At 74.7% G+C, this 111792-nt stretch carries 104 protein-coding genes, 1 tRNA gene and 1 other RNA gene (2 of these 106 only partly in view); 49 read left to right on the top strand and 57 right to left on the bottom strand.

From position 1 onward, the window contains the following. The 3 genes in view from HWY08_RS01755 to smc are tightly spaced (at most 1 nt apart) and all read right to left on the bottom strand, a layout consistent with a single transcriptional unit that may run on beyond the window. A protein-coding gene (locus HWY08_RS01755; RefSeq protein ID WP_176062396.1) for a Na/Pi cotransporter family protein crosses the window boundary here: on the bottom strand, positions 1 to 925 show its 5' portion. It extends 710 nt beyond the left edge of the window; the window shows 925 of its 1635 coding nt (coding positions 1-925); its start codon is at positions 923 to 925; its stop codon lies off the left edge, out of view. Between the two features lies 1 nt (position 926). Continuing rightward, positions 927 to 2273 (bottom strand): signal recognition particle-docking protein FtsY, encoded by a 1347-nt coding sequence (ftsY, locus tag HWY08_RS01750; protein WP_176062395.1) that lies wholly within the window; start codon positions 2271 to 2273, stop codon positions 927 to 929. A 1-nt stretch (position 2274) separates the two neighbouring features. Beyond that, positions 2275 to 5877: a chromosome segregation protein SMC gene (gene smc / locus HWY08_RS01745; RefSeq protein ID WP_176062394.1), complete on the bottom strand. Its 3603-nt coding sequence runs from the start codon at positions 5875 to 5877 to the stop codon at positions 2275 to 2277. A gap of 221 nt (positions 5878 to 6098) precedes the next feature. On the opposite strand from smc, the gene HWY08_RS01740 reads away from it, so the two are divergent. Both HWY08_RS01740 and HWY08_RS01735 read left to right on the top strand, forming a co-directional pair. Continuing rightward, positions 6099 to 8570: a methyl-accepting chemotaxis protein gene (locus HWY08_RS01740; protein WP_176062393.1), complete on the top strand. Its 2472-nt coding sequence runs from the start codon at positions 6099 to 6101 to the stop codon at positions 8568 to 8570. A 46-nt stretch (positions 8571 to 8616) separates the two neighbouring features. Continuing rightward, positions 8617 to 9633 (top strand): alpha/beta fold hydrolase, encoded by a 1017-nt coding sequence (locus HWY08_RS01735; RefSeq protein ID WP_176062392.1) that lies wholly within the window; start codon positions 8617 to 8619, stop codon positions 9631 to 9633. On the opposite strand, the gene gspN is transcribed toward HWY08_RS01735, so the two are convergent. From gspN to rho, 16 genes are all read right to left on the bottom strand, one after another. Further along, the gene (gspN, locus tag HWY08_RS01730) at positions 9524 to 10438 is read right to left on the bottom strand and encodes a type II secretion system protein GspN (protein ID WP_176062391.1); all 915 of its coding nucleotides are present in this window, start codon (positions 10436 to 10438) and stop codon (positions 9524 to 9526) included. The two genes, HWY08_RS01735 and gspN, sit on opposite strands and share 110 nt — an antisense overlap. Before the next feature lie 5 nt (positions 10439 to 10443). Further along, on the bottom strand, positions 10444 to 11013 hold the full coding sequence (locus HWY08_RS01725) for a type II secretion system protein M (protein ID WP_176062390.1): 570 nt from the start codon (positions 11011 to 11013) through the stop codon (positions 10444 to 10446). Positions 11014 to 11015: 2 nt separating this feature from the next. Further along, entirely contained in the window at positions 11016 to 12500 is a 1485-nt protein-coding gene (locus HWY08_RS01720) for a PilN domain-containing protein (RefSeq protein ID WP_176062389.1), read from the bottom strand. 2 nt (positions 12501 to 12502) lie between these two features. Beyond that, complete coding sequence (locus HWY08_RS01715; protein ID WP_176062388.1) at positions 12503 to 13882, bottom strand: type II secretion system protein GspK; 1380 nt, start codon at positions 13880 to 13882, stop codon at positions 12503 to 12505. Positions 13883 to 13884: 2 nt separating this feature from the next. Further along, positions 13885 to 14547: a type II secretion system protein GspJ gene (locus HWY08_RS01710; protein WP_235969399.1), complete on the bottom strand. Its 663-nt coding sequence runs from the start codon at positions 14545 to 14547 to the stop codon at positions 13885 to 13887. Beyond that, positions 14544 to 15287, bottom strand: coding sequence for a prepilin-type N-terminal cleavage/methylation domain-containing protein (locus HWY08_RS01705; protein WP_235969398.1), 744 nt, complete (start codon positions 15285 to 15287; stop codon positions 14544 to 14546). The genes HWY08_RS01710 and HWY08_RS01705 overlap by 4 nt, the downstream gene beginning before the upstream one ends. Continuing rightward, positions 15284 to 15913 carry a type II secretion system protein gene (locus HWY08_RS01700; RefSeq protein WP_176062387.1) on the bottom strand — a complete coding sequence of 210 codons (630 nt, stop codon included), beginning with the start codon at positions 15911 to 15913 and terminating at the stop codon, positions 15284 to 15286. The genes HWY08_RS01705 and HWY08_RS01700 overlap by 4 nt, the downstream gene beginning before the upstream one ends. A gap of 6 nt (positions 15914 to 15919) precedes the next feature. After that, positions 15920 to 16327, bottom strand: coding sequence for a type II secretion system major pseudopilin GspG (gene gspG, locus HWY08_RS01695; RefSeq protein ID WP_176062386.1), 408 nt, complete (start codon positions 16325 to 16327; stop codon positions 15920 to 15922). Beyond that, positions 16328 to 17560 (bottom strand): type II secretion system inner membrane protein GspF, encoded by a 1233-nt coding sequence (gene gspF, locus HWY08_RS01690; protein WP_176062385.1) that lies wholly within the window; start codon positions 17558 to 17560, stop codon positions 16328 to 16330. It abuts the gene before it with no gap. Beyond that, entirely contained in the window at positions 17560 to 19350 is a 1791-nt protein-coding gene (gene gspE, locus HWY08_RS01685) for a type II secretion system ATPase GspE (RefSeq protein ID WP_176062384.1), read from the bottom strand. The genes gspF and gspE overlap by 1 nt, the downstream gene beginning before the upstream one ends. 37 nt (positions 19351 to 19387) lie before the next feature. Beyond that, a complete protein-coding gene (gene gspD, locus HWY08_RS01680; RefSeq protein WP_176062383.1) occupies positions 19388 to 22111 on the bottom strand; it encodes a type II secretion system secretin GspD in 2724 nt (907 codons plus the stop codon). Positions 22112 to 22139: 28 nt separating this feature from the next. Next, complete coding sequence (gspC, locus tag HWY08_RS01675; protein WP_176062382.1) at positions 22140 to 23132, bottom strand: type II secretion system protein GspC; 993 nt, start codon at positions 23130 to 23132, stop codon at positions 22140 to 22142. 190 nt (positions 23133 to 23322) lie between these two features. Next, on the bottom strand, positions 23323 to 24741 hold the full coding sequence (locus tag HWY08_RS01670) for a sigma-54-dependent transcriptional regulator (RefSeq protein WP_176062381.1): 1419 nt from the start codon (positions 24739 to 24741) through the stop codon (positions 23323 to 23325). 22 nt (positions 24742 to 24763) lie between these two features. Further along, entirely contained in the window at positions 24764 to 24973 is a 210-nt protein-coding gene (locus HWY08_RS01665; RefSeq protein ID WP_176062380.1) for a hypothetical protein, read from the bottom strand. A gap of 119 nt (positions 24974 to 25092) precedes the next feature. Then, on the bottom strand, positions 25093 to 25494 hold the full coding sequence (gene rpmE / locus HWY08_RS01660) for a 50S ribosomal protein L31 (RefSeq protein ID WP_176062379.1): 402 nt from the start codon (positions 25492 to 25494) through the stop codon (positions 25093 to 25095). Positions 25495 to 25653: 159 nt separating this feature from the next. Beyond that, positions 25654 to 26967 carry a transcription termination factor Rho gene (gene rho, locus HWY08_RS01655; RefSeq protein WP_176062378.1) on the bottom strand — a complete coding sequence of 438 codons (1314 nt, stop codon included), beginning with the start codon at positions 26965 to 26967 and terminating at the stop codon, positions 25654 to 25656. 318 nt (positions 26968 to 27285) lie between these two features. Between rho and HWY08_RS01650 the strand changes: the two genes are divergently transcribed. From HWY08_RS01650 to HWY08_RS01615, 8 genes are all read left to right on the top strand, one after another. Continuing rightward, positions 27286 to 28350 (top strand): hypothetical protein, encoded by a 1065-nt coding sequence (locus tag HWY08_RS01650; RefSeq protein WP_176062377.1) that lies wholly within the window; start codon positions 27286 to 27288, stop codon positions 28348 to 28350. Beyond that, positions 28347 to 28859, top strand: coding sequence for a pilin (locus HWY08_RS22140; protein WP_176062376.1), 513 nt, complete (start codon positions 28347 to 28349; stop codon positions 28857 to 28859). The genes HWY08_RS01650 and HWY08_RS22140 overlap by 4 nt, the downstream gene beginning before the upstream one ends. A 59-nt stretch (positions 28860 to 28918) precedes the next feature. Further along, entirely contained in the window at positions 28919 to 30997 is a 2079-nt protein-coding gene (gene ligA / locus HWY08_RS01640; protein ID WP_176062375.1) for an NAD-dependent DNA ligase LigA, read from the top strand. Next, positions 30994 to 31284, top strand: coding sequence for an acylphosphatase (locus HWY08_RS01635; protein WP_176062374.1), 291 nt, complete (start codon positions 30994 to 30996; stop codon positions 31282 to 31284). Before ligA ends, HWY08_RS01635 begins: the two co-directional genes overlap by 4 nt. A gap of 98 nt (positions 31285 to 31382) precedes the next feature. Continuing rightward, positions 31383 to 34055: a TIGR03960 family B12-binding radical SAM protein gene (locus HWY08_RS01630; RefSeq protein WP_176062373.1), complete on the top strand. Its 2673-nt coding sequence runs from the start codon at positions 31383 to 31385 to the stop codon at positions 34053 to 34055. Positions 34056 to 34250: 195 nt separating this feature from the next. Continuing rightward, positions 34251 to 36551, top strand: a complete 2301-nt coding sequence (locus HWY08_RS01625) for an Rne/Rng family ribonuclease (protein ID WP_176062372.1) — start codon at positions 34251 to 34253, stop codon at positions 36549 to 36551. Further along, the gene (locus HWY08_RS01620; protein ID WP_176062371.1) at positions 36548 to 37807 is read left to right on the top strand and encodes a YhjD/YihY/BrkB family envelope integrity protein; all 1260 of its coding nucleotides are present in this window, start codon (positions 36548 to 36550) and stop codon (positions 37805 to 37807) included. Before HWY08_RS01625 ends, HWY08_RS01620 begins: the two co-directional genes overlap by 4 nt. A gap of 127 nt (positions 37808 to 37934) precedes the next feature. Next, a complete protein-coding gene (locus HWY08_RS01615; RefSeq protein WP_176062370.1) occupies positions 37935 to 38297 on the top strand; it encodes an HU family DNA-binding protein in 363 nt (120 codons plus the stop codon). Here the strand turns inward: HWY08_RS01615 and HWY08_RS01610 are convergent. The 13 genes from HWY08_RS01610 to HWY08_RS01550 all read right to left on the bottom strand — a co-directional run bounded on the left by HWY08_RS01610 (position 38294) and on the right by HWY08_RS01550 (position 48391). Next, entirely contained in the window at positions 38294 to 40339 is a 2046-nt protein-coding gene (locus tag HWY08_RS01610) for a flagellar biosynthesis protein FlhA (protein WP_176062369.1), read from the bottom strand. The genes HWY08_RS01615 and HWY08_RS01610 overlap by 4 nt on opposite strands. Continuing rightward, positions 40336 to 41373, bottom strand: coding sequence for an EscU/YscU/HrcU family type III secretion system export apparatus switch protein (locus HWY08_RS01605; RefSeq protein WP_176062368.1), 1038 nt, complete (start codon positions 41371 to 41373; stop codon positions 40336 to 40338). The genes HWY08_RS01610 and HWY08_RS01605 overlap by 4 nt, the downstream gene beginning before the upstream one ends. Next, complete coding sequence (locus tag HWY08_RS01600) at positions 41370 to 42161, bottom strand: flagellar biosynthetic protein FliR (RefSeq protein ID WP_235969397.1); 792 nt, start codon at positions 42159 to 42161, stop codon at positions 41370 to 41372. Before HWY08_RS01600 ends, HWY08_RS01605 begins: the two co-directional genes overlap by 4 nt. Continuing rightward, positions 42158 to 42424, bottom strand: a complete 267-nt coding sequence (locus HWY08_RS01595) for a flagellar biosynthetic protein FliQ (RefSeq protein WP_176062367.1) — start codon at positions 42422 to 42424, stop codon at positions 42158 to 42160. Before HWY08_RS01595 ends, HWY08_RS01600 begins: the two co-directional genes overlap by 4 nt. Positions 42425 to 42430: 6 nt before the next feature. After that, a complete protein-coding gene (locus HWY08_RS01590; RefSeq protein ID WP_176062366.1) occupies positions 42431 to 43108 on the bottom strand; it encodes an EscR/YscR/HrcR family type III secretion system export apparatus protein in 678 nt (225 codons plus the stop codon). Next, positions 43105 to 43461 (bottom strand): flagellar biosynthetic protein FliO, encoded by a 357-nt coding sequence (locus HWY08_RS01585; protein ID WP_176062365.1) that lies wholly within the window; start codon positions 43459 to 43461, stop codon positions 43105 to 43107. Before HWY08_RS01585 ends, HWY08_RS01590 begins: the two co-directional genes overlap by 4 nt. After that, positions 43458 to 44432 carry a FliM/FliN family flagellar motor switch protein gene (locus tag HWY08_RS01580; RefSeq protein WP_176062364.1) on the bottom strand — a complete coding sequence of 325 codons (975 nt, stop codon included), beginning with the start codon at positions 44430 to 44432 and terminating at the stop codon, positions 43458 to 43460. Before HWY08_RS01580 ends, HWY08_RS01585 begins: the two co-directional genes overlap by 4 nt. Positions 44433 to 44750: 318 nt before the next feature. After that, positions 44751 to 45152 (bottom strand): HNH endonuclease, encoded by a 402-nt coding sequence (locus tag HWY08_RS01575; protein ID WP_176062363.1) that lies wholly within the window; start codon positions 45150 to 45152, stop codon positions 44751 to 44753. Next, complete coding sequence (locus HWY08_RS01570) at positions 45149 to 45883, bottom strand: DUF222 domain-containing protein (protein ID WP_176062362.1); 735 nt, start codon at positions 45881 to 45883, stop codon at positions 45149 to 45151. Before HWY08_RS01570 ends, HWY08_RS01575 begins: the two co-directional genes overlap by 4 nt. A gap of 690 nt (positions 45884 to 46573) precedes the next feature. Further along, complete coding sequence (locus HWY08_RS01565) at positions 46574 to 46840, bottom strand: hypothetical protein (RefSeq protein ID WP_176062361.1); 267 nt, start codon at positions 46838 to 46840, stop codon at positions 46574 to 46576. Then, positions 46837 to 47565, bottom strand: coding sequence for a secretion protein (locus HWY08_RS01560; RefSeq protein ID WP_176062360.1), 729 nt, complete (start codon positions 47563 to 47565; stop codon positions 46837 to 46839). The genes HWY08_RS01565 and HWY08_RS01560 overlap by 4 nt, the downstream gene beginning before the upstream one ends. Before the next feature lie 11 nt (positions 47566 to 47576). Continuing rightward, positions 47577 to 47921 (bottom strand): hypothetical protein, encoded by a 345-nt coding sequence (locus tag HWY08_RS01555; protein ID WP_176062359.1) that lies wholly within the window; start codon positions 47919 to 47921, stop codon positions 47577 to 47579. A 14-nt stretch (positions 47922 to 47935) separates the two neighbouring features. Further along, positions 47936 to 48391 carry a hypothetical protein gene (locus tag HWY08_RS01550; protein ID WP_176062358.1) on the bottom strand — a complete coding sequence of 152 codons (456 nt, stop codon included), beginning with the start codon at positions 48389 to 48391 and terminating at the stop codon, positions 47936 to 47938. Between the two features lie 154 nt (positions 48392 to 48545). Between HWY08_RS01550 and HWY08_RS01545 the strand changes: the two genes are divergently transcribed. Beyond that, a complete protein-coding gene (locus HWY08_RS01545; RefSeq protein WP_176062357.1) occupies positions 48546 to 49847 on the top strand; it encodes a peptidase MATCAP family protein in 1302 nt (433 codons plus the stop codon). Here the strand turns inward: HWY08_RS01545 and HWY08_RS01540 are convergent. After that, positions 49808 to 50926, bottom strand: coding sequence for a VIT1/CCC1 transporter family protein (locus HWY08_RS01540; protein ID WP_176062356.1), 1119 nt, complete (start codon positions 50924 to 50926; stop codon positions 49808 to 49810). The two genes, HWY08_RS01545 and HWY08_RS01540, sit on opposite strands and share 40 nt — an antisense overlap. A 96-nt stretch (positions 50927 to 51022) precedes the next feature. On the opposite strand from HWY08_RS01540, the gene hisD reads away from it, so the two are divergent. The 17 genes from hisD to rnpB all read left to right on the top strand — a co-directional run bounded on the left by hisD (position 51023) and on the right by rnpB (position 65790). After that, positions 51023 to 52411, top strand: a complete 1389-nt coding sequence (gene hisD / locus HWY08_RS01535; protein ID WP_176062355.1) for a histidinol dehydrogenase — start codon at positions 51023 to 51025, stop codon at positions 52409 to 52411. Next, on the top strand, positions 52408 to 53490 hold the full coding sequence (gene hisC, locus HWY08_RS01530; RefSeq protein ID WP_176062354.1) for a histidinol-phosphate transaminase: 1083 nt from the start codon (positions 52408 to 52410) through the stop codon (positions 53488 to 53490). Before hisD ends, hisC begins: the two co-directional genes overlap by 4 nt. Then, a complete protein-coding gene (hisB, locus tag HWY08_RS01525; protein WP_176062353.1) occupies positions 53457 to 54080 on the top strand; it encodes an imidazoleglycerol-phosphate dehydratase HisB in 624 nt (207 codons plus the stop codon). Before hisC ends, hisB begins: the two co-directional genes overlap by 34 nt. Before the next feature lie 97 nt (positions 54081 to 54177). Further along, on the top strand, positions 54178 to 54783 hold the full coding sequence (hisH, locus tag HWY08_RS01520; RefSeq protein ID WP_176062352.1) for an imidazole glycerol phosphate synthase subunit HisH: 606 nt from the start codon (positions 54178 to 54180) through the stop codon (positions 54781 to 54783). Then, positions 54780 to 55505, top strand: a complete 726-nt coding sequence (gene hisA, locus HWY08_RS01515; protein ID WP_176062351.1) for a 1-(5-phosphoribosyl)-5-[(5-phosphoribosylamino)methylideneamino]imidazole-4-carboxamide isomerase — start codon at positions 54780 to 54782, stop codon at positions 55503 to 55505. Before hisH ends, hisA begins: the two co-directional genes overlap by 4 nt. After that, positions 55505 to 56257 carry an imidazole glycerol phosphate synthase subunit HisF gene (gene hisF, locus HWY08_RS01510; protein WP_176062350.1) on the top strand — a complete coding sequence of 251 codons (753 nt, stop codon included), beginning with the start codon at positions 55505 to 55507 and terminating at the stop codon, positions 56255 to 56257. The genes hisA and hisF overlap by 1 nt, the downstream gene beginning before the upstream one ends. After that, complete coding sequence (gene hisI / locus HWY08_RS01505) at positions 56254 to 56625, top strand: phosphoribosyl-AMP cyclohydrolase (protein WP_235969395.1); 372 nt, start codon at positions 56254 to 56256, stop codon at positions 56623 to 56625. The genes hisF and hisI overlap by 4 nt, the downstream gene beginning before the upstream one ends. Before the next feature lie 4 nt (positions 56626 to 56629). Then, complete coding sequence (hisE, locus tag HWY08_RS01500) at positions 56630 to 56971, top strand: phosphoribosyl-ATP diphosphatase (protein ID WP_176062349.1); 342 nt, start codon at positions 56630 to 56632, stop codon at positions 56969 to 56971. 110 nt (positions 56972 to 57081) lie between these two features. Continuing rightward, positions 57082 to 57276 (top strand): 30S ribosomal protein S21, encoded by a 195-nt coding sequence (gene rpsU / locus HWY08_RS01495; protein ID WP_176062348.1) that lies wholly within the window; start codon positions 57082 to 57084, stop codon positions 57274 to 57276. Positions 57277 to 57284: 8 nt separating this feature from the next. After that, positions 57285 to 57734: a GatB/YqeY domain-containing protein gene (locus HWY08_RS01490; protein WP_176062347.1), complete on the top strand. Its 450-nt coding sequence runs from the start codon at positions 57285 to 57287 to the stop codon at positions 57732 to 57734. A gap of 37 nt (positions 57735 to 57771) precedes the next feature. Further along, positions 57772 to 59631, top strand: coding sequence for a DNA primase (dnaG, locus tag HWY08_RS01485; RefSeq protein WP_176062346.1), 1860 nt, complete (start codon positions 57772 to 57774; stop codon positions 59629 to 59631). Continuing rightward, on the top strand, positions 59628 to 62024 hold the full coding sequence (rpoD, locus tag HWY08_RS01480; protein ID WP_176062345.1) for an RNA polymerase sigma factor RpoD: 2397 nt from the start codon (positions 59628 to 59630) through the stop codon (positions 62022 to 62024). Before dnaG ends, rpoD begins: the two co-directional genes overlap by 4 nt. After that, positions 62024 to 62095, top strand: a tRNA-Ile gene (locus HWY08_RS01475). Before rpoD ends, HWY08_RS01475 begins: the two co-directional genes overlap by 1 nt. A gap of 61 nt (positions 62096 to 62156) precedes the next feature. Beyond that, positions 62157 to 62894 carry a zinc ribbon domain-containing protein gene (locus HWY08_RS01470; RefSeq protein ID WP_235969394.1) on the top strand — a complete coding sequence of 246 codons (738 nt, stop codon included), beginning with the start codon at positions 62157 to 62159 and terminating at the stop codon, positions 62892 to 62894. 2 nt (positions 62895 to 62896) lie between these two features. Further along, positions 62897 to 63652 carry a ribonuclease HI family protein gene (locus HWY08_RS01465; protein WP_308469058.1) on the top strand — a complete coding sequence of 252 codons (756 nt, stop codon included), beginning with the start codon at positions 62897 to 62899 and terminating at the stop codon, positions 63650 to 63652. A gap of 4 nt (positions 63653 to 63656) precedes the next feature. Further along, on the top strand, positions 63657 to 65318 hold the full coding sequence (locus HWY08_RS01460; protein WP_176062343.1) for a putative glycosyltransferase family protein: 1662 nt from the start codon (positions 63657 to 63659) through the stop codon (positions 65316 to 65318). A gap of 48 nt (positions 65319 to 65366) precedes the next feature. After that, an RNA gene (gene rnpB, locus HWY08_RS01455) (RNase P RNA component class A) lies at positions 65367 to 65790 on the top strand. Positions 65791 to 65847: 57 nt separating this feature from the next. Here the strand turns inward: rnpB and HWY08_RS01450 are convergent. The 8 genes from HWY08_RS01450 to HWY08_RS01415 all read right to left on the bottom strand — a co-directional run bounded on the left by HWY08_RS01450 (position 65848) and on the right by HWY08_RS01415 (position 76848). Next, positions 65848 to 66384, bottom strand: coding sequence for a hypothetical protein (locus tag HWY08_RS01450; RefSeq protein WP_176062342.1), 537 nt, complete (start codon positions 66382 to 66384; stop codon positions 65848 to 65850). 88 nt (positions 66385 to 66472) lie between these two features. Next, positions 66473 to 67150 (bottom strand): VOC family protein, encoded by a 678-nt coding sequence (locus tag HWY08_RS01445; RefSeq protein WP_176062341.1) that lies wholly within the window; start codon positions 67148 to 67150, stop codon positions 66473 to 66475. Between the two features lie 135 nt (positions 67151 to 67285). Then, positions 67286 to 67765: an ester cyclase gene (locus HWY08_RS01440; protein ID WP_176062340.1), complete on the bottom strand. Its 480-nt coding sequence runs from the start codon at positions 67763 to 67765 to the stop codon at positions 67286 to 67288. A gap of 476 nt (positions 67766 to 68241) precedes the next feature. After that, the gene (locus HWY08_RS01435; RefSeq protein WP_176062339.1) at positions 68242 to 71394 is read right to left on the bottom strand and encodes an efflux RND transporter permease subunit; all 3153 of its coding nucleotides are present in this window, start codon (positions 71392 to 71394) and stop codon (positions 68242 to 68244) included. Positions 71395 to 71411: 17 nt separating this feature from the next. Continuing rightward, a complete protein-coding gene (locus HWY08_RS01430) occupies positions 71412 to 72548 on the bottom strand; it encodes an efflux RND transporter periplasmic adaptor subunit (protein ID WP_176062338.1) in 1137 nt (378 codons plus the stop codon). Between the two features lie 163 nt (positions 72549 to 72711). Beyond that, entirely contained in the window at positions 72712 to 74013 is a 1302-nt protein-coding gene (locus HWY08_RS01425) for a TolC family protein (protein ID WP_235969393.1), read from the bottom strand. Between the two features lie 143 nt (positions 74014 to 74156). Continuing rightward, on the bottom strand, positions 74157 to 75536 hold the full coding sequence (locus HWY08_RS01420) for a sigma-54-dependent transcriptional regulator (protein ID WP_176062336.1): 1380 nt from the start codon (positions 75534 to 75536) through the stop codon (positions 74157 to 74159). Next, the gene (locus HWY08_RS01415; RefSeq protein ID WP_176062335.1) at positions 75511 to 76848 is read right to left on the bottom strand and encodes a sensor histidine kinase; all 1338 of its coding nucleotides are present in this window, start codon (positions 76846 to 76848) and stop codon (positions 75511 to 75513) included. The genes HWY08_RS01420 and HWY08_RS01415 overlap by 26 nt, the downstream gene beginning before the upstream one ends. A 281-nt stretch (positions 76849 to 77129) precedes the next feature. Between HWY08_RS01415 and HWY08_RS01410 the strand changes: the two genes are divergently transcribed. Beyond that, positions 77130 to 78800 (top strand): sensor histidine kinase, encoded by a 1671-nt coding sequence (locus HWY08_RS01410; protein ID WP_176062334.1) that lies wholly within the window; start codon positions 77130 to 77132, stop codon positions 78798 to 78800. A 58-nt stretch (positions 78801 to 78858) separates the two neighbouring features. Here HWY08_RS01410 and HWY08_RS01405 read toward each other — a convergent pair whose 3' ends face one another. Continuing rightward, a complete protein-coding gene (locus HWY08_RS01405; protein ID WP_176062333.1) occupies positions 78859 to 79428 on the bottom strand; it encodes a hypothetical protein in 570 nt (189 codons plus the stop codon). 216 nt (positions 79429 to 79644) lie between these two features. Between HWY08_RS01405 and HWY08_RS01400 the strand changes: the two genes are divergently transcribed. Continuing rightward, a complete protein-coding gene (locus tag HWY08_RS01400) occupies positions 79645 to 80463 on the top strand; it encodes an aldo/keto reductase (protein WP_176062332.1) in 819 nt (272 codons plus the stop codon). A gap of 27 nt (positions 80464 to 80490) precedes the next feature. Here HWY08_RS01400 and HWY08_RS01395 read toward each other — a convergent pair whose 3' ends face one another. The 3 genes from HWY08_RS01395 to HWY08_RS01385 are packed head-to-tail and all read right to left on the bottom strand — an operon-like array spanning position 80491 to position 81505. Beyond that, the gene (locus HWY08_RS01395) at positions 80491 to 81090 is read right to left on the bottom strand and encodes a short chain dehydrogenase (RefSeq protein WP_176062331.1); all 600 of its coding nucleotides are present in this window, start codon (positions 81088 to 81090) and stop codon (positions 80491 to 80493) included. Positions 81091 to 81117: 27 nt separating this feature from the next. Beyond that, positions 81118 to 81315, bottom strand: a complete 198-nt coding sequence (locus HWY08_RS01390; protein ID WP_176062330.1) for a hypothetical protein — start codon at positions 81313 to 81315, stop codon at positions 81118 to 81120. Between the two features lie 25 nt (positions 81316 to 81340). Then, complete coding sequence (locus HWY08_RS01385) at positions 81341 to 81505, bottom strand: hypothetical protein (protein ID WP_176062075.1); 165 nt, start codon at positions 81503 to 81505, stop codon at positions 81341 to 81343. 163 nt (positions 81506 to 81668) lie between these two features. On the opposite strand from HWY08_RS01385, the gene HWY08_RS01380 reads away from it, so the two are divergent. After that, on the top strand, positions 81669 to 82106 hold the full coding sequence (locus tag HWY08_RS01380; RefSeq protein ID WP_176062329.1) for a hypothetical protein: 438 nt from the start codon (positions 81669 to 81671) through the stop codon (positions 82104 to 82106). A 75-nt stretch (positions 82107 to 82181) separates the two neighbouring features. On the opposite strand, the gene groL is transcribed toward HWY08_RS01380, so the two are convergent. Beyond that, a complete protein-coding gene (gene groL / locus HWY08_RS01375; protein ID WP_176062328.1) occupies positions 82182 to 83828 on the bottom strand; it encodes a chaperonin GroEL in 1647 nt (548 codons plus the stop codon). An 88-nt stretch (positions 83829 to 83916) separates the two neighbouring features. Next, positions 83917 to 84207: a co-chaperone GroES gene (gene groES, locus HWY08_RS01370; RefSeq protein ID WP_176062327.1), complete on the bottom strand. Its 291-nt coding sequence runs from the start codon at positions 84205 to 84207 to the stop codon at positions 83917 to 83919. 348 nt (positions 84208 to 84555) lie between these two features. On the opposite strand from groES, the gene HWY08_RS01365 reads away from it, so the two are divergent. Together HWY08_RS01365 and HWY08_RS01360 are read left to right on the top strand one after the other, a co-directional pair. Further along, a complete protein-coding gene (locus HWY08_RS01365; protein WP_176062326.1) occupies positions 84556 to 85155 on the top strand; it encodes a hypothetical protein in 600 nt (199 codons plus the stop codon). A gap of 1 nt (position 85156) precedes the next feature. Beyond that, positions 85157 to 85813 (top strand): hypothetical protein, encoded by a 657-nt coding sequence (locus tag HWY08_RS01360; RefSeq protein ID WP_176062325.1) that lies wholly within the window; start codon positions 85157 to 85159, stop codon positions 85811 to 85813. A gap of 33 nt (positions 85814 to 85846) precedes the next feature. Here the strand turns inward: HWY08_RS01360 and rpoZ are convergent, their stop codons facing one another. The 8 genes from rpoZ to HWY08_RS01320 are packed head-to-tail and all read right to left on the bottom strand — an operon-like array spanning position 85847 to position 92630. Beyond that, positions 85847 to 86113 (bottom strand): DNA-directed RNA polymerase subunit omega, encoded by a 267-nt coding sequence (gene rpoZ / locus HWY08_RS01355; RefSeq protein ID WP_176062324.1) that lies wholly within the window; start codon positions 86111 to 86113, stop codon positions 85847 to 85849. Positions 86114 to 86149: 36 nt separating this feature from the next. Beyond that, positions 86150 to 86746, bottom strand: a complete 597-nt coding sequence (locus tag HWY08_RS01350) for a DUF4340 domain-containing protein (RefSeq protein ID WP_176062323.1) — start codon at positions 86744 to 86746, stop codon at positions 86150 to 86152. Between the two features lie 17 nt (positions 86747 to 86763). Next, positions 86764 to 88299: a GldG family protein gene (locus tag HWY08_RS01345; protein WP_176062322.1), complete on the bottom strand. Its 1536-nt coding sequence runs from the start codon at positions 88297 to 88299 to the stop codon at positions 86764 to 86766. Between the two features lie 4 nt (positions 88300 to 88303). After that, positions 88304 to 89098, bottom strand: a complete 795-nt coding sequence (locus tag HWY08_RS01340) for an ABC transporter permease (RefSeq protein WP_176062321.1) — start codon at positions 89096 to 89098, stop codon at positions 88304 to 88306. A gap of 11 nt (positions 89099 to 89109) precedes the next feature. Continuing rightward, the gene (locus HWY08_RS01335; RefSeq protein WP_176062320.1) at positions 89110 to 89883 is read right to left on the bottom strand and encodes an ABC transporter ATP-binding protein; all 774 of its coding nucleotides are present in this window, start codon (positions 89881 to 89883) and stop codon (positions 89110 to 89112) included. A gap of 45 nt (positions 89884 to 89928) precedes the next feature. Next, positions 89929 to 90816: an ATP-binding protein gene (locus HWY08_RS01330; RefSeq protein WP_176062319.1), complete on the bottom strand. Its 888-nt coding sequence runs from the start codon at positions 90814 to 90816 to the stop codon at positions 89929 to 89931. Positions 90817 to 90829: 13 nt separating this feature from the next. After that, positions 90830 to 91492 (bottom strand): hypothetical protein, encoded by a 663-nt coding sequence (locus HWY08_RS01325; protein WP_176062318.1) that lies wholly within the window; start codon positions 91490 to 91492, stop codon positions 90830 to 90832. A gap of 34 nt (positions 91493 to 91526) precedes the next feature. After that, complete coding sequence (locus HWY08_RS01320) at positions 91527 to 92630, bottom strand: serine/threonine-protein kinase (protein WP_176062317.1); 1104 nt, start codon at positions 92628 to 92630, stop codon at positions 91527 to 91529. 111 nt (positions 92631 to 92741) lie between these two features. Between HWY08_RS01320 and uppS the strand changes: the two genes are divergently transcribed. The 7 genes from uppS to HWY08_RS01285 all read left to right on the top strand — a co-directional run bounded on the left by uppS (position 92742) and on the right by HWY08_RS01285 (position 100084). Beyond that, positions 92742 to 93497, top strand: a complete 756-nt coding sequence (uppS, locus tag HWY08_RS01315; RefSeq protein ID WP_176062316.1) for a polyprenyl diphosphate synthase — start codon at positions 92742 to 92744, stop codon at positions 93495 to 93497. Continuing rightward, positions 93494 to 94351 carry a phosphatidate cytidylyltransferase gene (locus HWY08_RS01310; protein WP_176062315.1) on the top strand — a complete coding sequence of 286 codons (858 nt, stop codon included), beginning with the start codon at positions 93494 to 93496 and terminating at the stop codon, positions 94349 to 94351. The genes uppS and HWY08_RS01310 overlap by 4 nt, the downstream gene beginning before the upstream one ends. A gap of 19 nt (positions 94352 to 94370) precedes the next feature. Then, positions 94371 to 95522 (top strand): 1-deoxy-D-xylulose-5-phosphate reductoisomerase, encoded by a 1152-nt coding sequence (dxr, locus tag HWY08_RS01305; protein WP_176062314.1) that lies wholly within the window; start codon positions 94371 to 94373, stop codon positions 95520 to 95522. 110 nt (positions 95523 to 95632) lie between these two features. Continuing rightward, positions 95633 to 97309 (top strand): site-2 protease family protein, encoded by a 1677-nt coding sequence (locus HWY08_RS01300; protein ID WP_176062313.1) that lies wholly within the window; start codon positions 95633 to 95635, stop codon positions 97307 to 97309. Positions 97310 to 97319: 10 nt separating this feature from the next. Beyond that, positions 97320 to 98084, top strand: a complete 765-nt coding sequence (gene tsaB, locus HWY08_RS01295; protein WP_176062312.1) for a tRNA (adenosine(37)-N6)-threonylcarbamoyltransferase complex dimerization subunit type 1 TsaB — start codon at positions 97320 to 97322, stop codon at positions 98082 to 98084. A gap of 17 nt (positions 98085 to 98101) precedes the next feature. Beyond that, a complete protein-coding gene (locus HWY08_RS01290) occupies positions 98102 to 99652 on the top strand; it encodes a site-2 protease family protein (RefSeq protein ID WP_176062311.1) in 1551 nt (516 codons plus the stop codon). Positions 99653 to 99721: 69 nt separating this feature from the next. Further along, on the top strand, positions 99722 to 100084 hold the full coding sequence (locus HWY08_RS01285) for a hypothetical protein (protein ID WP_176062310.1): 363 nt from the start codon (positions 99722 to 99724) through the stop codon (positions 100082 to 100084). 526 nt (positions 100085 to 100610) lie between these two features. On the opposite strand, the gene HWY08_RS01280 is transcribed toward HWY08_RS01285, so the two are convergent. Beyond that, positions 100611 to 102296, bottom strand: a complete 1686-nt coding sequence (locus tag HWY08_RS01280) for an HNH endonuclease (RefSeq protein ID WP_235969392.1) — start codon at positions 102294 to 102296, stop codon at positions 100611 to 100613. Positions 102297 to 102944: 648 nt separating this feature from the next. Between HWY08_RS01280 and HWY08_RS01275 the strand changes: the two genes are divergently transcribed. From HWY08_RS01275 to HWY08_RS01250, 6 genes are all read left to right on the top strand, one after another. Further along, a complete protein-coding gene (locus HWY08_RS01275; RefSeq protein WP_235969391.1) occupies positions 102945 to 103589 on the top strand; it encodes a glutathione S-transferase family protein in 645 nt (214 codons plus the stop codon). Between the two features lie 74 nt (positions 103590 to 103663). Continuing rightward, on the top strand, positions 103664 to 104563 hold the full coding sequence (locus tag HWY08_RS01270; protein ID WP_176062308.1) for a TIGR01777 family oxidoreductase: 900 nt from the start codon (positions 103664 to 103666) through the stop codon (positions 104561 to 104563). Between the two features lie 68 nt (positions 104564 to 104631). Then, entirely contained in the window at positions 104632 to 105717 is a 1086-nt protein-coding gene (gene asd / locus HWY08_RS01265) for an aspartate-semialdehyde dehydrogenase (RefSeq protein ID WP_176062307.1), read from the top strand. Further along, positions 105717 to 106748, top strand: a complete 1032-nt coding sequence (locus HWY08_RS01260; RefSeq protein ID WP_176062306.1) for an aspartate-semialdehyde dehydrogenase — start codon at positions 105717 to 105719, stop codon at positions 106746 to 106748. The genes asd and HWY08_RS01260 overlap by 1 nt, the downstream gene beginning before the upstream one ends. A 151-nt stretch (positions 106749 to 106899) precedes the next feature. Further along, the gene (locus HWY08_RS01255; RefSeq protein ID WP_176062305.1) at positions 106900 to 107781 is read left to right on the top strand and encodes a fibronectin type III domain-containing protein; all 882 of its coding nucleotides are present in this window, start codon (positions 106900 to 106902) and stop codon (positions 107779 to 107781) included. Beyond that, entirely contained in the window at positions 107778 to 108506 is a 729-nt protein-coding gene (locus HWY08_RS01250; protein WP_176062304.1) for an MXAN_2562 family outer membrane beta-barrel protein, read from the top strand. The genes HWY08_RS01255 and HWY08_RS01250 overlap by 4 nt, the downstream gene beginning before the upstream one ends. Before the next feature lie 7 nt (positions 108507 to 108513). Here the strand turns inward: HWY08_RS01250 and HWY08_RS01245 are convergent, their stop codons facing one another. After that, entirely contained in the window at positions 108514 to 109329 is an 816-nt protein-coding gene (locus HWY08_RS01245) for a carbon-nitrogen hydrolase family protein (RefSeq protein ID WP_176062303.1), read from the bottom strand. Positions 109330 to 109400: 71 nt separating this feature from the next. Here HWY08_RS01245 and HWY08_RS01240 point away from each other — a divergent pair, with 71 nt between their 5' ends. The 3 genes from HWY08_RS01240 to HWY08_RS01230 all read left to right on the top strand — a co-directional run. Then, positions 109401 to 109997, top strand: coding sequence for an excisionase family DNA-binding protein (locus tag HWY08_RS01240; protein ID WP_176062302.1), 597 nt, complete (start codon positions 109401 to 109403; stop codon positions 109995 to 109997). A gap of 78 nt (positions 109998 to 110075) precedes the next feature. Continuing rightward, positions 110076 to 111737: a tetratricopeptide repeat protein gene (locus HWY08_RS01235; protein WP_176062301.1), complete on the top strand. Its 1662-nt coding sequence runs from the start codon at positions 110076 to 110078 to the stop codon at positions 111735 to 111737. Between the two features lie 5 nt (positions 111738 to 111742). After that, positions 111743 to 111792, top strand: partial view of an alpha/beta hydrolase gene (locus HWY08_RS01230; RefSeq protein ID WP_176062300.1) — the start only. The gene runs 817 nt beyond the window's last position; 50 of the gene's 867 nt are visible here — the first part of the coding sequence; its start codon is at positions 111743 to 111745; its stop codon lies off the right edge, out of view.

Here is a 111792-nt window from a genome sequence, read left to right as displayed (position 1 = left end):
CGGGGTAGAGCCGCGAGACGAGCCGCGCCCCGACGCCGACGAAGGGCAGGAAGACGAGCGCGGTGCACAGGTTGAAGATGGAGTGCGCGTTCGCGATCTGGCGGGGCACGTCCGGCGCGGTCCGCTCGGCGAGCCGGGTGAAGGCGCCGATGAAGGGGAGGAACCCGGCCACCCCGAGCAGCTTGAAGAGCGCGTGGGCGAAGGCCACGCGCTTCCCGGCCGGCGCCTGGCCGGCGGCGGCCACGATGGGCGTGAGGGTGGTGCCGATGTTGGCGCCGAGGACGAGCGGCGCCGCCGCCGCCATCGACATGCTGCCCGAGGTCGCGAGCGCGATGAGGAGCCCGATGGTCGGCGCCGAGCCCTGCATGAGCAGGGTGGCGGCGGCGCCGGCCGCCAGCCCGGCGAAGGGCGTGGTCGCGAGGTGCGCGAGCACGGTGGCGAAGAGCGGCGATCCCCGCAGCGGCAGCGTGGCGTCGCTCATGAGCTTCAGGCCGAAGAAGAGCAGCCCGATCCCCATCACCGCTTCGCCCGCGTACCGGACGCGCCGCTTGCGGGTGAAGAAGCGCAGCGCGAAGCCGAGCGCGACCAGCAGGAGCGCGTAGGGGGTGAGCCGGAAGGCGATGAGCTGGACCGTGACGGTGGTGCCGATGTCCGCGCCCAGCACCACCGCCATGGCCTGCGGCAGGGTCATGAGGCTCGAGGCGGCGAACCCGACCAGCATCACCGTCACCGCCGTCGAGGACTGGACGATGGTGGTGACGACCGCGCCCGAGACGAGCCCGACCACCCGGTTGCGGGTCAGCGCGAACAGGAGCGTGCGCAGCCGCTCGCCCGCCACGACCTGCAGCCCCTCGCGGGCGAGGCCCAGGCCGTGGAGGAAGATGGCCAGCCCGCCCAGGAGGACCGTCAGGTCCAGGAAGCTCATCTCACCCCTCGAACAGCGCCTCGACGAACTCGTGGGGCGAGAACGGCCGCAGGTCGGCCACCTGCTCGCCCACGCCGACGTACCGCACGGGGAGCTTCAGCTCGTCGCAGATGCCGATCACGACGCCGCCCTTGGCGGTGCCGTCGAGCTTGGTGAGGACGAGCCCGGTGACGCCGAGCGCGTCGTGGAACTGCCGCGCCTGCGCGATGGCGTTCTGGCCGTTGGTGGAGTCGAGGACGAGCAGCACCTCGTGCGGCGCGCCCGGGGAGGCCTTGGCCATGACGCGCTTCACCTTCTTGAGCTCCTCCATGAGGGGCGCCTTGGTGTGGAGGCGCCCGGCCGTGTCGCACAGCACCACGTCCACGCCCCGCTCGACGCCCTGCTTCACCGCCTCGAAGCAGACGCTGGCCGGGTCGGCGCCCTCGGGCGCGCGCACCACCGGCGCGCCCACGCGCTCGGCCCAGATCTCGAGCTGCTCGCCGGCCGCGGCCCGGAAGGTGTCCCCCGCCCCGAGCAGCACGCTGTGGCCGCCCTGCTGGAGCTTCGCGGCCAGCTTCCCGACGGTGGTGGTCTTCCCGCTGCCGTTCACGCCCACCACCATGACCACGTACGGCCGCGCCGGCCCGATCGCGAGCCCCTCGCTCGCGCCCCCGCGCCCGTCGAGGGTGAGGATGCGCTCGATGTCCTCGCGCAGCACCGCGCGGAGCCGGGAGGGATCGGCGAGCTCCTTGCGCTTCACGCGCTCGCGGGCGGACTCGAGGAGCCGGGTGGCCGTCTGCACCCCGATGTCGGCGGTGAACAGCACCTCCTCCAGGTCGGCCAGCACCGCCTCGTCCACCGGCTTGCCGCCGGTGAAGAGCGCCTCGAGGCGGGCCATGAAGCCGCCCCGCGTCTTCGCGAGGCCCGCGGCGAGCGTGCGGCCCGCCTCGGCCTCGGCGCGGCGCCGCCGCTCCTCCTCCTCGCGCTGGCGCGCCTCCTCGGCCTCGCGCGCGGCCCGCTCCGCCTCCTCCCGCGCGCGGCGCGCCTCCTCCTCCTGGGCCGCCCGCCGGCGCTCCCGCTCGAGCCGCTCCTCCTCCTTCTTGCGCCGGTACTCCTCCTTGCGGCGCGCCTCGCGCTCCTCGCGCCCGAGCGCGGGCTCCGCCTCCCGCGCCGGGGGCGGCGGGGCGGCGGGGGGCGGCGCGCGCCGCTGGGCGGGCGGCAGCTCGGGCGCGGCCGGCGGCGGGGCGAGCGGCGGCCGGCGGCGGCGCCGCAGCACCAGCACCGCCGCCGCGAGCACCAGGAGCAGCGCCACCGCCAGCGCGGCGACGACGGCCTGGTCGGTCGCGGTCAGGGCGAGCGGGATGCGCATGTCAGGCGGCCGCCGACTGCTCGCGCTGCGAGAGCTTCACCGAGACGAGCTTCGAGACGCCCGGCTCCTCCATGGTGACGCCGTAGATGGTGTCGACCATCTCCATCGTGCGCTTGTTGTGCGTGATGAGGATGAACTGGCTCGCCTTGCTCATCTCCTTCACCAGCTCGTTGTAGCGGCCGACGTTCGCCTCGTCGAGCGGCGCGTCGACCTCGTCGAGGAGGCAGAAGGGGGTGGGCTTGATGAGGAAGATGGCGAAGATGAGCGAGACGGCGGTGAGCGCCTTCTCGCCGCCGGAGAGCAGGTTCACGCTCTGCAGCTTCTTGCCGGGCGGCTGCGCGAAGATCTCGACGCCGCCCTCCACCCCGCCGCCGTCCGGGTCCTGGGTGAGCGCCAGGCCGGCGCGCCCGCCGTTGAAGAGCCGCGGGAAGACCTGCTGGAACTTCTCGTTCACGAGGTCGAAGGTCTCGCGGAACCGCTCGCGCGAGGCGCGGTTGATCTTGACGATGGCCGCCTTGAGGTCGGCCATCGAGGCCTCCAGGTCGCCCTTCTGCGCGCTCAGGAAGGCGTGGCGCTTCGACAGCTCGTCGTACTCCTCGATGGCGGTCAGGTTGATGGCGCCCATGCGCTCGGCCTGGGCCTTGAGCTCCTCCAGCCGCTCGCGCTCGGCGTCGGAGGGGGGCCGCTGCATGTGGAAGCGCTGCACCTCCCACTTGAGCTCGACCTGGCAGCGCTCGTGGATCTGCTCCTCGAGGTGGGTGAGCGCCAGCGCCTGCTCGCGCGCGGTGAGCGCCGCCTCGCCGGCGGCCTGGCCCACCGCCTCCGCCCGCTGCCGCACCGCCCGCACCTCGGCGTCGCGGGCGCGCAGCCCGGCCGCGGCCGCCTCCAGCGCGGCGCGCTCCGCCGCCAGCGCCTCCTTGACCTGCCCGTGCTCGGCGGAGAGCCGATCCATGTCGACGTGCGTCCCCTCGATCCGGCCGCGCAGCTCGGCGGCGCGGGCGTTCGCCTCCGACAGCGCGGCGAACAGCCGGGCGCGGCGATCCTCGACCTCGCGGCGGGCGTCCTCGAGCCGCTTGAGCGCGGTCGCCAGCGACTCCTTGCGCTCGGCGTCGGCGGCCACCTTCACCTTGAGGTTCATGAGCTGCGCGGTGAGGACGTCGCCGGCCTGCTTCATCCGCTCGGCGCCCTGCGCCGCCTCGCGGGCGCGCTCCTCGGCCCGCGACTGCTCGGCCTCGGCGGTGGCGGCCTGGACCCGGTGCTCCTCCTCCTCCAGCCCGAGCGCCGCCACCCCCTCGTCGAGCGCGGCGCGCTCCACCTCGAGCTGCCCCACCCGCTGGGCGTTGCGCTCCAGCTCCTCGCCGATGCGGGCCAGGTCCTTCTCCTGCTCCAGCACCGCCAGGTCCTTCTCGCGGCCGTCCTTGTCGAGGGACTTGAGCGCCGCCTCGAGCTGCAGCACCCGCGCCTGCAGGGTGCGGTGGCGCTCCTGCGCCAGCGCGAAGTCGGCCTCGAAGTGGCGGACCGTCTCCTCCAGCTCCTGCACCTCGCGCCGCCGCTGCAGCGCGCCGTGCCCCTCGCCCTCCAGCGGGCCGCCGGTGACGACGCCGTACGGGTCGAGCACCTCGCCGTCGAGGGTGACGAGCGTGCGTTTCTGGGCGGCCGACTGCCAGGCGGCGAGCGCGCTCGGCAGGTCGCGCACGATGACCGCGTCGCCGAGGAGGAAGCGCGCCACCTTCTCGTAGGCCGGGTCGAACCGCACCACGTCGAGGCAGGCGGCGACGAAGCCGTCCTGGTCGCGCAGCCCCTCGGCGGGCGAGGCGTCGGCCTCGCGCAGGCGCGCCAGCGGGATGAGCGAGGCGCGCCCCTCGGCGGCGCTCTTCAGGAAGTCGATGGCCTCGACGCCCTGGGAGTGGCTCTCCACGATGACGTACTGGAGGCGCTCGCCCAGCACCGCCTCGACCGCGGTCTCGTACTCGGGCGGCGCCGAGACCACGTCCGCCACCAGCCCGAAGATGCCGTGGTCCTTCGGCGCCTCGCCCTGGCCGGCGCGGGTCATGAGGCTGCGCACGCCGCGGCCGTACCCCTCGTAGTTGCGCATCACCTCGGTGAGCGAGGTGAGCCGGGCGCGCTTGTCGCCCAGCTCCTCGCGCAGGGTGATGAGCTTGGCCTCGTTCTGGATGAACTCGGAGCGGGTGCGCTCGAGCGTCTCCTCCTGCGCGCCGCGCTCCGCCTCCAGGCGGAGCTTGAGCTGCCGGGTCTTGCCCAGCTTGTCGACGTACTGGGTGCGGGCGCCGTCGAGCTGGCCCGACCGGCGCGCGATGTCGTCCGCCTCGCCGCGGTTCTTGGCCAGCCGGGCGGCCAGATCCGCGCGCTGCCGCTCGAGCTGCTGCAGCTGGCTGCGGTGGCCGGCGGCCCGGCCCAGCGCCGCGCTCGCCTCGGCGCGGGCGGCCTCGGCCTGCTCCTGCAGCGCCGCCGCCTCGCGGGCGAGGTCGCGCAGCTTCGCCTCCGACTCGGAGAGCCGCGCCTCGTCGGCGCCGCCCAGCGCGCCGAGCTCGTCGCGCTGCTGCTCGAGCCCGGTCCGCTCCGCCGCCAGCGCCTCGGCCTGCGCCTTCAGGGACTCCACCTCGGCCGCCTGCGCCCGCGTGCGCTCGCCGACGCCCTCCAGCTCGCGCGCCGCCGCCTCCACCGAGACCTGCGAGACGCGCGCCTGGCTCGCCAGCTCGTGCTCGCGCTGCCCGAGCTCCTGCGCCCGCGCCTCCAGGCCGCCCAGCGCGGTCCGCTCCGCGTCGATGGCCGCCTCGACCTCGGCGAGCCGCGCCGAGAGCTCGCGCGCCTCCGCCTCGGCCACCGCCTTCTGCTCCTCGGCCGCGCGCCGCAGGGCGGTGATCTCGAGGAAGCGGCTCGCCGCCTGCGCCAGCTCCAGCTCGCGGATCTGCGCCTTGAGGGTCTTGTACTTCTCGGCCTTGCGCGCCTGCCGGTTGAGGCTCTCGAGCTGCTTGCCGAGCTCCTGCACCAGGTCGGCGACGCGCATGAGGTTCTGCTGCGTCGCCTCCATCTTCCGCTCGGCGGCCTCGCGGCGCTTCTTGTACTTCGTGATGCCGGCCGCCTCCTCGATGATGGAGCGGCGGTCCTCGGGGCGCGCCGAGACGATCTGGCCGATGCGGCCCTGCTCGATGATGGAGTAGGCGGTCCGGCCGACGCCCGAGCCCATGAACAGGTCGTTCACGTCGAGCAGGCGCGCCGGCACCTTGTTGATGAGGTACTCGGACTCGCCGGTGCGGAACAGGCGGCGGCCGACGGTGATCTCGCCGAACCCCTGGTACTGCGCCGGCAGCTCGCTCGGGCGGTCGTTCTCGAAGGTGATGAGCACCTCGGCCATCGACAGCGGCGGCTTCGACTCCGAGCCGTTGAAGATGACGTCCTCCATGGACCGGCCGCGGAGCTGGCGGGCCGACTGCTCTCCGAGCACCCAGCGGATCGAGTCGGCGACGTTCGACTTGCCGCAGCCGTTCGGTCCGACGACGCCGGTCACGCCGTCCGCGAACGCGACGACGGTGCGGTCCATGAACGACTTGAAGCCCACGATATCGAGGCGCTTGATGCGCATGGATCGCTCGTAGCACACCCCATGGGTCGGTTCAACCAAGCCCCGGAATGATCGGGGCTTTTTCGGATCGAACGGGTCGGCAAACGGAGGGGGTGGGTCCCGGCTGTCCCGCGGTTTTCCCCATGAATCCGGGCCGTTGCCTGACAAGCCATGTAGGGTCACGCGTCCCACGGCCGCTGCCTGCCTGAACGGGGCTCCCCGACGGTACACTCGCGGGCGGCATGCCCTTCCTCCGCCCGCTCCTCCTCCGCGTCGTCGGTGTCCTGCTCTTGCCGGTCGCGCTCGAGCTGTACTGCTTCGAGGTGTTCGCCCCGGTCGCGGGCGTGCACCGCGCCACGGCGGACCTCGGGCTCCTCGTCGCGGCGGTCGTCTACTTCACCGTCGCCGTGGCCACCACCGCGCTGCTGGCCCGGCCGATCTCGGCCGGGCTCGGCGAGGCCGCGACCGACGCCGCCCGGGAGCAGGCCGCCGCGGCCGCGCTGCGCCTGCCCACGGCGCTGACGGCGACGCTGTTCGCGACGAGCGCCGTGCTCACGGCCGGGATCGAGCTGGCGGAGCTGCGGCAGGATCTCGGGCGGGACGTGGCCGCGGCGGGCGCCGCGATCGCCGTCGCGTTCGCCCTCCTGCAGGCCGGGCTGGCGTACTCGGTGGCGGCGAACGCGGTGGCGCCCGCCCTGGTCGCGCTGCGCGCCTCCGGGCAGTGGGGCGGCAGCAGCGTGCGGCGCAAGGTGGCCCTGCTCTGCTGCAGCCTGGTGGGGATGACGGCGCTCATGCTGGGCGGGGTCGCGTACGAGCGGTACCGGGCGGACACCGACCGCCAGCACGTCGACGCCACCGCGGCCGTGCAGGAGCACGCCGCCCGCTGGCTGGCGGTCGAGCGGCGGGAGCCCGCCGCCGCGGCCGAGCTGGTCTTCGTCGCGACCGGCGCGCCGACCGCCGTGCTGGGGGCCGAGGGGCAGGTGCTGGCGCGCGCCGGCGGGGACGTGCCCGAGCTCGCCGAGGCGCGCGGCCCTGGCGCCGGGGTCGAGGAGGTGCCGGGGGGCTGGCGCCTGCGGCGCGCCGCCGGGGCGCGCACGCTGGTGAGCTTCCTGTCCGAGGCGCCGCTGGAGGCGCGGCGGTCCGCCTTCTTCGGCGACGCCACGCTGCTCGGGGCGCTGCTGCTGGCGGCGACGGCGCTCCTCGTGTGGCTCGCCGCGCAGAGCCTCACCGCGCCGCTGCGCCTGCTCGGGGAGGCGGCCGACGGGATCGCCGCCGGCGACCTCACCGTGCGCCCGCCGACGGTGTCGCGCGACGAGGTCGGCCAGCTCGCGGCGGACTTCCGACGCATGACCCAGGGCCTCTCGGCGCTGGTGGGCGACGTCCAGACCGCGAGCGCGGGGGTGGAGCAGGGCACGCGCGAGGTGGGGCGCATCCGGGAGCGCGTCCAGGGCGGCGCCCGCGAGGAGCACGAGCGCGTCCGGGCGGTGCAGGCCGCGGTCGAGGCGATGCAGGGTTCGGTGGCGCTCGTCTCGACCGGCGTGGACGGGCTCTCGGACTACGTGCACTCCACCACCGCGGCGGTGGGCGAGATGTCGGCGGCGCTGGAGGAGGTGCGCCGTCACGCCGCCGAGCTGGAGCGGCGCGTGGACGGGGCTGGGGCGGACGCCGAGGCGCTGGCCACCGCCGGCCGGCGCGCGCAGGCGCAGGTCGGCGCGCTGGACGGGCTGGCCGGGCAGGCGCAGGGGACCATCGCCGGGGTCTCGGGCTCCCTCAGCGGGCTCGAGACGTCCGCGGTGGGCAGCCAGCTCGCGGCGGCCCAGGCGGCGGAGATCGCCGAGCGCGCCGGCGAGGTGGTGGGCGAGGCGGTCGCGGGGATGGAGGCGCTGCGCAGCGCGGTGGGTGATGCGAAGCAGCGCGTCACCGCGCTCGGCCGCCGGTCGGACGACATCGACCAGATCCTCGACTTCATCGGCGAGGTGGCCGGCCGCACCAACCTGCTCTCCCTGAACGCCTCCATCATCGCCACGCAGGCGGGCGAGCACGGCAAGGCCTTCGCCGTGGTGGCGGAGCAGATCCGCGAGCTGGCCGCCCAGATCTCCTCCTCGACCAAGTCCATCGCGCGCATCATCGGCGCGGTGCGCGACGACGTGGACGGGACGGCCCGGCTCATCGACCGCGGCGACGAGCTGGCCTCGCGGGGGGTAGCGCAGGCCCAGCGCTCGCTCGGCGCGCTGCAGGAGATCCGCACCGCCACCGCGCGGGGCCACGAGACCGCGGCCGCCATCCTGCAGGCGGTGCAGGCGCACGCCGAGTCCACGCGCGCCGTCTCGAACCTGGTCTCGCAGGCGGCCGACAGCACGCGCGTCCTCTCGGACGCCCTCCAGATGGTCGGCCGCAGCGTCGCGGCCATGGAGGGGGTCTCGAAGGGCGTGAAGGCGGTCGCCGAGAAGGTCGCCCGCGCCCTCGACGAGCAGACGGGGCTGGGCCGGCGCCAGCTCGAGAGCCTGGAGCAGATCGACGGGATGCTGGCGGACATCCGGCGCGCCGCCGCGGCCCACCAGGGCGCGACCCGGCGCGTGCGGGACCTGCTCTCGCAGCTCACGCGCACCGCGCAGGAGCAGGAGGGCGTGGTGGTGGAGCTGGCCTCGGTGGCGGAGCGGATGGGGGACCGTTCGCAGGCCCTGGCGCAGAGCGTCGGGAGGTTCAAAATTTGATCGCGCGGGTAGGGGGCCTGGCCGCCGCCGCCCTGCCAGGTGCGACATGCTCGAGCTGGTACGACGCCTCGTGGCGCTGGAGTGGCGGGCGCGCGGCGCGCGGCTGCGGCGGGTGCCCCTCGGGGGCTCGAGCGTCTGGTACGCGGAGCTCCACCCGGGCCGGCGCGACCTCGCCGCGCTGCGGGCGGCCGGGGGCGGCGCCGCGCCTCACCCGCCCACGCTGGTCCTCCTCCACGGCCTCGGCGCCTCCGGCCTGAGCTTCTACCCGGTCGTGCCCCTCCTGCGGCGCGGGTACCGCCTCGTCGTCCCGGACCTGCCCGGCTACGGCGGCTCGCGGCCGCCCGCCGGCCGCGAGTTCCTCTCCTTCCCGGAGCTGGTGGACGTGGCCGAGCGCCTGGTCGAGCGCGTGGCTCCGGACGGCGCGTACGTCGCGGGCAACTCCATGGGCGGCTGGATCGCGGCCAAGCTGGCGTCCCGCCGCCCGGACCTCGTCCACGCGCTCGCCCTCATCAACCCCGGAGGCCCGGCGCTCCGCGCCGAGGACTGGGCCGACTTCGTCCGGCTGGTGATGGCCGAGGAGCGCGGGACGATGGACGAGTGGCTGCGCCGGATGTTCCACCGGCCGCCGCTCGCGCTGCGGCTGCTCCTGTGGGACTTCCGCCGGATCATGCGCCGGCCGTCGGTCGCCCAGCTCATGGCGAGCCTCACCGCCGAGGACTTCCTCTCGGAGGAGGAGCTGGCGCGGGTGAGGAGCCCGGCGGTGCTGGTCTGGGGCGAGCGGGATCGCCTCATCCCGGACGGCTGCCGCGCCTTCTACCTGAAGCGGCTCCGGGGCGTGCGCTACGAGCCGGTGCCGGACTGCGGCCACTGCCCGCAGCTCGAGTGCCCCCACCGCACCGCCGAGATCCTGCTGTCGCTCCCGGGGCTGCCCGGGGCGCGGGGGCGCGGGCCGCTCAAGGCGCCAGGCGCGCCTGCGGCTGGGACAGCGTCCCGAAGATCTGGAAGCCGTAGGCGCCGTCCCGCCCGCGCGCGGGCGCGAGCGCCATCTCCGCCAGGCTCTTGAACCCGGCGGTGCCGCTCTTCTGCCAGAACGCGTCGCGGAAGCGGACGGAGAGCTTGCCGAAGATGGGCGAGAAGGCGAGGCGCGGCTGCAGCACGCAGTAGAGCCCGCCGCCGTTCAGCTCCAGGTCGTCCCCCTTGGTCTCCAGCTGCTCGAAGGTGAGCTTCCCGTCCTTCACCGTGGCGTGCGCCGAGAGCTGGCCGAGCGCGACGCGGGGCAGGGTCAGCGCGCCGCCCATGCCGGGGATGGGCAGCGCGCCGCCGTTCACGGCCGCCCGCTGCACCGCCAGGTCGACGTGCCCGGAGCTCTTCGCCGGCTCGGCGTCGTCCAGGGTGAGGTCGACGTCGCCGCTCACCAGGCCGGCCAGATCGACCCCGGTCGCCGTCCGCAGCGGCACCGCGCGCGAGAGATCGAGGCCGGCCAGCGCCGCCTTCACCCGGCGCGTGGCGCCGCCCTCCTCCGCGTACCCCTTCACGCGCCCCTCGAAGAGCGCGGCGTCGAAGGAGAAGCCGCGGCGGCCGCGCAGGAGCGACCAGGGGCGCACCGTCGCCTCGAGCCGCTCGACCGGGATGCGCACCCCCTCGCGCGACTCGAGGGACAGGCTCGTCATCGCCACGCCGAGCAAGCCGGCCGGGCCGACGTCGGCCACGCGGATCTGCCACCCCTGGGCGGCCGCCTCCATGACGAGCCGCTCCTTGACCGCCTCGGTGGGGAACGTCTGGCGCAGGGCGACGAGGAAGGCCACCGCCGCGAAGAGGCCGTACGCCGCCCAGCGCTGCCACGGCTTGAGCTTGAGATCGAGGTCCACGGCGATCACCCCTTGAGCTGGTAGGTGGCGACGACGATGGTGGCGTCCACGGCGTTCGGGTCGTCGGTGCGCGTGCGCAGCGCCAGCCGCCGCACCTTGACCACTCCCGGCCCGCGCTCCAGCTCCTGGAGGAGGGCCGCCAGCTTCGGCAGCTCGAGCTTGGCGAGGTTCACCTCGACCGTTTCCTCCGCCACCGGGTTGGCCGCCCCCGTGCCCGCGGCCCCGGGCGTGCCGGGGCGGAGGTCGGTCACCTCGATCCCGAGCCGCTGGCCGGTCTGGGCCACGAAGCTCATGAGCTGCAGCGGCGGCCCCCGGAGCTTCGCCTCCAGCTGGGCGCGCTCCGCCTGCGCCTGCCGGAACCCCTCGGCCAGCTTCCCGACCTGCGCGATGACCTCCGTCTTGCGGTCGACGGACGCCTCGCGGGCGGCGATGCCGCGCTGCACCTTGGTGAAGGTGAGGAACAGGATGAAGCAGCCCACCGCGATGGCCCCCGCGGTCACCATCACCCGCTCGCGCGGGGCGAGCCGCGAGAACCACGCCTCGAGGTCGGCCTTCCACTTCCGGATCGTCTCCACGGTCACGTCCTCGGGGCCGGCTTCTCGCCGGTGTCGCAGGTGAGGTCGGAGTCGATGGTGAACTCGAACTTGCCGTCGCCGGAGCGCTTGCGCGCGCCGCCGGAGCGGGCGTCGCCGAAGCAGCGCGAGCCGCGCAGCGCGGTCACCACGCGGTCCACGTTCTCGGCGGCGTCGGTGACGCCCTGCAGGTGCAGCTTGTCGCGCGTGATCTCGATGCGGTCGAGCTTGAGCCAGAAGTCCTGCGGCGTGCGCACCGAGAGCTCGGTGAAGATGTCCAGCGCCGAGTTCTTCGGGATGGAGGCGGCCAGCGTGCCCTTGCCGCGCAGCGCCGCCACCGCCAGCTCGTCGTTCTCGTAGCACTTGCCCACGAGCTTCTGGGTGGCGTCGCAGAGCGCGCGGTCGAGGAGCTGCTCCTGCCGCGAGAGCGCGAACACCTTCACCCCCGACGAGACCATGGCGAGCAGGAGCACCAGCGCCGCCCAGCTGGCGAGCCGCACCACCTTCCCGCGCACGTGCTGGAAGTCGCGGGTGTAGGCGAGCTCGCCGCGGCGCAGGTTGAGCCGCGGGGCGCGCGCGCCCTGGTGGCCCCGCAGCGCCAGGGCGAGCGCCAGCGCCAGCTCGGGCGCCTGCTCGGGCGGGACGCGCTCGGCCGCCGGGCCCGTGAGCGCGAGCGGCTCGACGGGTCCCTGCACCTCGCCCTGCAACGCCTCGGGGAGGCCGGGGAGCCGCGCCGCCTCGCCGGCGAGGAGCAGCCGGCCGACCGGGCGCGCCGCGGCGCCGCCCCGCGGCCGCCAGGCGCGCAAGGTGGAGCGCACCTCGCGCGCCAGCGCCGCGACCGGCATCGCCGCCCCGAGCGGGAAGGTGCGGGCGCCCTCGAGGGCGCCGCCCGCCACCAGCGCCAGCGTGGCCCGGCCCGGCTCGACCTCCAGCACCGCCTCCGCCGGCGGGGCCTCGCCCGGCGCGGCGGCCAGCTCGCCGGCGAGCACGCCCGCGCCGAAGAGCGCCGCCAGCGCGGGGCCCGGCGGCAGCACGGCGCGCGGATCGACGCCGAGCGGGGCGAGCCCGGCCAGCAGCGCCGCCAGCTCCTCCTTGCGCACAACCGCCACCAGCAGGTCCGCCCGGCCCTCGGCCAGCTGCAGCGCCTGCCAGTCCCAGGCGACCTCGGTCAGATCGAACGGGATCTGCCCCTCGACCTCGAAGCCGACCGTCTGCTCGATGCGGCGGGGGTCGGTGAACGGCAGCGAGACGACGTGGGAGGCGGAGGGGCCGGGCAGCGCCACCAGCGCCGTGTCGAAGGCGAGCCCGTCCTCGAGGAGCGCCCCCGCCGCGGCCAGCTGCCGCTCGCGGAGGGGCGGCCCGCCCTCCGCCTCCGGCGCGACGGGCGCGGCGCGGACGTCCGCGATGGTGAACCCGCGGTAGCTGCTCTCGAGGAGCACCGCCCGCGCGGCGGTGGCCCCCAGGTCGAGTCCGAGGATGCGCTGCGGCATGGCTACTCCTCGCGCCAGTGGAGGAGGCGGCCCTGGTCCTGGGCCAGCCCCTCGGCGCGGCGATCGAAGGTGACGACCGCGTCGATGGTCTTCTTCACGTCCCCCGCCACGCCGACGGCGCGGACGTGGAAGGTGGACGAGCGGTCGCTGAAGAGGTTCTGCGGGCTGTTGGCCTGCGTGTAGGTGGCCCCGACCTTCACCCCCAGGGAGGTCAGGGCCCCCGCGAACTGCTGCGGCGTGAGCGAGAGGAACGGCAGCGGGCGCAGGAGCAGCAGCGTCGCCTGCAGCTTCCCCAGGAAGGCGGGGTCGAGCACCACCGTCTGCGGCACGCCCGGCGGTTCCGACATGAGCAGCGCGTTCACGAGCAGCTGCTGGGGGTCGTCGGTGTTCACGTTGATCGTGGCGCTCAGGTCCGGGTAGACGGTGAGCTTGTCGCCGAAGGCGGCCATGAAGGCGTCGGTGATCCCGGCCACCATGTACACCTCGTCGAGCGAGTCGAAGGGCGCGTTCTTCGCCTTGTAGCGGTCGGGGAGCCGGTCGTAGAGCGCGTTCTCGTCGCCGTACCCGTTCTCGAACGGCTTCGTCGGGTCGCCCGTGAAGACGTCGCCGGTCTCGTCGGGATCCACCCAGTCCTTGAGGGCGCCGAACGTCTCCTTGCGGCCGACGCGCAAGCCGTTCGCGTCGTCCTCGTCGAAGAGGAAGTCCCAGCGCGGGTCCTTCACGAGCTGCGCCAGGCGCAGGGCCTGCCCGAACTGCTGGTAGGCCAGGCCGTTGAGCTGGCGCAGGTTGATCTTGCGGTCCTCGTCCTCGATCGTGGCGTGAAACGAGCCCTGCACGTCGCCGAAGGCGCGGCGTGCGCCCTCCGGTTCCCCCGCCGCCGGAGGAGCGCCCGCGCCGGCGGGGCCCCCGCCGCCCGCCGCCGGCGCGAAGGCGCCCACCAGCGGCGGCCGCGCCGCGCCCGCCCCGGCCCCGCCCAGGAAGAGCGCGGCCATGGTCGAGTCGACGGGCACGAGCTCCCACAGGCGCAGCGAGATGTGCAGGCCGCCGAGCGCGCTGGTCAGCCCCGCGAGCGGACCGCCCTGCTGCGCGGTGCCGGAGGTGGTCTTGGCGGTCGCGGCGCCGGTCTGGCCGGGCGGGGCCTGGCTCGCAGTGGTACCGCCGGTGGCGGCGTCGAGCCGCTGCTGGAAGTTCAGCACCAGCCGCGAGAGCGCCAGGCTGCTCTTCGCGAGGTAGGTGGCGCGCAGCTCGTCGCGCGCGTTGGCGGCGGTCTGGAGCGAGACGCGCGTGTTGTAGGCGAGGTCCACCGACACCGCCGTGAGGATGGCGATGGCGGAGATGGCGACCAGCAGGGCGGCCCCGCGCTCGTGTCGGTGTGCGCGCATGGTCAGAAGCCCAAGGGGCGGATCATGGCGATCCGCGCCTGCGTCTCGAAGAGCTGCTCCTTGCCGTCGGTGCCCTTCACGCCCAGGCGGATCTTCACCCGGGTGGGGAGGATGTTCGTGTGCTCGAGCCCGTTCGAGAGCCACTCGCGGGCCCACTCCTGCTTCTTCCAGTCCCAGTACTGCACGTCGAAGGTCGAGACGTGCTCGCAGACCACGGCCTTCTCGCCGCCGCGGTCGGGCTCCTCGTCCAGCCGCGCCTTCTCGCGCCGGAAGAGCGCGCTCTCGCCCTGGCGATCGGGGTCGGGCTCGACCGTGTACTCGACCACCGCCTGGTCCGACTCCTTCACGTCGCGCGAGAGGCGCTCGTGGCTCATGGTCGCGAAGAGCAGGTCGTCCTGCGCCCCGCCGTCCTTGCCGCGGAAGAGCGTGGGCCGCTCGCGCGGGAAGCGCGTGAGGTCGTAGTGGTCGGAGAGGAAGGCCTCGGAGAGCTCGCGCGCGAGCCGGGTCAGGGTCACCCGCGCCGACCCGAAGCGCTCCTCCTGCGCCTCGGTCAGCTCCTTCGTGGCGTAGGTGCGCTGGAAGGCGCCCATGATCATCACGCCGATGACGGCGGTGATGGCCACCGCGATCATGACCTCGATGAGCGTGAAGCCGCGGCGGCTCACCGCGTCACCCCCGTCGTGGCTCCGGTGGTGGCCCCGGCGCCGGTCCGGGGGGGGATGGCGCCCGGCGTCGCCGCGGCGGCGCTGCCCAGGTTGGGCGGCACCTCGGGGTTGTCGCCGCGGGCGTTGTTGGGCGCGCGCGGGTTGAGGACGAGCAGGTGGGTCGTGACGGTGAAGCCGCGCGGCACCGCCCCGTCCCGCCAGGAGATGGTGAAGCGCATCTCGCGCAGGGACTTCTTCACGATCTCGCCGAAGGCGGTGAGCTGCGTCTTGAGGAGGTTCGTCACCACGCCCGCGAGCGGGGTCGCCGACGTCGCGCCGGTCGGGCCGCTCGCGCCGCTGGAGCCGCTGGAACCGGCCCCGGCCGCGCCGCCGAGCCCGCCCATGACCCGCGCCATGAGCTGGTCGACGTCGGAGGTCCCGGCCAGCATCGCCATGAGCTGCTCGGCGGAGAGGTCGGAGGCGGGCTTCACGAGCTCGAGCTTCCAGCGCATGTCGGGCCGGCCGGCGTCGGAGAAGTCGCCCTCCTCGTCCTCGTTGAAGTCCTTGAAGCCCTGGTCCTCGTACTTCTGCTCGAGCTCCGCCAGCTTGCCGCGGGCGAGCAGCGTGGCCGCGCTGAGGTCGCGGGCGTAGGCGTGGTTGCGGAGCGCGTTGCCACACAGGTCGGCCACCGCCACCAGCGCCGCCGCGAGCAGCGCCAGGGCCACCATGACCTCGAGCAGCGTGAAGCCGCGGCGCCTCACGACCGCGGCAGCTCCGGCTTGCCCGTCACGACGCGGGCGCGCCCGGTGAACGCCTCGGTCACCACCGAGTAGACGTTGTCCCCGTCGGCGATGGCGATGCGCGAGGGCTCGGCGCGGCCGCTCGGGTAGAAGTAGACGTAGGCCATGCCCTTCGAGACGGGGTCGCGCTGGTGCGCCGACCACACCTCGGCGAAGCCGGCGCTGCCCGGCAGGGAGCGCTTCTTCGAGAGCCGGTCCTTGAACTCGCCGAACCTGGAGCGGGCGAGCAGCTTGCGCTTCTCCGCGTCGCGCTCGTCCGGGAAGCGGTCGTCGAGCGCCGCCGTGTCCTCGGGCGGCGGCGCGCGATCGCCCGCCCTGGGGACGGCGGCGCGGCCGGGGGCGCACTCCGGCCACCAGCTCGCGTGGTCGAGGTCGAGCGCGAGCCGGCAGGTCTGGTGCCTGAGGGCGGCCGTGTCGAAGAGGTAGCGCGCCGCGCCGGCGAGCTCACCCGCCGCGCCGCGGGCGCTCGCGCCCGTCACGGCGCGGATGGACGGCACCGCCGCCGCGGAGAGCACGCCCACCACGGCGATCACGATCATCAATTCGATGAGGGTGAACCCCTCCTGCTGGCGGCGGCGCGTCCTCATCCCACCTCACGGATTGACGATGTCGGCGTTCTCGCCCTCGCCGCCGGGCTGGCCGTCCGCCCCGTAGCTCTTGATGTCGAAGCCGTCGGCGTGGACCTGGCCCGGGTAGAAGTAGACGTAGTCGTGCTGCCAGGGGTCCTTGAGCCCGGCCTTGCACTTGCCGGCGGCGACCACGGCCTGGAGACCCTCCTCGCTCGTGGGGTAGCGGCCCTTGTCCACCTTGTAGAGGTCGAGGCAATTCTCGAGCGTGTGGAGGTCGGTCTTGGCCTGCTTGATCTTCGCGTCGGAGAGCTGGCCGACCACGTTCACCGCCACCGCGGCCGCGATGAGGCCGAGGATGGTGATGACCACCATGATTTCGATGAGCGTCATGCCGCGCTGCGCGGCCTTGGACGCGAGCTTCCGAGAGCGCATCTAGCTTCCTCCGGCGAGGGTGTTGATCTGCAGGATGGGCATCAGGATCGAGAAGACGATGAACGCGACCGCCACGCCCATCCCGACGATCATGAACGGCTCGAGCAGCGCGGTCAGGGCGCCGACCTTGGTCTCCACCTGCGCGTCGTAGGCGTTCGCCACGTTGGTGAGCATCTCCTCGAGCTGACCGGAGCGCTCCCCGATGGCGACCATGTGGTAGACGAGCGGCGGGAACTCGCCGGAGCGCTTGAGCGGCGCGGCGATGCTCTCGCCCTCCTTGATGGCCTCGCGCGACTCGTCGATGACCTGCGCCAGGCGCACGTTGCCGACGATGTTCCGCACGATGTCGAGCGAGGTGAGGAGCGGGACGCCGCTCTTGAGCAGCGTGGCGAGCGTGCGGCTGAAGCGGGCGATGGCGATCTGGCGGATGAGGCTGCCGAAGATGGGGAAGGTGAGCACCCTCCGATCCCAGACGGCGCGGCCCGCCGGCGTCTCGCGCCAGCGCAGGAAGAGCGCCACCGCGCCGGCGGCGAGCAGGAAGAAGAGCCACCAGTAGTCGTGGACGGTGGTCGAGAAGCCGATGAGCGCCTTGGTGGTCCAGGGCAGGGTCACCTTGCTGTCGTCGAAGATCTTGGTGATCTTCGGGATCACCACCGTGAACAGGATGCCCATGATCACGGTGGCGATGCCGAGCATCGCGGCCGGGTAGGTGAGCGTGCCGACGATCTTCGAGCGGAGCCGCGCCTGCGACTCGGTGAAGTCGGCCAGCCGGACCAGCACCAGCTCCAGCGCGCCCGAGGACTCGCCGGCCCGGATCATGTTCACGTAGAGGTTCGAGAACACCTTGCCCTGCGCCGCCATGGCGTCGGCGAGCGGGCTGCCCTCGTTGACCCGCTGGCGGACGTCGGAGACGACGCGCTTCATCCGCTCGTGATCCACCTGGTCGACGAGCGCCCCGAGCGCCTCGACCAGCGGCACGCCCGCCCCGACCAGCACCGCCAGCTGGCGGGTGGTGATGGCGACGTCGCCGGCGTTGATGCGCCCGCCGACCCAGCGCCGCATCGAGACGTCGCGCTTGGCGGCCGCCGCCGCCTCCTTCTGGCCGAGCACCTCGGTGAGGAAGACGTTCTCGCGCCGGAGCACCTGGCGCAGGGTCTTCGGCGAGTCGGCCTCCTTGAGCCCCTCGATGCTCTTCCCGCGCGCGTCGAGCGCCTTGTACTCGAAGACGGGCACTAGTGGATGTCCTCGGCCGTCACCGACAGCACCTCGGCCGCGGTGGTGATCCCGCGCGCCACCTTGTAGGCGCCGTGCTCGAGCAGGGTCATCATGCCGCGCTCGACCGCCGCCTTCTTGATGGTGCCGGAGTCCACGTTCTTGAGGATGAGCTGCCGGACGTCGTCGTCGACGAGCATGAGCTCGTAGATGCCGGTGCGGCCCTGGTACCCGGTGTGCTGGCAGGCCGGGCAGCCCTGCGCCTTGTAGAGCACCTCGGGGCTGCCGGCCTTGGCGAGGATGGCGGGCGTGATGCTGGCCTGGTCCAGCTCCTCCTGCGTCGGCGCGTAGGCCTTCTTGCAGTCGGGGCAGAGGACGCGCACGAGCCGCTGCGCCAGCACCCCCACCAGCGACGAGGCGACCAGGAACGGCTGCACGCCCATGTCGGCGAGCCGGGTCATGGCGCCGGCGGCGTCGTTGGTGTGGAGCGTGGAGAACACGAGGTGGCCGGTGAGCGAGGCCTGGATCGCGATCTCGGCCGTCTCCAGGTCGCGGATCTCGCCCACCAGGATGACGTCCGGGTCCTGGCGCAGGAACGAGCGCAGCCCGGAGGCGAAGGTGAGGTCGATCTTGGGGTTCACCTGCACCTGCCCCACGCCCTGGAGCTGGATCTCGACCGGGTCCTCGATGGTGAGGATGTTGAGGTTGGGCGAGTTGATCTTGGAGAGGCCGGCGTAGAGCGTGGTGGTCTTGCCGGAGCCGGTCGGCCCGGTGACGAGCACGATCCCGTGCGAGCGGGTGATGAGCGTGTCCATGATCTCGAGCTGCCACGGCTCGAAGCCGATCTGCTCGAGGTCGAGGAGGACGTTCGACTTGTCGAGGAGCCGCATCACGATCCGCTCCCCGTGCGCGGTGGGCACGGTGGAGAGGCGGATGTCGACGTCCTTGCCCGCGATCTTGATGCGGATGCGGCCGTCCTGCGGGAGCCGCTTCTCGGCGATGTTGAGCCCGCCCATGATCTTGATGCGGGAGCCGAGCGCCGCCTGGATGCGCTTCGGCGGCCGGATCACCTCGCGCAGCTCGCCGTCGATGCGGTAGCGGACCGAGAGGTCGCGCTCCTCGGGGTTGATGTGGATGTCGCTCGCGCGCTCCTTCACCGCCCGGAAGAGGAGCGAGTTCACGAGCCGGATGATGGGCGCCTCGTCGTCCGCCTCGAGGAGGTCGGTCGGCTCCTCCAGCTCGTGGGCGACCGACTCCAGGTCCTCGGTCTCGAGGCCCTCCATGATCTTGTCGTGCTCGTCCGCGGCGCGGTCGTACACGGAGTTGATGGCGTCGAGCACCGCCTGCGAGGTGGCCAGCTCGGGCTCGAGCGCGGTGCCGAGCAGGATCGAGAGCTGGTCGAGCGCGGCGGTGTCGAGCGGATCGGCCACCGCCACCCGCGTCGCGCCGCCGGCTGCCGGCCCGAGCGGCAGCACCCGCGCCGTCTTGGCGAAGTTGATGGGGATCTTCTTGGCCAGCTCCGCCGCCGGTGCCTCGGCGTCGACGCGCTCCAGGAACGGGAGCTCGAGCTGCGCGGCCAGCGCCCGCAGCACGTCCTCCTCGGAGACCGCCCGCATGCGCACCAGGATCTCCCCCAGGCGCTGGCCCGCGTGCTCCCCGCGCTGGGCGGCGAGCGCCTCCTCGAGCCGCTCCGGCGCGAGGCGCGCCTGCTGGACGAGGATCTCGCCCAGGGGGCGGCCCTCGAGGCCCGGCGCGGCCGCGGGCGCGAGCGGCGTCGAGAAGGTGAAGGGATCGGCGGTGAGGTCGGTCATGGTGAACCCGAGAGAACACGCGGCGGCCGCGCCGCATTCACGGCGAGGGCGCCTGCGGCGCCGGCTCGGACGGGCTCGCCTCGGGCGCGGGAGCGGGCGCCGGAGCCGCCCCCGGACCCTCGGCGGGCGGCGCGGCCCCCGGCGCCGGCGCGGGAGGCGCGGCGGGCGGGGGCGGCGTGGCGCCGGGCGCAGGCGACGCTGGCGCGGGCGACGCCGGCGCGAGGGGTCCCCCCCGCCCGCCGGGCGTGATGGCGCTCTCGCCCGGCGCGCCGGGGCCGCCGTTCTCGAGCCGCAGGCCCTCCAGCTCCACGTCCTTGCGGAGCTTCGTGTAGGGGCCCGTCTTGCGGTCGTACTCGACCGTGGGCTCGTACTTCGACGGCTCGCCGTAGAACGCCTGCAGGAACTCCTGCTGCTCGCGGCGCTTGCGCTCGTAGATGCGCCGGTAGTCCGACTGGTCGCGGATGATGTACGGGGTGAGGAAGAGCAGCAGGTTCGTCTTCGTCTTGGTGGTGACGTTGTCGCGGAAGAGCCAGCCGAGCACCGGGATGTCGCCCAGGAGCGGCGTCTTGTGCACCGACTGGATGGTGCGGTCCTGGATCAGGCCGCCGATGACGATGGTGCTCTGATCCTTCACCGAGATGTTCGTCTTCACGGTGCGCTTGGCGGTGGTCGGCCCGAGCTGCGGATCCTTGCTCGCGATCTCCTCCGTCTGCTCGTCGATCTGGAGCCGGACGTTGTCGCCCTCGGTGATCTGCGGCTTGATGCGCAGCCGGAGCTCCACGTTCTGGCGCTGGATGGGCGCGACGAGCGAGCTGATGCCGCCGAGCCCGAGGAGCCCGCTCACGTTGCTGGTGTTGGTGCCGCTGCTGGTGGCGGCGCTGCCGAGGCTGCTCAGCGCCGAGTACCCGGCCTGGAACGGGACGTTCTGGCCGACCGTGATCTCGGCGTCCTCGTTGTCGGAGGCGAGGATGTGCGGCGTCGAGATGACGTTCACGTCCGAGTTGGTCTGGAGCGCCTGCACCAGCACCGACAGGCTGGGGACGCCCGGCAGCACCGAGGAGAGCTCGGCCGAGGTCGGGCCGACCAGGCCGGTGAGGAAGCCGCCCAGCTGCACGATGCTGGTGGGGCTGAAGGAGTTGATGCGGCCCGTCTCCGAGCCGAGCGGGATGTAGCCGGTGCCGTCGGAGGTCTTGTAGGGGATGGCGGTGTGGGCGGAGACGCCGAACTGCTTCTCGTCCTGCAGGTTCACCTCGAGGATGACCGCCTCCACGAAGACCTGCCGGCGCGGCCGGTCGAGCTTGTCCACCAGCCGCTGGATGGTGGCGAAGTCGGAGCCGCTGGCGAGCACGATGAGCGCGTTCGCCACCTTGTCGGCGGTGACCTTCACCTCGCCGGAGAAGAGCGCCGCGGTGGTGACGCCGGGCGTGCCGCCGGCGCCGGCGGCGGCCTGCACCGGCTGGAACGGCTGCGGCGCGATCCCGGCCGGCGCGCCGGGGGTGCCGCTCTTGCGCGCCGAGGCCTGCCCCTGCGCCAGGGCCGAGAGCGTCTGCGCCAGGTCCTCGGCGGTGGCGTTCCGCATGAAGATGACGTGGATCTGCCCCTCGCCGGAGGTCGGCACGTCGAGCTGGTCGACGAGGTCCTTGACGCGCTGGAAGCTCTTGTCGTCCGCGATGACCACGAGCTTGTTGGTGCGCTCGTCGGCCATGACCTTCGAGATGGAGAGCGCGCCGTCCTCCGCGCCCCCCGGGGCCGGGGCCGGGGCGGGGGCGCCGGGCGTGCCGGTGGCGACGCCGCCGATGACCGGCCGCCGCCCGGGCTTGCCGGCCTGGCCCGGCGTGGCCTGGAACACCTGGTTCACCTTGTCGGCGAGGTCGCGCGCCGCGGCGTAGCGCACCTGGATGAAGCGGATGAGCTCCCCGGAGCCGGGGCGGTCCAGCGCCTCGAGCATGCGCTCGATGCGGCGGATGTTGAGGCCGAGGTCGGTGATGATGAGGACGTCGGGCGGGATGGACTGGATGTCGGCGCCCTGGGGCGAGGTGAAGTTCCCCATGATGCCGCGCAGCTGATCCGGGTCGGCGAACCGCAGCCGGAAGAGCTTCGTGATGGGCTGCTCGGTGGCGGGCGCCACCGACCCGTCGTCGAGGTAGGTGGGGATGGCCGTCTTCTTCGCGTCCGCGATGCGGACGAGCTTGTGGTACCGGCCCGACGGGTAGACGGCGATGTTGTTGGCGGTGAGCGCCGCCAGGAAGGCGGCGTACGCCTCGTCGGCGGTGACGGGGGTCTTGGAGAGCAGCGAGATCTTCCCGCGCGCCACGTCGTCCGTGTACGCGAAGTTGCGGCACGTCCAGCGGCTCGCCTGCTCCAGCACGTCGACGATGTCGGCCTTGTTGAAGGCGAGGAGGAACTTGCCCTCCATCGGCTTGCAGACGCCGTCGGCGTGGGCCGTGCCGCCGGCGGCGCCGGGCGGCGCCACCGCGCCCGCGCCGGCGGCCGTGCCGGCGGGCGCGCCCGGGGTGCTCTGGACGCGCGGGCCGGGGCGGACGCCGCGCGGGGCGGGGGCGGGCGCGGGCAGCTGCGGCTGGGCCTGCTGCGCCTGCTGCTGCGCCTGCAGCGCCGCGCGCGCGGCCGAGGACTGGGCGCCGGGCGACTGCGCCGCGCCGGGCGGCGGCGGGGGAGGAGCGCCGGGGTAGGGCGGGGCGGCGGCGCTCTGCGGACGCGCCAGCGCCGGCACGGCGGCGAGGAGGAGGAGGAGCTTGCGCATGGCGTCTCGGGTCGCGGGCCGCGGTGCTTCACGGACCGGTGACGTTGTACTCCTTGCGGATGACCTGCCCGTTGCGCTCGATCTCGATCGAGATGTGCGGGGTCTCGCGGAGCTTCTGGTAGACCTCCAGCGCCTTGTCGGGCGAGTTCATCTCGTACCCGTTGATGCGCTGGATGACGTCGCCGTTCTCCACGCCGATGGCGGAGTAGAGCGAGCCCGGCTGGATGGAGAAGAGCTTGAAGCCGTTCGCGACGCCGTTCTTGAACGAGGGGACGATGCGCGCCTGGGTGGCGACGTTGTTCAGGTTCGAGAGCGTCTCGTCGATGAACTTCTTCTTCACCTCGTACCGGTTGTCGGCGAGCTTCTTCACGCCCTCGGCGGCGCTGGGGCCGGCGGGCTCCGCCTCCTCCGGGACGCCCGGGCGCGCCAGCGGGCGCGGCGGCGGGGCGCCGGAGCCGTCGCCCGGCTCGAAGTCCACGTACTGCTTCTGCCCGCCGTCGCAGACGATGGCGACCACCTTGACCCCGCTGCCGGTGGCGTCGCGGTCGTCGCGCAGCCGCTCGATGGAGAGGACGGTCGCGCCGAGGAGCTGATCCCCGATGCCGTAGACGCGCGTCTCGCGGGTGTTGAGGTCGGTGATGGAGGCGATGGAGGAGCGCGGGTGGTCGGAGATCACCGCGGCCACGAGCTGGGCGCGCAGGCCGCTCTTCACCGGCGCCGCGTTGCGATCGGCGCAGTTCTGCGGCCCCTGCGGCTGCGCCCCCGCGCCCGCCTCCTGCCCGGCGGCGGGCGCCGCCGGCGGCTTCTGGCCGACCAGCGCGTACAGCCGCTCGGAGTCGAGCCGCGGCGGCGCGACGGGGCGGGCCGCCGCGGAGGGGAGCGCGCTGAGGTCGACCGCCGGGCGCGGGCGGATGACGGCCGCCACCACCGTGTTCACGGTGCGTGCGCAGAGCCACGCCGCCGCGAAGAGCAGCAGCAGGGTGGCCGTCCAGGCGTATTTTCTGAAGAAGAGGTCGAGCATGCGGGGAGCGCCCCGGAGGTGGTGAGCAACGCGCGTGCCAGCGACGGCGGCCGGGGACATCATGCAACGGCCCGCGACGGCTTGCGATTTCTCGTACGCTCGCCCGCGCGGTCCCGACCGCCGCCCGCGGCCTTGTCATTTTGGCAAGGCCGCGCCCGGCGCGCCCCGGGCGCGGCCAAATTGGCAGCGCCTAGGGGACGTCCTGCCCCTGCCCCCCGCCGGGCTCGACGAGCCGCCCGCTCTCGTCGCGATCGAGCTTCCGGTAGATCGTGCGGGCGGCGATGCCCAGGATCTGCGCGGCGAGCGTCTTGTCGCCGTGGGTCTGCCGGAGCGTCTCGCGGATCACGATCTTCTCGACCTCCTCCATCGGCGTGCCGAGGGGGATGGCCAGGGAGCCGGCCGGGGCCGGGGCGGGGGTGCCCGAGCGCGGCCGCCGCACCGCCTCCGGGAGGTCCGTCTCGTCGACCAGCCCACCGCGCGACAGCACCACCGCGCGCTCGACGGCGTGCTCGAGCTCGCGCACGTTGCCGGGCCAGGGCGACGCCTCGAGCGCCGCCAGCGCGGCCGGCGTGAACCCCTCGAGGCTCTTCCCGTGCTTGAGCGAGAGGCGGCGGAGGAAGGTGCTGGCGAGGAGCGGCACGTCCTCGCGCCGCTCCCGGAGCGGCGGCAGCCGGACGGCGATGACGTTGAGCCGGTAGAAGAGGTCCTCGCGGAAGCGGCCCGCGCGCACCTCGGCGGCGAGCTCCTTGTTGGTGGCCGCCACGATCCGCACGTCGACCTGGACCGGCTGCGTGCCGCCGAGCCGCTCCACCACGCCGTCCTGCAGCACGCGCAGGAGCTTGACCTGAAGTCCGGGCGACATCTCGCCCACCTCGTCGAGGAAGAGCGTGCCGCCGTGCGCGCGCTCGAAGCGGCCCTCCTTGCGCGCGGCGGCGCCGGTGAACGCGCCCCGCTCGTAGCCGAAGAGCTCCGACTCGAGGATGGTCTCGGGGATGGCGGCGCAGTTGATGGGCACGAACGGCCCGGCCGCCCGCGGCGACCGGTCGTGGACGAGCCGCGCCGCCAGCTCCTTGCCGGTGCCGCTCTCGCCGCCGAGCAGGACCGTGGCCGCGGTGGGCGCGGCCTGCTCGAGCGCGTTCACGGCGGCGCGGAAGGCGGGGGCGTTGCCGACGAGCGCGCCCGGCGCGGCGGCCGCGCCGAGCCCCGCCAGCTGCGCCTTGAGCGCGCGGTTCTCCGCGACGAGCGACGCCTTCTCGAGCGCCTGCCGCACCGACTTGACGATGGCGTGGCGCTTCACGGGCTTGGTGATGAAGTCGTAGGCGCCGAGCTTCATGGCGGAGACCGCCGCCTCGACGGTGCCGTAGGCGGTCACCAGCACCACCTCGGTCTCGGGCGAGACGGCGCGGGCGGCGCGCAGGAGGGCCTCCCCGCTCATCCCCGGCATCATGAGGTCGGTGACGAGCACCGCCACCTGCTCGCGCCGGAGGACGTCGAGCGCCTCCGCCCCGGAGCCGGCGGTCGCGACCTTCCAGCCCTCGCGCGCGAAGATGCGCGCCAGCGACTCGAGGTTCGAGGGCTCGTCGTCGGCGATGAGGATGAGGGGCTCCACCGGAGCCCTTTATACCGCGCCGCTACGGGCGCCGCGCCGCGCCCGCGTCGGGGGCGGCGGTCCCGGCGTCGCCGGGGGCCGCGCCGGCGGGGGCGGGCTCGACCGACATGGCGGGCGGGACGCGCTGGGTGGGGATCTGCTTCTCGGCGCCCGGGCGCTCCTCCGGGCACCCGGCGAGGAGCGCCAGGGCGGCGAGGCCGGCGAGGCGCGCGGCGAGGGGGGCACGGGGCATGCGCGCTGAGTACAGCGCGGGCGGCGGCGACGCAAGCGCCGGGCGCGCGCCCCGCGAAGACGAAGGCGGCGGCGCCCGCGAGGGCACCGCCGCCTGGGACGACGCGCAGCGGGGTGGCGCTACGCGGTCGGCGTCTCGCCGCCCTCGGCGGCCGGGGCCGCCTCGGGAGCCGCCTCGGCGGGCTTCGCCTCGGCCTTGGGCTTCGGCTTGCCGGCGTTCGCCTTGGCGCGCTTGGCGGCGCGGTTCTCGGAGGCCTCGGCCTTCTTCGGCTCCGCCTTCTTGGCGGGGGCGGCCTTCGCCTCGGCCTTGGCGGGCGCGGCCGGGGTCGCGGCGTAGCGCGTCTTGAAGCGCTCGATGCGGCCGGCGGTGTCCATGATCTTCTGCTTGCCCGTGAAGAACGGGTGGCAGTTGGCGCAGATCTCGATGTGGAAGTCGCCGCGGGTCGAGCGGGTCTCGATGACGTTCCCGCAGGCGCAGGTGACCTTGGCCGGCTTGTAGTCGGGGTGGATGCCTTCGCGCATGGTTCCTTCTCGGAGCGGCCGCTTGCACGGCGAGAGCGCCGTGGTCCGGGCCGCGAGGGGGCGGGATCTAGTCGGTTCGGGCGGTTACGTCAAGGGCGGCGGGGCGCGCCGGGCGGTCCTCGCGGTGCGGGCGGCCGCGGCGGAGGACGAGCGCCCGCCCTACTTGCCGCCGCCGACCATCATCTTGAAGAACTCGTCGTGGTTCTTCACCTGGCGGAACTTGTCGAGCGTGAACTTCATCGCCTCGACGTTGTCGAGCCCGTTCAGGATGGTCTGGCGCAGGATGTAGATCTTGGAGAGCCACGCCGGGGGGAGGAGCAGCTCCTCCTTGCGCGTGCCGCTCTTCGCGATGTCCATGCACGGGAAGATGCGCTTCTCCATCAGCTTGCGGTCGAGCACGATCTCCGAGTTGCCGGTGCCCTTGAACTCCTCGAAGATCACCTCGTCCATGCGGCTGCCGGTGTCGACGAGCGCGGTGCCGATGATGGTGAGCGAGCCGCCCTCCTCGATGTTGCGCGCCGCGCCGAAGAAGCGCTTCGGCTTGTGGAGCGCGTTCGAGTCGACGCCGCCGGAGAGGATCTTGCCCGAGGGCGGGACGACCGAGTTGTAGGCGCGCGCCAGGCGGGTGATCGAGTCGAGCAGGATGACGACGTCCTTCTTGTGCTCGGCCAGCCGCCGCGCCTTCTCGATGACCATCTCCGCCACCTGGACGTGGCGCGTGGCGGGCTCGTCGAAGGTCGAGGAGACGACCTCGCCCTTCACCGTCCGCTCCATGTCGGTCACCTCCTCCGGCCGCTCGTCGATGAGCAGGACGATGAGGGTGACCTCGGGGTGGTTGGTCGTGATGGCGTGCGCGATGTTCTGCAGGAGCACCGTCTTGCCGGCGCGGGGCGGGGAGACGATGAGGCAGCGCTGGCCCTTGCCGATGGGCGCGAAGAGATCGACCACCCGCGTGGTCATCTCGTTCGGATCGTGCTCGAGCCGGAGCCGCTCGGTCGGGTAGAGCGGCGTCAGGTTGTCGAAGAGCACCTTCGACTGGCTCTCCTCCGGCGGCTGCCCGTTGATCGAGTCGACCTTGAGCAGCGCGAAGTAGCGCTCGCCCTCCTTGGGCTGGCGCACCGTGCCGCGCACCGTGTCGCCGGTGCGCAGGTTGAAGCGCCGGATCTGCGAGGGCGAGACGTAGATGTCGTCGGGGCCGGGCAGGTAGCTGAAGTCCGGGCTGCGGAGGAAGCCGAAGCCGTCCGGGAGCACCTCGAGCGTGCCCTCGCCGCCGACCTCCATCTCCTCCTTCTTCTCCTCGGCCACCTTCGACTGCGCCTGGAGGATGGCGAAGATGAGGTCCTGCTTCTTGAGGGCCCCGGCCGCCTCGATGTGGAGCGAGGTCGCGAGCTCGGTGAGCTGCGCCACCTTCATGTGCTTGAGGTCGGTGTGGCTGGGAGAGGCGGCGGGGGCGGCGGGAGCGGCAGCGGGCATGGGACTCGTCCTGAGGGGTGGCGCGCGGGGGACGCGCGGCGCGGATCCGGCTCGGTTCGGTGCGTGCGTGTGCGAGGGAGCTCGCAGCGGGAGAGGCTGAGATTCCTAAGCTTCTGCTCCTGCGCTGTCAACCGGGCGCCCCGCCGCGCGCCGCCGCCATGAGGCCCGGCGGCGGCGGGGGCGAAGGGGGGCGCATGGAGGCGGAGGTCGGTGCCGCTCTCAGACCATGAACTCGGGGCAGGTCCGTGGCTCGGTGGGGCCTGGTGCGCGCGGTACACTCGCGGGCACGGGCCTCCTCCGGGCTCGCGAGGAGCACGGATGCCCGAACAGCGAAGCGCCACCCCTGCCGTGCCGCCGCCCCTCCCCGGGCGGGCGCGGACGCCGGTCCCGACGCTCGTGCCGGCCGTGGCGCTCGCGCCGGCCGCCGCCCCCCCCGCGCCGGCGCCGGCCGCGGCCCCGGCGGTCCGGCCGGCCCCGGCCCCGCTCGCCGCGCCGGCCCCCGTCCCGCCGGCGAGCGCGCCCGCGCTCACCGCGGTGCAGGCGCCCGTCCCCGGGGCGCTGCCCTCCGCCGAGGAGGCGGAGGCGGTGCTGGCGGCGGCGCTCCGCGGCGAGGCCCACCCTGACCCCGACTGGCGCGCCGCGGCCGAGCGCGTCGCGGCCGCGCTCTCGGAGGGGGAGCGCACCGCGCTCACCTCTGGCCCGCTCTCCTTCGACCCCGGCCTCCTGCGCGGCGCGGCGGGGCTGCGCCTCCGGCTCGACCTCGCGGTGGCGCTGGTGCCCACGCGCCCGGACCTCCACGGCGCCGCGCTGCCGGCGCTGCTGGGCGAGGTGGACGCGCTCCTGCTGAAGGTGAAGGTCGCCGGGGCCGACGCGCCGCCCGGTGCCGCCGAGGCGCTCGACCCGGTGCGGCTCGCCCTCGTCGACGGCGGGGTGGCCCTGGCGGGCGCCCTGGCGCGGGTCGGGCCCGCCGCGCCCGCGCCGCTGCCGGCCGCGCCCTTCGTCTCGCCCTCGCGCCCGGCCCCGCGGGTCCTCTCCAACCTGACCGCGGCCGAGGCGGCCCGGACCGAGCGCAGCGGCAAGGGGCTGTGGGTGGCGTTCGCGATCGCGCTGGCGGCGGTCGGGGGCTACCACGGCTGGCAGTTCGCCACGCGCAAGCCGCCGGAGCCCACGCCCACGTTGGCCGGCGCGCCGGCCCACACCTTCGTCGTCCCGGACGGCGCCGGCGGACAGCTGCTGCTCGTCGAGCCGGGCGCGAAGGTGAGCCCCGCCGAGCTGGAGGCGTTCACGGAGCAGGAGCGCGCCAAGGGGAACGTCCTGCGCGCGCTGCCGAGCGGGGGCTGGGTGGTGGAGCCCGCCTCGCAAGTCAAGGAAGGAAAGCCATGAGGTCACCTCGCGCCGCCGCTCATGCCCGCGGCTTCACGCTCATCGAGCTCATGATCGTGGTCGGGATCATCGGGCTCCTGTCCTCGGTCGCGCTCCCGGGCTACCAGAAGTTCCAGCTGCGCTCGCGCGCGGCGGAGCGCAGCATCGTGATGGTGGGCCTCGGCCGCGCCGTGAACGACATCGTCCAGAACCAGCAGCGCGTGCCGCCCGGCCTCGCGGGGGCCTGGAACCCCGCCGCGGTCCCCGGCGTCGGCAAGGGGCGCATCGACTGGAGCATGGCGGGCTGGAACCAGCTCCCGATGCTCATCCAGGGCGACACGTATTACAGCTACTCCTTCGCCATCAACGACCTGACCGCCACCGGCGGGCCGCTCACCATGACCGTGACCGGCGTCGGCGACCTCGACGGGGACGGCGCGACCAGCACGCGCACCATGTCGTATCTGGCGAAGGGCTACAGCTTCCTGCCGGTCTCGGACCTGATCATCGGCTCCGCCGACACCTTCTAGCGCTGGACCTCGCCGGATCCCGTTGCCCGCGCGGCCGCGCCGGGCCATGCTCCACGCGCATGACCGAGCCGAGCGCGGCGGAGCGCGCCGAGGCCCTCCGGGGGCAGCTCCGCGCCGCCGATCACGCCTACTACGTCCTCGACCAGCCGATCCTCTCCGACCCGGAGTACGACCGGCTCATGCGCGAGCTGGCCGCGCTGGAGGCGGAGCACCCCGAGCTCGCCCGCCCCGACTCGCCCACCCAGCGCGTGGGCGGCGCGCCCTCGGAGCGGTTCGGCCGGGTGGTGCACCGCGAGCCGATGCTCTCGCTCGGCAACGTCCAGACCGACGAGGAGCTGGACGAGCTCGACGCGCGCGTCCACCGCCTGCTCGGGCTGCCCGCCGAGGAGCCGGTCCGGTACGTGCTGGAGCCGAAGCTCGATGGGCTGGCGGTGGAGCTCGTCTACGAGGACGGCGCCTTCCTCCAGGGCTCCACCCGCGGCGACGGCGTGAACGGCGAGGACGTCACCCAGAACCTGCGGACGGTGGGGCGGCTGGGCGCGAACCGCGGCATCCCCGCGCGCCTCGCCGGCGCTCCGCGCCGCCTGGAGGTCCGGGGCGAGGTGCTGCTGCAGAAGGAGCACTTCGCCGCCATGAACCAGCTCCTCCTGCGGCAGGGCGAGGAGCCGTTCGCGAACCCGCGCAACGCCGCCGCCGGCTCGCTCCGGCAGCTCGACTGGCGCGTCACCGCCACCCGCCCGCTCTCCTTCATCGCCTACGAGGCGCTGGTGCCGGGCGGCGACGGCGGCGCCCCCTGGCGGCACCACTGGGAGAAGCTCCAGGCGCTGGCGGCCTACGGCTTCGAGACCAACCCCGAGAACCGGCTCTGCCTCGGCATGGGCGAGGTGAAGGCCTACCGCGACCGGATGGCGGACCGCCGCTTCGAGCTGCCCTACGACACCGACGGGGTGGTGGTGAAGGTGGACGACCTCGACTGGCAGCGCCGGCTGGGCGCGGCCTCGAAGTTCCCGCGCTGGGCGGCCGCCTTCAAGTACCCGCCGCAGGAGGAGACCACGCGCGTCCGGCAGATCTGGGCCTCGGTCGGCCGCACCGGGGTCCTCACGCCGGTGGTGGAGGTGGAGCCGGTGCGCCTGTCGGGCGCCACCATCTCGCGCGCGACCCTCCACAACGAGGACGAGATGCGGCGCAAGGACATCCGCGTCGGCGACCTCGTGCTCATCCGGCGCGCCGGCGAGGTGATCCCCGAGGTGGTGAAGTCGATCCCGGAGCGGCGCACCGGCGAGGAGCGGGAGTTCGTCTTTCCCGAGCACTGCCCGGTGTGCGGCGCGCGGGTGGTGCGCGAGGAGGGCGAGAAGGTCTACCGCTGCACCGGCTCGGCCTGCCCGGCGCAGCTCGTCGGGCGGCTCACGCACTTCGCCGGGCGCCGCGCCATGGACGTGGACGGGCTCGGCGAGAAGCTCGCCGCCCACCTCGTCTCGACCGGGCTGGTGAAGGACTTCGCCGACCTGTACGCGGTGCGCTTCGAGGACTGGCAGAAGGCGTTCGGCCGGAACCGGAAGCCGGCCGAGGGCGCGAAGCCGCAGGAGCTCCCCGAGAAGAGCGCCCAGAACATCGTGGCGCAGCTCGAGCGCTCCAAGCAGACCACGCTGCGCCGCTTCCTCAACGCGCTCGGCATCCCGCAGGTGGGCGAGGCGACGGCGGCGACGCTGGCCCGCCACTTCGGCGCCGTCGAGCCGTTCCTCGCCGCGGGCGAGGAGGAGCTCACCGCGGTGCGCGACGTCGGCGAGGAGACCGCGCGCGAGATCCGCGCCTGGACCGGCGAGCCGCAGAACCAGGAGGTGGTGCGCCGGCTGCTCGCGGCGGGCGTCGTCGCCGCGCCCGAGCCGGCCGCGGTGGGCGGCTTCTTCGCGGGCAAGACGGTGGTGCTCACGGGCGCGCTGGCCCGCCGCTCCCGGGACGAGGCCAAGGCGGAGATCGAGCGGCGCGGCGGCAAGGTGGCGGGCTCGGTCTCCAGGAAGACGCACCTGGTGGTGGCGGGCGAGGAGTCCGGGTCGAAGCTCAAGAAGGCGCAGGAGCTGGGCGTGCGGGTGGTCGGCGAGGAGGAGTTCGAGCGGCTGCTCGCCGGGGGGGAGCCATGAGCGGGGCGGCGAAGGAGCGGGTGCGGGTGGTCGTGACGGGCCGGGTGCAGGGCGTCGCCTTCCGCCAGTCGACCGCAGACGAGGCGCTCCGGATCGGCGGGCTCACGGGCTGGGTCCGCAACCGGTCCGACGGCTCCGTGGAGGTGCTGGCGGAGGGGGAGCGCCCGGCGCTGGAGGCGCTCGTGCGCTACTGCCGGCGGGGCCCTCGGCTCGCCCGGGTGGAGGACGTGCAGGCGAGCTGGGAGGCGGCCCAGGGCGGGCTCGCCGCGTTCGACATCGCGTTCTGAAACCTGCTAAAAGCTCGGCCCCCTTTCCCGCGCCCCCTGGCGCCGGGAGCAACCATGGAGCGGGCCACCGGCGGTTCCAACCCGCCGCCCGAGACGACATGGACCGCGACCCCTCCGCCCTCGACGAGCTGATCCTCGCCGCCCAGAAGCCCTCGCGGTACGTGGGGTGCGAGCTCGGCGCCGTGGTGAAGGACCTCGGCGCCGCCGACCTCAAGTTCGCGCTCGCCTTCCCCGACACCTACGAGGTCGGGATGTCGAACCTGGGCTTCCGCCTCCTCTACCACGCGCTCAACGACCGGCCGAACGTCGCCTGCGAGCGCGTCTTCCTGCCCTGGCCGGACATGGAGGCGCTGCTGCGGGAGCGCCGCCAGCCGCTCTTCACGCTCGAGTCGCGGGCGCGCGTGGCCGACTTCGACGTGCTCGGCATCACGCTCCAGTTCGAGCTCTGCTACACGAGCGCGCTGGCGCTGCTCGACCTCGCGGGCATCCCGCTCCTCGCGCGCGAGCGGACCGAGCGGCACCCGCTGGTCCTGGGCGGCGGCCCGTGCGCCATGAACCCCGAGCCGGCGGCGGACTTCTTCGACGCCTTCGCGGTGGGTGAAGGCGAGGCGGTGGTCCACGAGATCGCGGACGCGGTGCTGGCGTGGAAGCGCTCCGGCGCGCCGCGGGCCGAGCTCCTGCGCGCGCTGGCGCGCGTCCCGGGGGTCTACGTCCCCTCGCTCTTCGCGCCCCGCTTCGACCCGGCCACCCGCGCGCTGGCCGCCCTGGAGCCGCTCCTCCCCGGCTACGAGCGGGTGGAGCGCCGCGTGATGCCCGACCTGGACGCGCTCTCCACCACCGCCTACGAGCGGCCCCTGGTGCCGTTCATGGCGACGGTGCACGACCGGCTCCCCATCGAGCTGCAGCGCGGCTGCACCCGGGGCTGCCGCTTCTGCCAGGTGGGGATGATCACGCGCCCGACGCGCCAGCGCAGCCCGAAGCAGGTGCTGCGCCTCGCCGAGACCGGCCTCGCCGCCTCCGGCTACGAGGAGGTCGGGCTGCTCTCGCTCAGCTCGGGCGACTACGGCTGCCTGAACCCGCTCCTCGACGACTTCCTGGAGCGGTGGGAGGGCGAGCGCATCGCCATGTCGCTGCCGTCGCTCCGCACCGAGACGATGAGCGACGAGCTGGCGAAGAAGATCGGGCGCATCCGGAAGACCGGGTTCACGCTCGCGCCGGAGGCGGCCACCGAGCGGATGCGGGCCGTCATCAACAAGGGGAACCGCGAGGAGGACCTGCTCCGGGCGGTCGAGTCGATCTTCCAGAACGGCTGGTCGCTCCTCAAGCTCTACTTCATGATCGGCCTCCCCGAGGAGACCGACGAGGACGTCGCCGCCATCGCCGGGCTCGCCCGGCGCTGCCTGCAGGTGGCGCGGCGGACGCTGCCGAAGGGGCAGGGCTCGGCCACCATCCACCTCGGGGCCAGCACCTTCGTCCCGAAGCCGTTCACGCCCTTCCAGTGGGAGCCGATGATCGCGGAGGCCGAGACGCGGCGGCGGCAGCAGCTCATCACCGCCGAGCTGGGCGGCCGCAACGGCGCCATCCAGTTCAAGCCCCACGACGCGCGCCAGGCGGCCATCGAGGGGGCGCTGGCGCTCGGCGACCGCCGGGTGGGGACCGCCATCCTGGCCGCCTACCGCGCCGGGCAGCGGCTCGACGGCTGGTCCGAGTGGTTCGACGAGGGGCGCTGGCTCGAGGCCTTCCGCGAGCTGGAGCGGGTCCACGGCGTCGGGCTCGCCTTCTTCGCGCACCGCCGGCGTCCGCTCGACGAGGTGCTGCCGTGGGACCGCATCGACTGCGGCGTCTCGAAGCCCTACCTCCAGAAGCAGCTCGCCGCGGCGCGCAACCAGGCCGAGGTGGTGGACTGCGTCCTCGCCCCCTGCACCGTCTGCGGCGCGTGCGACTACGAGGTGGTGAAGAACCGGGTCCACGAGGCGAAGGACTACGTCCCGGAGCCGCCGCGGCCGCCGCGCCCGCCCGAGTCGCCGGTCCGCACTCACCTGCGCGTCCGGTACTCCAAGACCGGCCGGCTGGTGGCGCTCTCCCACCTCGAGACGATGCACGCCATCCTGCGCGCGCTCCGGCGCGCCGGGCTGCCCATGGCCTACTCCCAGGGCTTCCACCCGAAGCCCAAGGTGTCCTTCGGGCCGGCCCTGCCGGTGGGCGTCGAGAGCCGCTGCGAGTACCTCGACCTCGAGCTGGTCGGCGCCGCGGACGCGGACGCCATCGCGGCGCGGCTCGCCCCGGCGCTGCCGCCCGGCCTGACCGTCGAGGAGGCGCGCCCGCTCGATCCCCGCGCCACCTCCATCAGCGCCTCGCTCCGGGCAGTGCACTTCATCGCCGATTTTCCTGCGGATTGGACCGAGGAGCGGCTCGGCGCCGCCATCGCCCGGTTCGAGGAGTCGGCCCAGGCGACCGTCCGCCGCACCTCCCCCGGGAAGGGGAAGGACCGAAAGCGCGGCGAGAAGATTGCGCAGGGCAAGGCAAGGGAGATAGACCTGAAGGACATCGTGACCCACCTCGCCCTCGAGGGTGAACGGCGGGTCGCATTCAGCTTGAAGGCGGACCCGTCGGGGAGCGCCAAGCCAGCCGAGGTGCTGGCGGCGGTGTTCGGCGACGGAGCCCCGCCCAGGGGAGTCAAGGTCTTGAAGGAAGGCGTCAGCTTCGAGAGGACGACCAGCGCGCGACCGCAGGCCGGTATCCCCCGCGCGCCCCGTTACCTCGACGCCTGAACACATTGAACGCCCGCCGGGCCGCCGCGGGGCGGCCAGAGCAGCAGCCGGCGCGGAAGGATGCGGACGTGAGCGCGAGCTCGACGATCGGTTGGACGACCCGGAGCCCTCGAGGCCCCGGCTCGCCGCGGCCAGGGCCATGCGTGGCCTCGCATCCCGCACGCGCGCGGCGCGGCAGGGCCAGCGAGGTCCCACATGGCCGGTTCGAGCATCCTCGTCATCAACGCCGCAGGCGCTGAGACGCGCGTCGCCCTCGTCGAGAGCGGCACCATCCACGAGTTCTACCTCGAGCGTAAGCGCGAGAAGGGCATCGTCGGCAACATCTACAAGGGCCGCGTGGTCCGGGTGCTCCCGGGCATGCAGGCGGCCTTCGTGGACATCGGCCTCGAGAAGGCCGCCTTCCTGTACGTCGGCGACGTCTACGGCGACCCCGACTTCTCGGAGGAGTTCGAGCTCACCGAGGGTGAGCACGCGAACGCGCTGCACGAGGTCCCGAGCGAGCAGGAGGCCGAGGAGCAGGAGGCGCGCGCCCGCGCGGCCCTGCCCGCGCCGGCCGCCGCCGGCGAGGGCCAGCCCGCGGAGGCGCCGCCTCCCGCGGCGGAGCCGGCCGCCGCCGCCGAGGCGGGCGCCGCCCAGCCCGCGGAGGGCGAGCCCGCGGCCGCCCCGCTCGCGCCCATCGCGCTCACGAACGCGGTCGGCATGGAGCCCGTCCCGGCCCCGCCGCCGCTGCTCGTCCCGGAGCTGCCGCCCGCGCCCGAGGCCGCCGCGGCGCCGGAGGCGCCGGCGCAGGCCGAGCTGGAGCTCGCCGCGACGCCCGCGACGCCCGCCGAGGCGGGGTCGCCCATCGCCGAGGCTCCGGCGGCGGCCGGTGAGGTGACCGCGCCGGCGGCGGCGCCCGCGAGCGGCCAGCGCGAGGCGCGCCCGGCCGAGGCGGCGCGCGAGGCGCGCGACGGGCGCGACGGGCGCGACGGCCGGGACGGCCGCGAGCGCGGCCGTCGCGACGGGCGCGGCCGCGGGGACCGCGGCGAGCGGGGGGATCGCGGGGAGCGCGACCGCGGCAACGCCCGCCACAACGGGCACGGGCGCGAGGAGCGCCGCGAGAAGGGGACGAAGAACATCCAGGACCTCCTCAAGGAGGGCCAGGAGGTCATCGTCCAGGTCGCGAAGGATCCGATCGGGACGAAGGGCGCCCGCATCACCAGCCACATCTCGCTGCCGGGGCGGCACCTCGTCTTCATGCCGACCGTCGATCACATCGGCATCAGCCGCCGCATCGAGAAGGAGGGCGAGCGCCGCCGGCTGCGCGAGATCGTCGACCGCATGCGCCCGGAGGGCACCGGCTTCATCGTCCGCACCGTGGCGGAGAACGTCGAGGCGCCGAAGCTGGAGGCGGACATCCGCTTCCTCATCCAGGTGTGGAACGAGATCATCCGCACCAAGGACAAGGTGGGCGCGCCGGCGCTGCTCCACCCCGACCTCGACCTCATCCTGCGCGCCACCCGCGACCTCTTCACCGCCGACGTCCACAAGCTCGTCATCGACGACCGGGACGAGTACGACCGCATCCTCCGCTTCGTGAAGGAGCAGGCGCCCCACCTCGAGTCGCAGATCGAGCTCTACCAGGGCGAGGAGCCGATCTTCGACGCGTACGGGATCGAGCAGGAGCTCAAGCGCGCCAGCCAGCGCAAGGTGTGGCTGAAGAGCGGCGGCTACCTCATCATCGACCAGGCCGAGGCGCTCACCGCCGTCGACGTCAACTCGGGCCGCTACGTCGGCAAGAAGAACCTCGAGGAGACGATCACCAAGATCAACTCCGAGGCGGCCAAGGAGATCGTCTACCAGCTCCGGCTGCGCAACATCGGCGGCATCATCATCATCGACTTCATCGACATGGACAAACCCCAGAACCGCGACAAGGTCTTCAAGGCCTTGCAGGACGCGCTGGGGCGGGACAAGGCGAAGACGAACGTCCTCAAGATCAGCGAGCTGGGGCTCGTCGAGATGACGCGCAAGCGCGTGCGCGAGTCGGTCACGCGCATGATGAACGAGCCCTGCAGCTACTGCGACGGGAAGGGGCACCTCCGCTCCAAGATGACGGTCGCCTACGAGATCTTCCGCGAGATCCGCCGCGACGCGCCCAGCTTCCCGGAGCCGGTGCTGGTCGTGAACTGCCACCCCGAGGTCGCCCGCATCCTGCAGGGCGAGGACCGCGACGAGCTGCGGTACCTCATGGACCGGTACAACAAGACCATCCAGGTGAAGCCGCAGTCCGGCTACCACCAGGAGCAGTTCGACATCTACGGCCGGCAGGACCGGGGCGAGAAGGAGCGCGAGCGCGAGGACCGCGGTCGCCGCGGCGGACGCGGTCAGGGCCGGGGTGCGGCCCAGGCGCAGGCCCAGCCCCAGGCCGAGGCGAGCGAGGCGGCAGCGGGCGGTGCCGGCGCGGCCGGTGACCCGGCGCCGGCCGAGGCGCCCGGGGGCGGCAAGGGCCGGTGACGCGCGCGGCACGCGGCCTCGCCGCCGCCAGGCCGCTCCTGCACGCCATGCGGGGCGAGAGCGTCCGCCTGCGGGCGATGGCGCTCACCTACCTGTCGCTCTTCGCGCTGGTGCCGGCGCTGGTGGTGGCGTTCACGGTGGTGCGCGCCTTCGCCGGCACCGACGCGATGTGGCGCGGCATCCACGGCTACCTGCTCGACAACCTGGCGGTCGGGGCGCGCGCCTCGATCGAGCCCTACCTCGACCGCTTCGTCCGGAACGCCCACGCCACCAGCGCCGGGCTCGTGGGCGGCGCGCTGCTCGTCTTCTCGGCGGTGAGCCTCTTCGGTCAGGTCGAGCGGGCCGTGAACGACATCTGGTGGGTGCGGCGGTCGCGTCCGCTGCCGCAGCGCGCGCTGCTCTACTGGGCCGGGCTCACGCTCGGGCCGCTGCTCCTCGCCGGGTCGCTCACCCTCGGGCACGCGGTCAGCGCTTTCTTGGAGGGCGCGCCGGTGGGCCAGGTGCTCGTCCGCGTCGCGGCCGTGCTCGTCTCGTGCCTGCTCTTCGCGGCCGCCTACCTGTTCCTCCCTGCCACCCGGGTGCGCCCGTGGGCGGCGGCGGTGGGGGGGCTCGTGGCGGGCCTCGCCTGGGAGCTCGCCAAGGCGCTCTACACCCTCGCGGTGGCGCGCTTCTTCCGCTACCACGCCATCTACGGCTCGGTGGCCTCCGTCCCCATCTTCCTCCTCTGGCTGTACGTGTCCTGGACCGTGGTGCTGTTCGGCGCGCGCGTCGCGTTCGTGGCGCAGCACGCCCGCGTCATCCTGGCCGGGCACGCGCCGGCCGGACAGGGCACCGTCCTCGGCCGCGAGCTCCTCGCCTCGCGGGTGATGCTGGAGGTGGCGCTCGCGTTCCGGGCGGGCGCCCTCCCCCCGGACTCGGCCGAGATCGCCTTGCGCATCGGCACCTTCGCCGAGCCGGTGCGCGAGATGGTCGCCACGCTGCGGGGGCGGCGGCTCGTGCTGGAGGTGGCCAGCGGCGGGCTCGTACCTGCTCGGCCGCTGGAGCACATCTCGCTCGCGGATGTGCGCTCCGCGGTGGCGGGCGAGCCCCCGGCGGCGAGCGGCAACCCTGCGGAAACTTTGCTGTCCTTGGTGCTCGCGGGCGCCGAGGGGGCGGCCGCCGAGGCGCTCGGCACGAAGAGCTTCGCGGAGCTCTGCCAGGCGCTCGAGTCCCGCGGGAGCCCCGCCGGGAGCGGGGGAGCCGCGCAGCGCACCTGAGCGCCTGCGGCGCCATCCTGGCCATGCCAGCGGAACCCTTGCTGATTTCGGAGGGTTCCGCTAGGCTTCCTCCCAACCTGGACGGGACTCGGTTTGGAGGCAGTCCCGATCGCGCCGGAGCGCCTCGATGCTCAAGTCGGATCTCATCAACATCCTCGTCGTGAAGCGCGGCGTCACGCAGAAGCAGGCCGAGTCGACCATCGAGACCATCTTCGAGTCGATGAAGACGGCCCTGTGCAAGGGAGAAAACATCGAGATCCGCGGGCTTGGCGCGTTCCACGTCAAGCACTACGAGGGCTACCAGGGCCGGAACCCGAAGACGGGCGAGGTGATCCCGGTGAAGCCGAAGCGGGGCATCCTCTTCCGGACCGGCAAGGAGCTCCGCGACCGCGTGAACCGCATCGAGGGCGCGCTCCCGGTCGACGACGACGACAAGGACGACGACTCCGGCGCGAGCACCCCGCCGGTCGCCGCCGGCGGCGCGGTCTAGCCCTCGGCCGCGGGCAGCGCCAGCTTCCCGACCGGCCTCACCGGGCAGGTCGCCGGAAGCTCCTCGTAGGACAGCACCGCCAGCCTCGGGAAGCGGGCCGCCACGAGCTGGCGGAGCGGCCGCCGCACGTCCGAGGCCGCGAGCAGCACGGGGTTCCGCGCGTCGGGCGCCGCGAGCGCCCGCGCGAGCTCGTCCAGGAGCCCGTCGGCGGCGCGCGGATCGAGCGCGGCCACGCTCCCGGCCAGCGCCTCGCGCAGCGCCGCCTCGGCGGCTGGGTCGAGGAGCACCGCCTCGAGCGACCCAGCCCCGGCGTAGCGGTGAGCGAGGTGCCGGCGCAGCGCCCGGCGGCAGCCGTCCACCAGGGCGGCCGCGCCGCGGGGCGCGCCGCCCGCTTCGAGGAGCGCCTCCAGGATGCGCGGCAGGGGGCGCAGGGGAACGCCCTCCTCCAGGAGGGCCCGCAGCACCTCGGCCAGGAGCGGCGCCGGGACCTGGCGCGCGACCTCGCGCACGAGCGCCGGCTGCGTGGCCTCGAGCTCGTCGAGCAGCGCCTGCACCTCCTGCACGCCGACGAGGTCGTGGGCGTGCCGGCGCAGGCCCGCCGCCACGCCGGCCGCGACCCGCTCCGCCGGCCCCCGCAGCGGCGCGAGCGCGCTCGCGCGCGCCACCTCGGCCTCGCCCACGAGCGCGGCCGCGCTCCCGGTGAGCGGCTCCACCTCGGGCGCGGCGCCGATGCCGACCGCGTGCAGCTCCGCGGGGTCGATGAGCGCGAGCCACTCGCCCGCCGGCGCGCGGCCCGCCGCGGCGGGGACCTCGTCGACGAGCAGCCGCCAGCCGCCGGGTGGCAGCGGGGCGGCGCGGAGCGCGAGCGGAGGGAGCGGCAGCCCCAGGTCGGCGGAGGCCTCCCGCCGCACCGCCGGGAGGAGCTCGCGCCCGAGCGCGCTCGCCGCCAGCGGCAGGAGGTCCTCCGCCAGCTCGAGCGCGAGCGGCGACGGGGCCTGCGCGGGGGCGGCGGCGAGCGGGAGCGAGCCCGCCCCCCTCGGCGCACCCGCGCGGCCCGCCCGCGCGGCGCCGCGCTCGCCCCGGCCGGCGAGGAAGGCCGCCAGCGCGGCCGCGGCCGCGAGCGCCGCGAACGGCCCCGCGGGGAGGCCCGGCACGATCGCGAGCCCCAGGCAGAGCGCCGCCACCGCGCCGAGCGCTCGCGGATCGGAGAAGAGCTGGCGGCCGAGGTCCTGGGCCAGGCTGCCGCCCTCCTCCTCCGCGGCCACCCGCGTCACCACCACCCCGGCCGCGATGGAGACGAGCAGGGCCGGGACCTGCGCCGCGAGCCCGTCGCCGATGGCGAGCAGCGCGTACCGCTGCGCCGCCGCCCGGAGCGGCAGGCCTCGGACGAGCCCCGCGACGAGGCCGCCGCAGACGTTGACGAGGACGACGGCGATCCCTGCCAGCGCGTCCCCCTTCACGAACTTGAGCGCGCCGTCCATCGCGCCGTAGAGCTGCCCCTCGCGCTCCAGCGCCCGCCGGCGCCGGCGCGCCTCCGCCGGATCGATGGCCCCCGCCCGCAGGTCCGCGTCGATCGCCAGCTGCTTGCCGGGCATGGCGTCGAGCGTGAAGCGCGCCGCCACCTCGGCCACCCGCTCGCCGCCCTTCGTCACCACGAGGAGCTGCACCAGCGTCAGGATCGCGAAGATGACCGCCCCCACCACGTAGTCGCCCGCCACCGCGATGCGCCCGAACGCCTGCACCACCCGGCCCGCCTCGCCGCGCGCCAGCACGAGCCGCGTCGAGCTCACCTCGAGGGCCAGCCGGAGCAGGGTCGTGAAGAGGAGCAGGGTGGGGAAGCTCGCGAAGCCGAGCGCGTCGCGCGCGGAGAGCGCCACCACCAGCACGGTCGCGGAGAGGGCCAGGTTCGCCGCCAGGGCGAGGTCGAGCAGCCACGCCGGGAGCGGCGCCACCAGCAGGCTCACCGTGGCGAGCGCGAGGAGCGCCAGGGCCACGTCCGCGCCGCCCCGGAGCCGGCCGGCCAGGCGGTGGAGCGGGTTCACCCGCCCTCCTGGGCGCCGGCGCGGACGTGGACGAGGACCGCGGCGGCGGCGTCGTACAGCTCCTCCGGGATCGCGTCGCCGACCTCGGCCAGGCGGAAGAGCGCGCGCGCCAGCGCGGGGTCGCGTACCACCGGGACCCCCGCCCGCCGCGCCTCGGTGCGCAGCCGCGCCGCGGCCGCGCCGATCCCCTTCGCCAGCACCCACGGCGGGTCGTCGCGGTGCGGCTCGTGCCGCAGCGCCACCGCCACGTGGGTGGGGTTCACCACCAGGCAGGTCGCCAGGCGCAGCGGCCCGGCGCCGCCCGCCCGCGCCAGCCGCCGCCGCTCCGCGACGAGGCGCGGGTCGCCCTCGTCCTCGCGCCGCTCGCGCTGCACCTCGGCGCGGGTCATGCGCAGGCTGCGGTGGAGCCGCCAGCGCGCCAGGGCGAGGTCGAGGAGGCCGAGCGCGACCAGCAGCCCGAGGACGGGGAGCGCCACCCGCAGCGCGAGGGCCGGGAGGAGGCGCAGGAGCTGCGCGGGCGCGAGGCGCGCGGCGGCGAGCGCCTGCGGCAGCGCGGCCCGCACCAGGCCGGCCGCCAGCGCCAGCGCGGCGGCGGCCTTGGCGGCGGCGAGGCCGAGCGCGGCGAGCCGGCCGCCGGACGCGAGCCGGGCGAGCCCGCGCGCCACGTCGAGGCGCTCCGGCCGGAAGCGGAGCGCCTCCGGCGCGAAGAGCCCCCGCGTCTGGACGAGGCCGGCGAGGAGCGCGCCCGCCCCCGCGGCGGCGCACGGCGGGAGCGCCGCGGCGGCGAGCGCGGCGGTGGCGCGGAGCAGGGCGGCGGCCGGCGCCGGTGACGGGGCGGGGCCGATGGCCTCCAGGAGCGCGCGCCGGAGGAGGGCCGCCAGCGCGCGCGCCGCGCCGGGGCCCGTCACCGCGAGCGCCGCCAGCCCGGCGGCGAGGGCCGCGGCGCCGGTGAGCTCGCGGGAGCTCGCCACCTCGCCGCGGCGGCGCGCCTCGCGCAGGCGCCGCGGCGTCGGCTGCTCGGTGCGCTCGCTCACGGGGCCCCCGCCGCGGCGCCGCGCAGGAGCCCGGCGGCGAGCGCCACCGCGGCGGTGAGCCGGCCCGCCAGCGCGGCCGCCCCGAGCGCGAGCGGCAGGAGGCCCAGCGCGGCGCGGGCGGGCTGGGCCGCGGGCGAGAGCGCCAGCTGGGGCGCGGCGCGGAGCGCCAGGGCCACGGCGAGGTCGGCGGCCAGCACCCCGGCCGCGGCGGGGGCGCCGAGCGCGACCGCGCACGCCAGGAGCTCGCCCGCCCCGCGCAGCCCCGCCTCGAGCAGCCCCGGCGGCAGCGCGCCCGCGCCCACCGGAGCGGCGCGGAAGCTGTCGAGGAGCGCCGCCACTACCAGGCGGTCGCCGCCGGCGGCCGCGGCCAGGACCACCATCCACTGGGTGAGCAGGTCGCCGGCGGCGGACTCGCGCTGGCGCAGCGGCGCGACGTGCAGCTCGGCGAGGGTGGCGCCGCGCAGCGTGTCGACGAGCCGCCCACCCGCGCGCGCCGCCTCGAAGGGGAGGCCCGCCAGGAATCCGAGGCCGGCGCCCAGCGCGAGCTCGCGGGCGGCGGCGGCGAGGAGCTCGCGGGCGCCGCCCGCGAAGGCGCCGCCGCCGGCGGCGGACCAGGCGCTCGCGCCCAGGCCGAACGCGAGCGCGCCGCGCACGGCGGGCGGCACGAGCGGGCCGCCCAGGAACGGGCAGAGGAGCGCGGCCGGCAGCAGGCGGACCCCGTGCAGCGCCGCAGCGGCGGCCCCCGGCACGAGCGGCGCCACCGCGTCGAGGAGCGGGGTCGCGGTCACGGCGCCACCCGGGGCACGAGCTCGAGGCACGCCGCCGCGAAGCGCGACAGGCGCGCGCCGATCCACGGCCCGGCCACCCCCAGCGCCACGAGCACCGCGGCGAGCCGGGGGACGACGCCGAGCGCCGGGTCCTGCACCTGCGTGGCGGCCTGCAGGACGCCGGTGGCGAGCCCCACCAGCAGCGCGGCCAGCAGCGGCGGCGCCGAGACGAGGAGCGCCAGCAGCACGGCTTCGCGGCCCAGGGCGAGGAGCGTCGATTCCACGGCCCCTCAGGCGAGGTATCCGAGGACGAGGCCGCGGGCGACGAGCTTCCAGCCGTCCACCGCCACGAAGAGGAGGAGCTTGAACGGGAGCGCGACGGTCGTGGGCGAGAGCTGCGTCAGCCCCAGCGCGAGGAGGACGTTGGCGGCGAGCAGGTCGACCACCAGGAAGGGGAGGAACACCAGGAAGCCGATGGTGAAGGCGCGCCGCAGCTCGGAGACGACGAACGCCGGCGCGAGCACGGCGAAGTCGGTGCCGCCCACGGCGGCGCGGCCGCCCGGCGGGCGCGCGCGCCGCGCCAGCTCGAGGAAGGTCTCGCGGTCGTCGGGCCGCGCGAACCGCCCGAGGAACCCGCGCAGCGGCTCGGCCGCGGCGGCCGCGGCCTCGAGCGTGCGGTCGATCCCGCCCGCCGGCACCGCCCGGGCGAGGCGCCACGACTCCTCGGCCACCGGCGCCATCACCACCAGCGTGAGCAGCAGCGCGAGGCCGGTGACCGCCGAGGAGGGCGGGATCTGCGGAGCGCCGAGCGCCGACCGGGTCAGCGAGAGGACCACGGCCATCTTGAGGAACGAGGTGAGGACGACGAGCCCCGCCGGGACGAGCGCCGCCGCGCCGAGCAGCACGAGCAGGTCGGCCGGGCGCTCGGCCAGGCCCGCGGGCGGAGCCGCCAGCGCGAGCGGGGTCACGTCCGGTCTCCCGGCCCCGCGGGCCTGGCGGGGGGCAGCTCCGCGACGAGCGTCACCCCGGCGGCGCCGTAGCCGACCACCAGCCGGCGCTCGCCCGTGGCGAGCAGCGCCACCCCGGCGTCGCGGCCGAGCGCGTGGCGCTCGGCGACGCGGAGCTCCGGCGCCGCGCCCGCGGGCTGGCCGGCGCCGCGCCAGGCGAGGAGGGCGATCGCGAGGCCGCAGAGCCCGGTGGCGAGGGCCGCCCCGCGGCCGAGCTCCCCGGCCGCGGCCGCGGCCAGCAGGGCGAGCGCGCCGCCCCCCGCGACGGCGAGGGCGCGCGGCCCCGCGGCCGCCGGCAGGCTCCACGGCCTCACCGCCCCTCCAGCTCGACGACGCGCACCCCGAGCGCCCCGTCCACGTCGACCAGCTCGCCGCGCGCCAGCGCCCGCTCGCCGGCGCGCAGGACCACCGCGCCGCCACGCCGGACGTCGAGCGCCAGCACCGCGCCCGGCTCGAGCCGCGCCAGCTCGCCGAAGGTGACGGTCACCCGCGCCACCTCGACGGAGAGCGTGAGCGGGTAGGAGGCCTGGGTCTCGGTCATCGCGATCTCCTGGACGTGGAAGAGGGAGCCTTCGAGCCGGCCGTGGAGCGCGAGCCCGCCCGGCAGGACCAGCGCCTCGTCCGGCTCCCCTGGATCGAGGAGGAGCACGTCGCCGGGCCCGAGCAGGTCGAGGTCGGCCCGCGCGAGCGACATCGCCCCGCGCCGGAGCGCGAGCTCGAGCGGGAGCTCGGCGGCGGCGGCGGTCGGCGCGCCTGGCCGCGAGAGCGCCCGCAGCGCGGCGGCCGGGACGAGCAGGCGACCCCGCGCGCGCTCCTCGCCGAGCCCCAGCTCGAGCGCGACCACCAGCGCGCCGGGCTCGGGCGCGGCGCCGCCGCCCAGCGCCAGCCGGGGGACGAGCGCCTCGACGGGCCCGCCGCGCACGGCGTCGAGCGCCGCCAGGGTGCAGAGGTCGAGGAGCGCCAGCTCCCGACCGGTCGGCCGCCGCGCGGCGGGCGTGCGGACCGGTTCGCCGCCGAGCCTCTCCAGCGCGCGCGCCAGGAGCAGGGCGTCGACCTCCAGGACGGCGCAGCCGCCGGCGCCCTCGAGCGCGACTTCCACCGCCGCCATCCCCGTCAGCGCCGCGCCCGGGCCGGAGAGCGGGGTGCCGGCGATCTCGACCGCCGCCCCCAGGAGCGCGGTGAGCGCCGCCGCCGCGGCCCGGCTCGCCTCCGCGCCGGCGGCGCGCGCCCCGGGGGAGAGCAGGGCGGCGCCGCGCGTCGCGAGGGGGAGAGCGGAGAGCGGCATCGGGGAGGCGCTGCTTCACGGAACGTGCCAGGCTTCGGGCGTGGAAAACGTGCGTCTACTCGAGGAGCGATGGGACGGGCGGGTCCGGCGACCGAACGCGTGGTCCGAGGGGCGTCCGCGGAGGCGAGCGCCGCCGAGAGGCCCCTCTCCCCGCTGCGCCTCATGATTCGCCACAAGTCGGCCTAGGCACGTCACAGCCGGCCGAGAGGTGCGTGGCCGTCCAGCGGTCGCCGCCTCGTCGAGCCAGGCGGCACCGTCCGGCGAGCGCCGCCGGCGAGGCGCCGCCCCCACGTCCGCGGCGCCGTCCGCGAGATCGGCTCACGATCCGGTACCGCGCCGTCGCGGCGTGAGCGTCGAGCCAGCGGCTTCCGCCTCCTCGCCGCGCGCCCCTGAAGTGCTTCCGCCAGCGAGAGCTGGAGCGCTCCGGCCCGCGTCCTTCCGGAACTGTTCCATGTGCTCCCTGCCGAAGACGTGCTCCGCGTGCAGGGAGTTGTGATCCCAGCAAGCCACTCTCAGGTTGTCGGCGGTGCTGCGCCCGCCGAGCGCGACCGGCTGGATGTGGTCGAGCTCGAGCCGCCTGGTCGAGCCGCAGACGCTCCCGTCCGGCAGGCGGAAGCTGCAGCGGCCGCCGTCCCGCTTCCACACCTCCCGCGCGACCGCCGCCGGGACGTGGCGCGGGTCAGCGGAGGGCGTGGAAGGCGCTGCCCGCGGCTTCTTCACGAGGCCGCGTCGGCGGCCTTCTCGAGGAGGAGGTCGAGCGCGGCGGTGAGCACCGCCTCGGTGTCGCCGTCGGGGATGGCGTGGGAGAGCGCGTCCTTGGCCGCGTCGAGCTTGGCGAGGAACGCCTTCGAGACGGCGAGGTGGTAGCGGCGGAGGTCAGCGTCGAGGGGCACCACCTCATCGCGCGGGCGAGCCGGCGCGGAGAAGAGGTCTGCGTCTCGCTGTACCCCCGGCGAAGTCCGTTCGGGTACAGGCGAGGCGGCCTGCGACTCCGCGGGCGCGCTGACACGCGCCGGCGGCGCGGTGCGCGCGAGCCCCGAGACCACCTCGCGGCGCGGCGGATTCGCGACCGGCCTGAGCTCGGCGACGAGCGCCTCCGCCTCGCGCTTCGAGAGCCCGTAGAAGCGCGGCAGCACCTCGCTCGCGTTCTCCGGGGTGAGCGCCTTCGAGAGCTCGTACACCACCGACATGCAGACGCGGCCGTCGCGGAGCGGCTCCACGACCGCCGGGAAGCGCTGGACGAGCGCGGCCGCGGTCATCCGCCGGGCGGCGGCGCTGCTCGTGAGCCGGAGCTCGCGCTCGAGGTACTGGAAGAGCGAGGCGTAGCCGAGCGTGCCCCACCCGCGCTGACGGTCGAAGTCCGCCAGGGCGACGAGAAACTCGGCGAGTCGGTTCCGCTCCTCGGCGAGGAGCGAGGCGATGCGGCGGGAGAGCGCGCGGGCGTCGGTCATACCGAGAGTGTCTCATGCGTCTTCGCGGCCTCCCCGGACGCACGAGGTTCGCGCCGGGGCCGTTCGGAGGGCGGACGCGGCGAGAACGGGTTCGGCCGGCCGCCGCGCCTCGGAGCGGCTCGGTGCGGTTGCGGGAGAGGCTTCCTCGCGCCTTCGCGTCCGCCGAAGCGCGATCCGCGCGGAAACGCGTCAAGCTCCCATGTGGCACGACCCAGACGATGATTACGATAGGTGAATGTCGGTGCCCGGCCCGCATCCGCCGCAGCCCCGCGTATTCACCCTGGGGACACGTCGTGAGCCGGGCCACGCACCGCCGCGTCGGACGCGCGGCCCCGCCTCGCGTGCGACGTCCGCCCAACGGCCGCGCCCGCCAGCGCGGCGCCGCCCGCCCACCTGCCGCGCCCCTCCCTGCCGAACCCCGCCAGCTCGCGCGAAACCGCTCCGAGCTGCGGGCGGGGTTGCGACGCCCCTCTCCCCGGCCCTCTCCCCGCTGCGCGGGGCGATGGAGAAGAGGGACCCGCGGGATCCCGCCGCCTCGAGGCTTCCGCGAGGATGTGATGAAATCATGAGCCGCTCCGCGGGGCGAGGGGAGCACCGCGGGGCGAGGGGAGCAGGACTCGCGCGCACTCACCTCCTACTCCCCCGCCGGGGAGAGGGCAGGGAGAGGGGGCCGCACCTCGAGAGGCGGCGTCACCGAGAGTGCAGGCGGCCCTCGCGCTCCTCGCGCTCGAGCCGCTGGAGGAGAGCGTGCACCGGCACGGTCCGCGGGGGCGGCTCGTCGCCGGCGAACGCGGCCGCCACCGCGGCCACGCGCGCCTCGCGCCCGCCCCGCGCCAGCTCGGCGGCCAGGGAGGCGGCGGCGGGCCCGTCGCGCGAGACGAGCAGCAGCCAGCGCTCCGCGGCCTCCGGCGCGAGCGCGGCCGACAGGGCGGCGAGGCGCCGGAGGGCCGGGGTCAATCGGCCTTCCGCGGCCAGCGCAGCGACCGCCAGGGGCGGCCGAGGTACGGCGCCGCCGCGAGCCCCGCGCCGAGGAGGGCGGTGGCGCCGGCGAGCGCCAGCAGGAGCGCGCGGCCGCGGCCGGACGGGCGCGGCGGCGGGAGGCCGGGGGCCGCCTCCGCGACGACCACCGATACCGCGGCCGGCTCGAGCCCCGCCACCGCCCCCGCCACCAGGGCCTGGAGGCCCGGCGCGAGCGCCTCGAGCCGCCCGCGCGCCCCCGGCCGCGCCTTCACCAGCACGGCCGCGCGCGGCGGCGGGGCCGGCTCCGCGCGCAGCAGGTCCTGCGGCGGCAAGGCCAGGTGCACCCGCGCCTCGATCACCCCGTCGATCGCCTCGACGCTGCGCGCCAGCTCCCCCGAGAGCGCGTGCAGGTAGAGGGCCCGCTCCTCGGAGGGGGTCGGCACGACGCTGCCCTTCCCGAACACCTCCCCGAAGCCCGGCGGCCGTGGCCGCGGCAGCTCCCGCTCCGCCAGCAGCCGCTGCGCGCGCGGCGCCTCGGCCCGCTCCACCTCGACGCGCCAGGCGCCCTCGCTCCCCTCGTCGCGCCGCTTCTCCGCCCGCACCCCGTCCTCGTCCAGCGCGACCAGGATCTGGTTCGCCTGCCCTTCCTCCAGGCCGTGCAGGATCTCCTCCCCGCCGCAGCCGGCGGCGAGGAGGAGCAGGAGCGCGGGGGACCAGCGCATCGGGGCCTCCCTCACACCTGCGTGTTGACGGCCTGCTTCACCGACTGGGCGCCCTGCTCCACCACTCGGGACGCCACCTCCACCGTCTGCGAGTAGCGGTAGGCGTCGGCCTGGAGCGCGAGGAGCTCGTGGGCGCTGAAGGTGCGGCCCCGCCGCGCCGCCGCCAGCACCGCGTCGAGCCGCTGGCGCGCCTGCTCGACCGCGGCGAGCGCCGCGCGCGCCGGGTGGGGCGCCGGCGCGGCGCAGGGGAGGGCGGAGACCTGGGCGCGCAGCGCCGCGCCGAAGCTGGCGCGCGGGGCGGCGACCGCGCCCGAGGTGGCGGCGGCCGCGGCGGGCGAGATGGGGAGGGCGGCCATGGTCGGGGAGACGCTCAGTGGATGTTGTTGATGGCGGCCTTCGCGCTGTCGTGCTTCACCTTCATGACGTTGGTGACCGAGGTGAACTCCCGGCTCTCGCGCTGCATCGCCTCCTGGAGCTGCAGGTACTGGAGGTTGAAGGTCTGGGCCTGCTGCTGCAGCACGCGCGTCGCCTCGAGGACGTCGCCGCCCGCGTCGGCGGCCGCCCCCGCGCCGGCCGCACCCGCCGCCGCCCCGGCGGCCGGGCCGGTGGAGGCGCGCGCGGCGGAGGCGAGCGCCGGCGCGGCGGCAGCGCGCACCGCCCCCGCCAGCACCGGCCCCCCCGGCACGAAGGGCGCGGCGAGCGCGACCGACGAGGCCACCCCGCTCGCCGCCGCGCCGGCGGCGCCGCGCAGCGCCTCCCGGAAGCGGTCCGGCTCGGCCTTGCGCTCGGTGGTGGGGGCGACGACGAGGGTTCCGATGCGTTCCATGGCGTGAGGCTCCTTTCGGGCGCGGGCAGAGCAACCGCCGTGCCGCGCTGGAACGCCCGCCGCCGCGGGCGCCCTGCGCCTCGGGGGGTCCGGCCCGCGGCCGCCGCGTGCGCGAGCCGGCCGCGGGCCGCCCGGCGTGCTAGCGTTCCTCGGGGTGACCGCGACCGATCAGCTCCGGCAGCTCTCCGACGCCATCGTCGCGGCGCAGCGGCCCATCCGCATCCTCAAGGCGGTCAACTGGGACGCCTCGGTCCACGAGCGCTTCTTCCGCCAGGGCGCGAAGGAGCTGCCGCGCCCCGAGCTCTCGCCGCTGGGCTTCGACCCCGGCGCCAAGCTGAAGGAGCTGCGGGCGCTGAAGCGGCAGATCCGCGGCCGCAACCCGGTCGAGGCGCTCCTGCGCGAGAAGTGCGACGAGTACGCGCTCACGGTGCAGATGCTGGCTGCCCGCGGGACGCGCCGCTTCTACGAGGCCTCGCGCCGCATCTACGGCGACCCGCGCGACCGCTTCCCCGACAGCGCCGTGGACAACCTCGCCATCGCCCGGCTGTGGGCGGCCCGGCCGCGCGCCCGCAACGAGGAGGCGACGCTCACCGCCGAGGAGGCGGCGAAGCAGGTCGAGGCGCTCTGCGCGCCCTACCTCGGCGGCCAGGTGAAGGTGGTGGTCCGCGCCCGCCTCACCGCCAACGCCGCCGCCGGCGCCACCCGCGTCACCTTGAAGAAGGGCGCGCTCTTCACCCCGCGCCAGGTGCACGCGCTCGCCCACCACGAGGGGCTGTGGCACGTCCTCACCTCCACCAACGGCTACGCGCAGCCGGTGCTGACGGTGATGGGCGTCGGCCTGCCGCGCCACATCGAGTCGCAGGAGGGCGGGGGCATCGTGTCCGAGTTCCTCTCCGGCTACATCACCGACGAGCGCTACATCGAGCTCGGCGAGCGCACCATCGCCGTGGACATGGCCGCCCGCGGGGCCGACTACCTCGAGGTGTACCGCTACCTCCTGGCGCGCTTCCCCGCCCCGAAGGCGGCGCAGATGAGCGAGCGCGTCTTCCGCGGCGGGGTGCTGGAGGGCGGCGCGCCCTTCACCAAGGACGTCGCCTACCAGCGCGGGTACTGCCGCACCTTCAACTTCCTGCGCGCGGCGCTGGAGGGGCGCGACCTCGACCTCGTGCGCGCGTTCCTGGCGGGCAAGATGAGCGTGGACGAGGCGGAGCTGGTGCGCGACCTCGTCGAGGAGGGGATCTGCGCCGGGCCGGTGCACCTGCCGGCCTGGTTCGACGACGTCGATCGCCTCAACGCCACGGTCACCCACTCGGTGACGATGAACCGCTTCAGCCTGCCCTCCATCAGCCGCTACTACGCGCGCCGGCGCGAGCGGAAGAAGGCGTGGGCGGAGGGGGAGCCCGCGCCCGAGGGCGCTCAGCCGACCGACGCGCCGAAGAGCCGCCCCACGCCGTAAGTGATGCCGGCCGCCACCGCGGCGAGCCCCACCATCCGCGCCGCCGAGCGGACCGGGCTCGTCCCGGCCAGGAACCCCACCACCGCGCCCACCGCCGCCAGCACGAGCCCCGCCAGCCCCGAGGCGAGCAGCACCGCGGTCGTCCCGTGCAGGAACAGGAACGGCAGCACCGGGATGGTCGCGCCCACCGCGAACATGAGGAACGAGGAGAGCGCGGCGTGGGTGGGCGAGCCGAGGTCCTCCGGGTCGAGCCCGAGCTCCTCGCGCACCAGCGTGTCGAGCGCGTGGTCCGGGTTCTTGAGGATCTCGGCGGCGGTGCGGCTCGCCTGCTCGGTGGAGAGCCCCTTCTGCTTGAAGATGAGCGCCAGCTCGGCCGCCTCCTCCTCCGGTGCCTCGGCGATCTCGCGCTTCTCCAGCTCCACCTGGCGGATCAGGAGGTCGCGCTGGCTCGCCACCGAGGTGTACTCGCCGACCGCCATGGAGGAGGCGCCGGCGAGCAGCCCCGCGAAGCCGGTCACGAGCACCGTGCGCGGGTCGTGCACCGCGCCGGCCACGCCCAGCACCAGGGACAGGTTCGAGACCAGGCCGTCGTTCATCCCGAAGATGGCGGCGCGGATGGACCCGCCGCGGCCGCCGCGGTGCCACCGCTCGCGCACCGCGATGGCCGAGCGCGCCCCCTGCGGCTGGCCCTCGCCCATGCCGGCCAGCACCGCCCGGTGGCTCCGCTCCTCCTCGGCCATCGCCGAGGCCTCGGCCTCGCCGCCCTGCTGCTGGTACTTCTCCGCGTCGTCGCTCTCGTTCTCGAGCACGAGCGGCAGCACGGCGTTGGTCCCGAGCCGCCGCGCCAGCCAGATGAGGACGCGCACCCGCGAGCTCGGCCGGTCGGGCGGGAGCGCGGCCCCCTCCTTCTGCAGCTTCCGGTGCCAGATCTCGGCGTGCCGGCGCTCGCCCTCGGCCAGCTCGCGGAAGGCCCGCGCACGCGCCGGGTCGCGCTCGACGTTCGCCAGTCCCTCGTAGAGGGCGGCGCCGTCGCGCTCGTCGACGAGGTTCTGCAGCCAGAGGTCGGTCCGGGGGGCCATGCGAGGAGGATATCAAGCCGCCCCGGCGCGGTGTGGGCGAGCCTCGCCTCCCCCCGCCCTTTTCGCTATAAAGAGCGGCTCGCACCGGAGCCGACCTTGAAGACCCTGCACACCACCGATCCCGGCTTCCCCGCGGCGTGGGCGAAGCTGTGCGCGCGCGGCTCGGAGGAGGACGAGGGCCCCGTGCGCGAGGCGGCGGCCCGCGTGGTCGCCGACGTGCGCGCCCGCGGCGACGCCGCGCTCCTCGAGCTCACCGAGCGGTTCGACGGCTGGAAGCCCGCCTCGGCGGAGGCGCTCGCCTTCGGCCCGGCCGAGTTCAAGGCCGCCTTCCGCCAGCTGCCCCGCGCCGCGCGGCAGGCGCTCGAGCTCGCCGCCGGCCGGATCACGGCCTTCCACGAGCGCGAGATCGACGCCGAGGTGAAGACCTTCCGCGATCGCGCCGGCGCCACCCTGGGCCAGGTGACGCGGCCGCTCCGGCGGGTGGGGGTCTACGCGCCGGGCGGCACCGCCCGCTACCCCTCCACCATCCTCATGACCGCCATCCCCGCCCGCGTGGCCGGGGTGGACGAGATCGTCGCCTGCTCCCCGGGCGTGCGCGGCACCGGCGAGGTGGACCTGTGGACGCTCGCCGCCTGCCACGTGGCCGGGGTCGCGAAGCTGTTCCGCGCCGGCGGGGCGCAGGCCGTGGCGGCCATGGCCTACGGCACCGCCACCGTGCCGCCGGTCGACAAGATCTGCGGGCCCGGCAACGCCTACGTGGCCGCAGCCAAGCGGCTCGTCTTCGGGCAGGTCGACATCGACATGATCGCCGGCCCGACCGAGGTGGTGGTGGTGGCCGGGCCCAGGGCCGACCCGCGCGAGGCGGCGAGCGACCTCTTGGCGCAGGCCGAGCACGACGTGCGCGCCGTGCCGGTGCTCCTCACCCCGTCCCCGGCGCTGGCCGAGGAGGTGGACGCGGAGGTGGCCCGGCAGCTCGCCGACCTCCCCCGCCGCGAGATCGCGGGCCGCTCCATCGCCGAGCGCGGCGCGCTGGTGGTGACGCGCGACGTGGCGGAGGCGGTGGCGCTCGCGGACGACTTCGCGCCGGAGCACCTGGCGCTGCTCCTCCCCGACGCCGCCCGCTGGGTGAGGCGCATCCGTCGCGCCGGCGCGGTCTTCGCCGGCACCAACACCCCGGAGGCGGTGGGCGACTACGTGGCGGGGCCGAGCCACGTCCTGCCCACCGCGGGCACGGCGCGCTTCGCCTCGCCGCTGTCGGTCGCCACCTTCCGCCGGCGGATGAGCGTGCTCGACCTGTCGCCAGCCGCGCTGGCGGCGGTCGCGCCCGCGGTGGAGGCGCTGGCGGCGGCAGAGGGGTTCGAGGCGCACGCGCGGGCGGTCCGGTTCAGGGTGGCGGCGGGCAAGGCGCGCCCGAGCGCGCCGCGCAAGGTGAGCAAGGGGAGAGGGACGAAGGCGAAGCCCCGCCTGCTGAAGGTGGTGCGATGAGCTGGAAGGAGCACCTGCGGCCGGCGGTCTTCGACCTGTCGCTCTACAGCCCGTTCGACTACGCCACCGCGCCGAGGGAGCTGGTGCGGCTCGACGCCAACGAGGCGGCCTACCCGCTCGAGGCGGACGAGCTCGCCGCCTTCCAGCGCGAGCTCGGGAAGGTCGCCTTCCACCGCTACCCGGAGGTCTCGGCGCGGCCGCTGCGCGAGGCGCTGGCGCGGCGCTGGGGCGTCCGGCCCGAGCAGCTCCTCCTCGGCAACGGCTCGGACGAGATCATCTCCATCCTGCTCACCGCCTTCGGCGGCGGGCGCGACGGCCGGGCGGCGCGGGTGCTCTACCCGGCGCCCACCTTCGGCGAGTACGAGGCCATCGCGCTCGCCCACGGCGCGGTGCCGCTGCCGGTGCCGCTCGACGCGCGGTTCCAGCTCGACGAGGCGGCGCTGCTCGAGGCCATCCGCCGCGAGCGGCCGGCGCTCGCCTTCTACGCCTCCCCCAACAACCCCACCGGCAACCGCTTCGACGCGGGCGCCATGGAGCGGCTGGCGCGGGCGATGGAGGGCGTGGCGGTGGTGGACGAGGCCTACGGCGACTTCGGCGGGGCGACGCAGCTCGGCCGGGTGGGCGAGGTGCCGGGGCTGTTCGTCATGCGGACGCTCTCCAAGATCGGCCTCGCCGCGCTCCGGCTCGGCGCGCTGGTCGGCCCGGCCGACGCCATCGCCGAGCTGCACAAGGTGCGGCTCCCCTACAACGTGAACTCGGTCTCGATCGCGCTCGCCTGCGCCGCGCTCGACGAGCCCGCGGCGCTCGACGCGCGCATCCGGCGGGTGGCCGAGCGGCGCCGCGAGCTCGAGGCCGGGCTGCGGGCGCTGCCGGCCCTCACCGTCTTCCCGAGCGACTCGAACTTCGTCCTGGTGCGGGTGGCGGACGCGCCGGCCGTCTTCCGGGCCCTGCTCGCGCGCGGCGTCCTCGTGCGCAACCTGTCCCGCCCCGGCCCGCTGCACGACTGCCTGCGCATCACGGCCGGAACCTCCGAGGAGAACGAAGCGTGCCTGCGAGCCCTGCGCGCCGTCCTGGCGTGAAAGCTGCCCGCCGCGCGGGCAAGGTGGCGCGGAAGACGCGCGAGACCGACGTCCGGCTCGAGCTCGCGCTCGCGCCCGGCCCGGCCGACGTGTCGACCGGCGTGCCGTTCTTCGACCACATGCTGGAGCAGCTCTCGAAGCACGGCGGCATGGCGCTCACCGTGAAGGCCGAGGGCGACCTGCAGGTGGACGCCCACCACACGGTGGAGGACGTCGGCATCGCGGTCGGCGAGGCGCTGAAGCAGGCGCTCCACGACAAGACCGGGATCGCGCGCTACGGCCACGCGGTGGTGCCGCTCGACGAGGCGCTGGTGGAGGCGGTGGTCGACCTCTCCGGCCGCCCGCACCTCACCTTCCACGCCGACCTGCCCTCCGGGAAGAAGTTCATCGGCGCCTACGACGTGGACCTCACCCGCGACTTCTTCCAGGCGCTCGTGAACCACGCCGCGCTCTGCCTGCACGTGAACGTCCGCTACGGCCGCAACCTGCACCACGTGGTGGAGGCCATCTTCAAGGCCACCGCCCGCGCGCTGCGCGCCGCCACCGCGGTCGAGGGCGGCGGGCTGCCGTCGACGAAAGGAACGCTGTGAACCCGCGTGGCGAGCGCAGGGGCAGCCGGAGGAGGCTGGCCCGGAGCGAGCGGGGGGTCTGGGGGGGCTTCATCCCCCCAGCTCAAAGGAGGCTGTTGTGATCGCGCTCCTCGACTACGGCGCCGGGAACCTGCGCTCGGTCGAGAACGCGCTCCGCGCCGTGGGCGCGGCGGTGGAGGTGACGCGCGACCCCGAGGCGGTGCGGCGGGCCGAGCGGGTGGTGGTGCCGGGGCAGGGCTCCATGAGGGCCTGCGCCGACGCCATGCGCGCCTCCGGCTGCGCCGAGGCGCTCGTCGAGGCGGTGCGGCGCGGCACGCCGGTCCTCGGCATCTGCGTCGGCCTGCAGCTCCTCTTCGAGGAGGGGGAAGAGCACGGCGGCGTGCGTGGGCTCGGGCTCGTCCCGGGCAAGATCGCGCGGTTGCCCGACACGGTGAAGCTGCCCCACATCGGCTGGAGCCCGGTGCGCGCCACCGCCGCCTGCCACCCGCTCTTCCGCCCGCTCGACGGGAAGTACGTCTACTTCGCCCACTCCTTCGCCGCGCCGGCGGACGTGCCCGGCGTGTCGCTGGTGGCGGTGCACGGCGCGCCGTACTGCGCCGCGTACGCGCGGGACAACCTGTTCGCGGTCCAGTTCCACCCGGAGAAGAGCCAGCAGGTCGGCCTCTCGCTCCTCGAGCGGTTCGTGAAGGTCCAGCCGGCATGATCGTCCTCCCAGCCATCGACCTCATGGGCGGCGAGGTGGTGCGGCTCCAGAAGGGCGACTTCGGGACGCGCAAGGCCTACGCCGCTGATCCGGCCGAGGTGGCGCGCGGCTTCGGCGCCGCCGGGGCGCAGCGCATCCACGTGGTCGACCTCGACGGCGCCCGGGCCGGGCGCCCGGTGAACCTCGAGGCGATCGGCGCCATCGCCGCGGCCGGGGTGCCGTTCGAGGTGGGCGGCGGCCTGCGCACGCTCGCCGACGTCGAGCGGGTGCTGAACCTCGGCGCCGCCTTCGCCGTGCTCGGCACGGCGGCGGTGCACCGGCTCGAGCTCGTGCGCGAGGCGTGCGCGCGCTTCCCGGGCCGGATCGTCTGCGGCATCGACGCCAAGGGGGGCGAGGTGGCGGTCGCCGGCTGGGAGCAGGGGAGCGGGCTCCCGGCGGCGGAGGTCGCCCGGCGCGTGAAGGCGGCGGGCGTGGCGCTGGTCGAGTACACCGACGTGGCGCGCGACGGCATGTTCACCGGCGTCGACGCGGCGGGCGCGGCCAGGCTCGCCCGCGAGGCCGGGGTGGAGGTGGTCGCCTCGGGCGGGGTCGCCTCGCTCGAGGACGTGCGCGCCTGCCGCGCCGCCGGCCTGGCCGGCGTCATCGTGGGCAAGGCGCTCTACGAGGGCCGGATCGAGCTCCCGCAGGCGCTCCGGGCGGCCTCGGGCGAGGAGCGGCGCTGATGCCGGCGAAGCGCATCATCCCCTGCCTCGACGTGAAGGACGGGCGCGTCGTGAAGGGCGTCCACTTCGAGAACCTCCGCGACGCCGGCGATCCGGTCGAGGCGGCGAGCCGCTACGACGCGCAGGGCGCCGACGAGGTCACCTACCTCGACATCGCCGCCACCCGCGAGAACCGCGGCACGCTGCTCGCGCTGGTGGAGCGCACCGCCGCCTGCGTCTTCGCCCCGCTGACGGTGGGCGGGGGCGTGCGCAGCGAGGCGGAGATGGTGGCGCTGCTCCGCGCCGGCGCCGACAAGGTGAGCGTGAACTCGGCGGCGGTGAAGGACCCCGGCCTCGTCGACCGGCTGTCGGCGGTGGCGGGCGCGCAGGCGCTCGTGGTCGCCATCGACGTGAAGCGGCGCCCGGCCGGCGGCTGGGAGGTCTACATCGCGGGCGGGACGAAGCCCACCGGCCTCGAGGGCGTCGCCTGGGCGGTCGAGGTGGCGCGGCGGGGCGCGGGCGAGCTGCTCCTCACCAGCATGGACCGCGACGGGACACGCGGCGGCTACGACCTGGAGCTGCTGGAGAAGGTGTGCGGCGCGGTCTCCATCCCGGTCATCGCCTCCGGCGGCGTCGGGACCCTCGAGCACCTCGCCGAGGGGCTCCGCTACGCCGACGCCGCGCTCGCCGCCAGCATCTTCCACGACGGGGAGTACACGGTGGGCGAGGCGAAGGCGTACCTGCGCCAGCGCGGCTTCGAGGTGCGGCCGTGAGCGCGCAGGTGGCGGTCGCGCCGGGCGAGCTGGCCCGGGTGAAGTTCGACGAGCGCGGGCTCGTGCCGGTGATCGCGCAGGAGCTGGACGGCACCGTGCTCATGCTCGCCTGGGCGAACCGCGAGGCGCTGGCGCTCACGGTCGAGGGCGGCCGGGCCGTCTACTGGTCGCGCAGCCGCCGCGAGCTGTGGCGCAAGGGGGACACGAGCGGGCACGCCCAGGAGGTGGTCGCGATCCGGGTGGACTGCGACGGGGACACCGTGCTCTACACCGTCCGCCAGGCCGGGCCCGCCTGCCACACGGGCGCCCGCAGCTGCTTCGACCCGGATCCTGCGGCGGGAGACCCCCCGCCCCACCACGAGCGGTGATCACATGGCCGACGAAAAATTCCTCGCCCAGCTCTGGGCCGTCATCGAGTCGCGCAAGGCGGACGAAGGCGCCGCCGAGAGCTACACCCGCAAGCTCCTCGGGAACCCCAGCAAGATCCGGAAGAAGGTCACCGAGGAGGCCTACGAGGTGAACGAGGCGCACCAGGCGCTGCTCGACGGCAAGGACTCGAAGGACCACCTGGCGCACGAGGCCGCCGACCTCGTCTACCACCTGTTCGTCCTGCTCGCGTCGGCCGACGTGACCCCCCAGGCGGTCTACGCCGAGCTCGCCCGCCGGCACGCGCCCAGGCCGGCCGGGGGTCCTGGGGCCGGCGAAACCCCTTGACCGCGAACTGGTTTTTGTCTTAAAGACGGCCCTTCAGTCACCCGACAGGCCGGGCGTTTTGCCGCCCGGCTTGTCGCCTTTTCGGAACCTTCTCCCCCAGGGAACCACGCATGACGGGTGTGCGAGTCAAGGATGGCGAGTCGTTCGAGAACGCCATGAAGCGCTTCAAGAAGCAGTGCGAGAAGGCCGGCATCCTCTCGGAGATCCGCAAGCGCGAGCACTACGAGAAGCCGAGCGTGAAGCGCAAGAAGAAGGCGCTCGCCGCCAAGAAGCGCGCCCTCAAGAAGATGCGGAAGGCGTTCTAGGCCGCCCCATGGCGCTCAAGGAGCAGCTCGACGCGGACCTGAAGTCCGCGATGCGCGAGAAGGACCAGCTCAAGCTGTCCACGGTCCGGATGCTGAAGAGCGCCATCAAGTACCGCGAGATCGAGCTCATGAAGCCGCTCGACGACGCGGGCGTGCACGCCGTCATCGCCTCCGAGATCAAGCGCCGCCGCGACGCCGTCGAGCAGTACCGGGCCGGCGGCCGCGAGGACCTGGCCGGGAAGGAAGAGGCCGAGATCGCGGTGCTGCAGGGCTGGATGCCGGCGCAGCTGGCGCCGGACGAGCTGGCGAAGATCGTCGACGCGGTGATCGCCCGCGTGGGCGCGCAGGGCCCGAAGGACATGGGCAAGGTCATGAAGGAGCTGCTCCCCGAGGTGCAGGGCAAGGCCGAGGGCAAGGCGGTGAGCGAGCTCGTGAAGCAGCGGCTCGCCAGGCCGTAGGCCGGGGGCGCGTCCCCCGCCGAGGTGTGGCGGTGGCATGATCCCGGAAGCGGTCATCGACGAGATCCGCAGCCGCGTGGACATCGTGGCGGTGATCGGCCGCCACATGGAGCTCAAGCGGTCGGGCCGGACGTGGAAGGGCTGCTGCGTCTTTCACGGTGAGCGGACGGCCAGCTTTCACGTGTACCCGGAGGACCGGCACTTCAAGTGCTACGGCTGCGGGGAGTACGGCGACGTCTTCAAGTTCCTGCAGAAGCTGCAGGGCAGGGAGTTTCCAGAGATCGTGCGCGCGCTGGCGTCGGAGGTCGGGGTGGAGATCCCCGAGCGCGAGGAGGACTCGGCCGAGCAGCGCCGGAGGCGCGAGGAGCGCGCCGAGGTGCTCGCCGCGTGCGCCGCCGCCGCCCGCTACTTCGCGGCGCGCCTGGCGAGCGCCCACGGCGAGGTCGGCCGCGCCTACCTCGCCTCGCGCGGGCTCACCGGCGAGACCGTGGAGCGCTTCCGCCTGGGCCTCGCCTCCACCGCGTGGGACGACCTCACCGCCCGGCTGGCGCCGAAGGGCGTCACCGAGGGCGCGCTCGACAAGGCGGGCCTGGTCGCGCACCGCGAGGGCGGCGGCCGCTACGACCGCTTCCGCGCCCGGCTCATGGTCCCCATCTCCGGGCTCGACGGCGAGGTGATCGGCTTCGGCGGGCGCGTGCTGCCCGGCGCCCCCGACAAGCTCGCCAAGTACATCAACTCCCCGGAGTCCGTCCTCTACAAGAAGAGCAAGGTGCTCTACGGGATCGACCTCGCCCGCGAGCACATCCGCCGCACGCGGCAGGCGGTGCTGGTGGAGGGGTACTTCGACGTCATCGGCCTGCACCAGGCGGGCGTGAAGAACGCGGTGGCGGTGTGCGGCACCGCGCTCACCCCGGAGCACGTCGAGCTGCTCAAGCGGTGCGACTGCCGCGAGGTGGTGCTGCTGTTCGACGGCGACCCGGCCGGCCAGGCCGCCCCCGCCCGCGCCGCCCAGGCGCTGCTCCCCTCCGGCGTCACCGGGAAGGTCGCCCTCCTGCCGACCGCCGGCGGCAAGGTCGACCCCGACGAGTTCGCCCGCAGCCAGGGCCTCTCGGCGCTCGAGGCGCTCGTCGCCGCGGCGCCGCCGCTCACCGAGTTCCTGCTGGAGCGGGCGGTGCGGGTGCACTGCGGCGAGGCGCCGGCCGCGGCGCCCATGGAGTCCAAGCTGGCCGCCTTCCGCGAGCTGAAGCCGTTCCTGGGGCTCGTCCCGGCCGGGCTCGCCCGCACCTTCTTCGAGGAGCGGGTGGCGAAGCGCCTCGACGTCTCGCCCGCCGCGCTGGCGGCCGAGGTCGAGGCCGGCGGCGCGGCCGCCGAGGTCTCCTCCCGCCCGCACCAGCTCACCCCGCCGGAGCCGGCGCCCGCCCCCCGCGCCAGGCCCGCGGCGCCGGCCGCCCGCGGCGCCCTGTGGGGACCGGCGGTGGACGCGCTCGGGCTCCTCGCCAGCTTCCCCCAGCTCGCCGCGCTCGCCCGCGAGGAGCACCTCCTGGCGCTGTTCGAGGCCGGCCCGCTCGAGGCGCTGGTGCGCGAGCTGCTCGAGGGCGCCCTCCCGGCGGAGGCGCTCCCGGAGCGGCTCGCCCCGCACCTCCAGCCGAAGGACGTCGCCCACGTGCGCGACCTCCTCGGCCCCGCCCGCCCCGCCACCGAGGCGGCCGAGCGGGCGCTCCGCGAGGCCATCCTGCGGGCCCGGCTGGCGGCGGTGGAGCAGGAGCACGATCGCCTGACCGAGGCGGTGAAGCGGGCGGGCACGCCCGCGCCGGCGGACCTCGCGACGCGGCAGATCGCGACGTGGCGCCGGCTCGCCGAGTTGAAGAAACGGCTCGAAAAACTGGAGCGAGGATGAAAGGCGCGCTGCGGAACATTCTCAAGAGGTTCAGCGGGCTCGGTCCGTCCGCTCCGGTTACAAAAGTCCCTTCTCCCGAGCAGCGCAAGGAGCGTCCGTCCATGACGACGTCGAAGTCTCACGCCGCCAAGAAGCCGCACAAGAAGGCGCGGCCGGCCAAGTCACGGCCCGAACGCCCGGAGAGGGAGCGCGCGGCCAAGGGAGCGAAGGCCGCCCGCCCGGCGCGCGAGGCGCGCGCCCCCGAGAAGAAGGCCGCCCGCGCGGTGCGCCCGGCGCACGCCGAGAAGGCCGAGAAGGAGCTCCAGGAGAAGAAGCCGAAGCGCGCCGCGCAACCCGTGGTCCGCAAGGGCGGGGAGCGGGACGGCGCGCGCGCCGACGCGGGCGAGGAGAAGCGCGCCCGCAAGGGGGCGCCGGCCGAGGAGCGCGACGAGGCGAAGCCGGCCGAGGCCGAGGAGGCCGAGGAGGCCGAGGCCGAGGCGGACGACGACGACGAGGCCGACCCCGAGCTGGCCGAGCGCTCCGAGGTGAAGGCGCTCATGGAGCGCGGCCGCGACAAGGGCTTCCTCACCTACGACGAGGTGAACGACGCGCTGCCGGCGGACATCGTCTCGTCCGAGCAGATCGACGACGTCATGTCGATGTTCGGCGACCACGACATCGAGGTGGTCGACGACGCCAAGAAGATGAAGCTGCCCGACAAGCCGCCGGAGCAGCCCGAGGCGAAGAACGAGGAGGAGGCGGAGGAGAAGGAGGAGGAGGACCCCGGCTACGGGAAGTCCAACGACCCGGTGCGCATGTACCTGCGCAAGATGGGGTCGGTCTCCCTGCTCACCCGCGAGGGCGAGGTCGAGATCGCGAAGCGCATCGAGGAGGGCGAGAAGGAGGTCCTCGCCTCGGTGCTCGCGTCCTCCATCGCCATCAAGGAGATCCTCGACCTCGGCGAGCGCCTCAAGAAGGGCAAGATCCGCGTCCGCGAGATCATCAAGGACGCCGGCGACGAGTCGTCGGCCGACGAGCCGGAGGCGGAGGAGGCCGAGGAGAGCGAGGCCGCCGTCGAGGGCGACGGGGACGGCGAGGCGGTCGAGGCGGCCGGCGACGGGGCGGCCGCGGGCGACGGCGCCGAGCCGGTCGCGCCCAAGCTCCCCAAGGACGAGGAGCGCAAGGTCGAGCACGTCCTGAAGCACATCGACCTCATCCGCAAGCTCGAGCAGGACGTCGTCAAGATCAAGGAGACCCTCGCCTCGAAGAAGATGTCGGAGGTGAAGCGGAAGGAGCTGAAGACCGACATCAAGGCCGTCGAGATGCAGATGGTCGAGAACCTCGAGGCCATCCAGCTCAACAAGAAGCAGATCGACCGCATCGTCCTGAAGCTCAAGGGCCTCATCAAGCGGGTCGAGGAGGCCGAGCGCGAGCTCATCGACTGCGAGCGCCGCGTCGACGTGCCGGTGAAGGACCTGAAGCGCCTGCTGCGCGACGCGCGCACCGACGAGGGCGAGCGGAAGAAGCTGGCGAAGAAGCTCCGCCTGTCGCCGGAGGAGCTCGAGGACCTCGACCGCGTGGTGCGCAACGCCATCCGCAAGATCCTGCGCGTGCAGGAGGAGGCGATGCTCCCGGTCGAGGAGCTGCGCCGCACCTACCGGCAGATCAGCGAGGGCGAGCGCCGCGCCGAGCGCGCCAAGACCGAGCTGGTCGAGGCGAACCTGCGCCTCGTGGTCTCCATCGCGAAGAAGTACACGAACCGCGGCCTCCAGTTCCTGGACCTCATCCAGGAGGGCAACATCGGCCTCATGAAGGCGGTCGACAAGTTCGAGTACAAGCGCGGCTACAAGTTCTCGACCTACGCCACCTGGTGGATCCGGCAGGCCATCACGCGCGCCATCGCCGACCAGGCGCGGACCATCCGCATCCCGGTCCACATGATCGAGACCATCAACAAGCTCATCCGCACGAGCCGCTACCTCGTCCAGGAGCTGGGCCGCGAGCCCACCCCGGAGGAGATCGCGGAGAAGATGGAGCTGCCGCTCGACAAGGTGCGCAAGGTCCTCAAGATCGCGAAGGAGCCCATCTCGCTCGAGACGCCCATCGGCGAGGAGGAGGACAGCCACCTCGGCGACTTCATCGAGGACAAGGCGATCGTCTCCCCGTCCGACGCGGTCATCAACATGAACCTGGCCGAGCAGACGCGGAAGGTGCTCGCCACGCTCACGCCGCGCGAGGAGAAGGTCCTGCGCATGCGCTTCGGCATCGGCGAGAAGTCCGACCACACCCTCGAGGAGGTGGGCCAGGACTTCGAGGTCACCCGCGAGCGCATCCGCCAGATCGAGGCCAAGGCGCTGCGCAAGCTCCGCCACCCGAGCCGCTCGAAGCGGCTCAAGAGCTTCGTGGAGAACTAGGGCCCATCGCTTAACGGTAAAGCTGTCGGCTCATAACCGATCGGATCCAGGTTCGAATCCTGGTGGGCCCATCCCCGGAGAGCCGGGCGAAAAACCGGGCGCGATGCGCGCGCCCTCATGGAGGAAGCACCCTTGTCGCTGCGTGAGAAGCTGAAGGCGCTGGAGGAGCTGCAGCAGATCGACCTCGACGCGGGCGGGCTGCGCGGAGAGGCGGACACCGTCCCGGCGCGCCGGGCGGAGATCGAGGCCGGCGTCGCGGCCGCCCGGAAGGCCTACGAGACGGAGAAGGCGCGCCTCGAGGACAACGAGCGCGAGCGCCGCCAGATCGAGCTGCTGCTCGGGATGGAGCGGGACAAGGTGAAGAAGTGGGAGGGGCGCCTGGGCGAGATCAAGACGCCGCGCGAGTACGCCGCGCTCTCCCGCGAGATCGAGATCGCGAAGAAGACCAACGAGGGGCAGTCCGAGCAGATGAAGGCGCTCGCCGCCGCCGCGGTCGAGCTGAAGAAGAGCCTCGACGCCGCCGCCGACGCGCTCTCCGAGCGCGAGCTGGGCGCCCAGGACGAGCTGGCCGCGCTGGGCAAGCGCGCCGCCGAGTACGAGGTGAAGCTGCGCGAGCTGGAGGCGCGGCGCGGCGAGGCCTCGAAGCAGGTCGACCCGGCGCTCCTCTCCCGGTACGAGAACATCAAGCGCAAGCGCGCCGGCGTGGCGGTCGCGCCGGTGGTCGGCACCACCTGCCGCGGCTGCAACCGCAACATCCCGCCCCAGCTCGGCATCGTCCTGCAGCGGGCGGACTCGGTCGAGACCTGCCCCAACTGCAACCGCATCATCTACTCGGCCGAGGCGGTGAACCCGCCCGCCGCGACCGCCTGACCGTGTCGGTCCTCGTCGACCTGCTCCGCTTCATCGCGGCCAACGAGCAGCTGCCGCGCACGCTGCAGCGCTACGCCGGCCACGACCGCGACGCGATCGGCAAGCTCATCGCGGCCGCCGCCGACCGCCTGGAGGAGTCGGAGAAGGCCGCCGAGCCCGCCCCGGGCCCCCGGGGCAAGACGGGGCTCAAGGTGCGCAAGCAGAGCGAGGTCGAGCGCGCCGCCAAGCAGAGCGCCGAGGAGCTCGACGCCGCCATGAACGAGTCGAAGGCCCAGCGCGAGCAGAAGAAGCGCCAGCGCGCCCTCGACGCGGAGCGCGAGCGGGCCGAGGCGGTGGAGAAGGCGGCCGAGCTGCCGCCGCGGGTGCGGCTCTTCACCGACGGCGCCGCCCGCGGCAACCCCGGCCCGGCCGGCGCGGGCGCGGTCATCGTGAGCCCGGCCGGCCACATCATGGCCAAGCTCGGCAAGTTCCTCGGGGACAGCACCAACAACGTCGCCGAGTACACCGGCCTCATCCTGGGCCTCAAGCGCGCCAAGGCGATGGGCATCAAGGAGCTCGACGTCTTCTCCGACTCCGAGCTGCTGGTGAAGCAGCTCGCCGGCGACTACGCGGTGAAGGCGGAGCACCTCCGGCCGCTGCACGACGAGGCGCAGGCGCTCCTCAAGGCCTTCCCGGAGGTGCGGGTGGCGCACATCCCGCGCGAGGAGAACGCGGCCGCGGACGAGATGTCGAACCGGGCCATCGACGAGCGGCTGTAGCGCCGTGGATCCCGCGCCCGCCGATCGCCCGCCGCCGCTCGCGGCGCGGCTCGTGGCCGGCGGCGCGATCGCCGGGCTGGCGCTCCTCGCCGTGGCGGTGGTGCTCCCCGGGCGCGGCTGGCCGTACAACCACGACGCGCTCTCCGCCTTCGAGCGCACCGAGTGGTTCCGGCGCGCCTTCCTGGCGGGCGATCTCTTCCCGACCTGGAGCCCCTTCTGCTTCAACGGGCACGGCACGCCCGGGCCGTTCTTCTACCACCGGCTCTTCTACACGGTCTCGGGCGCGCTGGCCGCCGCCGGCCTCTCCAGCCTGCGCGCGGTGACCGTCGCGGTGGTGCTGTTCCTCGCCGTGGGCGGCCTCGGGATGGAGCGGCTCGGCCGCGCGCTGGGGTGGCCGCTCGCGGTGCGGCTCGCCGCGGCGGCGCTGCTGATCCTCGCGCCCTACACGTACACCGACTGGCTGGTGCGCGCCGCGCTGGCCGAGCTCGCGGCGGGCATGCTGGTGCCGTGGCTGTTCGTGCACGCGCTCCGGGTCATGCGCGGCGAGCGCGCCGGCGTCGCGCTGGGGACCGTCTGGGCGCTGCTCTTCTACGCGCACGTCGTCCTCTGGCTCTACGCGACGATCTTCGTCGCGCTCGCGTTCGCCTGGGCGCTCGTGGCGCAGCGCGCAGCGCGGCGGCGCGCGCCGTGGCGGTCCCCGGTGGGCTCGAGCCTGCTCTGGACGGCCCTGGTGCTGGCGGCGACCGCCGGCGTGTACGCCGTCGCCATCCGCCGGCTCGGGCCGGCGTTCGACCTGGACAGGCTCCGCGTCTACCAGCCGGCCGAGCTCTTCCAGATCCCGAAGCGCTATCTCTCCGTCTTCAACTTCCGATGGGGCGAGCAGTGGCAGGGGCTCAGCGTCGAGATCGGGCGGGCCCCGCTCCTCGGGCTGCTCGCCCTCGCGCCCTTCGCCGCCGGCGCGCGGGGGCGGCTGTCGCGGCCGGCGCTGCTCCTCCTGGGGGGCGGGGCGCTCGTCTGCTTCGCGCTTCAGCTCGAGCTCGCCGCGCCGTTCTACCGGCGCGTGCCGCTGGTCGACGTCATCCAGTTCCCCTGGCGCCTGCTCGCCTTCATGGCCCCGGCGGCGGTGGCGCTCTTCTGCGAGCTGGCCGCCGCGGTCGCGCACGGGCCCGCGCGCGGGCCGCGGGTGGTCGCGGGGGTGGTCGTCGCCGCGGCCGTCGGCTGGCAGGTCCTCTTCGCCGCGCGCGCGCAGCACATCCGCTACGGCTGGCACCGGGCGGAGGAGATCGCGCGGGCGCTCGACGCGCTCGACGGCCCCTGGGCCGGCGGCGAGTTCCTGGCGCGCGGCGTCGCGCCGGTCCCCCCGCGCGCGCCCTTCGTGGCGCTCGACGGGTGCGCCCTGCGCGGGAGCTCCCCGGCGCGCGACCTCGCCCAGCCCTTCCACTTCACCCGCCTGGCGCTGGAGGTGGACGCCGGCCCGGGCTGCACGATCCACTTCAGCCAGTTCGCCACGCCGTTCGTGGGCGTGGAGGGCGTGCCGCCCGAGGCGGTGCGGCGCTCTCCGCACGGCACCCTCGACGTGGTGCTGGGGCCGGGGCGGCACCGGCTGGCCTTCGCGCGGCGCGGGGTCCTGGCGGCGCTCTGGGCCACCCGGGATCGCGGGCGCTGAACGCCGCCGCTTGGCAGGCCGCGCGGGCGGTGTTACATCCCCCGGGCCGGAGCCGCCCGGGCGTACGCGTCGATCTGCAGGGCAGGGGTCGCCGAGGAAAGTCCGGGCACCACAGGGCAGGGTGCCGGCCAACGGCCGGTCGGGGTGACCCGCAGGACAGCGCCACAGAGAACAGACCGCCGAACGGCGCCGCGAGGCGCGCGTGGCAAGGGTGAAACGGTGCGGTAAGAGCGCACCGCGCGCCGGGTGACCGGCGCGGCATGGCAAACCCCACCCGGTGCAAGAGCGAATAGGGAGGCATCGCCCGCGAGGGCGTGACCCGCGCGCGAGCGCGGGTCGAAGACCGGCCCGGTCGGAGCCTCCGGGTACAGCTCGCTGGAGGCGCGCGGCAACGCGCGTCCGAGAGGAATGTACGCCGCCGCCGGCCGCGAGGCCGGCGGGACAGGACCCGGCTTACAGGGCGGCTCCGGCACTTCGAGAGCATGGCCGCGCCAGCGCGCCTCGGGCGTCGCGGCGCGGCCCCGCGTCGTCAGCTCTCCGCGATGCACACCCCCACGGCCGCGCCGACAGCGGCGCCGATCCCGGCGCCGATCGGCCCGCCGAAGCCGGCGCCGATCCCGGCGCCGACCAGCGCGCCGAAGCCGCCGTACAGCGCGTCGCCCTTGGAGACGGCCGAGGCCCTGGGCTGGCCAGCGGCGCCCGGCGCGGGCCCTGCGTTGAGCACGCTCGCCACGGCCAGCGCGGCCGGGCTGGACGCCTGGTCGAGCACGAGGGCCCGGTAATACGAGCGGACCCGCTTGGCCAGCTCGGGGTCGGAGCCGTCCGGAGCGGCGAAGAGCCGGTCGAAGATGGCCGCGAGCTCCTTCGCCTCACCGCCGGTGATCGCCTCCCGTGCGACGAGCGCGGACAGTCCCGCGTGGACCGCCTTCTTCCGATCCCCGGCGCTCTCGGCCAGCAGCCGCGTGAGCTCGCCGCGGACGGCGAGGCTGACGTCTCCCGCGCCGATCGCCGAAGCCCGGGCCATCCACGTGCCGTCCGCCGTCCTGGTGGTGCGTTCGTGTTCCATGGCAGCTCCCCTCGATCGCGTCCAGGAGGCGCTGCCTCGCCGGGCGCTTCACGCGCCGGAGCCCTGCTCCGCACCGCGTTGATATTGATCAAGTAGCGTCGCGCCCCGCGATGTGACCTTCGCCCAGCGTCGCGGTCCCTGACGGAGCGGCGAGGTGGGCGATGCACCGCGCCGGCGCACCGGCGGCGAGGGCGACGCGTGGATCGCGCGTCAGCTCGGCGAGCGCCGAGGCGATCGGGGCTTCGGCGGCGAGCTCCAGCCGCTCGAGCCGCACCCCGCGGTCGGGAAGCCGTGAGCACGGGTGCGGGGTCGCGCCCCAGTCGATCACGCTCGGCAACCCGCCGGGCGGCCGCGAGCCGTCGGATGGGAGCGCCAGGGTCCACCGGAGCTGGCCGCGCTGCATGGGGGTCGGGAGGCCGACCGCGGCCGGCTCGAGCCCGGCCGCGGTGGCGAGCCGCCGGATCGCCGCGCCCAGCGCTCCCGTCCGGACCACCCAGTGCAGGAGCCGCGGGCCCCGCTCCAGCGACGCGCGCGTCGCGTCGCCGTCGAGCCCGAACAGCCGGGAGCGGGGCGGCTCGGGCTGCGCGGGGTCGGGCGCGAGGACCTCCAGGTAGACGTCCTCGCCGAGCCGCAGCAGCGCGTTGTGCGTCCCGAACCCCAGGTGCTGTCCGCCGGGCTCGGGCGCGACGCCGACCCGCTCCCGCACCCAGCGCATGCCCTCGTCCAGGGTAAGAGCCGCCACGACCAGGTGGTCGAGCTCGATCATCTCGCGTCCCCCACGCGCGCGATCCTAACCTCGCGTGCCGGGGGGCGCCGGCAAGCTCGAGCGACGTCGCGGTGAGGACCACGACCCCCGTGGCCCTGGCGAGGGCGGCTGCGGCTCCTGGGCCCGGGTGCCCCGCTAGTGCTTCGGCTGCGCCTGGCTCGCCTGCGGGCGCGCGCCCGCGGCGGAGGCCGTGGCGCTGGCGGTGGCGCCCTCGCCGAGCTGGCGCATCAGGCCGAGCGCGTCCCACTGCACCCAGTCCTCGAGGAGCTTGCCGCCCTTGAAATGGCTGATGGAGATCCCCTCCACCGTGCAGCGCCGGCCGGTCGGCGCGACGCCCATGAGCTGGCCCTGGTGCGTGCCGCTCATGCGCCACTGGGTGATGCAGGTGTCGCCGTCGGCGTCCACCCAGCTGCGGAGGATGCTGGGCGAGAGGTCAGGGAAGGCCGTGCGGTACATGCGGCAGTACTCCTTCTCCTGCTTCAGATCGGCGTCCCCCGTCACCGGGTCGTGCGCCCGGTAGCCGGGATCGCAGATCTCGTCGTACGCGCCGAAGTTCCCCTTCCCGAACGCCTCCTCGAGCAACCGGCGCTGGGCCTGCTTGATGTCGACGGCCATGGCTCTCTCCTCGCCGCGCGGATGTGGCGGCGGGGGGAGATCTGCGCAGTCCTCGCGCGCCTGCAAGGGCCGCGGGGCGCGGAGACGGCGAGCCCCCGCGAGGCTGGGCTCGCGGGGGCCAGCGTTCGTTTCGGGAATGGCGCCGGCGCCTGCAGGCCGAGCTGCGCGCGGCGGCCTGGCCGGACGCCCGCGTTGCCGTTGACGGTCACGACCCCCAACGGCACCAGCGCGCCGCTCGACTTCCTCCAGGATCGCCGCCGACAGGACGCTCGGGGCCTGCCGCCGACGTCACGACCGGCGCCCCGCACGCCGGGGTGTGGCTGCAGCACTAGCCCCCTCGATCGGAGGTCCGCCGGCGTGATCGCGCAACGCGGGCGAGGCCGTCGGCGGACCTCCTCGGGCAGGGCCGGCTTCCCCCCGTCCGAGACCACGCCCGCGTCCCCCGTCGCTGCGACCGCGACGAGGGACGCCCGCGCTCACGAGGGCGTCGCCTCGCGGGCGGCGTGGATCGGCAGGTCGAGCGCCTCGGCGTTCGCGGCCGGGACGTCGTCGGTGGCGGGCTCGCCGCGCGCGGCCGCCCGGTGGTCGCGCGCGATGAGGAGGTAGATGGCGGGCAGGAAGAAGAGCGTGAACACCGTCCCGATCGCCATGCCGGAGACGAGGACGAGCCCGATGCTGTTCCGCGCCTTCGCCCCCGGCCCGGTCACCAGCGTCAGCGGGAAGTGACCGAGGACGGTCGCCACGCTCGTCATGAGGATGGGGCGGAGGCGCGTCACCGCGGCGCTCTTCACCGCCTCGAGCTTCGAGAGCCCCTGCTCCTGCAGCTTGTTGGCGAACTCGACGATGAGGATGCCGTTCTTGGCGACGAGCCCGACCAGCGTCACGAGCCCCACCTGCGAGTAGACGTTGAGCGTCGTCGTCCAGCCGTCGGTGAAGTAGTGGAGCGTCGGGTTGGGCATCTTCAGGAACATCATCACCATCGCGCCGAACATGCCGAGGGGCACGGACCCGGCCAGGATCACGAACGGATCGCGGAAGCTGTTGAACTGCGCGGCGAGCACCAGGAAGATGAGCACCACCGCGAGCAGGAACGCCGGCACGAACTTGTTCCCCTCCGTCCGGAGCTGGCGCGACTCGCCCGTGTAGTCGAGCGTGTACCCCTTCGGCAGGATCTTGGCGGACTCGCCCTCCAGGAACCGCAGCGCCTCGTCGAGCGGCCGCATCGCCACCCCGCTGATCTTCACGGAGTTGAGCTGCTGGAAGCGGTTGAGCGAGCGCGGCGTGACCGTGTCGCGGATGCGGGCGATGGAGTCGAGCGACACCAGCTGGCCGTCGCGGCCGTTCACGTAGATGTCCTTGAGCTGCTCGGGGTTGAGGCGCTCGGAGCGCAGCACCTGCGGGATGACCTTGTAGCTGCGGCCGCCGATGCTGAACCGGTTGACGAAGTGGCCGCCCGTGGCCGCCCCGAGGTCCTGCCCCACGCCCTGGAGGTTCAGCCCCAGCTGCGCCACCTTCTCGCGGTCGAGCTCCACCTCGGACGAGGGCTGGTCCACCTTGACGTCGATGAGCGGCGGGAAGGCGAACATCTTGCTCGCCACCGCCCGCTCCTGGACCTTCTTCGCGAGCTCGAGCACCTGCGCGGTGTCCGCGGTCGAGGCGATGACGAACTCGACGGGGAACTGGCCGCCGCCGGGCAGCGCGGGCGGCAGGATGGGGAAGGTCTCGATCCCCGGGATCCTGGAGACGCGCGCCGTCACCTCCGGCAGGATCTGGAACGCGTTCCGCTTCCGATCCTCCCACGGCGTGAGCGTCGTCCCCCAGAACCCGGTGTCGGGCGAGGTGACCTGGAAGACGAAGCTCGACTCCGGGAGATCCTTCACCGTCCGGAACACCTCGTGCGTCAGCGGCGCGAGCTGGTCGGCCGTGGAGTTCGAGGGCGTGTTGACGACGCCCAGGATGACGCCCTGGTCCTCCGTCGGCGCGAGCTCGCGCGGGGCCTGCGAGAACATCGCGAGCGCGAGCAAGCTCAGCACGATCCAGGCCGCGTAGATGGAGCCGCGCGAGCCGCTCAGCGATCGGTCGAGGAGGCGCGCGTAGACCGCCTTGATGCGCTCGAAGCCGCGGCTGATGCGCGCCGCGAGCCCTCGCTCCTCACGGCGCAGGAGGTACGCCGACATCATGGGCGAGAGCGTCAGCGCCACGACGCCGGAGATGGCGACGGCGCCGGCGAGGGTGAGGGCGAACTCCCGGAACAGCGAGCCGGTGAGCCCCCCCTGGAAGGCGATGGGCGCGTAGACCGCCGCGAGCGTGATGGTCATCGCGATGATCGGCCCGACGAGCTCTCGCACGCCGAGGATCGCCGCGTCCACGGGCCGCGCCCCCTCGCGCAGGTGCCGCTCGACGTTCTCGACCACGACGATGGCGTCGTCGACCACGAGCCCGACCGAGAGCACGATGGCGAGGAGCGTCAGGAGGTTCACCGTGAACCCGAAGACCTGCATCAGGAACACCGCCCCGATGAGCGACACCGGGATGGCGACGACCGGGATGAGGACCGACCGGAGCGACCCGAGGAAGAGGAAGATGACGAGGACCACGATGAGGAGCGTCTCCGTGAGCGTGGTCTGCACCTCGTGGATGGCGCTGCGGATGTAGTCGGTGGCGTCGTAGGCGACCCGGGCCTGGATCTGCTCCGGGAGGTCCTGCTGGAGCGACGCCATCTCCGCGCGGACGCGCTGGACGACCTCGAGGGCGTTCGCGTTCGGGAGCGCCCAGACGCCGATGAACACGGCGGTCTGCCCGTTGAAGTTCACCGCGGTGTCGTAGTCCTCCGCGCCGAGCACCACGTCGGCGATGTCGCCGAGCCGGACCGTCGCCCCGTCCTTCTCGCGGACGACGAGCTCCCGGAACTCCTTCTCCGAGTGCAGGTCCGTGTTCGCGGTGAGGTTCACCTGGACGAGCGAGCCCTTGGTCTGGCCCACGGCGGCGAGGTAGTTGTTGGCGGCCAACGCCTGCCGCACCTGGGCCGGGCTCACGTTGAGGGCCGCCATCCGATCCGGCTTGAGCCAGATGCGCATGGCGAAGGTCCGCGCCCCGATGATGTCGGCGCGCTGCACGCCCTGGATGGCCGAGAGCCGCGGCTGGACCACGCGGACCAGGTAGTCGGTGATCTCGTTCTGCTTCAGGAACGCCGAGGAGAAGGAGAGGTAGGTGGAGGCGAACTGGCTGTCGGCCGAGACGATGCTCAGGACCGGCACCTCCGCGTCCGGAGGCAGGTCGCCGCGGACCTGGTCGACCTTCGAGCCGATCTCCGAGAGCGCCCGGGTGGCGTCGTAGTTGAGCCGCAGCCGCGCCCGGATGATGGACACGTTCTGCTTGCTCTCCGACTCGATGTAGTCGATGCCGTCGGCCGCGGCGATCACCCGCTCCAGCGGGGTGGTGATGAACCCGCGCACGAGCTCGGCGTTCGCCCCCACGTACGTCGTGGTGACGGTGATCTCGGCGTTCTCGCTCCGCGGGTACTGGCGGGCGTTGAGCGTCCGGATGGCCTGGATGCCCGCGATCACGATGACGAGGCTGACGACGACGGCGATGACCGGGCGTCGGATGAAGATGTCGGTGAACCTCATGGCGCGCTCCGCTCCCTTCACTCTTCCGTCGGCTTCGGCGCGAGCTGCGCCTTCGGCGCCAGGGTGTCGTCGACCGCGACCGCGGCGCCGTTCCGCAGCTTGAACACGCCGCTGCTCACGATGGTCTCGCCCGCCCCGAGCCCGGAGACCACCGCCACCAGGTCGCCGCGCCGCTCTCCCAGGCGCACGAACTTCTGCCGGACCACCGCGGCGGGCTTCCCGGCCGCCCCCTGCTGCGGCTCGATGGCGTAGACCGAGTCACCGTACGGCGCGTACATCACCGCGGTGGCCGGGATGGTGAGCACGGGCCGCTTCTGGGAGGCGAGGACCTCCACGTTCCCGAACATCCCGGGCCGCAGGCGCCCGTCGGCGTTCCGGAAGGTGGCGCGGACCCGGACGTTGCGCGTGGCCGGGTCCACCTCGGGGTTCACCGTCGACACCTCGCCTTCCCAGGCGGCGTCCGGGAACGTGTCCGTCCGGAGGCGGACTCGCTCGCCGGCCTCGACGTCCCGCAGCGCCTGCTGAGGCAGCCAGAAGTCGGCGTGAATGGGGCTCACCTGCTGCAGCGACGCGATCGGCGTCCCGGGCGCCAGGATCTGCCCGAGGTTCACCTGACGGATCGAGATGCGCCCCTCGAACGGAGCGCGGATGGTCTTCTTGGCGATGATGGCCCGCAGGTTCGCCACGGTGGCGTCCGCCTGCTTGGCGCGCGCCTCGGCCGCGTCGAGGTCGGCCTGGGCGTTGACCTCGCCCTGGCGCAGCCTCCTCGACCGCGTCAGCGTCGCCTTGGCGAGCTCCGCGTCCGCGACCGCCGCCGCGAGCTGCGCGTCCTCGGCGGAGGTGTCGAGCCGGACGAGCACCTCGCCGGCCTTCACCACCGCCCCGGACCGGAAGGTGATCTCGCGGACGCGCCCGGGGACCTCGGCGCCGAGCGTGACGCCCTGCACCGCCACGAGGGTGCCGACGGCCGCTCGCGCGGCCTCCCACTCCGCGCGCTGGACGGTGGCGGAGGTGACCGCCTGCGGGGGCGGGGTGAAGGACTCGCCGGCGTGGACCATGGTCACGATCTGGCCGGCCTTCACCCCGACGAGGATGGCGACGACGGTCACCAGCCCGACGACGACGACGATGCGCTGCCTGGTCTTGCTCTTCATGGGACGCTCCGGGACGGAATCGAAGGGTGCTGTGCAGAGAACGGGCCACGCTGCGGCCGCGCGCGCGGACCGCGCGGCGCCGCGGGCGGGGAGAGGCAAGTCGACGCCAGGTCGAGCGGATCGCTCAGGTCTTGAGCAGCCCGCCGGGGCGCGCAGGCACGGATCACGGCGCCACCTCCGCCCTGGGCTCGAGGAGGCTCACCCCCGCGGCGATCCGCAGCTGCGCGCGCGCGTTGACCAGGTCGGCGTCGGCCTGGATGCGCCCCGCGTCGGCCGCGAAGGCGTCGCGCTGCGCCTGCAGGAGATCGAGCTGCGTCGCGGTGCCCGCCTGGTACCGCTCGAGCGCGAGCTGCGCCGCGCGCGCGTTCACCTGCGCCTGGACGCGCGCGGAGCGGCTCCGGGCGATGTCCGTCGCGACCGTCCTCCAGGTGGCGTGGATGTCGTCGCGCGCGGCGAGCCGGGCGCGCTGCTCCCGCGCGCGCGCGGCGTCGGCGGCCGCGTCCTGGGAGCGGATGTTCGCGACCGTGGTCAGGTCGAAGGACCAGGTGAGCGCGACGACCCCCTGCCAGTAGAACTCCCGCCCGGAGAAGCCGGTGGCGTTCGTGCCCCGCTCCGTGATGGACGCGCTCAGGCTGGGGACCAGCGCGAGGCGCTGCGCCGTCGCCAGCTGCTCCGCGGAGACGCGGCGCTCGATCGCCGCCGCGAGCGAGGGGAGGTGATCGTCCGGCGGCTGGAACCGCTCCAGCGGCGGTTCCTCGTGGAGGTCGTCCGCGAGCGTCACCTCGCGGTCGAGCTCCGGGGTGACGCCGCTGGCCGATGCCAGCGCCCGCGCGACCAGCGCCACCTGCAGCTCCGCCGCCGCCACCTGCTGCACGTCGCGCTCCACCTCGCCCCCGGCGCGGTCCACGTCGAGCAGCGGGACGGAGCCGGCGGCGTGCAGCCGCTCCGCGGTCTGCAGGCTGGCGCGAGCCACCTCGAGCGCCCGCTTCGACGAGCCGACGAGCGAGACGTTCGCGACGAGCTGGTAGTAATCCTGGGCGACCTGCGCCTGGACGCGCAGGTCGGTCGCGGCCGCCGCGATCCCGGCCGCGCGGGCGCCGGTGCGGGCGGCGGCGATCCCGGCGAAGGTGGCGAGGTTCACGAGCGGCACGTCGAGCGTGGCGCTCCCGTCCAGCTGGCCCTTGGGCGTGATGGTGACCGTCGCGGGCGTGCCGCCGCCCGCCGCGGGAAGGTCGACGTCGGTCTCGTACTGGTTCCGGGTGTAGGTCCCTCGCAGCGACAGGCGCGGCAGCGCGCGACCGAGCGCCCCCTGCGCGTCCGCGCCCGCCTGCCGGTGCAGGGCGCGGGCCTCGGCGTCGTCGGCGCCGCTCGCCCGGGCGCCGCGCAGGAACTCCTCGAGCGGCTGGAGCGCGCTCGCGTGCGCCGCAGCCATCACCGCGCCGAGCGCGACCAGAAACCTTGCCATCCGCATGACTCGCTCCTCCTGCGGGGGGCGCAGTGCAGGGGCCGGGCCAGGCGGATCGTCCGCGGTCACGGGCGGCGAAGACGCGCCGCCGGAGGCGCGAGCGCGGCGGATGGCGCAGATCGCTCAGGCGCTGAGCAGCGGCCTCAGCGCGAGCCGCCGGAGCCGAAGTCCGCCGCGATCTCGTAGCGGCGGAGGCGCTCGGTGAGCGTGTTGCGGCTGATCCCGAGCCGCCGCGCCGCCTCGGACTGGTTGCCGCCGACCGCGGTCATCGTCCGAGCGATGACGGTGCGCTCGAGCACGTCGAGCTGCTCGCGCAACGTCTGGCCATCGGCCGCCGCGGCGGGGCCGGCGCCCGGCCGCGGGGCCGCGGGCTCGGAGGCGCTGCCGGAGAAGGCCTCCGGGCCGATCTCGCCGCCGCCGCTCAGGGCCACCATCCGCGCCACCGCGTTCTCGAGCTGGCGGACGTTGCCCGGCCAGTCGGCGGCGGTGAGGCGCTGCACGAGCGCCGGGGCGAGGCGGACGCCCTCCCCGTCGAAGCGCTCCGCGTACCGGAGCGCGAACTCGTGGGCGAGCGCGGGGATGTCCTCGCGGCGCTCCCGGAGCGGCGGCACCACCAGCTCGACCACCGCGAGGCGGTAGTACAGGTCCTGCCGGAACCGCCCCTCGCGCGCCTCTGCGGCGAGGTCGCGGTTCGTGCAGGCGACGATCCGCACGTCGACCTTCTCCACCCGCCCCGACCCCACCGGCTGGATCTCGCCGTCCTGCAGCGCGCGCAGCAGCTTCGCCTGGATGGCGATGGGGAGCTCGCCCACCTCGTCGAGGACCAGGGTCCCGTGGTTCGCCTCGGCGAAGAACCCGGCCCGCGCCTGCGCCGCGCCGGTGAAGGCGCCGCGGGTGTGCCCGAAGAGCTCCGCCTCGGCCAGGTCCGCCGGGATGGCGCTGCAGTTGAACCGGACGAGCGGGCCATCCGCGCGCCGGCTCTGGGCGTGCAGGAGCGAGCCGATGAGCTCCTTGCCGGTCCCGGTCTCCCCGCGCACGAGGACGGTGATGTCCTTCCCGGCCACCCGCGTCGTCGCCTCGAGCAGGCGCCGCATCGGCGCGGACACGCCGACCACGCGGCGGCCGATGGCGTGCTCCGCGGTCAGCTGCCGGTCGCGCTGGCGCAGCTCGCGGGCCTCGAGCGCGCGCGCGAGCGCGAGCAGCATCTCGTCCACGTCGAACGGCTTCGCGACGTACTCGTACGCGCCGGCCCGGATGGCGCGCACCGCGAGCCGCTCGGAGCCGTGCGCGGTGAGCAGGATCACCGGCAGGGCCTCGTCCCGCTCGTGGATGGCGCGCAGGAGGTCCATGCCGTCCATCTCCGGCATGGAGAAGTCGGTGACCACGGCGTCGGCGCGCTCCACGAGCTCCAGCGCCTCCGCGCCCGAGCGCGCCACGAGCGGCTCCCATCCGCGGCTCTGGACGAGCTCCTTCAGGGCCGCGCGGACGGAGGCCTCGTCATCGACGACGAGCACACGGGCCATCGCGGCCTCCCTTCGCCACGCGCGGCAGCGCGACCCGGACCCGGGTCCCCTGGCCGAGCTCGCTCTCGTACCGCAGCGACCCGCCGTGCTGCGCGATGACCGAGCGCGCCAGGACCACGCCGAGGCCGGTGCCGTCGTCACGGGTCGTGAAGAAGGGCGTGCCGATGCGCCGGAGCGTCTCGGCCGTCATGCCCCGCCCGGTGTCGCGGATCACGATCTCGGCGTCGCCGCCCGCCGGCCGCACCTCGACGTCCACCTCTCCGCCGGGAGGGGTGGCCTCGATCGCGTTCGCGACCAGGTTGAGGAGCGCCTCCTTGAGGCGGCGCGGATCGGCGTCGATGGCGGCTTCGCCCTGGGTGTACAGGCGGACGCGAGCGCCGTCGGCCCTGGCCGAGAGCACCTCCAGGGTGTCCGAGACCAGCCTCCCGAGCTCGACGCGCCTCGGCGTCACCTCCTGGAGCGGGCGGGTGAAGGACAGGTAGTTCTGCAGGATCTCCTGCATCCGCGTGACCTCCCGGTCGACGATCTCGAGCCGGTCGCGCGACGCGGCCTCGGCGGGGTTCCGCAGGCCGAGCTGGACGAGCGCCTTCACCCCCGTGAGCGGGTTCTTGAGCTCGTGCGCCACCTTCGTGCCGATCTGCTCGAGGCTCTGGGCGCGGGTGAGCGCGTCCGCCGCCATCTCCTCGCGGGCGCGGGCCAGCTCGCCGCGCCGCTTGCAGTTCATGGCGTCGGCCGGCTTGATGAGCGCCCCCGCGCCGAGGACCGCGACCGCGACGAGCAGGGCGTGCGCCGAGGCCGGCAGCTCGGGCCCGGCCCAGGCGCTTGGCAGCATGGCCATCGCGGCGACCGCGAGCGCCGTCGCCCCGAGCAGCAACCGTGTCTGGAGTCGATCGCCCACCAGGCAGGCGGCGGCGGCGTACGCCGCGAAGACCGTGACGAGCAGCGGGCTTCGCACGCCACCGGTCACGGCGACCGCGAGCGCGGTCGTGACGAGCAGGCTCGACTGCGAGAGGACGACCCACCACGCGACCGCGGCAGGGCCGGTGTTCACGCAGCGCTTCGGGTCATACCTCGGCGACCCCGGGGCGGCGCTGAAGAGATAGAAGTGCGCGCGCGGGAGCACGGCGGGGATCGCGAGGACGGCGATCCGCCATCCCGGGTAGCGGGCCGCCGCCAGGATCACCGCCGCCACGGCGTGATACGCGAGCGGGAAAACGTCCTCCGGACGTGGGTGCTGGAGCGCGCGGACGGCGCGCACCGCGATCCCCGGCCGTGCGGGGACGTCCGGCTGAACGAGGGTCGTGACGACCATGGTGAGCCTCTTCGCAAGTTTCGAGCCAGGCAGACGAGTCGCTCCACGCCCGTACCCTTTAATGCGTCCCCCTCCGTCCGACGCGCCGTGAGCCCGATGGGGCGGCGAGCCGGCGCAGATTGCTCAAGGGTTGAGCAGGTGGCCCGCCGGCCCAACCATCGCGACCCGGGCTCGCCGCGGCATCCCCCTGGTCCCTCCCTCATCGGCTGGCGCGGGAGGGACCGGCCGCTATGGAAAGCCGGCGCGGCGCCCGCGCGCAACCCCCTCCGGAGGAGTCGAGCATGACGCACGCTGGCGACCGCAGTTGCCTGTTCGTCGCCCGGCTGTCGCTCCTCTCGAAGCTGGGATCTCTCGCCGGCGCCCTGGAGTACGAGGAGGCGCTCACGGCGGTGGGCCGCCTGGCCATCCCGGAGCTGGCGGACTGGTGCATCTTCGACGTGATCGAGGACGGTGAAGCCCGCCGGATGCACGTCGCTCACCGGGATCCCGGGCGGGCCCCCCTGGCCGAGGCCCTGCGCCGGTACCCCTTGGACCACGCCGGACGCCGCCGCCTGCCGGCGTCGAGGGCGGCCCGGTCCGGGCGGCCGGTGCTGGTCGCCGACTGCACCGAGGAGACGCTCCGGAGCGAGGCCGACGGCGAGTACCTCGAGCTCATCCTCCAGCTCGGCGTCTGCTCGCTGCTCGTCATCCCGGTCACGCTCTCGAGGTCGGTCGCCACCATGACCTTCGTGATGACGTCCGAATCGGGGCGGAGGTACGGCGAGGAGGACGTCGCGCTGGCCGGCGAGCTCGTGCGGCGGGCGGGCCAGATCGTGGAGAGCGCGCGGGTGCACCAGAAGCTCCGGGAGACGGAGGAGCGGTTCCGCGTGGCCCTGGCCCACTCCAACATCACCCTCTTCGAGCAGGACGCGGGGGGCCGCTACCGGTGGGTCTACAACCCGCCGCTCGGCTACCGAGCGAGCGAGATCGTCGGCAAGACGACCGAGGAGCTGGTCGGGCCCGAGCAGGCGGCCCCGCTGAACGCGCTCGACCGCGCCGTGCTCGAGACCGGCGGCCGGGCCCAGGAGGAGGTCCGGATCTCGGCCCGACGGGGCGGCGTCCACCACCTGCTCGTCTCGCAGGAGCCGCTGCGCGACCGCTCTGGCGCCATCGTCGGCCTCACCGGCGCCGCGACGGACATCACCGACCAGAAGCGTGCGCAGGAGCAGCTCGCCCAGGCGCTCGCCTTCCGCGAGCAGATGATGGGGATCCTGGGCCACGACCTCCGCAGCCCGCTCGGCGCGGTCCGGGCGCTCTCCTCGCTCCTGCTGCGGCGCGACGAGCTGCCGGAGAGCGCCCGGGACCCGGTCGCGGAGATCGGCCGCGCGGCGCAGCGCATGCTGGAGATGATCGGGACCCTCCTCGACTTCACGAACAGCCGCTTCACCGGGACCCTGCCGATCGCCCCCGTCGCGACGGATCTCCACGAGGTGTGCCGCGAGGTGATCGCCGAGCTGCGGGCCTCGGCGCCGGATCACGCCATCGAGCTGTCGCTGGAGCGCGACGGACGCGGCACCTGGGATCCTGCCCGCCTGGCGCAGGTCGTCTCGAACCTCGTCTCGAACGCGCTCCAGCACGGCGCGAGCCACGCGCCCGTGCGCGTGTCCGTCCGCGGCGACGAGGCCACCGTCGTGCTCGCGGTCGCGAACGCGGGGCCGGCCATCGCGCCGGAGCTGATGCCGGTGCTGTTCGAGCCGTTCTGCCGGGGGTCCGCCCTCCGCGACGCCACCCACGCGCGCGGTCTCGGGCTCGGCCTGTACATCGTGAGCCAGGTGGTGAAGGCCCACGGCGGCAGCATCGCCGTCGACTCGACCGCGGAGCGCGGGACCTCCTTCACCGTCACCTTGCCGCGCGCCTCCGGGCGCCGGCCGGAGGATCACCGGGCGAGCTGGCAGCCCGCCGTGGGCGCCTGACGCGGCCGCTCGTCCTGTCGGGGCCGGCGCCGCGGGCGCGAGACCGCGCCCGCTGCCGTCAGCGCCGCGCCAGGCCCCCGCGCTCCAGCACCCCGCGCAGGTCCGCCCAGAGCGCGTCGTACATGTTGACGCTGAGGTAAGGCTGGTAGGTGACGAGTCGGTGCGTCTCGTCGACGATGGCCACCGCCGGCCGCACGTCGGCGCCGAGCTCCCCGGCGAGCGCGTCGCGCTGGTCCACCAGGATCGTGGCCCGCAGCCCCGACTGCCGCAGGGTGGCGCGCAGGGCGGCGGGGGCGTAGCCGCTCGAGGCCACCGCCACGAAGCGCACGCTCCCCGCGCACTTGCCCTGCAGCCGCGCCACGTCGCGCAGCGTCTGCAGCGAGAAGTCGTGGTCCGGGCGGAACAGCACGAAGACCGTGGCCTGCGCGCGGCCGAGCAGCGGCTGGTGCCCGCCGTCGAGCGCGGTCAGCTCGCGATCGCGGATGCGGTCTCCGACGGCGACGTTCCAGAACGCGAGCGGGCGGGCCGGGGCGAGCGCCGCGGCGACCGCGCCGGCCAGCACGAGCCCGCGCACCCAGCGGCCGCGGCCCTGGCCCGACGGCTCCAGCTCCTGGTGGAATGGTCCCATGGGCGCCTCTCCTCCTGCGGTCGACGCGATGGCGACCGATAGCGGCGCAGCCTATTCGGTACTGGCGTGATGTCACGAAAATGTCCCCACCTCGGTGGACGCGCCGGCCCGCGACCACGGGTCCGATCACACCCCCGCCGGCGCTTCCTCGCCCTGGCGGCCGGCGCCGCCGCCGCGCTGGCCTGGCCGCGCTCCACCCGCGCCGCGAGCCCGCGCATGCTCACCCGCACCATCCCCTCCACCGGCGAGCCGCTCCCCGCGGTCGGCCTCGGCACCTGGCAGACGTTCGACGTCGGACCCGACGCGGCCGCCCGCGCGCCGCTGCGCGAGGTGCTCCGGCGCTTCTTCGAGGCGGGCGCGCGCCTCGTGGACAGCTCGCCCATGTACGGCCGGTCGGAGGAGGTGGTGGGCGATCTCCTGCGCGGCACGCCGTGGCAGCCGCGGGCCCTCGTCGCGACCAAGGTGTGGTCCACCGGCCGCGAGGCGGGGGAGGCGCAGCTCGCCGCGTCGGAGCGGCGCATGGGCGGCCGGCTCGACCTGGTCCAGATCCACAACCTGCTCGACTGGCAGGCGCACCTCCCCACGCTGCGGGCCTGGAAGGAGGCGGGCCGCATCCGCTACCTCGGCGTGACCCACTACGCCCTGTCCGCCTTCGACGAGCTCGAGCGCCTGGTGCGGCGCGAGAAGCTCGACTTCGTGCAGCTCCCGTACTCGGTCGGCGTGCGCCAGGCCGAGGCGCGGCTCCTCCCGGCGGCGAAGGACAGCGGCACGGCCGTGATCGTCATGCGCCCGTTCGAGGGCGGCTCGCTCTTCGCCGAGGCGCGCCGCCGCCCGCTGCCGCCCTTCGCCCGCGAGCTCGGCGCGGCGAGCTGGGCGCAGCTCTTCCTGAAGTGGATCCTCGCGCACCCGGCGGTCACGGTCGCCATCCCCGCCACCGCCAACCCCGAGCACCTCTCCGACGACCTCGGCGCCGCGCGCGGCCCGCTGCCGGACGAGGCGCTCCGCCGCGAGCTGGTGGCCTACCTGGGGGCCTGAAGGGCCCCCGGCGGCGGGGCGCGCCGGTCAGGCGAACTTCCGCGCCTCGAGCGTCTCGCCCTGGTGCTTCCCCTCGACCGCGGCGAGGTAGGCCTTCGCGCAGGCCGCCGCCGGGATGCCGATCGAGGGGTCCATCTTCAGCGCCTTCAGGGTCTCGGTGATCCAGGGCGGGCTGACCACGTTCACGCGCAGGCCGCGCGGCAGCTCGAGGGCGGCGCCGGCGACGAACCCCTCCAGCGCCGCGTTCACGAGCGAGATGGCGGCGCCGCCCGGCATCGGCTCGTGCGCCAGCACGCCGCCGGTGAGCGTGATGGAGCCGCGGTCGCGCAGGCGCGGCGCGGCCGCCTGGACGAGGTGGACCTGCCCCATGAGCTTGCTCCGCAGGCCGAGCTCGAAGTCCGCGTCGGCGAGCTGCGCCAGCGGCTTGAAGGCGGCGCTCCCGGCGCAGCACACGACCGCATCGACGTCCCGCACCGTCTCGAACAGCCGCGCCAGCGACGCCGGGTCCTCCAGGTCCGCCTGGACGGCGCCGTGGCGCGCGACCCTCACCACCTCGTGCCGGGGCGCCAGCGCCTCGGCGACGGCCTTGCCGATGGTGCCGGTGGCCCCGATGACGACGACCTTCATGACGTCCCCCTCGCCGCGGCGGCGGCGCTATCCGACCACCCGCAGCCGGTGGCCGCGCAGCTCCGGCCACTTGGCGGCGGCGAGGTAGAACTCCTCGCGCGTCTCGCGCCCCTCCACCGGCACCGTGGCGGAGATGGGACGGCGCCGCGGGCGATCGCTCGTCGGCGCGTCCTCGGGCAGCTCGTACAGGCGGTGGCTCACCACGTCCTCGACCAGCACGCTCATGGCGGCGCTCCCTGCCAGGCGCGGGTCACTTCCGCTCGGCGGGCGGCGCCGCCTCGCCCTCGCCCCGCTTCGATCCTCGGCCGCGCTCCGGCTCGGCCGACGCCTGCTGCTCGCGCTTCTTGTCGTCCTCCTCCAGCTGGTGGATGCGTTCCTCGAGGGCGTGGAACCCGCCCTTCTTCGTCTCGGCCATGGTCGTCTCCTCCGTCCGAAGAGCATGGTGCGCCTCGCGCGCCGTTGCAGAGGAGCCCCGGACGGCGGAACCCACCGAGCCGGGAATGGCCGGCGGCGGCCCCGGGGGCGCGCGGCGCCATCCGTGGTGCGGCGCGCCCCCCGCGCAGGTACGATGCGCGGCGATGACCCCCGGCCCCCTCTGGTCGCTCGAGGCGAGGAGCGAGACGGCGCGCGCGGTCGCGGCCGCGGCCTACCTGGTCGCGGTCGCGCTGCTGGTGGTGCTCCAGGAGCTGGGCGTCCGGCTGCGGCGCGAGGAGGCGCGCGCCTGGTGGGCCGGCAACGGCCGCGACCTGCTCAACGCGCTCGGCCTGGCGGCCGTCGCGGCCGCGCTGCGCGCCTACGGGTTCCCCCTGCCGGCGGCGCTCGCCACCGGCGGCACGCTCACGCTGGCCCTCTTCGGCACCTCCGTCTTCATGGACCGGCAGGACCGGATCGTCCGGCGGCGCGCCTGGGCGCTCCTGGCGGCGCTCGCGCTCGCCGCGCCGGTGCTCCTCTTCCCGGGGCAGCTCCTCGCGCTGCTCGGGGAGGTCGCGCGCCGGCTCTTCCCGCTCGTCGGGTGAGGTCGGGCGGAGGGCAAAAAAAAGAGGCCGCCCGGGGGCGGCCTCTCGTTCACGTCGGGTTCGGGGTGAGGGGGATTACATCCCCATCCCGCCCATGCCGCCCATCCCGCCCGGCATGCCGGCGGGGCCACCGGCCGACTCCTCCTTCGGCTTCTCGGCGATCATCGCCATGGTGGTCAGCATGAGCGAGGCGACCGAGGCGGCGTTCTGCAGCGCGGTGCGGGAGACCTTGGTCGGGTCGATGACGCCGGCCTTCACCAGGTCCTCGTACTCGCCGCTGGCGGCGTTGAAGCCGTACGCGGCCTCCTTCGACTCCTTCACCTTGTTCACCACGATCGAGCCCTCGAGCCCGCCGTTCTCGCTGATCTGGCGGATGGGCTCCTCGAGCGCCCGGCGCACGAGCTCCAGGCCGGACTTCTCGCCCTCGGTCACCTTCACCTCGGCGAGCGACTTGAGGCAGCGCAGATACGCCACGCCGCCGCCGGGGACGATGCCCTCCTCGACCGCGGCGCGGGTCGCGTGCAGCGCGTCCTCGACGCGGGCCTTCTTCTCCTTCATCTCGGTCTCGGTCGCGGCGCCGACGTTGATGACCGCCACGCCGCCCACGAGCTTGGCGAGCCGTTCCTGCAGCTTCTCCTTGTCGTAGTCGCTGGTGGTCTCCTCGATCTGGGCCCGGATCGTCTTCACCCGCGCCTCGATGTCGGCCTTCTTGCCCGCGCCGTCGACGATGGTGGTGTTGTCCTTGTCCACCGTGATGCGCTTCGCGCGGCCGAGCTCCTTCAGCGTCACCTGCTCGAGCTTGAGGCCGAGCTCCTCGGCGATCATCTTGCCGCCGGTGAGGATCGCGATGTCCTCCAGCATGGCCTTGCGGCGGTCGCCGAAGCCGGGCGCCTTGACCGCGCAGACGTGCAGGGTGCCGCGCAGCTTGTTGACGACGAGCGTCGCCAGCGCCTCACCCTCGACCTCCTCGGCCACGATGAGGAGCGGCTTGCCGCCGCGGGCGATCTGCTCCAGCAGCGGGAGCAGGTCCTTCATGTTCGAGATCTTCTTCTCGTGGATGAGGATGTACGCGTCGTCGAGGACCGCCTCCATCCGCTCCGGGTCCGTCACCATGTAGGGCGACAGGTAGCCGCGGTCGAACTGCATGCCCTCGACCACGTCGAGCGTCGTCTCGAGGCCCTTCGCCTCCTCGACGGTGATGACGCCCTCCTTGCCGACCTTCTCCATGGCCTCGGCGATGATGTTGCCGATGGTCTGGTCGCCGTTGGCGGAGATGATGCCGACCTGGGCGATCTCCTTGTGGTCCTTGGTGGGCTTCGACAGCTTCTTGAGCTGCGCCACCACGGCCTCGACCGCCTTGTCGATGCCGCGCTTGATGTCCATCGGGTTGTGGCCGGCCGCGACCAGCTTCGAGCCCTCGCGGTAGATGGCCTGCGCCAGCACGGTGGCGGTGGTGGTGCCGTCGCCGGCGACGTCGGAGGTCTTGGAGGCGACCTCCTTCACCATCTGCGCGCCCATGTTCTCGAACTTGTTCTCGAGCTCGATCTCCTTCGCGACGGTGACGCCGTCCTTGGTGATCGTGGGCGAGCCGAAGCTCTTCTCGATGACGACGTTGCGGCCCTTCGGGCCGAGCGTGACCTTCACGGCGTCGGCGAGCGTGTTGACCCCCTTGAGGATCGCCTCGCGCGCGCGCTGGTCGAACAGGATTTCCTTGGCAGCCATTCGTATTCTCCTCGGCGGGGGGCGAGCCCCCGCCCTACGTGACGGCGGGGCGTGCCCGCCTTTCTCGGGGTGGGTAGGGTGGGGGCAACTACTTCTCGATCACGCCGAGGATGTCCTCCTCGCGCATGATGAGGTGCTCCTCGCCCTCGATCTTGATCTCGGTCCCGGCGTACTTGGAGAACAGCACGCGATCGCCGGCCTTGATGTCGAGCGGGCGGACCTTGCCGTCCTCGAGGACCTTGCCGTTGCCGACGGCGATCACCTGACCCTCGATCGGCTTCTCCTTGGCCGTGTCGGGGATGATGATGCCGCCCTTCGTCTTCTCCTCCTCGGCGACGCGCTTCACGATGATGCGGTCCTGGAGCGGACGGATCTTCATGGACTCCTCCTTCTTGAGATGCGGTGCCCGGGGGGGCGGCCGGCTGGGGAAAAGGGAACGTCGTTAGCAGTCAGCCGAGCCGACTGCCAACGACGCGGGGTACTTTAACCACGCGCGATCACCTGTCAAGCGCGCCCGGCCGCCTGCGAGGGGGGCGGCGCGGCAGGAGATTTCGCCCCGGGCTGGCAGTCGAGGCGCGCTGGCGCTCGCAGGCGCCGACTGCCAAAAACTCACGAAATCACGAGGGGTTGTGTCGGCGACCCGCCGAGGGTACCTTTTTCGAAGGGACGTCCGGTGCGACGGGAGGCGCCCGGGCGGACGAACCCGCGGTGTGGAGGTCTCCACCAGGTGAGCGAACCCATCGTCGTCGGCCAGAGCGCGCAGGAGTACTTCAAGGAGCTGGTGTCGGACAGCCTCGCACAGCGCAGGCTGCGGGTGCGAGAGGCGACCGAGTTCTACCTCGTGAACCTGCTCGCGGAGCGGCTGCACGGGGGCGCGGCGCGGGGCGCCCCCGACGAGCCGCTGGCGCTGATGCTGAAGCGGGCGCTCGAGGGCGACCGGGAGGCCCGGTACCGGAACCTGAAGCAGCTCGGGGACACCTCGCTCTTCGTCTCCGGCTTCTTCGGCGACTCGCTCGCGCGGTCGCTGGTGGACGTGGACTACTACATCGCCATGGGCGAGCGCGCGTACGACGCGCTCTCGGGCGAGCCGCGCGGGCCGTCGGGCGCGCAGCTCCTCTTCGCCGAGCTGGCCGAGCGGTTCCCGCAGCTCGTCGACCTGCTGGCCGAGATCGCGGAGCAGTCCGAGCTGCGCTCGAACCGCGGCGTCCTCCGGCTCTACGAGCGGTTCCTCGCCACCGGCTCCGAGCGGCTCGCGCGCCAGCTGCGCGAGCGCGGGGTGGCGCTCTTCGCCGGCCCGTCCCGGCCGCGCCGCGACCTGAAGCAGTGACGTGACCATCCCCTTCTTCCAGGCGGAGCTCGAGGCCATCTACGGCGTGCGGGCGCCGGCGGTGGAGGACTTCCTCGTCGATCGCGAGCGGGCGCGCGCGGCGGCGGGTGAGCCGCGCGCCCTCGAGGCGCTGTTGGTGCGCGAGTCGGAGGAGGGGCTCGAGCTGGGGCTCTTCCTCGCCGACGAGGTGCTCTTCGCCGCCCGAGCCGCCGACCCGCACGATCGCCGGCCGCTCCTCACCGCCCCGGAGGTGCTGCCGCGGCTCGCCTGCGCGGCCGAGGGCGTGTCGCACTTCGTCTACCTCGTGACCCGCGCCGCGGCCGGGCTGCCGGTGTCGCTCCTCGAGCTCGAGGTCCAGGCCGAGGTGGACAAGTGGGCGCTGCTCGTCCTGCACCTGTGGCGGCGCGGCCACCGGGGCGCGTCGCGCGCGCTGCGGCGGCGCCTGTTCGAGCGGGTGGCGTACCTGCCGCACCTCGCGCCGGACGAGCGCGAGCGCTACCAGCTCGCGAACCGCCTGGCGGGCGGCTACGCGCGGTGGCTGGAGGCGCGCTACGTGGATGGGGCCGACGCCGACGGGCTCCTGCGCGAGCTGCGGCAGAGCTACCGGATGGGCGGGGCGGAGAAGCTGGGGTACCTGGGGGCGCGGGCGCTGCAGTGAGGCGCGGCGATCCCGGGGGGACGAGCCCCCGCCCTACTTCAGCGTGCGGGTCTGCCCGGCGCCGATGTTCACCTTCTCCTGGTCGAACTTGCCGGAGAGGGCGTCGCGCACCGAGCGGTCGAACCGGACCTTGCTCGTCGCGATCTCGCGCAGGGCCAGCACGGCCGGCTTGTTCTTGGAGGCGGGGAGGAGCGGCCGCGCGCCCGCCATGAGCTGGCGGGTCCGCTTGGTGGCCAGGAGGACGAGCGCGAAGCGGTTGTCCACCATCGGCAGGCAGTCTTCTACGGTGACGCGGGCCATGTCTGATCTCTCTCCCGGAAGTCGAAGGGGCGAACTTTAAGGGGGTGGACGCCCCGCGTCAACGCCGGCGTCCGGGGAGGGCGGGGGAGGGGGCGGCTGCTCGAAGGCCTGGCGGTCCCGGGTGAGGCGCCAGGCCACCCCGCCGTCCACCAGCGCCACCGTCCCGTCGCCGGTCCGCACGAAGCGCGTCCCGTCGTAGGCGTTCTCGCCGCCGAGCGCCAGCTCGACCTGGCGGCCGCCGTCGAGCGTCAGCGTGAGCTGCGCCTCCGGCGCCGCGAGGCCGTACTGCTCCAGCGCCGGACCGTCCGCCGGAGAGAGCACCGCCTTCTTCTGGAGCCCGGCGACCGCCTCCAGGAGGCCCTCCACCACGCGCCGCTGCGCCGGCGCGGGCCGCTCGCCCTCGAGCCGCCAGCCGTCGCCCGCGCGGGCGAGGGCCGTGGTGGTGCCCTTCGCCCGGAGCGTGAGCGCCTTCACCTGGGCGGGCTCGAACGCGAAGAGCCGCTGGCCGGCGGCCTTGCGCGCCGCCGCGGCCTCGTCCTTCCGCGCGACGCCGAACCAGGCGAAGGCGACCGCGCCCGCCGCGACGGCGAGCAGCGCGAAGGCCGAGAGGAGCGAGCGGGCGCGCGAGGTCATGGCCGTTCCGGGCGGGCCTACCGCGACCGCCGCACCATCCACACCGCCAGGCCCAGCACCAGGAGCCCCACCGGGAGCACGTCCACCGAGAGGAACTTGAGCGCGGTCGCCTGGGCGTCGGTGAGCAGCACCAGCGACGCCTCGCGGCTCCGCGGCCGGAGCGTGATGCGGTCCTCCTGCTCGGCGAGCCAGGAGAGCGCGTTCATGGCGAAGTCCCTGTTGCCGCCGAGCTGCAGGTACTGGTTCGTGAAGAAGTCGGAGTCGCCGGCGGCCACCAGCCGCGCCGGGCGCTGTCCCTCGCCGGCCGCCGGCTTCTCCGCCGCCATGGCGAGCGGCAGCGGGCCGCCCTTCTCGCCCTCGTCGCGCCGCGCCTGGCCGCGCTCGAAGACGCCCTTGAGGTCCGTCTCGCCCCAGGCCTCGCTGCCCGTGAGCGCGAGCGGCGTCGGCGTGACGCCGGCCTGCGTGAGCGCCACCAGCGAGCGCGCGGTGGGGAGGACGAGCGCGGTGTCGGCCAGCTCGCGCGAGATGGGGTGCGCGCCGGAGGGGAGGGCGATGGGCGAGACCGGCGAGCCGAGCAGCTGCGCCGCCGGCGACGGGTCCACCACCACGTCGTCATCGGCCTGCACGCCGAAGCGCGCCAGGAGCTTGTCGAGGCCGGCGTCCGCCTCCGGCTCGAGGAAGAGGCCGAGGTGCCCGCCCTGGTCGGCGTAGGCGTCGAGGAGCTTCAGCTCGGGCGGGAGGAGCGCCTTCCTCGCCCCCGCCACCACCAGCACCGCCGCGTCGGCCGGGACCCGGCCCTGCTCCGGCAGCGAGAGCGGCGCCACCTCGTACCCCTCCGCCGTGAGCGCCTTCGCGAGGAGCCCGTAGCCGCGCGGCTCCTGCGAGGCGAGGTCGGGCTCGCCGTGGCCGGTGAGGAAGTAGATCTTGCGGGCGGCGGTGCGCGTGACCTTCACCAGCGCGTTCGTGACGCCCTGCTCGTCGGCGGCCGAGGCGGGCGCGCGCTGGTCGCCGGAGAGGAGCAGGATGCGCGGGCCGGAGGAGAGGACGCCGTAGGCGCGCGCCTTCTCCGGGTTCTTGTAGGGGTCCACCAGCTCGAAGGTGAAGCGCGGCGTGACGGCGGCGTACCGCTCGAGGAGCGCGCGCGCCTGCGCGTAGCCCTCCTCGTCGAGGCGGTAGACCGCGAGGGCCTTCACCGGCGTCTTCAGCGCCCGGAGCGTCCGGACCGTGTCCTCCTGCAGCGTGAAGATGCGGTTCTTGGTGAGGTCCCAGCTCTTCGGGCGCTGGTAGGCGATCCAGTTGGCGGCGCCGAGCGCCACCACCAGCGCCAGCGCGGAGACCGCCGTCACCGCCCCGAAGTGGAGCGCGCGGCCGGTGAAGAACCGGCGCAGCCCGCCCGCCTCGCCGAGCGCGAACGAGGCGGCGGCGCAGGCCGCCGCCAGCACCAGCTTCCCGACCAGGAAGCGCGTGTTGCCGAAGAAGAGGGTGACCGCGCTCGTCGCCAGGAGGACGAGGCCGACGGCGCCGAGGACGCGGGAGAGGATGGGCTTCTTCATGGCGTCAGGCCCAGCGGTGCCCCTCGACGGCGCGGTCGGTGAGCCAGAGCCCGAGCGCGACGAACGAGAGGTAGTAGACGACGTCCTTGAGCTCGATCCGGCCCTGCAGGAACGGCATCAGGTGCTCGGAGGCGCTCATCCCGGAGGCGAGGTCGCGCAGCGGCCCCTCCGTGCCGACCGTGAAGAGCGTCACCACCCACAGCCCCAGCAGGACGATGAGCGACACGAGCGCCGCCACGATGACCGACTCGGTGAGCGCCGAGACGAACAGCCCCACCGCCATGCACATCGCGCCGAGCAGGAGCAGGCCGAGGAGCCCGGTGCCCACCGTCTGCCACTCGACCGCGGGGCCGCCCTGCGCCCCCTTGGCGAAGAGCGACAGCAGGGCGGGGAAGAGCGCCACGATCCCCACCGACACCGCCATCACGACCAGCGCCGCCAGGTACTTGCCGGCCACGATCTGGAGCGGGCGTACCGGCGAGGTCATGAGCAGCTCGAAGGTGCGCCCGCGCTTCTCCTCCGCGAGGAGGCGCATGGAGAGGAAGGGGGCGGAGATGACGATGAAGACGCCCACCGAGGCGAACAGCCGCGACACCACCACGTCGGTGAGGTTGAGGTGCTCGAGCACGCCCTGCGCCTCGGAGCCCGACACGCGGACGACGAAGGTGCGGTAGGCGTCGAGCGCGCCGGTGAAGAACTGGGCGGCGAAGAAGGCCATCACCATGAACGCGGCGTAGGCGATGGGGGTCGTGAAGTAGACCTGGAGCTCCTTCTTCGCGAGGGCGAGCGTGCTGCGCATGAGGTCCTCTCCTACCGGGCGGCGGCGGCCACCGGGGCGGCGCCGGACGGCGAGACGAGCTTCCCGTAGATCTCCTCCAGGAAGGCGATGTCGTCGAGCGTGACCTGGCGGCCGGGGAGGTGCTTCGCGATGAGTCCGTCGAGCGTGTCGAAGTCGACCAGGCGCCCGGCGTTCAGCACCAGCACCTTCTGGCAGGTCATCGCCACCTCCGGGAGGATGTGGGTGGAGAGGATGACCGTATGCCGCTCGGCGAGCCCCTTCACCAGCTCGCGCACCTCCCGGATCTGGAGCGGGTCGAGGCCGACGGTGGGCTCGTCGAGGACGAGGACCTCCGGATCGCCCACCAGCGCCTGCGCCAGCCCGACCCGCTGGCGGTACCCCTTCGACAGGTTCCCCGCCACGCGGTCGAGCACGTCCTCGATGCCGGCCAGGTGCGCCACCCGCTCGATCTCGCCCTTCACCGCGCGGCGCGGCAGCGCCTTCAGGCCCGCCACGAGCTCCAGGCAGGCGCGCGGGGTGAGGTCGAGGTAGACGGGCGGGTTCTCGGGCAGGTAGCCGATGCGCCGCTTCACCTCGAGCGGGTGCTCGAACACGTCGAAGCCGGCCACGGTGGCGGTGCCGCTCGTGGCGGGCAGGAAGCCGGTGAGGATGCGCAGGGTGGTGGACTTGCCGGCGCCGTTCGGACCGAGGAAGCCGATCACCTCGCCCTTCGCGACCGTGAAGGACAGGTCGTCCACCGCCAGGCGCTCGCGGTAGCGCTTCGTGAGATGCGAGACCTCGATCATGGCGGGGAGCGATAGCGCAGCCGCGCGCGCTGTCAAGGGCGCGGCCTACCCCTTCCAGAACCCGGCGCTGCCCGCGTCGGCCCGCTCCTTGCGGAGGTCATGGCCGGGGTCCAGCTTCACGAAGACGCACATCTCGTTGAGGCGCGAGTAGATGCGGTCGCCCACCCGCTGCGCGAGCGTCATGCTCTCGGCGTCGCGCTGGAACTGGGCCGAGCGGGTGTTCACGGATCGTCCGGGCGACTCCGGCACCGCCCGGTCCTCGAGGAAGTAGTTCGTTGCGAAGAGCGTGGTGAGCCCGGCGTTGAAGCGGCGGCTGATGAGCTCGTCCAGCATCGACCGCTCCCAGTCGGTGCCGCGCTCCTTGCCCAGCTCGTCGATGGCGAGCACCGGGACCTGGAGGAGCGGCCGCAGCACCTCCATGTGGCTGCGGTTCGCGTCGAAGCCGGACTTCATGTCGGAGAGGAGCAGCATGAACTCGACGTACCGGCTCCCCACCCCCTTCTCCAGCGCCAGCCAGCGCAGCGCGGCGCAGAGGAGGTGCGTCTTGCCCGCCCCGGGGCGGCCGTAGAGCAGGAACCCCTTCGTCGGCCGATCGCCGCGGAACTTCCGGGCGAAGTCCTCGGCGGCCGCCTTGGCGGCGGCGTGGTCGGGCGACCAGGCGCGGAAGGTGTCGAAGGAGGCGAGCGCCACCGCGGCCGGGATGCCGATCCGGTTGAAGAGGGCGATCCGCTCGTCGAGCCGGCGGCAGGCGCAGGGCTGCGCGACCGCGGACGGCCCGTTCTGCACCAGGACGTAGCCGCTCTCGCCGCAGCGGGGGCAGGCGGCCTGGCAGTCGCAGCGGCGCGCGCGGGCGGGGTGCCCGAGCACCTGCTCGACGAGGTAGCCCACCCCGCCGCACGCGCGGCAGGGACCACTCTGCGCTGGGTCGGCCATGGGGCCCGGGAGTCTACACCGAAGCCGCCAGCCGGAGGAGGCCGGCCTCCCGCCCGGCGTCGGCCAGGTGCGCCCGGAGCGCGTGGCGGTAGGCGGCTGGCCGCGTCCAGGGAGGGCGGTCGCCGGCGAGCCGCCGGCAGCGCGGGCCGAGCGCGGCGCGGTCGGCGCGGGGCAGGGCGCCGATCCAGCCGCGGAGGAGCGCGGCGTCCGCGGCGTCGAGCGCCCCCTCCACCTCGGCCAGGCCGGCGCCGGCGCAGGCGGCGAGCGCTGCCCGGGCCGCGGCCAGCCCGCCGGCCGCCGGGCCGCCGGCCGGCGCGGCGGCGAGGAGCGCCCGTGCCGCGGCGAGCCGCGCGGCCGCCACCTCCGCCTCGCCCGGCGGCGGCGGCGCGTCGCCCACCCGCCCGCCCTGGTAGGCGCGCCAGGCGTCCTCCACCGCGCGCCGGTAGGCGCGGAGCGCGCGCGGCGGGGGCGAGCCCTCGGGCCGGTCGCGCAGCGCCGCCTCGAGCCCGTGCTTGAGCCCGCGGCAGACCACCGCCACCGGCAGCCCGCGCCGCTCCCAGGCGCGCACCTGCTCGAGGTCGAGCGGCGACAGCATGAGCCCGGCGCCGCGCAGCCCGAGGAAGTACTCGGCCACCACGACCTCGTAGGTGAGCTGGGAGGGCGGGAGATCGGACATGCGCGCAGCCCATCGTGGACCGCTTCCCTGACGCTCAGCCGCCGCGCACGGCGGCGGCCACCTCGGCGGCGGTCTGGAAGCGCTGGCGCGGGTCCTTCGCGAGGAGCCGCAGCGCGAGCCGCGCCAGGCGCGGGTCGACCCCGGGGTTGAGCGCGGCGGGCGCCACCGGCGGCCGGGAGATGATCTCGTTCCACAGCTCCACCGGCCGCTTGGAGAGGAACGGCGGCCGCCCGCACAGGAGCTCGAACAGGATGACGCCCAGGCTGTAGAGGTCGGCGCGGTGGTCCACCGCCTCGCCGCGCGCCTGCTCGGGGGCCATGTAGCGGTAGGTGCCCACCACCCGGCCGTGCAGGGTGAGGTGGGTGGCGTCGGTCGCGAGCTTCACCAGCCCGAAGTCCATGAGCCGCACCCGGCGCGCGTCGTCCACCATGATGTTGGACGGCTTCAGGTCGCGGTGCACGAGGCCGTGCGCGTGCACGTGGGCGAGGCCGTCGCACACCTGCGCCACGGCGTCCACGAGGCGGGCGCGGCGCGAGGGGCCGTTCAGGCCCTCGAGCACCTCGTCCGCGAGCGGCTTCGCCTCCCCGGCCCGGACCTTCTCCGGCGAGGCCTCCCGCGGCTCGGCCTGCGCGAAGCTCCCCTCCGTCTCCGGCTCGTCCATGAGCGCGGCGAAGGCGCGGATGGCGTCGGGGCCCTGCGCCGGCGGCTCCACGTCGAGGGCGGGGGTGAGCAGGCTCTCCGTGTCCGGCTCGTCGGACCAGGCGTCGAGCGCGGGGCGGTCGCCGCTCGGGGCCGGTGCGCCGGGCGCGGCGCCGGCGTAGGGGGAGGCGTCGAGGGCCGGCGAGAGGTAGCTGCGCAGGTCGAGCCCCTCCACCAGCTCCATGGCGAGGAACGAGTACCCCTCGTGCACGCCGGCGTCGTACACGCGCACCACGTTCGGGTGATCGAGCCCCCGCAGCGCCTCGAACTCGCGCGCCAGCCGCCGCGCGGCAGTGGGGTCGCAGGCGGGCGGCGGCCCCAGCAGCTTCACCGCCACCTCGGCCCCGCTCGTCCGGTGCCGGGCGCGGTAGACGGTGCCGATCCCGCCGCGGCCGATGACCGACAGGACCTCGTATGGGCCGACCGCGCGAGGGGGCATCCGGTCGAGCATACGGGGGGGATTCTGGCCCGGCAACGGGGGGTCCCGGGGCCGCCGGGCGCGCCGCGCGCGTCCCTCGCCACCACCGGGCCGCCGTGCTATGAGCCGCGCGTGGCCGAGAGGACGCTCGCCGAGAGCCTGCGGGAGAAGGTGCGCGCGCGCCCGCTGCCCCGCCACGTCGCCATCATCATGGACGGGAACGGCCGCTGGGCCGAGGCGCGCGGCCTGCCGCGGCTGGCCGGGCACCGCGAGGGCTCCGAGTCCGTGCGCGCGGTGACCCGCGAGGCGCGCCGGATCGGGCTCGAGGCGCTCACCCTCTACGCCTTCAGCGCGCAGAACTGGTCGCGGCCGCCGGACGAGGTGGCGGGGCTCATGCAGCTCCTCGCCGAGTACCTCGACTCCGAGCGCGCCGAGATCATGGACAACGACGTCCGGCTCCACGCCATCGGCGAGCTGGACCGGCTGCCCGGGTTCGTCCGCGAGCGGCTGGAGCGGATGCGGCAGGAGTCGCAGGGCAACCGCGGCCTCATCCTCACGCTCGCGCTCTCCTACGACGCCCGCGAGGACATCGCGCAGGCCGCGCGCCGCGCCGCGGCCGAGGGCGTGTCGCTCGACCGGGACGCCCTCGACGCGCGGCTGTGGACGGTGGGGCTGCCCGAGCTCGACCTGCTCGTCCGCACCAGCGGCGAGCGGCGCGTCTCGAACTTCCTGCTCTGGCAGTGCGCCTACGCCGAGCTGGCCTTCACCGAGCTGCTCTGGCCGGACTTCCGGGAGCTGGAGCTCTTGCAGGTCGTGGACGACTTCCAGAGGCGCGAGCGCCGGTTCGGGCTCACCGGAGCGCAGGTGGCGGCGCGCGACCGCGCATGAACGAGAAGAACAAGAACCTCGCGCTGCGGGTCGTCTCGGCCCTCCTCCTGTTCCCCGCGCTGGTCTGGGTGACCTGGCTGGGCGGGCTGCCGTTCACCGTGCTCCTCGCCGTCGCGGCGGCCATCTCGGCCATCGAGCTCACCGGCATGTTCACCGCGGTGCGCGTCCCCGAGGCGTTCGGGGTGGCGGTGGCCGCGCTCCTGCCGTTCGTCCCCTGGTGGACGGCGCAGGACGCCTCGCGCGCCTACCCCAGCATCGTCCCGCTCGCGCTCGCCGTCGCCGCCATGGCGCTGCTCGTCCTGAACCTGTTCCGCGCCGGGCCCATCGAGGGCTCGCCGCAGCGGGTCGCCGCCTCGGCGCTGGCCTGGCTCTACTGCGGCGTGCTCATCAGCTCGGTGGTCGGGCTGCGCCTGCGGCACGGGTTCGCGTGGGTGATCCTCACCTTCGTCACCACCTGGCTCAACGACACGCTCGCGTACTTCGCCGGCCGCTTCTTCGGAAAGCACCCGCTCTACCCGCGCGTCAGCCCCAAGAAGACCTGGGAGGGGTTCGGGGGCGGCGTCCTCGGCAGCGTGCTCGGGGCGCTCGTCGTGAAGGCGCTCTTCGGCCCCGGGGTCCTGCCGCAGCCGGAGGGCGAGGCCTTCCTCCTGTCCTGGGCGGGCTGCGTCGGCCTCGGGCTGGGCGCGTCGGTGCTGGGCCCCCTCGGGGACCTGTGCGAGTCGATGCTCAAGCGCTCGGCAGGGGTCAAGGACTCCGGGCGCCTGATCCCCGGGCACGGCGGGCTGCTGGATCGGATCGACGCCTTGCTCTTCGTGGCGCCCTGGGTCTACCTCTGGGCCACCCTCGCCCAGTGAGAGGGTGAGGAGAACGCCCATGAAGCGGCTCGCCATCCTCGGCTCCACCGGCTCCATCGGCGTCCAGGCGCTCGACGTGGTCGCGCGCTCCGGCGGACGCTTCGAGGTCGCCGCGCTCGCCGCCGGGTCGAACGCCGATCTGCTGGTGGAGCAGGCGCGGCGCTGGCGCCCGCGCGCGGTCGCGCTGGCGGATCCCGCCGCGGCCCGGCGCGCGCGCGAGCTGCTCGGCCCGGGCGGCCCGGAGGTGCTGGAGGGCGCCGCCGGCGTGACGGCGCTGGCGAGCCTGGGCGAGGTGGACGTGGTGCTGGCCGCCATCTCGGGCGGCGCGGGCCTCGCCTCCACCGCCGCCGCCATCGAGGCGGGCAAGACGGTCGGCCTCGCCAACAAGGAGTCGATGGTGCTGGCGGGCGAGCTGCTCATGCGCCGCGCCGCCGAGAAGGGGGTCGCCATCCTCCCGGTCGACTCCGAGCACAGCGCCATCTTCCAGTCGCTGGCCGGGCACCAGCGCCCCCACGTGCGGCGCCTGCTCCTCACCGCCTCGGGCGGCCCGCTCCGCACCGTCCCCGCCGCCGAGCTGGCGGCCGTGACGCCCGCGCGGGCGCTCAAGCACCCCAACTGGTCGATGGGCGCCAAGATCACCATCGACTCCGCCACCCTCATGAACAAGGGGCTGGAGGTGATCGAGGCGCGCTGGCTCTTCGACGTCGACCCGCGCCGGATCGACATCGTGGTGCACCCCGAGTCCATCGTGCACTCGATGGTCGAGTACGTGGACGGCTCGGTCGTGGCGCAGCTCGGCGTCTCCGACATGCGCGGGCCCATCAGCTACGCGCTCGCGTGGCCGGAGCGGATCCCGCTCGAGCTGCCCGCGCTCGATCTGCCGCGGCTGGGCAAGCTCACCTTCGAGGCCCCCGACCCGGCGCGCTTCCCGGCCTTCATGCTCGCCTACCGCGCGCTCGAGCTCGGCGGCACGGCCCCGGCCGCGCTCTCCGGCGCCGACGAGGCCGCGGTGGCCGCCTTCCTCGCCGGGCGTTGCAGCTTCACCCGCATCGCCGAGGTGTGCGCGGAGGTGCTGGAGGCGCTCGCGCCGGAGCCGGTGGGCTCGGTCGAGCAGGCGCTCGCCGCCAGCGACTGGGGCCGGCGCCAGGCCGAGCGGCGTGTGGCGGGGTAGGCCCGAGCACCACAGGCCGGGTGGAAGGGCGTGCAGGCGGCGCCCTCCGCGCGCATGATCAGCAGAGGAGCCGCCCACCTGCCCGTCCGCGGCTCCCCCGTGACCCGAGAATGCCCAGCGACTTCCTCCTCAAGGCCGGCTCCATCGTCCTCCTGCTCGGCGGGCTGATCTTCGTCCACGAGCTGGGCCACTTCGTCGCCGCGAAGCTGCTCGGCGTGAAGGTGCTCCGCTTCTCCATCGGCTTCGGCCCGCGGCTCTTCGGCTTCACGCGCGGCGAGACCGAGTACCGCGTCGCGTCGCTCCCGCTCGGCGGGTACGTCAAGATGGCGGGCGACGACCCCTCCGAGGAGGTGAAGCCGGAGGACCGCGGCCGCGGCTTCCTGGAGCAGCAGCCCTGGCGCCGCTTCGTCATCGCCGCCGCCGGGCCGGGCATGAACCTCGTCTTCCCGGTCCTGGTCTACCTGGCCCTCGGCCTGGCGCAGAACGGGCAGCTCGTGGCGGGCCCTCGCGTCGGGTCGCTCTCGCCCGGCTCTCCGGCCGCCGAGGCGGGGCTCGAGCCGGGGGATCGCATCGTGAGCGTGGCGGCCCCCGGCGAGGCGCCGAAGCCGGTCCGCTACTTCAACGACCTGCGCGACCTCGTGTCGCCGCATCCCGGCGAGCCGCTCACCTTCGAGGTGGAGCGCGACGGCCGCCGGCTGCCGCCGCTCACCCTCACCCCGGCGCGCGAGCGCGAGTCGAACCCCATCGAGACCACCTGGCGCGGGGTCATCGGGGTCACGCCCGCGTACTCCCCGGCGGTGGTGGCGCCGGTGGCGCGCGGCGCGGCCGGGCCGCTCGAGCCCTTCGACCTGGTCGCCTCGGTGAACGGGAAGAAGGTGGCGCACGCGGGCGAGCTGCGGCGCGCGCTGGACGCGGCGCGCTGCGGCCCGGTGGCGCTGGAGGTGCTGCGCGAGCAGGGCGTGTCCGCCCCCGGCGCGACCGTCTCCACCTACCGCCCCGTGGCGCTGGCGGATGTCCCGACCTGCGCCGGCGGCGCGCCCACCTTCGCCGTGGCGGATCCGGGCGTGTCGACGTTCATCGCGGCGGTGGCGCCCGGCGGCCCGGCGGAGCAGGCGGGGCTGCGCCGCGGTGACGCGCTCGCGGCGGTGAACGGCCACCCGGTGCGCTCGTTCCGCGACGTGAACGCCCGCGCCGCGGAGTTCAAGGCCGGCCAGCCGGTCGAGCTCGCGCTGCGCGACGGGCGCAAGGTGACGCTCGTCCCCGGCGAGCGCACCGAGCTCGACGAGATGACGCGCGAGCCGCAGAAGAAGCTCGTCCTCGGGTTCTTCCCCGAGCAGCGCGCGCTGGTGGAGAGCTCGGCGCTCCTGGTCGAGCGCGTCCCGCTCGCCATGGGGCCCCTCGAGGCCGGGCGGGCCGCGCTGGCCGGCGTGCACGAGGCGGTGCGGCTCACCGTCGTCAGCCTGGCGCACATCGTCACCGGGCAGCTCAGCTTCAAGACGGTGGGCGGCCCCATCATGCTCTTCTCCATCGCCTCCAAGGCGGCGGAGGAGGGGCTGCAGAGCTTCCTGTTCACGATGGCGCTCATCAGCGTGAACCTCGGGCTCATGAACCTGCTCCCCATCCCGGTCCTCGACGGCGGCCACCTCGCCACCTGTCTGGTGGAGGGCGTCACGCGCCGCCCGCTCTCGATCCGCGCCCGCGAGATCGCGAACCTGGTCGGGATCATCCTGCTCGTCATGCTCATGATCGCCGTCTTCAAGAACGACATCGTGCGGGTGATGGGGTAAGACGCGCCGGATGTGGGTCGCCGCCCTCGACACCTCCACCCTCGCGCTCTCCTGCGCGCTCTGCGAGCTCGCGGGCGGCGAGGTGCGCCTCGTCGCCGAGCGCACCGAGCACGCGCCGGCCAAGGCCGGGCCGCAGGGCCCCACCGGCGGGCACGGCGGCCGGCTCCCGGGCGTCCTGCAGGACGTGCTCGCGGCGGCCGGGCGGCGGCTCTCCGAGGTCGACGGGTACGCCGTGGGGCTCGGGCCGGGATCGTTCACCGGGCTGCGCATCGGGCTCGCCACCTGGAAGGGCCTCGCCTACGGCCACCACCGCCCGCTCGCCGGCGTCTCCAGCCTGGCGGCGCTGGCGCTGGCGGCCGCGCCGGCGGCGGAGCCGGGCGCGCTGCTCGTGCCGCTCCTCGACGCGAAGAAGGGCGAGCTCTACGCCGGCTTCTACCGGGCGGGCGGCGCCGGCGTGGAGGCGGCCGCGCCCGACGCGGCGCTCCCGCCCGAGGCGCTCGCGGCGCGGCTCGCGGCGCTCGCCGCCGAGGGCGCGCGGCCGGTCGCGTTCGGGCCGGGGCGCGCGGCCTACCCCGAGGCGCTCGCCGCCTTCGCGGCGCCGGAGGGGGCTCCCGCGAGCCCGCCCGCGCTGGCCGTCGCGCGGCTGTGCGCGGCGGAGCTCGCCGCCGGCTACGACCAGGCGAAGCTCTTCGCGCTGGAGCCGCACTACGTCCGCAAGAGCGAGGCCGAGGTGAAGTTCCCGCACGGCCTCGGGCCGGGCGCCGACCGGCCGTAGCGCCGAGCCCCACCCCCATGGAAACCGCCACCTTCCGCCCGCCGCTGCGCCGCCTCGGCGCCCACCTCCTCGCCGGCGGCGCCGCCGGGGCGCTGGTGGGCCTCGCCGCGGAGATCCCGCCGCTCGTGGCGGTCCTCTTCGGCGCGGTGGCGGCCGCCATCGCCCTGACCGCCCGGCACGCCGGGGGGCTGCGGGTCCTGGCGGACGAGCGCGGGCTGCGGGTGGCCGGCGCGGCCGCCGCCCCGACCTCTTCGGCGCGCCAGCCCCCGGCCGCCCCGGGCGCGGTGGAGGCGGCCTGGGGGGAGCTGCGGCTCGGCTTCGGGCTCGCCCAGCGCGCCGACGGCACCGTCCAGCGGTACGCCGTCTTCGCCGACGCGCGCGGGCGCAGCTTCGCCTTCGCGGAGCTGTCCGCGAGCGCCGCGCCCTGCGCGCCGGTGCGGGGCGCGGACGGCGGCAGCGTGCCGGTGGTGGAGCTGCGCGACGCGCCGCTCCTGCTGGCGCTGCTCGTGCAGCGGGTGCCCGCCTGGCAGATCCTGCCCGAGGCGCTGCAGGCCGCGCCGGCGGCGGCCGCGGTGGACCCCGAGGCGCCGGCAGCCGCCGGGCCGGTGCTCCGCCCGCGGCGGGAGGCGCGCCGGGCGCGGATGGGCGTGTGGGCGCTGGCCGCGAAGCTCGGCTCGAAGCTCGCCGCCTCGTTCGGGAAGCTCGCCGCGACCGGCCTCAAGGCGGTGAAGACCGCCAACGTGGGCTGGGCGGCGGCGTCGGTCGCCACCTACTCGCTCCTCTTCTCGTGGAAGTTCGCGCTCGCGCTCATGGTGCAGCTCTTCATCCACGAGTACGGCCACGTGCACGCCATGCGGCGGACCGGCATGCGGGTGCGGGGCATGTACTTCGTGCCGCTCCTCGGCGCCCTGGCGGTGACGGACGACGCGTTCACCTCGCGCCGCCAGCAGGTCTACGTGGCGCTGAACGGCCCGCTGTGGGGCTCCCTGGCGGCGCTCGCGCCGGCCGGGCTGTGGCTGTGGACGCACGATCCGCAGTGGGCCGCCATCGCCGCCTTCTGGGCGCTGGTGAACCTGTTCAACCTGCTCCCGATCGCGCCGCTCGACGGCGGGCGGGCGCTGCAGGCGTTCGCGTACTCGTACTCCTCGGGCCTGGGCGTGGCGCTCTCCGCGCTCGGCCTCGCCGGCGCGGTGGCGCTCGCGAGCGCGGCCGGCTTCTCGCTCATCTGGCTCGTCGCTGTCCTCGGCGCGATGGAGCTCGCCGGCGAGGTGCAGTCGCGCACCGGCGCGCGGGCGCTGCGGCTCCTGCCCGCGCCGGCCCGCTTCGGCGCGCCGCACTGGCTCTACCTGCGCGCCGTCCTCGGCGGCAGCCCGGGCGTGGCGGGCGAGGCGCTGTTCCTGCGCGGCCTCGAGCGGCAGGAGAAGGCCGCCCGCGCCGCGCCGCTCACGGCGGGGCAGCTCGTCCGGTGGGGGCTCACCTACGCCGCCCTCGCCGCTGCCCTCGTCTTGCTCGTCTGGTTCATGCGCCACGTCCCCGGCGCCGACGCGGCGAGCCGGATCCTCGAGTAGCGCGAGCCCAGCCGGGGCAGCGACGTCGGAGCGGTTGCGAGCGCGGCGCCGCTCGGGCATCGTCCCTCCATGACCCCGCGCCTGGCGCTGCTCGCCCTCCTCCTCGCCGCGGGGTGTGCCCACCGCCCCGAGGCCGTCCGGCCGGCGCAAGGCGCCGTCAGCCTCCCGCGCCGGTCCGCCGGCCCCTACCAGCCCGAAGACTGGCAGCTCGCGCCCGGCGCGGTGCTGGGCGAGCGCAACCGCTGCGTGGACCGCGAGCTCACTGCCCGCCGACTGAACGAGTTCGGCGACCCCGAGGGCACGACCTACCCCGGCGGCTCTCCGCTGCTCGGCCTGACCGGCCGCGCCGCCGACCGCTACGAGTACGTCATGCGCCGCCAGCCGGACATCGGGACCGTCTGCTCCCGCGCGCCGGGCGACCCGCAGCGGTAGGACCTCGTCGCGTTCGCGTTCGCGTTCGCGTTCGCGTTCGCGTTCGAGGTCGCGATCGCGTTCGAGGTCGCGGTCTAGGTCGGAGGTCGGAGGTCGAGGTCGAGGTCGAGGTCGAGGTCGCCGGGGGGCCTGCCCCCCTCGCCCCGCGCAGCGGTGAGAGGGCCGCTCGAGCCCGCTCGTGCCTGCGAAACGCTGGCGGGGGTTCCGAGCGGGCGGAGGGGTGGCCCTCCTGCGTCGCTCCGGACGACCTACCGGATAGGTACGGCGGCCGGAGCAGAAACGCGCGAACGCCGGGCAACGCAACGTGCCGCGCCGACACGGCGCACGAGGTCCGTGCGTCGGCGCGGCACCGGCGTTGCTGGCGGCAGTAGGGCGAGCGCGGTCTCACGCAGGTCGACCTCCGCTCCTTCGGAGGGCCACCCCGCCGCCCGCTGGCGGGCGTTGCCGTCCGCAGGTCGGGGTCGCAGTCGAGGTCGAGGTCGCAGTCGCGGTCGAGGTCGGGCCCTGCTCCCCTTGCCCCGCGGACTCACGCCGCCGAAACCTCCACGCCCCCGCCAGACCACTTCGCGGGCTCCGGCCCGCTCCACGCCTTCCCGCCGAGGAACCACCGCAGCGCCTCAGGCGCCCGCCCCACCACGCGCAGGTGGCCGGCGTGGATGCACCGGAGGTGGTGAAAGGCGCAGAGGCCGAGCTGGTTGTCGAGCTCGTCCCCGCCGCCTTGCGAGCGGAAGAGGACGTGGTGGGCGTGCGTCGCGCGGCGGCTGCAGCCGGGGACCTGGCAATGGCCCTCGTCCCGCTCCCGGACCTTCCGCGAGCGGGTCCGGGCGCACTTCCCGCCCTTCCAGGTGTCGAGGAAGTGCTGCGCGAGGACGGCGAGGCAGGTCCCGAGCGGCAGCCGCTTCCCGGTCCGGTCGCGGACGGCCTGCACCGCGGCGGCGAGCACCGCCGCCATCCGGAGCGCCAGCGGGACGGCCAGCTTCCCCTGCGCACGCATCCGCCGCTCGGCCTCGCCCTCGAGCTCGCGCCGGAGCGCGACGCAGGTGAGGCCCTTCGCCCGCGCGGCCCAGCGGGTGATCTCCGGCTCGGGCAGCTTCGAGAGGAGCCGCAGCTTCTCGAACGGCAGCCCCTCGCGCTTCGCCTCCTGGAGCGCCGGCGAGGCCCAGCGCCGCTCCTCGACCTTGGCCCGCTCCTCGATCGAGCGCGCCGCGAGCCCCAGCCGCTCCTCGCAGTACTGGCGGAAGCTCGCGAACCCGAGGAGCCGGTACAGCTGGCTCTTCCGGACCGCGAGGGCGCAGTAGCCGACGAGGTCCTCCCACTCCGCCCGCAGGGCGGCGAGCTCCCGCAGTCGGGCGTCCACCTCCTGGGCGGTGGCGGTCTCGTAGAAGCGGACGTCCGGGGCCGCGATGTCTGGCAGGGCGCGAAGCGCGGCCCAGCGCTCCGTCTCCTCCTCGAGCGCTGCGGCGCGCGTGTCCCCGGTGCGCTCACCGGACGGCCGGACCCAAGCGCCGAGCACGCGCGCCGCGTCCGGGTCTCCCTCGCCCGCGTACTCGCCCGCGAACTCCTGGGCGATCGCCTCGAGCCGCTCGGCGCGCGTCGCGCCCGGCATGAGCTCGCCCGCGAGCGCCAGCGCTTCATCGACCACCTCGCACTCCTCCGGCTCGAGGCGCGCGTCGAGGCGCAGCCACGGCTCCTCCTCGTCGCCCGGCGCCGCGCGCGCCCGGCGGACCTCGGCCTCGAGCGCGCGGACGGTCATCCGCGCCGCGCGCTCCACCCAGGCCGCCTCGTCCTCGCCCACCGCCACCTTCAGCACCGTCTGCGCGGCGCGGAGCTTGACCCGCCCCGCCGTGAGCGCCTCGCGCAGGAGCGGCCGCGTCCGCAGCTCCCGGCCGAGCAGGGCGAGCCCCTCGGCGGCCCGCTTGCCGAGGTCGAGCACCTCCCGCGCGTAGTCGTCGAGGTGGCACGCGAGCTCGGCCAGCCGGTCGCCCCGCCGGAGCGCGTCGAGCCCCTCGGCGATGGCGACGTCGAGCGCGCCCCGCGCCCTGGCCGCCCAGGTGAGCAGCGCCTCGCAGGCGTCGGCCTCCGGCTCGCCGCCGCGGAACCAGGCGTCGAGCTCGCGCCCGGTGAGCGGCGCGGGCTCGACGGCCGGCGGCGCGAAGCGCGTCCTCCAGGCCTCGGAGGGCGAGCACGCAGCGAGGTCGGGTGCCGCGTCCATGGGAGAGATCATCGCACGGAGGTCTGACACGAACAGTCAACCAAACCGCACGCAGAGTAGACCTGATCAGGGCGGTCCCGCGGCCCATCAGCTCCGTCGCCGCCGCATGCCCGCACCCGCGCGCCTTCGCCCCCGTAAGCCGGGCCACGCCTTGTCGCCGCGGACGCGCAGGCACGCCTCGCGCTCGACGCCCCCGCTTCGGCGGCGAACGCCACCGCGGAGCCGCCTGCCCGCCTGCCGCGCCCCCTCTTTGCCCGAAGTCCGCCGACGTCGCGGAGGCAGTCGCTCCATGCTGCGAGGCCGATCGGTGTCGGGCGGCCCCTCTCCCCGGCCCTCTCCCCGCTTCGCGGGGCGAGGGGGAGGGGATAGCGCGGACGCCGGCAGCATGGAGATGAGAGCACCGGGCCGCCGGCATCAGGGGGATGGGATCACCGTGCCACCGGCGTATCAGGGAGAGGAGATCAATGGGCCACCCGCAGCAAGGAGGTGAGAACACCGTGCCGCCCGCCATCTCCTTCCCCACCCATCGTGGAGGAAGCACTCGCTCGATCCCGGAGGTCCACCGGTACCAAGCGGAGCCATCCCGCTGGTGACGCGCCGGCGCGCACGGGTTACATCGTCTCCGCCGTCCACCCGCGAGGAGGCGCCGTGCTCGAGCTCGTCATCGGAAACAAGAACTACTCGTCCTGGTCGATGCGGGCGTGGCTCGCGCTCGAGCTGACGGGCGCGCCGTACCGGGAGATCCTGGTCGCGCTCGATCGTCCCGACACGGCGGAGCGCATCCGCGCCCACTCGCCGGCGGGCCGCGTCCCGGTGCTGCGCGACGGGGAGCTCACGGTCTGGGACTCGCTCGCCATCTGCGAGTACCTGGCGGAGAAGTTCCCCTCGGCGGAGCTGTGGCCGGCGGCGCCGGCCCGGCGGGCGGTGGCGCGGGCGGCGGCGGCCGAGATGCACGCGGGCTTCCAGGCCCTGCGCGCCGGGATGCCGATGAACCTCGGGCTTCACCGGCCGACCCCGCCCTCGGCCGAGGTCGCGGCCGACCTCGCGAGGATCCGCGCCCTCTGGCGCGAGCTGCTCGCCGCGCCGCGCCAGGGCGAGTACCTGTTCGGCCGCTTCGGCATCGCGGACGCGTTCTTCGCCCCGGTGGTCGGGCGCTGCCGCACCTACGGCGTCGCGCTCGACGGGCCGGAGGCCGGCTACGCGGAGGAGGTGTGGCGCCACCCGGCGGTGGCGAAGTGGGTCGCGGGAGCGAGCCAGGAGTCGCAGGCGATCCCGAAGTACGACCTCAAGTGACCGCGGCGCCGCCTCGCCGCGCGGCCCCCCGCCGGGGCCGTCCCCCGGGTCCGCGCACGAGCTAGGAGAGGCGCATGCACGTCTTCCTCACCGGCGCGACCGGTCTCATCGGCCGCGCGCTCGTCCCGGCGCTGCGCGCGGCCGGGCACGAGGTCACGGCGCTGTCGCGCGGCGCCGCGCCGGGGCGGTCGCCTTCGGGCGCCGCCGTGGTGCAGGGCGATCCCACCCGGCCGGGCGCCTGGCAGGACGCGCTCGCGCGCTGCGACGCCTGCGTGCACCTCGCCGGCGAGCCGGTGGCCGCCGGGCGCTGGACCGAGGAGCGCAAGCGCGCCATCCGCGAGAGCCGCCTCGCCTCGACCCGGCTGGTGGCGGAGGTGGTGGCGCGCGGCGGGCCGGCGGTCCTCGTCTCCGGCAGCGCCGTCGGCTACTACGGCTCGCGCGGCGACGAGGAGCTCGACGAGGGCTCGCCGCCGGGCCGCGACTTCCTCGCCGAGGTGTGCGTGGCCTGGGAGGCGGCCGCCGCCCCCGCCGCGGTGCGGGCGCGAGTGGTGCTCCTCCGCACCGGCATCGTCCTCGCCCGCGACGGCGGCGCCCTCCCGCAGCTGCTCCGGCCCTTCCGCTACTTCGCCGGGGGGCACATCGGCGACGGCGCGTTCTGGCAGCCCTGGATCCACCTCGCCGACGAGGTGGGGCTCATCACCTGGGCGCTCGAGCACGGGACCGTGGCCGGGCCGCTCGCCGCCGCCGCGCCCGCGCCGGCCCGCAACCGCGACCTGGCGCACGCCATCGGCGAGGTGCTGCACCGGCCGAGCGTCCTGCCCGTGCCGCGCTCGATGATCGAGCTCGTGCTGGGCGAGCTGGCGGGCGCCGTCACCGCCAGCCAGCGGGTGTTGCCGCGCAAGGCGCTCGCCGGTGGGTACCGGTTCCGCTACCCGGAGCTCCTGCCGGCGCTGCGGGACCTCCTCGCCCGCTAGGGAGGGAAAACGGCCGCGGGCATGTTAAGCTTTCGCCCTTTCCCTCCCGGGCCCGGAGGCCTCACGCGATGGCGAAGAAGCTCAAGGTCGGCGTCCTCGGCGCGACCGGCATGGTCGGTCAGCGGTTCCTCTCCCTGCTCGAGAACCACCCCTGGTACGAGGTGAAGCTCGTCGCGGCGAGCGCCTCCTCGGCTGGCAAGCGCTACGCCGAGGCGGTGCAGGGGCGCTGGGCCATGAAGACCCCGGTGCCGGCCGCCGCCGCCGCGCTCACCGTCCAGAACGCCTCGGACGTCGCGCGCATCGCGGGCGAGGTGGACTTCGTCTTCTGCGCCGTGGACATGTCGAAGGAGGAGACGGCCAAGCTCGAGGAGGACTACGCCCGCGCCGAGACGCCGGTGGTGTCGAACAACTCGGCCCACCGCTGGACCCCCGACGTGCCGATGATGATCCCCGAGATCAACTCGGCGCACGCCGCGGTCCTCGAGGCGCAGCGCCGCCGGCTCGGCACGAAGCGCGGCTTCATCGCGGTGAAGCCGAACTGCTCCATCCAGAGCTACGTCCCCGCCCTGCACCCGCTGCTCGACTACGGCCCGAAGCAGGTGGCGGTCTGCACCTACCAGGCGATCTCGGGCGCCGGGAAGACCTTCGAGACCTGGCCGGAGATGGTCGACAACGTCATCCCCTTCATCAAGGGCGAGGAGGAGAAGAGCGAGAAGGAGCCGCTCAAGATCTGGGGCCAGCTCCGGGACGGCCAGATCGTGAACGCCGCCGCGCCGGTCATCAGCGCCCAGTGCATCCGGGTCCCGGTCTCCGACGGCCACCTGGCGGCGGTGTTCGCACGGTTCGAGCGCAAGCCGGGCAAGGACGAGATCCTCGCCCGCTGGCGCGAGTACCAGGGGAAGCCCCAGCAGCTCGGCCTCCCCAGCGCGCCGAAGCCCTTCCTCACCTACTTCGAGGACGACGCGCGCCCGCAGACGCGCCTCGACCGCGACGCGGGGAGCGGGCAGGGCATCACCATCGGCCGGCTCCGCCCCGACGCCGTCTTCGACTGGCGGTTCGTCTGCCTGTCGCACAACACCGTCCGCGGCGCCGCCGGCGGCGCCGTCCTCACCGCCGAGCTCCTGTCGGCGGAGGGCTTCATCCAGGCCAAGTGATGACCATCCGACCGCTGCACCTCGCCGTCCTCGGCGCCACCGGCGCCGTGGGCAGGGCCCTCGTGCAGGCGCTGGAGGAGAGCGACCTTCCTGTCGCCTCGCTGGCGCTCCTCGCCAGCGAGCACTCCGCCGGCGCCGAGCTCGACTTCCGCGACGACGTCCTCCGCGCCGCCGCGGTGGGGCCGGGCGCCTTCGCCGGGAAGGACCTCGCCTTCTTCGCCGCCGGCGCCGCGACCTCACGGGCGCACCTCGAGGCCGCGCGCGCGGCCGGGTGCGCGGTGGTCGACCTCACCCCCGCCTTCCGCGGCGACGCCGAGGTGCCGCTCGTCCTGCCGCCGCTCAACGCCGACGCGCTCGCCGGCTTCGCGCGGCGCGGGGTGGTGGCGGTGCCCGGCCCGGCCTCGGCGCAGCTCGCGCTGGCGCTGGCGCCGCTGCACCGCGCCGCCGGGGTGGAGCGCGCGAGCAGCGTGGTCCTGGAGGCGGTCTCGGGGGCGGGGCAGAAGGGCGTCTCCGAGCTCGAGGCCGAGCTGCGCGCCATGCTCTCCTTCCAGGAGCCGCCCCCGCCCACCGCGCTCCCGCACCGCGCCGCCTTCAACGTGGTGCCGCAGGTGGGCCCGTTCGGCGACGACGGCGCGAGCGAGGAGGAGCGGGCGGTCGCCGCCGACGTGCGGCGGCTGCTCGGGTCTTCCCTCCGCGTCGGGGTCACCGCCGTGCGCGTCCCGGTGTTCTACGGGCACGTCCAGCTCGTCTCGGTGAAGCTCCGCCGCGCGCTCGGCGCGGCCGCGGCGCGCGAGCTCTTCCGGCAGGCGCCGGGCGTGAAGCTCGTCGACGCGCCGCAGGAGGGCGTCTACCCGATGCCCATGCTGGCGGTGAACGACGACGCGGTGCTGGTCGGGCGCGTGCGCGACGACCCGACCCAGGAGCACGGGCTCGACCTCGTGCTGTGCGGCGACAACCTGCGGCAGGGGGGCGCCTCGACCGCGATCGAGCTCGCGAAGCTCCTCGCCGAGAAGCACCTGAAGCTCGGCTGACAATTTGGCAGCGCCCCGGGGGTCGCGCCCGGGCGCTTGCCAAAAAGTCGGCGGGCTCCCGCTCGAGCCGCCCGCGCCTCCGGAAAAACTCCAGTCGCGGCGCGGGTCCCTTCCTTGCGCGGGTGGCCTCCCCGTTGCAGGATGGCCGCGCATGACGCGACGCCTCTCCGTCCTCGCCTGCCTCGCGTGCGCTCCCGCGCTGGCCGCCGCTCAGGTCGTTGTGTCCGAATCGACCGGATCCGGCACCGTCTACATCAACTCGGGCGAGTGCAACAACGCGCCCGCCGACACGCTCTCGCTGCAGTGGTCGGTGACTACGACCGCCGCCAGCTACGACCTCTACGTCTCGGACACCGCCGGCTGCCCCATCCCCAGCACCAACACCAACACCAACGCGCACACGAACTCCTTCGTCACCGGCGTCGCGTCCTCGAGCTACACCGGGATCACCGCGGCCACGCTCCTCAGCAAGGTGCCGATCCAGTGCACGTCGACCACGAACTCGGTGGCGTACATCTGCGTGTTCGCGGCGGGCACCAACGCCAACAGCGGGAGCCCGCTCGCCACCGGCAGCGTGCAGCTCGACCTGGCGTCGCCCGCGAAGCCGAACCTCCTCAGCCTGACCCCCGGGGACGGCTCGCTCAACGCCAACTGGGACCTCGGGACCGGCAGCGCCGCCGCCGGCACGATCGGCTCGGCCAACAGCTTCCGCGTCCACTACGCCCCCGCGGACGGCTCGGCGGCGCAGCAGTACCGCGAGTTCACGGGCGCCAGCACGAGGAGCGGCCGCGTCACCGGGCTCACGAACAACGTGCCGTACACGGTGACCGTCACGGCCCTGACCATCGGCGGCAACGAGAGCCTGCCGTCCGATCCGATAACCGGCTCGCCCATCCCGGTCGACGACTTCTGGCGCCTTTACCAGAACGCCGGCGGCCGCGAGCAGGGCGGCTGCGCCAGCGGCGCCGCGGGCCTCGCCGCGTTGGTGGCGCTCGCCCCGCTCGTCCTGCGCCGCAAGAGGAGGCGCCCGTGATCCGCGCCCTCGCCGCCGCGCTGGCGCTCGCCGCCGCGCTCCCCGCCGCCGCGCAGTTCTCGGGCGGCGGGCCCTCGCCGCGCTACGGCTCGTTCCAGATGAGCCTCGAGACCTACCGGCCCAACATCGACTCGGAGTTCGGCGGGGGCCCTGGTCCCTACGAGCGCGCCTTCGGCGGCAAGCGGAACCTCATGTTCCGCTTCGACGTCGCCTACTCGCTCCTCGTGAGCTACGGCACGCTCGACGTCGGGCTCGGCGCCGGCTACTGGGAGAAGTACGGCCACGGCTTCGCCCAGGACACGGGCGCGCGGGTCTCCGACCCCACCGCGCTCAAGGTCTACCCGACGCGCCTCTCGCTCACCTACCGCTTCGACGTGCTCTCGAACCAGTACCGCTGGTTCCCGCTCGCGCCTTACGCGCGGGTCGCGCTCGACCGGTACTGGTGGTGGGTGAACAACGGCGCCGGCGGCACCGCCAACGCGAGCGGCAAGTCCGGCTCCGGCGCCACCAACGGCTACTCGGTGACCGGCGGCGTCGCCCTCGACCTCGGCGCCATCGACACCATGCTGGCGCGCGAGATGGACCGCGACACCGGCATCAACCACACCTACTTCTTCGTCGAGCTCTCGAAGAGCTACGTGAAGGACTTCGGCTCGTCGAAGAGCTGGAACCTCTCCGACGACCGCAAGGTGAGCTTCGCGGGCGGGCTCCTGTTCGCGTTCTGACGCCGGGCTACAGCCGCCGGTGCTTCAGGGACGGGAGCTCCCGCCGCACCTGCTCCAGCCGCTCGCGCCGCACCGGCGCCACGCAGACGCCCTCGCCCTCGCCCGGGCAGCGCGCCAGCACCACGCCCCACGGGTCCACCACCATCGCGTTCCCGAACGTCACCCGGTTCGCCGAGTGGCGCCCGGCCTGCGCCGGCGCGAGCACGTAGGCCAGGTTCTCGACCGCGCGCGCCCGCAGCAGGATCTCCCAGTGATCCTTGCCGGTGAAGAGCGTGAACGCCGCCGGCACGCACAGGATCTCGGCGCCCAGGGCGGAGAGCTGCCGGTACAGCTCCGGGAAGCGCAGGTCGTAGCAGACGGTGAGCCCGATCCGGCCCAGCGAGGAGGGCGCCAGCACCGCCCGGTCGCCCGCCACCACCGTCTCGGACTCGGCGTAGCGCGCGCCGTCGGGGATGGCGACGTCGAAGAGGTGGATCTTGCGGTAGGCCGCCACGATGGCGCCGTCGTCGGCGATGAGCGCGCTCGTGTTGGCGGTCTTGCCCGGCGCCTCGACCCGCTCGGCGATGGACCCGGCGAGGACGTGGACGCCGCGCCGGCGCGCCAGCTCCCGCAGCGCCGAGAGGGTAGGCCCCTCCAGCGTCTCGGCGCCGGCGATGCGCTCCTCGTCCCGCCCCATGAAGGAGAAGTTCTCGGGGAGGCCCACCAGCTTGGCCCCCAGATCGGCCGCCTCGTTCACCAGGCGGAGCGCGGTGGCGAGGTTTCTCGCCCGGTCGGCGGTCGAGGTCATCTGCACCGCCCCGACGAGGAAGTTCGAGAGCGCCATCCGGTTCCTCTACCACGGCCCCCCCTCGTCGCGCCCCCGTCCGCGAGGCGGCGCGCTAAGCTCTCCCTCCCATGCGCGGCTTCTACACCACCCACGAGGCGGCCCGGCTGCTCGGGGTGTCCTTGCCGACGGTGGTGAACTGGATCAAGGCGCGGCGGCTCAAGGCCCACCGCACGCCGGGTGGCCACCGCCGCATCGCGCGCGAGGACCTGGCGGCGTTCATGGTGCGGCACGGCATGCCGCTGCCGGAGGAGCTCACCGGCGCGGCGCCGAGCCGCCGCAAGGCGCTGGTGCTGGGCGAGCCCGGGCCCGTGCGCGAGGGCCTCGCGCGCCAGCTCGCGGAGGGGGGCTACGCGGTCGAGCAGGCCTCGCCCGGGTTCGCCGCCGGGGCCGCGGCGGCGCGGTTCCAGCCGGACCTGGTGGTGGTCGCGGAGGGCCCGTCCGACGGGGCGGAGGCGGTCTCGGCGCTGCGCGCCGACCGGGAGCTGGGCGCCGTCCCGGTGGTGGCGGTGGCGCTCTCCGACGCGGCCGAGCGCCTCGCCGCCGCCGGCTGCTGCGCCGTGCTGACCCGTCCGGTGCCGGAGGGGGCGCTCGTCAAGGCGGCCGCCGAGGCGCTCGCCGCGGCGACCGGCGCCGCTCCCAGGCGCGGCGCCCGCTCGCGCGGGTAGCGCCGCCGCGGCGTCCGGCGCATTGATGCCCCCCGCCGCAGCCGCTAGGATCGAACGCCGACACCCCGAGGACCTCCCTTGTCGCACCTCCTGCGCGCGCTCCCACTCCTCGCCCTCGCGGCGGCCGCCCCGGCGCGCGCCGCGCCCGCGCCCCAGCGCGCCTCGGCGCCGGCCATCGCCGACTACGTGCGGGCGCGGCTGGCCGAGGCGTCCGGCGATCACGCGGCGGCGCTGGAGGCGCTCCGGCGCGCGCTCCTGCACGACCCGCAGAGCGCCCAGCTGCACCTCTCCTACGCCGAGACGCTGGCGCGCACCGGCGACCTCGCGGCGGCCGAGGCCGAGGCGCGCCGGGCGCTCGAGCTCGCCCCCTCCGGTCCCGCCGCCGCCGACGGACACCTGACGCTCGGGCGGGTGCTGGCGCAGGCGCGCCGCTCGGCCGAGGCGGTGCGCGAGCTCTCCGAGGCGGCCCAGCTCGAGGGGGCGCGGGCGCGCGCCGAGCCGGCCGCGGAGCGCGAGCTCGACCCGGAGCCGTGGCGCGAGCTCTCCCGGCAGCGCGTCCGGATGGGCGACGAGGCGGGCGCGGCGCTGGCCTGCGAGGAGCTGGCGGCGCTCGACCCGGGCGAAGGCGCGCAGGCCTACCGCGAGCTGGCGGGCCGGCTCGCGGACGCGCGCGAGCTGGAGGGCGCGCGGCGCGAGCTCGACCGCGCGCTCAAGCTCGGGCCCGGCGATCCGGAGACGCTCAAGCTCCTCGCCCGCGTCGAGGAGGCGCGCGGCCACGACGCCGAGGCGCGCTCCGCCTGGGAGCGCGCGATCGCCGCCGACCCCGACGACCCGGACGCGCTGCTCGCGGCCGGCCAGCTCGCGCTGCGCAAGGGCGACCTGCCGGCGGCGCGCGGGTGGCTGCGGCAGCTCCTGCGGTCGGCGCCCGGCGAGGCGGAGGCGCGCGCGCGGGTGGCGGCGCTGTGGCTCGAGGCGCGGCAGCCCGCCGACGCGCTGGAGGCGGCGACCGGCGGCGACGACCCGCGGCTCGCCCTGCTGCGCGGGCTGGCGCTGCAGCAGCTCCGGCGCTGGGGCGAGGCGGCCACCGCGTTCGCGGAGGTGCCGCACGGCGCGGGCGAGCTCTACGCCAGCGCCCGCGCCGCGCTCGGGTACGTGCTGGCGCGCGCCGGCCGGCCGGCCGAGGCGCTGCGGGCGGTGAAGCGCGGGCTGGCCTCCCAGCCCGACGACCCGGGGCTGCGCTACGCGCTCGGGGAGGCGTACGACCGCGCCGGGCAGCGGGACGCGGCGCTCGCGCAGATGCGCGAGGTGCTGAAGGTGAAGCCCGACCACGCCGAGGCGCTCAACTTCCTCGGCTATGCCTGGGCCGAGCGCGGCGAGCGGCTCGACGAGGCGCAGGCCTACGTCGAGCGCGCGCTCAAGGTCGAGCCGGACAACGGCTTCTTCCTCGACTCGCTCGGCTGGGTGCTCTTCAAGAAGGGCGACCTGCCGCGCGCGGTGGCGGCGCTCGAGAAGGCGGATCGCCTGGTGGGGCCCGAGCCCACCATCCTCGACCACCTGGGCGACGCGTACCAGCGGTCCCAGCGCCCCGCCGACGCCGCCCGCGCCTGGAAGCGCGCGCTGGCGGCGCCCGACCCCGGCGGCGACGACGAGAAGGTGCTCGCGACGCGCCGCGCGGCGGTGGAGCGCAAGCTGCGCGAGCTGGGGCCCTCCGGCGCCCGCGCCGTCCAGACGCGGCGGTGACCGACATGCCCGTGCCCGCGTACCCCTCTTCGAGCGAGGCGCGCCGCGAGGAGGG

The organism is Anaeromyxobacter diazotrophicus (assembly GCF_013340205.1).
In the GTDB taxonomy this organism is placed as follows: domain Bacteria; phylum Myxococcota; class Myxococcia; order Myxococcales; family Anaeromyxobacteraceae; genus Anaeromyxobacter_A; species Anaeromyxobacter_A diazotrophicus.
The sequence above is the reverse complement of the archived record's forward strand: the minus strand, read 5'-3'. Positions and strand labels throughout refer to the sequence as shown.

Excerpts from the sequence above, each read along its gene's own strand:
- HWY08_RS01345 (WP_176062322.1), bottom strand. The coding sequence starts at position 88,299 with ATGAAGAAGCCCATCCTCTCCCGCGTCCTCGGCGCCGTCGGCCTCGTC.
- HWY08_RS01310 (WP_176062315.1), top strand. The coding sequence starts at position 93,494 with ATGAACGAGAAGAACAAGAACCTCGCGCTGCGGGTCGTCTCGGCCCTC.
- HWY08_RS01285 (WP_176062310.1), top strand. The coding sequence starts at position 99,722 with ATGACCCCGCGCCTGGCGCTGCTCGCCCTCCTCCTCGCCGCGGGGTGT.
- HWY08_RS01440 (WP_176062340.1), bottom strand. The coding sequence starts at position 67,765 with ATGGCCGTCGACATCAAGCAGGCCCAGCGCCGGTTGCTCGAGGAGGCG.
- HWY08_RS01400 (WP_176062332.1), top strand. The coding sequence starts at position 79,645 with ATGCTCACCCGCACCATCCCCTCCACCGGCGAGCCGCTCCCCGCGGTC.
- ligA (WP_176062375.1), top strand. The coding sequence starts at position 28,919 with ATGACCGAGCCGAGCGCGGCGGAGCGCGCCGAGGCCCTCCGGGGGCAG.
- HWY08_RS01635 (WP_176062374.1), top strand. The coding sequence starts at position 30,994 with ATGAGCGGGGCGGCGAAGGAGCGGGTGCGGGTGGTCGTGACGGGCCGG.
- HWY08_RS01325 (WP_176062318.1), bottom strand. The coding sequence starts at position 91,492 with ATGTCCGATCTCCCGCCCTCCCAGCTCACCTACGAGGTCGTGGTGGCC.
- gspE (WP_176062384.1), bottom strand. The coding sequence starts at position 19,350 with ATGACCGACCTCACCGCCGATCCCTTCACCTTCTCGACGCCGCTCGCG.
- HWY08_RS01490 (WP_176062347.1), top strand. The coding sequence starts at position 57,285 with ATGGCGCTCAAGGAGCAGCTCGACGCGGACCTGAAGTCCGCGATGCGC.
- rpoZ (WP_176062324.1), bottom strand. The coding sequence starts at position 86,113 with ATGGCCCGCGTCACCGTAGAAGACTGCCTGCCGATGGTGGACAACCGC.
- HWY08_RS01260 (WP_176062306.1), top strand. The coding sequence starts at position 105,717 with ATGACCATCCGACCGCTGCACCTCGCCGTCCTCGGCGCCACCGGCGCC.
- HWY08_RS01300 (WP_176062313.1), top strand. The coding sequence starts at position 95,633 with ATGCCCAGCGACTTCCTCCTCAAGGCCGGCTCCATCGTCCTCCTGCTC.
- HWY08_RS01340 (WP_176062321.1), bottom strand. The coding sequence starts at position 89,098 with ATGCGCAGCACGCTCGCCCTCGCGAAGAAGGAGCTCCAGGTCTACTTC.
- asd (WP_176062307.1), top strand. The coding sequence starts at position 104,632 with ATGGCGAAGAAGCTCAAGGTCGGCGTCCTCGGCGCGACCGGCATGGTC.
- HWY08_RS01240 (WP_176062302.1), top strand. The coding sequence starts at position 109,401 with ATGCGCGGCTTCTACACCACCCACGAGGCGGCCCGGCTGCTCGGGGTG.
- HWY08_RS01390 (WP_176062330.1), bottom strand. The coding sequence starts at position 81,315 with ATGAGCGTGCTGGTCGAGGACGTGGTGAGCCACCGCCTGTACGAGCTG.
- rpoD (WP_176062345.1), top strand. The coding sequence starts at position 59,628 with ATGAAAGGCGCGCTGCGGAACATTCTCAAGAGGTTCAGCGGGCTCGGT.
- smc (WP_176062394.1), bottom strand. The coding sequence starts at position 5,877 with ATGCGCATCAAGCGCCTCGATATCGTGGGCTTCAAGTCGTTCATGGAC.
- HWY08_RS01740 (WP_176062393.1), top strand. The coding sequence starts at position 6,099 with ATGCCCTTCCTCCGCCCGCTCCTCCTCCGCGTCGTCGGTGTCCTGCTC.
- hisC (WP_176062354.1), top strand. The coding sequence starts at position 52,408 with ATGAGCTGGAAGGAGCACCTGCGGCCGGCGGTCTTCGACCTGTCGCTC.
- rpmE (WP_176062379.1), bottom strand. The coding sequence starts at position 25,494 with ATGCGCGAAGGCATCCACCCCGACTACAAGCCGGCCAAGGTCACCTGC.
- HWY08_RS01625 (WP_176062372.1), top strand. The coding sequence starts at position 34,251 with ATGGCCGGTTCGAGCATCCTCGTCATCAACGCCGCAGGCGCTGAGACG.
- HWY08_RS01580 (WP_176062364.1), bottom strand. The coding sequence starts at position 44,432 with ATGCCGCTCTCCGCTCTCCCCCTCGCGACGCGCGGCGCCGCCCTGCTC.
- rho (WP_176062378.1), bottom strand. The coding sequence starts at position 26,967 with ATGCCCGCTGCCGCTCCCGCCGCCCCCGCCGCCTCTCCCAGCCACACC.
- hisE (WP_176062349.1), top strand. The coding sequence starts at position 56,630 with ATGGCCGACGAAAAATTCCTCGCCCAGCTCTGGGCCGTCATCGAGTCG.
- HWY08_RS01630 (WP_176062373.1), top strand. The coding sequence starts at position 31,383 with ATGGACCGCGACCCCTCCGCCCTCGACGAGCTGATCCTCGCCGCCCAG.
- HWY08_RS01415 (WP_176062335.1), bottom strand. The coding sequence starts at position 76,848 with ATGGTCGTCACGACCCTCGTTCAGCCGGACGTCCCCGCACGGCCGGGG.
- gspG (WP_176062386.1), bottom strand. The coding sequence starts at position 16,327 with ATGCGCTCTCGGAAGCTCGCGTCCAAGGCCGCGCAGCGCGGCATGACG.
- HWY08_RS01330 (WP_176062319.1), bottom strand. The coding sequence starts at position 90,816 with ATGGCCGACCCAGCGCAGAGTGGTCCCTGCCGCGCGTGCGGCGGGGTG.
- HWY08_RS01700 (WP_176062387.1), bottom strand. The coding sequence starts at position 15,913 with ATGAGGACGCGCCGCCGCCAGCAGGAGGGGTTCACCCTCATCGAATTG.
- HWY08_RS01410 (WP_176062334.1), top strand. The coding sequence starts at position 77,130 with ATGACGCACGCTGGCGACCGCAGTTGCCTGTTCGTCGCCCGGCTGTCG.
- HWY08_RS01665 (WP_176062380.1), bottom strand. The coding sequence starts at position 24,973 with ATGCCCCGTGCCCCCCTCGCCGCGCGCCTCGCCGGCCTCGCCGCCCTG.
- dnaG (WP_176062346.1), top strand. The coding sequence starts at position 57,772 with ATGATCCCGGAAGCGGTCATCGACGAGATCCGCAGCCGCGTGGACATC.
- HWY08_RS01540 (WP_176062356.1), bottom strand. The coding sequence starts at position 50,926 with ATGGCCCCCCGGACCGACCTCTGGCTGCAGAACCTCGTCGACGAGCGC.
- hisA (WP_176062351.1), top strand. The coding sequence starts at position 54,780 with ATGATCGTCCTCCCAGCCATCGACCTCATGGGCGGCGAGGTGGTGCGG.
- dxr (WP_176062314.1), top strand. The coding sequence starts at position 94,371 with ATGAAGCGGCTCGCCATCCTCGGCTCCACCGGCTCCATCGGCGTCCAG.
- gspD (WP_176062383.1), bottom strand. The coding sequence starts at position 22,111 with ATGCGCAAGCTCCTCCTCCTCCTCGCCGCCGTGCCGGCGCTGGCGCGT.
- HWY08_RS01320 (WP_176062317.1), bottom strand. The coding sequence starts at position 92,630 with ATGCCCCCTCGCGCGGTCGGCCCATACGAGGTCCTGTCGGTCATCGGC.
- HWY08_RS01555 (WP_176062359.1), bottom strand. The coding sequence starts at position 47,921 with ATGGCCGCCCTCCCCATCTCGCCCGCCGCGGCCGCCGCCACCTCGGGC.
- HWY08_RS01405 (WP_176062333.1), bottom strand. The coding sequence starts at position 79,428 with ATGGGACCATTCCACCAGGAGCTGGAGCCGTCGGGCCAGGGCCGCGGC.
- HWY08_RS01550 (WP_176062358.1), bottom strand. The coding sequence starts at position 48,391 with ATGGAACGCATCGGAACCCTCGTCGTCGCCCCCACCACCGAGCGCAAG.
- HWY08_RS01380 (WP_176062329.1), top strand. The coding sequence starts at position 81,669 with ATGACCCCCGGCCCCCTCTGGTCGCTCGAGGCGAGGAGCGAGACGGCG.
- HWY08_RS01350 (WP_176062323.1), bottom strand. The coding sequence starts at position 86,746 with ATGACCTCGCGCGCCCGCTCGCTCCTCTCGGCCTTCGCGCTGCTCGCC.
- HWY08_RS01270 (WP_176062308.1), top strand. The coding sequence starts at position 103,664 with ATGCACGTCTTCCTCACCGGCGCGACCGGTCTCATCGGCCGCGCGCTC.
- HWY08_RS01560 (WP_176062360.1), bottom strand. The coding sequence starts at position 47,565 with ATGCGCTGGTCCCCCGCGCTCCTGCTCCTCCTCGCCGCCGGCTGCGGC.
- rpsU (WP_176062348.1), top strand. The coding sequence starts at position 57,082 with ATGACGGGTGTGCGAGTCAAGGATGGCGAGTCGTTCGAGAACGCCATG.
- groES (WP_176062327.1), bottom strand. The coding sequence starts at position 84,207 with ATGAAGATCCGTCCGCTCCAGGACCGCATCATCGTGAAGCGCGTCGCC.
- HWY08_RS01395 (WP_176062331.1), bottom strand. The coding sequence starts at position 81,090 with ATGAAGGTCGTCGTCATCGGGGCCACCGGCACCATCGGCAAGGCCGTC.
- hisF (WP_176062350.1), top strand. The coding sequence starts at position 55,505 with ATGCCGGCGAAGCGCATCATCCCCTGCCTCGACGTGAAGGACGGGCGC.
- HWY08_RS01335 (WP_176062320.1), bottom strand. The coding sequence starts at position 89,883 with ATGATCGAGGTCTCGCATCTCACGAAGCGCTACCGCGAGCGCCTGGCG.
- HWY08_RS01570 (WP_176062362.1), bottom strand. The coding sequence starts at position 45,883 with ATGACCGACGCCCGCGCGCTCTCCCGCCGCATCGCCTCGCTCCTCGCC.
- HWY08_RS01445 (WP_176062341.1), bottom strand. The coding sequence starts at position 67,150 with ATGATCGAGCTCGACCACCTGGTCGTGGCGGCTCTTACCCTGGACGAG.
- HWY08_RS01615 (WP_176062370.1), top strand. The coding sequence starts at position 37,935 with ATGCTCAAGTCGGATCTCATCAACATCCTCGTCGTGAAGCGCGGCGTC.
- HWY08_RS01430 (WP_176062338.1), bottom strand. The coding sequence starts at position 72,548 with ATGAAGAGCAAGACCAGGCAGCGCATCGTCGTCGTCGTCGGGCTGGTG.
- HWY08_RS22140 (WP_176062376.1), top strand. The coding sequence starts at position 28,347 with ATGAGGTCACCTCGCGCCGCCGCTCATGCCCGCGGCTTCACGCTCATC.
- HWY08_RS01720 (WP_176062389.1), bottom strand. The coding sequence starts at position 12,500 with ATGCCGCAGCGCATCCTCGGACTCGACCTGGGGGCCACCGCCGCGCGG.
- HWY08_RS01650 (WP_176062377.1), top strand. The coding sequence starts at position 27,286 with ATGCCCGAACAGCGAAGCGCCACCCCTGCCGTGCCGCCGCCCCTCCCC.
- HWY08_RS01290 (WP_176062311.1), top strand. The coding sequence starts at position 98,102 with ATGGAAACCGCCACCTTCCGCCCGCCGCTGCGCCGCCTCGGCGCCCAC.
- HWY08_RS01245 (WP_176062303.1), bottom strand. The coding sequence starts at position 109,329 with ATGGCGCTCTCGAACTTCCTCGTCGGGGCGGTGCAGATGACCTCGACC.
- HWY08_RS01715 (WP_176062388.1), bottom strand. The coding sequence starts at position 13,882 with ATGCGCGCACACCGACACGAGCGCGGGGCCGCCCTGCTGGTCGCCATC.
- groL (WP_176062328.1), bottom strand. The coding sequence starts at position 83,828 with ATGGCTGCCAAGGAAATCCTGTTCGACCAGCGCGCGCGCGAGGCGATC.
- HWY08_RS01435 (WP_176062339.1), bottom strand. The coding sequence starts at position 71,394 with ATGAGGTTCACCGACATCTTCATCCGACGCCCGGTCATCGCCGTCGTC.
- HWY08_RS01255 (WP_176062305.1), top strand. The coding sequence starts at position 106,900 with ATGACGCGACGCCTCTCCGTCCTCGCCTGCCTCGCGTGCGCTCCCGCG.
- HWY08_RS01385 (WP_176062075.1), bottom strand. The coding sequence starts at position 81,505 with ATGGCCGAGACGAAGAAGGGCGGGTTCCACGCCCTCGAGGAACGCATC.
- tsaB (WP_176062312.1), top strand. The coding sequence starts at position 97,320 with ATGTGGGTCGCCGCCCTCGACACCTCCACCCTCGCGCTCTCCTGCGCG.
- gspC (WP_176062382.1), bottom strand. The coding sequence starts at position 23,132 with ATGCTCGACCTCTTCTTCAGAAAATACGCCTGGACGGCCACCCTGCTG.
- HWY08_RS01280 (WP_235969392.1), bottom strand. The coding sequence starts at position 102,296 with ATGGACGCGGCACCCGACCTCGCTGCGTGCTCGCCCTCCGAGGCCTGG.
- HWY08_RS01425 (WP_235969393.1), bottom strand. The coding sequence starts at position 74,013 with ATGGCAAGGTTTCTGGTCGCGCTCGGCGCGGTGATGGCTGCGGCGCAC.
- HWY08_RS01420 (WP_176062336.1), bottom strand. The coding sequence starts at position 75,536 with ATGGCCCGTGTGCTCGTCGTCGATGACGAGGCCTCCGTCCGCGCGGCC.
- HWY08_RS01735 (WP_176062392.1), top strand. The coding sequence starts at position 8,617 with ATGCTCGAGCTGGTACGACGCCTCGTGGCGCTGGAGTGGCGGGCGCGC.
- HWY08_RS01450 (WP_176062342.1), bottom strand. The coding sequence starts at position 66,384 with ATGGAACACGAACGCACCACCAGGACGGCGGACGGCACGTGGATGGCC.
- ftsY (WP_176062395.1), bottom strand. The coding sequence starts at position 2,273 with ATGCGCATCCCGCTCGCCCTGACCGCGACCGACCAGGCCGTCGTCGCC.